The sequence below is a fragment of the Clostridioides sp. LIBA-6622 genome (genome assembly GCF_056716095.1).
The window spans coordinates 1,228,599-1,343,941 of the sequence record NZ_CP196998.1 but is presented as its reverse complement, the minus strand read 5'-3'; the positions used below and the strand labels follow the sequence as shown (position 1 = coordinate 1,343,941).

The 115,343-nt window shown below is 28.0% G+C and carries 114 protein-coding genes and 1 other annotated feature (2 of these 115 cut by a window edge); of the genes, 21 read left to right on the top strand and 93 right to left on the bottom strand.

Annotated elements, in window-relative coordinates; all coding sequences use genetic code 11:
• The 7 genes from infB to acd all read right to left on the bottom strand — a co-directional run.
• Positions 1–164, bottom strand: partial view of a translation initiation factor IF-2 gene (gene infB / locus ACTG47_RS06485; RefSeq protein WP_479926531.1) — the beginning only. Its footprint begins 1,777 nt before the window's first position; 164 of the gene's 1,941 nt are visible here — the first part of the coding sequence; it begins with the start codon at positions 162–164; its stop codon lies beyond the left edge, outside the window.
• A gap of 21 nt (positions 165–185) precedes the next feature.
• A complete protein-coding gene (locus ACTG47_RS06480) occupies positions 186–497 on the bottom strand; it encodes a L7Ae/L30e/S12e/Gadd45 family ribosomal protein (RefSeq protein WP_054269797.1) in 312 nt (103 codons plus the stop codon).
• Positions 487–768: an RNase P modulator RnpM gene (rnpM, locus tag ACTG47_RS06475; RefSeq protein WP_169465630.1), complete on the bottom strand. Its 282-nt coding sequence runs from the start codon at positions 766–768 to the stop codon at positions 487–489. The genes ACTG47_RS06480 and rnpM overlap by 11 nt, the downstream gene beginning before the upstream one ends.
• Positions 769–774: 6 nt before the next feature.
• A complete protein-coding gene (gene nusA / locus ACTG47_RS06470) occupies positions 775–1,929 on the bottom strand; it encodes a transcription termination factor NusA (protein ID WP_479926530.1) in 1,155 nt (384 codons plus the stop codon).
• Between the two features lie 29 nt (positions 1,930–1,958).
• Entirely contained in the window at positions 1,959–2,420 is a 462-nt protein-coding gene (locus ACTG47_RS06465; protein ID WP_479926529.1) for a ribosome maturation factor RimP, read from the bottom strand.
• Between the two features lie 200 nt (positions 2,421–2,620).
• Positions 2,621–6,919 (bottom strand): PolC-type DNA polymerase III, encoded by a 4,299-nt coding sequence (locus tag ACTG47_RS06460; RefSeq protein WP_479926528.1) that lies wholly within the window; start codon positions 6,917–6,919, stop codon positions 2,621–2,623.
• Between the two features lie 214 nt (positions 6,920–7,133).
• Positions 7,134–8,945, bottom strand: a complete 1,812-nt coding sequence (gene acd / locus ACTG47_RS06455; RefSeq protein WP_479926527.1) for an N-acetylglucosaminidase — start codon at positions 8,943–8,945, stop codon at positions 7,134–7,136.
• 316 nt (positions 8,946–9,261) lie between these two features.
• Here acd and ACTG47_RS06450 point away from each other — a divergent pair, with 316 nt between their 5' ends.
• The gene (locus ACTG47_RS06450) at positions 9,262–9,999 is read left to right on the top strand and encodes an NAD-dependent protein deacylase (RefSeq protein WP_479926526.1); all 738 of its coding nucleotides are present in this window, start codon (positions 9,262–9,264) and stop codon (positions 9,997–9,999) included.
• Positions 10,000–10,119: 120 nt separating this feature from the next.
• Entirely contained in the window at positions 10,120–10,440 is a 321-nt protein-coding gene (locus ACTG47_RS06445) for a MazG-like family protein (protein WP_009905401.1), read from the top strand.
• 169 nt (positions 10,441–10,609) lie between these two features.
• Here the strand turns inward: ACTG47_RS06445 and ACTG47_RS06440 are convergent, their stop codons facing one another.
• Positions 10,610–10,750 carry a hypothetical protein gene (locus tag ACTG47_RS06440; protein ID WP_479926525.1) on the bottom strand — a complete coding sequence of 47 codons (141 nt, stop codon included), beginning with the start codon at positions 10,748–10,750 and terminating at the stop codon, positions 10,610–10,612.
• A 268-nt stretch (positions 10,751–11,018) separates the two neighbouring features.
• Between ACTG47_RS06440 and ACTG47_RS06435 the strand changes: the two genes are divergently transcribed.
• A complete protein-coding gene (locus tag ACTG47_RS06435; protein ID WP_479926524.1) occupies positions 11,019–11,687 on the top strand; it encodes a TMEM164 family acyltransferase in 669 nt (222 codons plus the stop codon).
• 93 nt (positions 11,688–11,780) lie between these two features.
• Here ACTG47_RS06435 and ACTG47_RS06430 read toward each other — a convergent pair whose 3' ends face one another.
• From ACTG47_RS06430 to ACTG47_RS06400, 7 genes are all read right to left on the bottom strand, one after another.
• Positions 11,781–13,232 (bottom strand): leucyl aminopeptidase, encoded by a 1,452-nt coding sequence (locus ACTG47_RS06430; protein ID WP_479926523.1) that lies wholly within the window; start codon positions 13,230–13,232, stop codon positions 11,781–11,783.
• Between the two features lie 15 nt (positions 13,233–13,247).
• Entirely contained in the window at positions 13,248–13,688 is a 441-nt protein-coding gene (locus ACTG47_RS06425) for a MarR family winged helix-turn-helix transcriptional regulator (RefSeq protein WP_479926522.1), read from the bottom strand.
• 249 nt (positions 13,689–13,937) lie between these two features.
• Positions 13,938–14,372, bottom strand: a complete 435-nt coding sequence (ytfJ, locus tag ACTG47_RS06420; protein WP_479926521.1) for a GerW family sporulation protein — start codon at positions 14,370–14,372, stop codon at positions 13,938–13,940.
• Entirely contained in the window at positions 14,326–14,958 is a 633-nt protein-coding gene (locus ACTG47_RS06415) for a DUF2953 domain-containing protein (protein WP_479926520.1), read from the bottom strand. Before ACTG47_RS06415 ends, ytfJ begins: the two co-directional genes overlap by 47 nt.
• 190 nt (positions 14,959–15,148) lie before the next feature.
• Entirely contained in the window at positions 15,149–15,688 is a 540-nt protein-coding gene (scpB, locus tag ACTG47_RS06410) for an SMC-Scp complex subunit ScpB (RefSeq protein WP_479926519.1), read from the bottom strand.
• Position 15,689: 1 nt separating this feature from the next.
• Positions 15,690–16,409 carry a segregation and condensation protein A gene (locus ACTG47_RS06405; protein WP_479926518.1) on the bottom strand — a complete coding sequence of 240 codons (720 nt, stop codon included), beginning with the start codon at positions 16,407–16,409 and terminating at the stop codon, positions 15,690–15,692.
• A gap of 29 nt (positions 16,410–16,438) precedes the next feature.
• Positions 16,439–17,035 carry a site-2 protease family protein gene (locus ACTG47_RS06400; protein ID WP_169465657.1) on the bottom strand — a complete coding sequence of 199 codons (597 nt, stop codon included), beginning with the start codon at positions 17,033–17,035 and terminating at the stop codon, positions 16,439–16,441.
• Positions 17,036–17,294: 259 nt separating this feature from the next.
• On the opposite strand from ACTG47_RS06400, the gene ACTG47_RS06395 reads away from it, so the two are divergent.
• The 3 genes from ACTG47_RS06395 to ACTG47_RS06385 all read left to right on the top strand — a co-directional run bounded on the left by ACTG47_RS06395 (position 17,295) and on the right by ACTG47_RS06385 (position 19,202).
• On the top strand, positions 17,295–17,789 hold the full coding sequence (locus tag ACTG47_RS06395) for an N-acetyltransferase family protein (protein WP_479926517.1): 495 nt from the start codon (positions 17,295–17,297) through the stop codon (positions 17,787–17,789).
• A gap of 138 nt (positions 17,790–17,927) precedes the next feature.
• Positions 17,928–18,764 (top strand): AraC family transcriptional regulator, encoded by an 837-nt coding sequence (locus ACTG47_RS06390; protein WP_169465660.1) that lies wholly within the window; start codon positions 17,928–17,930, stop codon positions 18,762–18,764.
• 15 nt (positions 18,765–18,779) lie between these two features.
• Positions 18,780–19,202, top strand: a complete 423-nt coding sequence (locus tag ACTG47_RS06385) for a DUF2000 domain-containing protein (RefSeq protein ID WP_479926516.1) — start codon at positions 18,780–18,782, stop codon at positions 19,200–19,202.
• A 189-nt stretch (positions 19,203–19,391) separates the two neighbouring features.
• Here the strand turns inward: ACTG47_RS06385 and ACTG47_RS06380 are convergent, their stop codons facing one another.
• The 3 genes from ACTG47_RS06380 to ACTG47_RS06370 all read right to left on the bottom strand — a co-directional run bounded on the left by ACTG47_RS06380 (position 19,392) and on the right by ACTG47_RS06370 (position 22,692).
• Positions 19,392–20,555, bottom strand: coding sequence for a D-alanyl-D-alanine carboxypeptidase family protein (locus ACTG47_RS06380; protein ID WP_169465663.1), 1,164 nt, complete (start codon positions 20,553–20,555; stop codon positions 19,392–19,394).
• Between the two features lie 53 nt (positions 20,556–20,608).
• Entirely contained in the window at positions 20,609–20,809 is a 201-nt protein-coding gene (locus ACTG47_RS06375; protein ID WP_169465665.1) for a CD1290 family small acid-soluble spore protein, read from the bottom strand.
• A 206-nt stretch (positions 20,810–21,015) separates the two neighbouring features.
• Complete coding sequence (locus ACTG47_RS06370; protein WP_169465754.1) at positions 21,016–22,692, bottom strand: ribonuclease J; 1,677 nt, start codon at positions 22,690–22,692, stop codon at positions 21,016–21,018.
• 216 nt (positions 22,693–22,908) lie between these two features.
• Here ACTG47_RS06370 and ACTG47_RS06365 point away from each other — a divergent pair, with 216 nt between their 5' ends.
• Positions 22,909–23,646, top strand: a complete 738-nt coding sequence (locus tag ACTG47_RS06365) for a metal-dependent hydrolase (protein ID WP_479926515.1) — start codon at positions 22,909–22,911, stop codon at positions 23,644–23,646.
• A 116-nt stretch (positions 23,647–23,762) separates the two neighbouring features.
• Here ACTG47_RS06365 and ACTG47_RS06360 read toward each other — a convergent pair whose 3' ends face one another.
• From ACTG47_RS06360 to ACTG47_RS06275, 18 genes are all read right to left on the bottom strand, one after another.
• Entirely contained in the window at positions 23,763–24,221 is a 459-nt protein-coding gene (locus tag ACTG47_RS06360) for a Fur family transcriptional regulator (RefSeq protein WP_169465669.1), read from the bottom strand.
• Between the two features lie 283 nt (positions 24,222–24,504).
• Positions 24,505–24,792 carry a DUF1292 domain-containing protein gene (locus ACTG47_RS06355; protein WP_021384007.1) on the bottom strand — a complete coding sequence of 96 codons (288 nt, stop codon included), beginning with the start codon at positions 24,790–24,792 and terminating at the stop codon, positions 24,505–24,507.
• Between the two features lie 77 nt (positions 24,793–24,869).
• On the bottom strand, positions 24,870–25,295 hold the full coding sequence (gene ruvX, locus ACTG47_RS06350; RefSeq protein ID WP_169465671.1) for a Holliday junction resolvase RuvX: 426 nt from the start codon (positions 25,293–25,295) through the stop codon (positions 24,870–24,872).
• A gap of 153 nt (positions 25,296–25,448) precedes the next feature.
• Positions 25,449–27,620, bottom strand: a complete 2,172-nt coding sequence (locus tag ACTG47_RS06345; protein WP_479926514.1) for a hypothetical protein — start codon at positions 27,618–27,620, stop codon at positions 25,449–25,451.
• Between the two features lie 9 nt (positions 27,621–27,629).
• Positions 27,630–27,887: an IreB family regulatory phosphoprotein gene (locus ACTG47_RS06340; RefSeq protein WP_003419418.1), complete on the bottom strand. Its 258-nt coding sequence runs from the start codon at positions 27,885–27,887 to the stop codon at positions 27,630–27,632.
• A gap of 24 nt (positions 27,888–27,911) precedes the next feature.
• Positions 27,912–30,551, bottom strand: coding sequence for an alanine--tRNA ligase (gene alaS, locus ACTG47_RS06335; RefSeq protein ID WP_479926513.1), 2,640 nt, complete (start codon positions 30,549–30,551; stop codon positions 27,912–27,914).
• Between the two features lie 67 nt (positions 30,552–30,618).
• Positions 30,619–30,858 (bottom strand) — a binding site (T-box leader).
• Positions 30,859–31,000: 142 nt separating this feature from the next.
• The gene (gene mnmA, locus ACTG47_RS06330; protein ID WP_479926512.1) at positions 31,001–32,080 is read right to left on the bottom strand and encodes a tRNA 2-thiouridine(34) synthase MnmA; all 1,080 of its coding nucleotides are present in this window, start codon (positions 32,078–32,080) and stop codon (positions 31,001–31,003) included.
• Positions 32,081–32,229: 149 nt separating this feature from the next.
• Positions 32,230–35,064, bottom strand: coding sequence for a cell wall-binding repeat-containing protein (locus tag ACTG47_RS06325; RefSeq protein ID WP_479926511.1), 2,835 nt, complete (start codon positions 35,062–35,064; stop codon positions 32,230–32,232).
• 322 nt (positions 35,065–35,386) lie between these two features.
• Entirely contained in the window at positions 35,387–35,827 is a 441-nt protein-coding gene (gene nifU, locus ACTG47_RS06320) for a Fe-S cluster assembly scaffold protein NifU (RefSeq protein ID WP_054269774.1), read from the bottom strand.
• Between the two features lie 53 nt (positions 35,828–35,880).
• Positions 35,881–37,074: a cysteine desulfurase NifS gene (nifS, locus tag ACTG47_RS06315; RefSeq protein WP_021384067.1), complete on the bottom strand. Its 1,194-nt coding sequence runs from the start codon at positions 37,072–37,074 to the stop codon at positions 35,881–35,883.
• Between the two features lie 17 nt (positions 37,075–37,091).
• Positions 37,092–37,538: an RrF2 family transcriptional regulator gene (locus ACTG47_RS06310; RefSeq protein WP_003419409.1), complete on the bottom strand. Its 447-nt coding sequence runs from the start codon at positions 37,536–37,538 to the stop codon at positions 37,092–37,094.
• A gap of 109 nt (positions 37,539–37,647) precedes the next feature.
• The gene (locus tag ACTG47_RS06305) at positions 37,648–38,418 is read right to left on the bottom strand and encodes a GNAT family N-acetyltransferase (RefSeq protein WP_479926510.1); all 771 of its coding nucleotides are present in this window, start codon (positions 38,416–38,418) and stop codon (positions 37,648–37,650) included.
• Positions 38,419–38,448: 30 nt separating this feature from the next.
• Positions 38,449–39,714, bottom strand: a complete 1,266-nt coding sequence (locus ACTG47_RS06300; RefSeq protein WP_479926509.1) for a replication-associated recombination protein A — start codon at positions 39,712–39,714, stop codon at positions 38,449–38,451.
• A gap of 116 nt (positions 39,715–39,830) precedes the next feature.
• Positions 39,831–40,616 (bottom strand): GTP-sensing pleiotropic transcriptional regulator CodY, encoded by a 786-nt coding sequence (codY, locus tag ACTG47_RS06295; RefSeq protein ID WP_021384027.1) that lies wholly within the window; start codon positions 40,614–40,616, stop codon positions 39,831–39,833.
• Positions 40,617–40,780: 164 nt separating this feature from the next.
• Positions 40,781–42,868 carry a type I DNA topoisomerase gene (gene topA / locus ACTG47_RS06290; RefSeq protein ID WP_169465686.1) on the bottom strand — a complete coding sequence of 696 codons (2,088 nt, stop codon included), beginning with the start codon at positions 42,866–42,868 and terminating at the stop codon, positions 40,781–40,783.
• A 32-nt stretch (positions 42,869–42,900) separates the two neighbouring features.
• Positions 42,901–44,001 (bottom strand): DNA-processing protein DprA, encoded by a 1,101-nt coding sequence (gene dprA / locus ACTG47_RS06285; RefSeq protein WP_479926508.1) that lies wholly within the window; start codon positions 43,999–44,001, stop codon positions 42,901–42,903.
• A gap of 18 nt (positions 44,002–44,019) precedes the next feature.
• Positions 44,020–45,624: a YifB family Mg chelatase-like AAA ATPase gene (locus tag ACTG47_RS06280; RefSeq protein WP_479926507.1), complete on the bottom strand. Its 1,605-nt coding sequence runs from the start codon at positions 45,622–45,624 to the stop codon at positions 44,020–44,022.
• A 30-nt stretch (positions 45,625–45,654) separates the two neighbouring features.
• Complete coding sequence (locus tag ACTG47_RS06275; protein WP_479926506.1) at positions 45,655–45,999, bottom strand: YraN family protein; 345 nt, start codon at positions 45,997–45,999, stop codon at positions 45,655–45,657.
• A 183-nt stretch (positions 46,000–46,182) separates the two neighbouring features.
• Between ACTG47_RS06275 and ACTG47_RS06270 the strand changes: the two genes are divergently transcribed.
• The 6 genes from ACTG47_RS06270 to ACTG47_RS06245 all read left to right on the top strand — a co-directional run bounded on the left by ACTG47_RS06270 (position 46,183) and on the right by ACTG47_RS06245 (position 52,016).
• Positions 46,183–47,343, top strand: coding sequence for a sensor histidine kinase (locus tag ACTG47_RS06270; protein WP_479926505.1), 1,161 nt, complete (start codon positions 46,183–46,185; stop codon positions 47,341–47,343).
• Positions 47,336–47,980 carry a response regulator transcription factor gene (locus ACTG47_RS06265; protein WP_479926504.1) on the top strand — a complete coding sequence of 215 codons (645 nt, stop codon included), beginning with the start codon at positions 47,336–47,338 and terminating at the stop codon, positions 47,978–47,980. The genes ACTG47_RS06270 and ACTG47_RS06265 overlap by 8 nt, the downstream gene beginning before the upstream one ends.
• Positions 47,981–48,164: 184 nt before the next feature.
• Positions 48,165–49,100, top strand: coding sequence for an ABC transporter ATP-binding protein (locus ACTG47_RS06260; protein WP_479926503.1), 936 nt, complete (start codon positions 48,165–48,167; stop codon positions 49,098–49,100).
• Positions 49,101–49,113: 13 nt separating this feature from the next.
• Complete coding sequence (locus ACTG47_RS06255) at positions 49,114–50,211, top strand: ABC transporter permease (protein ID WP_169465698.1); 1,098 nt, start codon at positions 49,114–49,116, stop codon at positions 50,209–50,211.
• A gap of 2 nt (positions 50,212–50,213) precedes the next feature.
• Complete coding sequence (locus ACTG47_RS06250) at positions 50,214–51,278, top strand: ABC transporter permease (RefSeq protein WP_479926502.1); 1,065 nt, start codon at positions 50,214–50,216, stop codon at positions 51,276–51,278.
• Positions 51,279–51,518: 240 nt separating this feature from the next.
• Positions 51,519–52,016 carry a CarD family transcriptional regulator gene (locus ACTG47_RS06245; RefSeq protein WP_479926501.1) on the top strand — a complete coding sequence of 166 codons (498 nt, stop codon included), beginning with the start codon at positions 51,519–51,521 and terminating at the stop codon, positions 52,014–52,016.
• Between the two features lie 177 nt (positions 52,017–52,193).
• On the opposite strand, the gene ACTG47_RS06240 is transcribed toward ACTG47_RS06245, so the two are convergent.
• The 25 genes from ACTG47_RS06240 to ACTG47_RS06120 form a co-directional block, all read right to left on the bottom strand.
• Complete coding sequence (locus ACTG47_RS06240) at positions 52,194–52,442, bottom strand: hypothetical protein (RefSeq protein ID WP_054269760.1); 249 nt, start codon at positions 52,440–52,442, stop codon at positions 52,194–52,196.
• Positions 52,443–52,507: 65 nt separating this feature from the next.
• Entirely contained in the window at positions 52,508–53,524 is a 1,017-nt protein-coding gene (locus ACTG47_RS06235; protein WP_479926500.1) for an alpha-hydroxy-acid oxidizing protein, read from the bottom strand.
• Between the two features lie 57 nt (positions 53,525–53,581).
• A complete protein-coding gene (locus ACTG47_RS06230; protein ID WP_054269758.1) occupies positions 53,582–54,349 on the bottom strand; it encodes a ribonuclease HII in 768 nt (255 codons plus the stop codon).
• A 70-nt stretch (positions 54,350–54,419) separates the two neighbouring features.
• Entirely contained in the window at positions 54,420–56,612 is a 2,193-nt protein-coding gene (locus ACTG47_RS06225) for an adenosylcobalamin-dependent ribonucleoside-diphosphate reductase (RefSeq protein WP_479926499.1), read from the bottom strand.
• Positions 56,613–57,195: 583 nt separating this feature from the next.
• Entirely contained in the window at positions 57,196–58,488 is a 1,293-nt protein-coding gene (gene brnQ, locus ACTG47_RS06220) for a branched-chain amino acid transport system II carrier protein (protein WP_479926498.1), read from the bottom strand.
• Positions 58,489–59,635: 1,147 nt separating this feature from the next.
• Positions 59,636–60,928, bottom strand: coding sequence for a branched-chain amino acid transport system II carrier protein (gene brnQ, locus ACTG47_RS06215; protein ID WP_479926497.1), 1,293 nt, complete (start codon positions 60,926–60,928; stop codon positions 59,636–59,638).
• Positions 60,929–61,318: 390 nt separating this feature from the next.
• Positions 61,319–62,215 carry a ribosome biogenesis GTPase YlqF gene (ylqF, locus tag ACTG47_RS06210; protein ID WP_479926496.1) on the bottom strand — a complete coding sequence of 299 codons (897 nt, stop codon included), beginning with the start codon at positions 62,213–62,215 and terminating at the stop codon, positions 61,319–61,321.
• A 318-nt stretch (positions 62,216–62,533) separates the two neighbouring features.
• A complete protein-coding gene (rplS, locus tag ACTG47_RS06205) occupies positions 62,534–62,884 on the bottom strand; it encodes a 50S ribosomal protein L19 (protein ID WP_021383988.1) in 351 nt (116 codons plus the stop codon).
• Positions 62,885–63,067: 183 nt separating this feature from the next.
• Complete coding sequence (trmD, locus tag ACTG47_RS06200) at positions 63,068–63,763, bottom strand: tRNA (guanosine(37)-N1)-methyltransferase TrmD (protein WP_169465716.1); 696 nt, start codon at positions 63,761–63,763, stop codon at positions 63,068–63,070.
• 8 nt (positions 63,764–63,771) lie between these two features.
• On the bottom strand, positions 63,772–64,287 hold the full coding sequence (gene rimM, locus ACTG47_RS06195) for a ribosome maturation factor RimM (protein WP_479926495.1): 516 nt from the start codon (positions 64,285–64,287) through the stop codon (positions 63,772–63,774).
• A gap of 109 nt (positions 64,288–64,396) precedes the next feature.
• Entirely contained in the window at positions 64,397–64,624 is a 228-nt protein-coding gene (locus ACTG47_RS06190; RefSeq protein WP_169465719.1) for a KH domain-containing protein, read from the bottom strand.
• Between the two features lie 63 nt (positions 64,625–64,687).
• The gene (rpsP, locus tag ACTG47_RS06185) at positions 64,688–64,960 is read right to left on the bottom strand and encodes a 30S ribosomal protein S16 (protein WP_003419338.1); all 273 of its coding nucleotides are present in this window, start codon (positions 64,958–64,960) and stop codon (positions 64,688–64,690) included.
• 37 nt (positions 64,961–64,997) lie between these two features.
• Positions 64,998–66,350 carry a signal recognition particle protein gene (ffh, locus tag ACTG47_RS06180; protein ID WP_169465721.1) on the bottom strand — a complete coding sequence of 451 codons (1,353 nt, stop codon included), beginning with the start codon at positions 66,348–66,350 and terminating at the stop codon, positions 64,998–65,000.
• Positions 66,347–66,715, bottom strand: a complete 369-nt coding sequence (ylxM, locus tag ACTG47_RS06175; RefSeq protein ID WP_003419333.1) for a YlxM family DNA-binding protein — start codon at positions 66,713–66,715, stop codon at positions 66,347–66,349. Before ylxM ends, ffh begins: the two co-directional genes overlap by 4 nt.
• 102 nt (positions 66,716–66,817) lie before the next feature.
• On the bottom strand, positions 66,818–68,116 hold the full coding sequence (ftsY, locus tag ACTG47_RS06170) for a signal recognition particle-docking protein FtsY (protein WP_479926494.1): 1,299 nt from the start codon (positions 68,114–68,116) through the stop codon (positions 66,818–66,820).
• 26 nt (positions 68,117–68,142) lie between these two features.
• Positions 68,143–71,697, bottom strand: coding sequence for a chromosome segregation protein SMC (smc, locus tag ACTG47_RS06165; RefSeq protein ID WP_479926493.1), 3,555 nt, complete (start codon positions 71,695–71,697; stop codon positions 68,143–68,145).
• Positions 71,698–71,724: 27 nt separating this feature from the next.
• Positions 71,725–72,795, bottom strand: coding sequence for an elongator complex protein 3 (locus tag ACTG47_RS06160; RefSeq protein WP_479926492.1), 1,071 nt, complete (start codon positions 72,793–72,795; stop codon positions 71,725–71,727).
• 53 nt (positions 72,796–72,848) lie between these two features.
• Complete coding sequence (gene rnc / locus ACTG47_RS06155; protein ID WP_021383953.1) at positions 72,849–73,559, bottom strand: ribonuclease III; 711 nt, start codon at positions 73,557–73,559, stop codon at positions 72,849–72,851.
• Positions 73,560–73,722: 163 nt separating this feature from the next.
• On the bottom strand, positions 73,723–74,184 hold the full coding sequence (locus tag ACTG47_RS06150) for a CD1247 N-terminal domain-containing protein (protein WP_479926491.1): 462 nt from the start codon (positions 74,182–74,184) through the stop codon (positions 73,723–73,725).
• A gap of 91 nt (positions 74,185–74,275) precedes the next feature.
• On the bottom strand, positions 74,276–74,833 hold the full coding sequence (gene efp, locus ACTG47_RS06145) for an elongation factor P (RefSeq protein ID WP_169465729.1): 558 nt from the start codon (positions 74,831–74,833) through the stop codon (positions 74,276–74,278).
• Positions 74,834–75,144: 311 nt separating this feature from the next.
• The gene (locus tag ACTG47_RS06140) at positions 75,145–75,675 is read right to left on the bottom strand and encodes a hypothetical protein (RefSeq protein WP_479926490.1); all 531 of its coding nucleotides are present in this window, start codon (positions 75,673–75,675) and stop codon (positions 75,145–75,147) included.
• Complete coding sequence (locus tag ACTG47_RS06135; protein WP_169465733.1) at positions 75,665–76,084, bottom strand: hypothetical protein; 420 nt, start codon at positions 76,082–76,084, stop codon at positions 75,665–75,667. Before ACTG47_RS06135 ends, ACTG47_RS06140 begins: the two co-directional genes overlap by 11 nt.
• A 19-nt stretch (positions 76,085–76,103) precedes the next feature.
• The gene (locus tag ACTG47_RS06130) at positions 76,104–76,787 is read right to left on the bottom strand and encodes a hypothetical protein (RefSeq protein WP_479926489.1); all 684 of its coding nucleotides are present in this window, start codon (positions 76,785–76,787) and stop codon (positions 76,104–76,106) included.
• A complete protein-coding gene (locus tag ACTG47_RS06125) occupies positions 76,771–77,133 on the bottom strand; it encodes a hypothetical protein (RefSeq protein ID WP_169465737.1) in 363 nt (120 codons plus the stop codon). The genes ACTG47_RS06130 and ACTG47_RS06125 overlap by 17 nt, the downstream gene beginning before the upstream one ends.
• Positions 77,134–77,213: 80 nt before the next feature.
• Positions 77,214–77,372 carry a hypothetical protein gene (locus ACTG47_RS06120; RefSeq protein ID WP_479927069.1) on the bottom strand — a complete coding sequence of 53 codons (159 nt, stop codon included), beginning with the start codon at positions 77,370–77,372 and terminating at the stop codon, positions 77,214–77,216.
• 259 nt (positions 77,373–77,631) lie between these two features.
• On the opposite strand from ACTG47_RS06120, the gene ACTG47_RS06115 reads away from it, so the two are divergent.
• The gene (locus ACTG47_RS06115; protein ID WP_479926488.1) at positions 77,632–78,039 is read left to right on the top strand and encodes a sigma-70 family RNA polymerase sigma factor; all 408 of its coding nucleotides are present in this window, start codon (positions 77,632–77,634) and stop codon (positions 78,037–78,039) included.
• Between the two features lie 481 nt (positions 78,040–78,520).
• Positions 78,521–78,673 carry a DNA-directed RNA polymerase gene (locus ACTG47_RS06110; protein WP_169466101.1) on the top strand — a complete coding sequence of 51 codons (153 nt, stop codon included), beginning with the start codon at positions 78,521–78,523 and terminating at the stop codon, positions 78,671–78,673.
• A gap of 263 nt (positions 78,674–78,936) precedes the next feature.
• Here ACTG47_RS06110 and ACTG47_RS06105 read toward each other — a convergent pair whose 3' ends face one another.
• Complete coding sequence (locus tag ACTG47_RS06105) at positions 78,937–79,446, bottom strand: VanZ family protein (protein ID WP_479926487.1); 510 nt, start codon at positions 79,444–79,446, stop codon at positions 78,937–78,939.
• A 248-nt stretch (positions 79,447–79,694) separates the two neighbouring features.
• Here ACTG47_RS06105 and ACTG47_RS06100 point away from each other — a divergent pair, with 248 nt between their 5' ends.
• A complete protein-coding gene (locus ACTG47_RS06100; protein ID WP_479926486.1) occupies positions 79,695–80,336 on the top strand; it encodes a TetR/AcrR family transcriptional regulator in 642 nt (213 codons plus the stop codon).
• A 3-nt stretch (positions 80,337–80,339) separates the two neighbouring features.
• On the top strand, positions 80,340–81,152 hold the full coding sequence (locus ACTG47_RS06095; RefSeq protein WP_479926485.1) for an alpha/beta fold hydrolase: 813 nt from the start codon (positions 80,340–80,342) through the stop codon (positions 81,150–81,152).
• A gap of 134 nt (positions 81,153–81,286) precedes the next feature.
• Here the strand turns inward: ACTG47_RS06095 and ACTG47_RS06090 are convergent, their stop codons facing one another.
• From ACTG47_RS06090 to ACTG47_RS06075, 4 genes are all read right to left on the bottom strand, one after another.
• Entirely contained in the window at positions 81,287–81,901 is a 615-nt protein-coding gene (locus ACTG47_RS06090) for a DUF1653 domain-containing protein (RefSeq protein ID WP_479926484.1), read from the bottom strand.
• Between the two features lie 474 nt (positions 81,902–82,375).
• The gene (locus tag ACTG47_RS06085) at positions 82,376–82,594 is read right to left on the bottom strand and encodes a hypothetical protein (RefSeq protein ID WP_479926483.1); all 219 of its coding nucleotides are present in this window, start codon (positions 82,592–82,594) and stop codon (positions 82,376–82,378) included.
• A 584-nt stretch (positions 82,595–83,178) separates the two neighbouring features.
• On the bottom strand, positions 83,179–83,337 hold the full coding sequence (locus ACTG47_RS06080; protein WP_479926482.1) for a type I toxin-antitoxin system toxin: 159 nt from the start codon (positions 83,335–83,337) through the stop codon (positions 83,179–83,181).
• A 209-nt stretch (positions 83,338–83,546) separates the two neighbouring features.
• Positions 83,547–84,359 carry an FxLYD domain-containing protein gene (locus ACTG47_RS06075; RefSeq protein ID WP_479926481.1) on the bottom strand — a complete coding sequence of 271 codons (813 nt, stop codon included), beginning with the start codon at positions 84,357–84,359 and terminating at the stop codon, positions 83,547–83,549.
• Between the two features lie 173 nt (positions 84,360–84,532).
• Between ACTG47_RS06075 and ACTG47_RS06070 the strand changes: the two genes are divergently transcribed.
• Positions 84,533–86,059, top strand: coding sequence for a recombinase family protein (locus ACTG47_RS06070; protein WP_479926480.1), 1,527 nt, complete (start codon positions 84,533–84,535; stop codon positions 86,057–86,059).
• A gap of 25 nt (positions 86,060–86,084) precedes the next feature.
• The gene (locus ACTG47_RS06065; RefSeq protein ID WP_169466390.1) at positions 86,085–86,357 is read left to right on the top strand and encodes a sigma-70 family RNA polymerase sigma factor; all 273 of its coding nucleotides are present in this window, start codon (positions 86,085–86,087) and stop codon (positions 86,355–86,357) included.
• Between the two features lie 93 nt (positions 86,358–86,450).
• Here ACTG47_RS06065 and ACTG47_RS06060 read toward each other — a convergent pair whose 3' ends face one another.
• From ACTG47_RS06060 to ACTG47_RS05980, 17 genes are all read right to left on the bottom strand, one after another.
• Positions 86,451–88,115 (bottom strand): peptidoglycan D,D-transpeptidase FtsI family protein, encoded by a 1,665-nt coding sequence (locus ACTG47_RS06060; protein ID WP_479926479.1) that lies wholly within the window; start codon positions 88,113–88,115, stop codon positions 86,451–86,453.
• A 71-nt stretch (positions 88,116–88,186) separates the two neighbouring features.
• Positions 88,187–89,434, bottom strand: coding sequence for a peptidase U32 family protein (locus ACTG47_RS06055; RefSeq protein WP_479926478.1), 1,248 nt, complete (start codon positions 89,432–89,434; stop codon positions 88,187–88,189).
• Entirely contained in the window at positions 89,421–90,095 is a 675-nt protein-coding gene (locus ACTG47_RS06050) for an O-methyltransferase (RefSeq protein ID WP_479926477.1), read from the bottom strand. The genes ACTG47_RS06055 and ACTG47_RS06050 overlap by 14 nt, the downstream gene beginning before the upstream one ends.
• 171 nt (positions 90,096–90,266) lie before the next feature.
• Positions 90,267–91,346 (bottom strand): endolytic transglycosylase MltG, encoded by a 1,080-nt coding sequence (gene mltG / locus ACTG47_RS06045; protein ID WP_479926476.1) that lies wholly within the window; start codon positions 91,344–91,346, stop codon positions 90,267–90,269.
• Positions 91,347–91,512: 166 nt separating this feature from the next.
• Entirely contained in the window at positions 91,513–92,838 is a 1,326-nt protein-coding gene (locus ACTG47_RS06040; protein WP_479926475.1) for a pyrimidine-nucleoside phosphorylase, read from the bottom strand.
• 186 nt (positions 92,839–93,024) lie between these two features.
• Positions 93,025–93,837 (bottom strand): purine-nucleoside phosphorylase, encoded by an 813-nt coding sequence (locus ACTG47_RS06035; RefSeq protein ID WP_479926474.1) that lies wholly within the window; start codon positions 93,835–93,837, stop codon positions 93,025–93,027.
• 55 nt (positions 93,838–93,892) lie between these two features.
• On the bottom strand, positions 93,893–95,065 hold the full coding sequence (locus ACTG47_RS06030; protein ID WP_169466128.1) for a phosphopentomutase: 1,173 nt from the start codon (positions 95,063–95,065) through the stop codon (positions 93,893–93,895).
• Between the two features lie 41 nt (positions 95,066–95,106).
• The gene (locus ACTG47_RS06025; protein WP_169466130.1) at positions 95,107–96,021 is read right to left on the bottom strand and encodes a tyrosine-type recombinase/integrase; all 915 of its coding nucleotides are present in this window, start codon (positions 96,019–96,021) and stop codon (positions 95,107–95,109) included.
• A gap of 11 nt (positions 96,022–96,032) precedes the next feature.
• Positions 96,033–96,638: a stage II sporulation protein M gene (locus ACTG47_RS06020; protein WP_169466132.1), complete on the bottom strand. Its 606-nt coding sequence runs from the start codon at positions 96,636–96,638 to the stop codon at positions 96,033–96,035.
• A gap of 68 nt (positions 96,639–96,706) precedes the next feature.
• The gene (locus ACTG47_RS06015) at positions 96,707–97,243 is read right to left on the bottom strand and encodes an NUDIX hydrolase (protein WP_479926473.1); all 537 of its coding nucleotides are present in this window, start codon (positions 97,241–97,243) and stop codon (positions 96,707–96,709) included.
• A 1-nt stretch (position 97,244) separates the two neighbouring features.
• On the bottom strand, positions 97,245–98,312 hold the full coding sequence (locus tag ACTG47_RS06010) for a DUF3866 family protein (protein WP_479926472.1): 1,068 nt from the start codon (positions 98,310–98,312) through the stop codon (positions 97,245–97,247).
• 4 nt (positions 98,313–98,316) lie between these two features.
• A complete protein-coding gene (locus tag ACTG47_RS06005) occupies positions 98,317–99,141 on the bottom strand; it encodes an MraY family glycosyltransferase (protein ID WP_169466136.1) in 825 nt (274 codons plus the stop codon).
• Between the two features lie 7 nt (positions 99,142–99,148).
• Positions 99,149–99,841, bottom strand: coding sequence for a glycosyltransferase family 2 protein (locus ACTG47_RS06000; RefSeq protein ID WP_054269720.1), 693 nt, complete (start codon positions 99,839–99,841; stop codon positions 99,149–99,151).
• A gap of 23 nt (positions 99,842–99,864) precedes the next feature.
• Positions 99,865–100,740, bottom strand: a complete 876-nt coding sequence (locus ACTG47_RS05995; protein ID WP_169466140.1) for a copper transporter — start codon at positions 100,738–100,740, stop codon at positions 99,865–99,867.
• Between the two features lie 17 nt (positions 100,741–100,757).
• Positions 100,758–101,879, bottom strand: coding sequence for a putative cytokinetic ring protein SteA (steA, locus tag ACTG47_RS05990; RefSeq protein ID WP_169466142.1), 1,122 nt, complete (start codon positions 101,877–101,879; stop codon positions 100,758–100,760).
• Between the two features lie 424 nt (positions 101,880–102,303).
• Positions 102,304–103,128: a sporulation transcription factor Spo0A gene (spo0A, locus tag ACTG47_RS05985; protein ID WP_021383996.1), complete on the bottom strand. Its 825-nt coding sequence runs from the start codon at positions 103,126–103,128 to the stop codon at positions 102,304–102,306.
• Positions 103,129–103,277: 149 nt separating this feature from the next.
• Entirely contained in the window at positions 103,278–104,339 is a 1,062-nt protein-coding gene (locus tag ACTG47_RS05980) for a SpoIVB peptidase S55 domain-containing protein (protein ID WP_479926471.1), read from the bottom strand.
• Between the two features lie 160 nt (positions 104,340–104,499).
• Here ACTG47_RS05980 and ACTG47_RS05975 point away from each other — a divergent pair, with 160 nt between their 5' ends.
• Both ACTG47_RS05975 and ACTG47_RS05970 read left to right on the top strand, forming a co-directional pair.
• The gene (locus tag ACTG47_RS05975; RefSeq protein WP_479926470.1) at positions 104,500–104,940 is read left to right on the top strand and encodes a GNAT family N-acetyltransferase; all 441 of its coding nucleotides are present in this window, start codon (positions 104,500–104,502) and stop codon (positions 104,938–104,940) included.
• Positions 104,941–105,000: 60 nt separating this feature from the next.
• A complete protein-coding gene (locus ACTG47_RS05970) occupies positions 105,001–105,492 on the top strand; it encodes a GNAT family N-acetyltransferase (RefSeq protein ID WP_479926469.1) in 492 nt (163 codons plus the stop codon).
• Positions 105,493–105,575: 83 nt separating this feature from the next.
• Here the strand turns inward: ACTG47_RS05970 and ACTG47_RS05965 are convergent, their stop codons facing one another.
• The 10 genes from ACTG47_RS05965 to nusB form a co-directional block, all read right to left on the bottom strand.
• The gene (locus ACTG47_RS05965) at positions 105,576–106,442 is read right to left on the bottom strand and encodes a hypothetical protein (RefSeq protein ID WP_479926468.1); all 867 of its coding nucleotides are present in this window, start codon (positions 106,440–106,442) and stop codon (positions 105,576–105,578) included.
• Between the two features lie 192 nt (positions 106,443–106,634).
• Positions 106,635–108,314 (bottom strand): DNA repair protein RecN, encoded by a 1,680-nt coding sequence (gene recN / locus ACTG47_RS05960; RefSeq protein WP_169466152.1) that lies wholly within the window; start codon positions 108,312–108,314, stop codon positions 106,635–106,637.
• A gap of 19 nt (positions 108,315–108,333) precedes the next feature.
• Positions 108,334–109,146 carry a TlyA family RNA methyltransferase gene (locus ACTG47_RS05955; protein ID WP_479926467.1) on the bottom strand — a complete coding sequence of 271 codons (813 nt, stop codon included), beginning with the start codon at positions 109,144–109,146 and terminating at the stop codon, positions 108,334–108,336.
• Positions 109,147–109,271: 125 nt separating this feature from the next.
• Entirely contained in the window at positions 109,272–111,137 is a 1,866-nt protein-coding gene (gene dxs / locus ACTG47_RS05950) for a 1-deoxy-D-xylulose-5-phosphate synthase (RefSeq protein WP_479926466.1), read from the bottom strand.
• A 33-nt stretch (positions 111,138–111,170) separates the two neighbouring features.
• Positions 111,171–111,608 (bottom strand): divergent PAP2 family protein, encoded by a 438-nt coding sequence (locus tag ACTG47_RS05945; RefSeq protein ID WP_021383959.1) that lies wholly within the window; start codon positions 111,606–111,608, stop codon positions 111,171–111,173.
• Positions 111,609–111,637: 29 nt separating this feature from the next.
• Positions 111,638–112,525: a polyprenyl synthetase family protein gene (locus ACTG47_RS05940; RefSeq protein ID WP_479926465.1), complete on the bottom strand. Its 888-nt coding sequence runs from the start codon at positions 112,523–112,525 to the stop codon at positions 111,638–111,640.
• Between the two features lie 2 nt (positions 112,526–112,527).
• Positions 112,528–112,743 carry an exodeoxyribonuclease VII small subunit gene (xseB, locus tag ACTG47_RS05935; protein WP_169466160.1) on the bottom strand — a complete coding sequence of 72 codons (216 nt, stop codon included), beginning with the start codon at positions 112,741–112,743 and terminating at the stop codon, positions 112,528–112,530.
• 1 nt (position 112,744) lies between these two features.
• Complete coding sequence (xseA, locus tag ACTG47_RS05930; RefSeq protein WP_479926464.1) at positions 112,745–113,950, bottom strand: exodeoxyribonuclease VII large subunit; 1,206 nt, start codon at positions 113,948–113,950, stop codon at positions 112,745–112,747.
• Complete coding sequence (locus ACTG47_RS05925; protein WP_479926463.1) at positions 113,947–115,017, bottom strand: O-sialoglycoprotein endopeptidase; 1,071 nt, start codon at positions 115,015–115,017, stop codon at positions 113,947–113,949. The genes xseA and ACTG47_RS05925 overlap by 4 nt, the downstream gene beginning before the upstream one ends.
• A protein-coding gene (gene nusB / locus ACTG47_RS05920) for a transcription antitermination factor NusB (protein ID WP_479926462.1) crosses the window boundary here: on the bottom strand, positions 115,001–115,343 show its 3' portion. Its footprint extends 164 nt past the window's final position; 343 of the gene's 507 nt are visible here — the last part of the coding sequence; its start codon lies off the right edge, out of view; the stop codon is at positions 115,001–115,003. Before nusB ends, ACTG47_RS05925 begins: the two co-directional genes overlap by 17 nt.

Genomic DNA, 115,343 nt, shown 5'->3' with positions numbered 1-115,343 from the left:
GATGAAGATTCATTTAATAATTCTAATACTAAATCTAATTCTTCACCTTCTAATACTGAATCTTTATCAGCTACATTTATATCTAATTCAGTTAACTTATTCATAAGCTCTTCATTTGATATATTTAATTCTTCTGCTATTTGGTATACTCTTGTTTTTGACACAAGATCACCCCCTATTTTATTTTAAATTTCTATTAGTTCAATTATCTTTTTAGAAAAGTTTTCATCTTTTATTCCTATAACTGCTCTTGGAGATTTTCCTATTGCAAATCCTATTTCCTCTTTTGTTGAAAAAAATAGATATGGAATATTTCTAAAAGTTGATTTATCCTTAAAAAGTTTTTTAGTATTATTTGATGCATCTTCTGCTATTAAAACCAATTTTACTTTTCCTTTTTTTAAGTCAAGCAAAGTTGAGTCATCACCAGACACTATTTTCCCTGCACGAGTTGCGAGCCCTAAGAACGAAAGTATTTTTTCTTTATTATTTTTCATATTCTTCTAACTCCATAAGTAGATTATCATAGACTTCATCAGGAACATCTATCTTAAAAGCTTTATTTAATGCTTTACTTTTGATGGCTTTTTTAAGACATTCAGAGCTTTTACATACATATGCTCCTCTGCCATTAGCTCTTCCTGTTGGGTCTAAAAATATTTTTCCTTCTTTATCTTTAACTATTCTTATAAGCTCTTTTTTAGAGTCTCTATCTTGACATGCTATGCATTTTCTTTGAGGCACTTTTTTTACTTTTTTCAAAATCATCCCTCCTTACTCTTCTTCACTAAAATTATCATCTGAAGTATCTAACTCTTCTTGGTTGATAAATTCAGCTTTAACATCCTCATTTTCTATTTCTTTGGAATTTTCAAGATTTAATATTTCTTGTTCTGCTTGAGATTCGCTCTTAATATCTATCTTCCAGTTAGTCAATTTTGCTGCAAGTCTTGCATTTTGACCTTCTTTACCTATAGCAAGCGATAATTGATAATCTGGAACAATTACTAAGGCAGATTTTTCTTCTTCATTTATATCTACTCTAACAACTTTTGATGGGCTAAGTGCAGCTGATATAAACTCTGCTGGGTCTTCACTATATTTTATTATATCTATTTTTTCATCACCAAGTTCATCCACTATATTTTTTACTCTAAGTCCTTTTGGTCCAACACAAGCTCCAATTGGGTCTATTTTTTCATCTATAGATCTTACTGCCATTTTAGTTCTTGACCCTGCTTCTCTTGCTACAGATTTTATTTGAACTATTCCTTCATATATTTCAGGAACTTCTTCTTCAAACAATCTTTTTACTAGACCTGGATGACTTCTTGATACAACTATTTGAGGTCCTTTATTAGTCTTTTTAACTTCAAGTATATAGAATTTTATTTTTTGACCTGCTTTATAATTCTCAAATGGTATTTGCTCACTTTGAGTCATTATACCTTCTATTCTTCCTAGGTTTACATAAACAATATTTTTATTTGCTCTAGCAACCTCTCCTGTAACTATTTCATTTTCTTTTTCTATAAATTCATTATACACTATTTCTCTCTCAGCTTCTCTTATTCTTTGAACAACTACCTGTTTTGCTGTCTGAGCTGCAATTCTTCCAAAGTTTTTAGGAGTAACTTCATGTTCTATAATATCACCTAATTCATAATTAGGATTTATCTCTCTAGCATCTGCTAACTCTATTTCTAAGAAAGTATCATATAAATCTGATTCATCAACAACGACTCTTTGAGAAAATACTTTTATATCTCCTTTATCTCTATCAAATTCAACTCTAACATTTTGTGCTGAACCAAAGTTTTTCTTGTATGCAGTTAAAAGAGCTTGTTCTATAGTATCTATAAGTATCTCTTTATCTATACCTCTATCAACTACTAATTCATTTAGTGCTTCCATAAATTCATGATTCATTTTTTATTTCCTCCCTATTTAATATACCACTAAAACTTTATTGCTAATCTAACAATAGCAACATCTTTTCTATTAAATTCCATTTCTTCACTATTTACAATGATTTTTATATTATTATCTTCTGTTAAGCCTATAAGTTCACCTTCAAATTGTTTACATCCATTTAATGCTTTATATAATTTTAAGTCTACATCTCTACCTTGGTATCTTACAAAATCTCTATCTTTTTTTAATGCTCTATCAAGTCCTGGAGAAGATACTTCTAAAAAATAATTCTCCTTTATAGGGTCTTTTTCATCTAATATTGGGCTTAATTCTCTACTAACTAATTCACATTCATTTAAAGATATTCCTTCTTCTTTATCTATGTATACTCTTAAGTAGTATTCTCCTGCTTCTTTTACATATTCAACATCAACCATTTCAAATCCATGTTCATCCGTTATTTTAGTTACAATCTCTTCAATTGTAGCTTCCAAATTTTTTTTCATTAAATTTCCTCCTATTCAATTGTAAATGACCAGTTCCTATAATTTAAATAAAATATATTTAAAAAACTAAACTGGTTTGTAATAATATATTTAAAATAAAAGAGTGAGAACAGCTGTCTCACTCTTAGTTTCTGCAAAGTATACTATTTTCTATACCATGATATCATAAAATTCTTTTATTTGCAACTTTTTGAACTAACTTAAAACAGTGACAATTGATTTCTCTCGCTCATATTCTCAAGTGAACCATGATTGGTAAGAGTCTCTATTACCGTTTTTGATATTTTCGTTCTCTTTCTCAAATCTTCTTTTGATATAAATTCACCATTTTTTCTTTCATTTTGAATATTTATAGCAGCATTTCCTCCAAGACCTTGTATTGCTGCCATTGGTGGAAGTAATGTTTTTTCTCCCACAACTATAAAATCAGTCGCATCTGATTTATATATATCAACTGGCAATAACTTTATTCCTCTAGCATACATTTCAAGAGCAACTTCTAAAACTGTTAACATACCTTTTTCTTTTGTAGTTGCATCATTTCCTAATGCTTCAATTTCATTTATTTTCGATTTTATAGAATCTATACCTTTAACAATTAAATCTGCATCGAAATCTTCAACTTTTGTAGTAAAGTAAGTTGCATAAAATGCTTCTGGATAGTGAACTTTACAATACGCTATTCTGAATGATGTCATAACATACGCAACAGCATGTGCTTTTGGGAACATGTATTTAATCTTTTTACATGAACCTATATACCATTCTGGAACATTGTTTTTCTTCATTTCTTCAATATGTTCTGGCTTTAGACCTTTCCCTTTTCTTACACTCTCCATTATTGTAAAACTCATTTTTGGAGGTAATCCTTTAAATATCAAATAGTTCATTATGTCATCTCGTGTTGATATAACGTCTTTTAACCCAACTATATCTTCTCTAACTAAATCTTGTGCATTGTTTACCCAAACGTCTGTACCATGTGAAAGACCAGATATACGTACAAGCTCTGCAAATGTAGTCGGTTTTGTATCAAGTAACATCTGGCGTACAAACTTAGTTCCAAACTCAGGCACAGCAAGACAACCTATTGGACAATTTATCTCTTCTGGAGTAACTCCTAATGCTTCTGTAGATGTAAATAAAGACATAGTTTCTTCATCATCTAATGGTATTTCTGTTATATTTATTCCAGTAATATCTTCAAGCATTCTTATTATAGTAGGACCGTCGTGTCCAAGTATATCTAATTTAAGTATTCTACCACTTATTGAATGATAATCAAAATGAGTAGTTATTACACCACAGGAAGTATCATTTGCTGGATATTGAATAGGCGTAAAATCATACACATCTTTATAATCAGGTATAACCATAACTCCTCCTGGATGCTGTCCTGATGTTCTTTTTACTCCAGTGCAACCATTTGAAAGTCTCAGTACTTCTGCATTTGGTACACTTATATTATTTTCCTCTACATATTTTCTTGCATATCCAAAAGCCGTTTTTTCTGCTACAGTACCTATGGTACCTGCTCTATATACATATCCTTCTCCAAATAATTCTTCTGTGTATTTATGAATTATTGGCTGATAATTTCCTGAGAAATTTAGGTCTATATCTGGCTCTTTATCACCTTCAAAACCTAAGAATACTTCAAATGGAATATCATGACCATTCTTAGCAAGTTTTTGTCCACACTTTGGACAATCTTTATCTGGTAAATCAACCCCTGAACCCCATTCTCCTATTTCATAAAAAAATGAGTATTTACAATCTTCATTTTCACAAATATAGTGTGCTGGAAGAGGATTAACTTCTGTTATATCACTCATTGTCGCTGCAAAAGACGACCCAACTGAACCTCTTGACCCAACTAGATAACCATCTGAAAGAGATTTTGCAACTAGCTTCTGAGCTATAATATACATAACTGCATACCCATTGCTTATTATCGAATTTAATTCCCTATCTAGTCTTTTTTGAACAATTTCTGGTATTGGGTCTCCATAGATTCTTCTAGCTTTTTCATAACACATTTCTCTTAGCTCTACATCTGAACCTTCTATAATTGGTGGATAAGTATCATCTGGTATAGGTTTTATATCCTCAACCATATCAGCAATTAAATTGCTATTTTCCACTACAACTTCATATGCCAATTCTTCTCCAAGATAACTAAACTCTTCCAACATTTCATCTGTTGTTCTAAAATGTAAATAAGTTTCTTCTTCGTCTACTTTAAAACCTTGAGAATACTTAAGAACTTTTCTTAATACAGCTTCATGTTTATCTAAAAAGTGAACATCTCCAGTAGCTACTGGAATTTTATTAAATTTTTTAGCTGTATCAATTAACTTTCTATTAAGTTCTCTTAACTCCTCTTCGTCCTTTACTTCTCCTTTATCAATCATAAATCTATTATTATCTATAGGCATTACTTCAATATAATCATATAAATCTATTATTTTTTTCATTTCATCGTCAGAAACATTCTTCTTTACAGCTTGAAAAACCACGCCTGCTTCACATGCTGAGCCAATTATCAGACCTTCCTTATATTCATTTAATGTACTTCTAAGTATTCTTGGAGCTCTAAAAAAATGATTTACATGTGCGTCTGAAATTATTTTATATAAGTTTTTTATACCTATAGAATTCTTTGCTATTAAGGTTATATGATTTGTGCTAAGCTTTGTATAATCAATTTTCCCAAGTACATTGTTTACATCACTTAAAGTCTTGGCACCTTTTTCTGTAAGCATCTGTAAAAACTTATTAAATATAAGTGCTGTAGCCTCAGCATCATCTACTGCTCTATGGTGATTTAAAAGAGGTATACCAAGTTCTTTAGCAACAATATTTAATCTATGTCTTTTTAATTTTGGCAACATTACTCTTGCTAGCATAAGTGTATCTACTTTTTTGTTATTATATAATAAACCTTGTTCTCTACACTTTTGTGATATAAATCCTGTATCAAACTCTGCATTATGTGCTACTAATACACTATCTCCAACAAATTCCATAAACTTAGGGAGAACCTCTTCAATAGTTGGCTTGTCTTTGATTAGCTCATTAGTTATTCCTGTTAATTCCTGTATTTTATAAGAAATATCTTTTTCTGGATTTATCAACTCGCTAAATCTTTCTACAATTTTAAAATTTTCTATCTTTACAGCACCAATTTCAGTTATTTTATCATTCGTGTTAGAAAATCCTGTTGTCTCTATATCAAATACAACAAATGTCTGTGAAAGTTCTTTGTCATTTGCATCTTCTACAATAAGAGAATCATCTTCAGCCAAATAGCCTTCTACTCCATAAAGTATTTTTATATTGTTTGCCTTACCTGCATTCATAGCATCAGGAAATCCTTGTACAACACCATGGTCTGTTATAGCAATAGCAGGATGTCCCCATTTGGCTGCACGTTCTACAAGTTTTTTAACAGAACAAATTGCATCCATAGAAGACATTTGTGTATGTGCATGGAGTTCTACTCTTTTTTCTTCTGATTTATCTTCTCTCTCTGGTCTAACTTCTTTTCTTATTCCACTAATCATCATACTAATTTCTCTTTGATATGTATCATAAACTATGTCACCTTTGATTTTTAAATATGCCCCTTTTTTAACATTTTCAAGTACTCCATCTTTATTGGTATCTGTTAAAAATAGTTTACAACTTATTGAACTAGTATAATCTGTAATTGATGCTATCATAAGTATTTTTCCATTTTTAAGTTCCTTAGTTTCAACATCAAATATATCTCCAACAACTGCAACTGTTCCAGAAGATGAATTTAATTCAGATATATTTTCAATCATAGCATTTGCATTATCTCCATATACTAAATTTTCATCTACTTCAGATTTAATGACATAACTTTCTTCTTCTCGTTCTTCACAATTATTAATTTTTCCTATTTCCAGAGCTCTAATTTTTTCTTCCATTTCTCTATCATTAATTCTTATAAGTCTCTCTCTATTCACTTTTTCGTCAATAGCTTTTTCAATTGTTATATTTAAATCTAATCCCAGCTCTTCACTAAGAACAGTTCTAAGCACATAAATTACATTTTTTTTCATTAATCGCTCATAAAATATACCTTTAGGAAGTTTTATTTTTAATTCTTCATCTATACAAAGAAATTCTACTTGTTTATACCACCCTGCTATAGATGGGCAAAGATACTTCAATATATACAATATATTGTTCCAATATTTTTTTATGACATCTTTATTAGATTTTCTTTCAAAACCAGTGAATCTTATCTTCATCCTCATATCTTTAAAGTAATCGAGTTTATACATTAATTCTTCTTTAAATTTATCTAAGAGCTCATGGGAAATAATATCTTTAGATGTTAGATAGAAATAAACTATCTTGTCTTCTTTAAAATAAACTACTTTATTTATGTAAACTTCTTTAAGTTGCTTTCCTAGACCACTATTGTTAATTTCCAATTTATCTAAATATTCCTTAATACTTTCCATCTATATCCTCCCTTCTCAAAATTGTCTCTATATGTATTATTACCACTTTTTATCTATTTCTACCTGTTATTCACTTATATTTACTTAGAATTAATATTATAACATAAAAATTTTGTTAATATTGATTTTATACCTTGTAAATTATATACAAAAAGACTATAGATAATTTAAATAAATGAAAACTACCCATAGTCTGTATTTTTTTATTTATGTGTTACTTGTATTGAGGAACCTCAAAAACTAAACTGCTTCCTCCTCCATAAAGACCAATTAAATTTTCCATAATTCCAGAAATTCCATTAGCCCAATTCACATCAGTTGCATATTGATGCCATGTATAATCATAATTCCACTTCATCTTGTAGATAGTATTTTGATTATACTTAGAACTATTTATATAATTTTGAGATATCCACTTTGCAGAACCATCTATAGTAGCTTCTACACTAGTCCATCCATTAGAGTATGCTGCTTCTGCACCTGAAACATTAGCACTTTTATCTATTGCTCCTATTCCAAAAAAATTGTATACTTTAACTGGTTTACTAAGAGGTTGTCCCTTATAAGATGTTAGTGTCTGACCTTGAGCAAGTGTAGATTTACCATAGGCAGTTTCCCACATAGAATGTGATACTAAATATACAACATCTATATTATACTTCTTAGCGGCATTTATAAATGCTGCTCCTTGGTTTTTAAATATGCTAGAAGATAAACCATTAAGATACGAGTTTAAGCTCGATTCTGAAATACCTCCCTTATAGCTGTTAATCTTCAAAAACTGCATCATCCCTTTAGTAGTACTTGTAAAGTTTTTAGGATTTAAATAATATTCTATATCACTTGAACTTGCATTTACAAATGAACTTGTTCTTTGTGCTGAGAAAGTACTAAATTCAGGACTTGGAGTGCTTTTTCTATTCCCTGGAGCTATTACATTTCCTCCTGCTGCTGCTTTCTCAACTTGTTTACTTATATGAGATGCCAAAGTATAACTCAAAGACTTATAATCAATTTTAGCTCCACTTATACCAGACATACCATTTACTTGACCTGATGATGAAGAATTATTTGAGTTATTATTTGAATTATTGTTTGAGTTATTATTTGATGTATCTGTTGAAGTAGATAAATAATTACCTACCACAAAAGCTTCTTTACTATTAAAGCTAATTTTAGCCCATCCACTACTCTCTGACAATACAGTTACTTTACTTCCTTTGTAGACCTTTCCTAATTTGCTATATGTAGAACCTGGACCACTTCTTACATTTAATGAAGCTGTATTTACAACCTTATCAGTATTTTTTTTGTCATTACTTTGACCAGAATCATCTGAGCTACTTTGACCTACATCTGATAAGTACATACTAGATACATATGCATCTTTTCCATTATACTTTATTTTAGACCATCCATTACTTTCTGATATTACTTCTACTTTGCTTCCTTTTGGCAATTTACCTAACAAACCATAACTTGTATTTGGCCCACTTCTTACATTTAGTGAAGTTGTATTTACTTGTTTAGTTTTTGAGTTATTGGTTGAGTTTGAGACATCTCCTAAGTAAGAACTAGATACATATCCTAATCTTCCATCATATTTTATTTTAGACCATCCATTACTCTCTGATATTACTTCTACTTTTTGTCCTTTTTTTAGTACAGTTATGATTCTATAACTTGTACCTGCTCCATTTCTCATATTTAAACTATTTGAAGTAACTTGTTTTTCTTTATTTGTAGATGTTCTCAAAGAATCACCATTTGATTTTGCTATATATTTTGATGAAGCCCAACCTTCTTGTCCAGATTCAGCTTTTATTTTATACCATCCATCAGAAGAGTCTTTAATCAAAACCTTGTCATCTTTCTTAGCAACAAAGGCTATACTACTTTCGGCAGTTGGCTCATTTCTTACATTTAAATAATTTATAGTCACTATACCTACATCCCCATCAGCATGTGCATTTATCATACTTAAGGGTAATACAGCTAATGTTGCTAATGCTGCTTTTTTCTTCATGTACTTCCCCCGCCCTTCTTATACACTAAAACAATTTTAATATAATTATACGACAACTTGTGATTTTAGTAAATATTGTCTATTTACATTTTGTATACACTTTATTTATAATTCCTTTATTTTTCTTATCAAGTTATAGTTTTTTTAATAGGAAAATAGATTTTTTTATAATACTTATAATGTTGTTATATGTGAATGCGACATAAATTTATTTTTAAAAGAACAAATTGATTTTAAAAGCAATGAGTTCTAATAAAGTAACATAAACTCTCTAATATGTAGTACAATTTATATATAATAATTTGGAGGTGTAACTATGGATGCAAATAACTTAAAAGAATTGATATCTAATCATAACAATATAGTATTTTTTGGTGGGGCAGGTGTTTCAACTGAATCTAATATCCCAGACTTTAGAAGTTCTACAGGACTATTTAGCCAAAAACTCAATAAACAATTTACTGCTGAACAATTAGTTTCACATACTTTTTTTGTTAGATACCCAGAAGATTTTTTTGAATTTTATAAAGATAAATTAATATATCCTAATGCAAAACCAAACAATGCTCACATAGCTTTAGCAAAACTTGAAGAGATGGGCAAACTTAAAGCCATCATAACTCAAAACATTGATGGACTCCACCAAATGGCTGGAAGTAAAAATGTGCTAGAACTACATGGCTCTGTACACAGAAATTATTGTACTAAGTGTGGTAAGTTTTTTGATTTAGAAGCTATGTTAAACTTAGGTGGCAATATTCCTTACTGTGACAACTGTAATTCTATAGTAAAACCTGATGTAGTGCTTTATGAAGAAGCTCTCAACAATGATGTTATTACTAAAACAATCTCTGCTATAAGTAATGCTGATTTATTAATCATAGGGGGTACGTCATTAGCTGTATATCCAGCTGCAAGTTTTATAGATTATTATAAAGGCAAATACATCGCTCTTATTAATAAAGCAAATACAGTTTATGATAAGTCAGCTTCTCTTGTAATAAATAAACCTATTGGAGAAGTTTTATATGATGCTGTATTAAGACAAATGTAGATTTATTTCACTATTTTTATTCTATATATAAGTTTTTATGTTGAATTTAAAGTTTTTTTTTAGTATTATCTTTGTTATGATGTTTTAGTATAAATATGAATAACTTGAAAGGAGCTTTTTATGAAACTAAAAACTATATCTTTACCAGAGCTTAATAATTTAGACCCAACACTAGAATCTACATTTATCAAAATGGGTGAAGAGCAAGGTGAATTGGCTGAATGTATAGGTAAATTCAGAAATCTAAGTGGAGAAAATAATGACTTGGATGAAGTTGATATTATAAAGAAAACAGCTAAGGAGCTAATGGATGTGGCTCAGACATGTGTTACTATGATGTTTAAGCTAGAAGAACAATATGGTATTAATCTTGATGAAATACGCAAAGAACATATAAAAAAGTTAGAAAAAAGAGGCTACATAAAAAATATAGATAAGTAAAATTTATTACTTATCAATTATTGAAATAAATATTAAAGATGGTATCACAACATGGTTTTTTACTGACATTTAGAGTACCATCTTTTTTATTTATATTATTTTTAATATCTCCATAAAAAATTTAAATTCTTTAAGTAATATTACTTTTTATCATCAAGTTTTTATTACACTATTCATTTCTTCTTTCTTCATAAAGTTTACTGTATTCTTCCACAGCTTCATCCCATGCTTCTATATCAGTTATCCCCTTTTCAATAGCTAATAAATGAACTATCTCAGCTAATTTTGATGCTGATTCTATTATTCCCATTTGTTACACCCTTTCTATTGTCAAATACTTACAAAAAATGTTAATTAGTTCTAATATCTGTTATTATTATTTCCAAAAACTCTACTAAATAAAAATTTTTTTATTTTTTGACATGATTAGAATATATCTACAAAACAATAGAATGTTTTAATTATTAAAATTCTTATATAAAATCTAACTATTATTAAACTTTTTATATATTAAATTGAGAGGTACTGAATATATTTATATAGATATATATTAAATTTATTATAGGAGAGAATATTATATGTTTAAAATTTTCCTTTTTTCTAGTGAACAATTTGTAAGCCTCTTTATATTTGGATTATTTTTATACTATTGTCCAAAACTAACAAAAAATATTTTACCTTATAGCTATACAGTTGAAAAGATAATTTGTACATTAATGGTAATAGTTATGGCTTTAGAGCAATTCTTAATTATTTCTTCTGGTAATTATAGTACTCTAACTTCTTTGCCAATTGGAATTAATTATATCTGCATATACCTATGTATAGCTATACTTGCTTTTAAACAATATCATCTTTTTAACATCTTTTTTTCTTGGAGTTTGGTTTGTTCAGTTGGAGAACTCATTTTTTCTAAAAACTTGGGTTATGAATTTCCTAGCTTAATATATTTTATATTTGTCTTATCCAAGTGTCTCATAATTTACGCAAATATCTATATGGTCGATGTTAGAAAATTTAAAGTTAACAGATATGCACTTAGGGACAATTTAGCCATTTGTTTTATTTATTTTTCATTCATATTTTTATTAAATACATTTACCAATTCACAATACTATTATGGATTTTTAAGCCATAGCACAACAGCTATTTTTACATTCATTTTTGTTACTAGTATTATGTACATACCTGCTCTTTTATCTAATAGAAATACTTTTATACTTGAGAAAAAGAAAAAGAGCAAATAATTTATTTAAGTTAAAAAATAAAACCACATGAATAATTTTAAATCTAAATAATTATCCATGTGGTTTTATAAGTTATATTTTATGATTTTTATTTTATATCTCTGCTAAATAGTACAAAGTTCTAACAGGTTCTCCTGTTGCCCCCTTTGCTTTGTATCCAATTGATTTTGATGATGTACTTGTTCCAGCTATATCCATATGTATCCATGGAGTATCACCAACAAATTCACCAATAAAAGCTCCTGCTGTTATACATCCAGCATTTTTACCTCCTGTGTTTTTAAGGTCTGCTTCTTCTCCTTTTATCATATCTATAAATTCATCATAAATTGGCATCTTCCATACTCTTTCTCCTGATAAAGCAGATGCTTTTTCTAGCTCACAATAAAATTCATCATTATTTGTCACTACAGGAGTTGCAACATTTCCCAACAATGTTAAAGCTGCACCAGTTAGTGTAGCTACATCAACTACTTTTGTTACCTTTTCATTATTTATAATGTAATATATTGCATCAGCTAGAGTAAGTCTACCTTCTGCATCTGTATTTAAGACCTCAATAGTTTTCTTTGCCATCGAATTAATTATATCTCCAGGTTTATATGAACCTCCTGATAAAGCATTTTCACATGCAGCTACTACTGATATGACATTTCTCTTTAGCTTATTTTGAGATATAGCACACATAGCACCTATAACACTTGCAGCACCAGCCATATCTGTTTTCATATTTAGCATAGAAGCATTTGATTTCAAAGAATATCCACCTGTATCATAAGTCAATCCTTTACCTACTAAACCTAGTATATCTGTACTTTCTTTGTCCCCAAAATATCGCATTACTATAAATCTTGGCTTATTAATAGAGCCTCTTGAAACAGCAAAAAAAGCCTCCATTCCCAATGCCTTTATTTTTTCTTCTTCATAGACTTCAACATTAAACCCAAACTCTGCACCAAGTCTAACTGCTTCTATTGCTAATGTCTCTGGATAGATTGCATTTGATGGTTCATTGACTAGATTTCTAGCTATTATATTTGAGTTAGCTAATATCTTAGCTTTTTCAATTTGACACCCAATTTCTTTTTCAGTAAATATAATTATATTATCAATTTCTCTTTTTTCAAAGTCTTTGTTTTTTGTTTTATACTTATCAAACTTATAATCTCCAAGTAATATCCCTTCTGTAAAAGCACCAATTTCATCACTATTTAAATCAAGATTCAGTATATTAATGTCATTACTGTCGTATTCTATATTTTTCAACATATTTTTTAACTTCTTGCATAGGTTTCCAGCTATGATTCTAATTTTTTCTGTATTTAATAACTCTCTCTTACCAAAACCAACAAAACAAATATTTACTAAACTACCATTTTTAAGTAATGTTACAATGTCTATATTATTTTCTTTAGCTTTAAAATTTCTACCGATTGAATTTAATTCATCAAATGTTGTAGAAACCTCTTCACCATCAAACATAGCTACTACTGTTATAGCATTTCCCAAATCTTTTAATATCTCTTTAGAACACTTTATATTCATAATACACTCTCCTTTCTAAAACAACTGTTCTATTATAGTTTTAGTTTCTTCTAAAGAAGCAAATAATTTATATTTATTATCTATATCTAAACAATCCATTTTATCGCTTATTATAGATACAAATTTTAATATTTCATCATCTAATATCTTTTCTCCATTTTCAGTTATGCCATAAAATGTATTTCGTCTATCTCTACTATCTTCTTCTCTATATACATAATCTTGCTCAACTAATTTATTAAGTAGTATACACAAACTAGAAGTAGATACATGTAAATCTCTACTTAAATTTTTAAGCTCTATTTTATCATGTTTCCTTATTTTTACTAAAGCAAAAAATTGTCTTTCTGTAAGAATCTTACTTTTTTTGTATCTTTCATTATTAATAATTTTTATTAAATTATGAAAGTTATTCATACTTTCTAACAACAAAATAGATAACTCTTTATCGCTCATAACACTCACCTCAAAACTAATGATTTATAACTCCCTCTTATATCTCAAATACGTTTATATATCTATAACATAATACTACTTTTCTTTTTATAATTATACTATATATCAACTTTATTATCTATTTAAATTGTTTTAAACTAAAATATTACTAGATATAAACATTTAAAACACATAATAAAATAGTGGGATTTATACTACTAATCCCACTACCTTATTTAAAACTACATCCATATTTGTAAATATATTATCTTATTCTTGCATATTATTTTTATCTTGATTTTTATTACTTTGAGATATGTTCTGAATTTTCTCCAATATTCTAGGAGTTATAGATAATATATTATCTACAAGATTAATATTACTATCTAAACTCATTATTCTAGTCTCTCCACTTTCAACAACTACAAATGCTACTGGTTGCACAGATATAGCACCTGCACTACCTCCAGCAAAATTTGTATCTGCTTTTTCACTTTTCAATTCAATTTCTTTATCTTTCTCGTCATATCCTTTTGAGTATTCTCCTCCTCCTATACCAAATCCAATTGTAACTTTTGATATAGGTACAACTACTGTAGTATCTGTTTTTATAGGGTCTCCTATAATAGTATTTGCATCTATAGAACCTTTAATTGTTTCAAGAGTTGTTTCCATAAGACTTTGTATTGAACCTGTTGCTCTCATTACTATCACCTTCCTTATAATTTCCTTTATTCTTATTTATAATTTTATTAACCATTATTATAGTGTGAAATAAATCTTTTATTCTTGACCTTATATGTATCCTTATATTTCCCAAAACATAATCTTTTGTAAAATCTGGATTTACATTTAAATACATTTTTTCTGCATCAATCATATTAAATAAATTTCCATACAGTGTATTTATTAATACATACACAGAAGATGTTAAGCCGATATTTTCAGTTCCAAAATTAATATTTGAATAAAGTTCATGTATTTTTATCTTTTTTAATAGTCTATAAATACTTAAAAGGTCATCAGCTAATAATATACTCGAATCTATATTATTCTTCATCCCCTCTTTTTTATCATTATTTTTACTATTTTCAGCTGGATAAAGTTGTCTATTTATATTTATTAAATTAAACATGTATTTTATATTAAGCTTTAAACGAATATCTTTGTTGTTTATATCAGCTATTAATAAGATATTTATATGAGATATAAAAAATAATATAAATATACTTATTATAAAAATTATAGCTATTATTAAATATTTAAAATTAAATAATTCATTAAACTCCATGTTTATATTATCATCAAAAAATTACTATTTATACTTAATTATCCATATTTATTTCAATAGAATTCTAGTTTTATATTTAAACAAAAAACCACAATAACTTAGAGCATTTTAAATCTTTAAAAATTTAAAATTACAAACTAAATTATTGTGGTTTTTAATTTTAATACTATCAATATACATGTACAACATTTTATTCATTTGTCGCTACTTCTTGATAATTCTCTATAGGAGGCAACTCTTCAAGGCTTTCTATATTTAATAATTTTAAAAATTCATCAGTTGTTTTATAGATTATAGGTTTACCTATCTTATTAAGTCTACCAGCCTCTCTTATAAGTTCATTTTCAAATAAGGTTTGTATTACCTTATCACATTTTACTCCTCTTATATCTTCTATCTCCACTTTTGTTATCGGTTGTTTATAAGCAATTATAGTAAGAGTTTCTAGTGTAGCTTGACTCAGGCTTTTCTTTTTCTTTGGTTCAATAATCTTCTTTATATATTCTGCATAATCTTTATTTGTACACATTTGGTACTTATTTTCTAATTTAATTATCTGGATACCTCTATTTTTTTCTCTATATTCGTCAATAAGCGAATTTAACATAATCTCTATCTCTTTTGATGAAAGTTCTTTATTTATTATATAGTTTAATTCTTTTATACTTATTGGCTCTCCATATGCAAACATAACAGATTCTATAATATACTTTATATCTTCTCTTTTCATTTTAACACTCCGAACTTTTTCTTATTAGAATATCATCAAAAAATATATCCTGTACTACTACTATTTCTTTTTCTTTTATAAGCTCTAATATAGATAAAAAAGTAGCAATTATTTCATCATTTTCATAAGATTTTATGATATTTGTGAAAGTAACTTCAAGCTTCTCTTTTATAATATCTCTTATATATAATATTTTTTCTTCTACAGATATTATTTTCTTCCTTACTATTTTATCTAGTTTCTCATCATTAGAATTTTCAATTTGTGATGTTTTAACTTTAAATATGTAGGGAAGTATATTTTTTATTGCTTCTATTGATATATCTTCTAAGTCTACATTGTCATCAATAATTATTTCTTCTTTATTTCTATAAAATCTCTCATTGGCATAAGTTACATTTTCTTTTATATCTTGTGATGCCATCTTGAATTTTCTATATTCTTCTAACTTCTCCATAAGTTCTATTCTTGGGTCTTCTTCTTCATCCTTTTGTTTATAAAGTAGATATTTGGATTTTATCTCTAGGAGTTTTGATGCCATAGTTATAAATTCACTAGTTATCTCTAAGTCCATTTTATCTAACAACTTCAGATAATTTAAATACTGCTTAGTTATATCTATTATAGATATATCCTTTATGTCTATTTTATGTTTTGTTATTAAATCATATAGTAAATCTAATGGACCCTCATAGACTTGCAATTGTATATTATATTTCATATCAATCCCTCTTTAATCTATTTATTGTATTAAACAAATAAATATACTATTTTTAGTAATACGGCATATATTGGTGTTAATATTATACTATATATACCAGTAAATAAAGCAATTAATAAAATTATATAACTCATACTTTCAAACTTGTACACATATTCATTCCATTTATATGGTACAAATGTAGATATAACACCCCATCCATCAAGTGGTGGTATTGGAAGTAAATTAAAAGCTGCAAATCCAATACTATATAAAAACACATATTCAGCTATTGTGTTTATCGCATACATATGCACATATTTATTGATAATCACACAAATTATGGCAGTCAAAAGATTACAAAAAACACCTGCAAGTGAAACTATCAGATTTCCTATTTTGTAGTTTTTAAAGTTATTTGGATTTACTGGTACTGGTTTTGCCCATCCTATTCTAAGAATAAACATAGCCAAAAGACCAATTGGGTCAACATGTCTTACAGGATTTAATGTCATTCTACCATAAGATTTAGCTGTATCATCTCCTAATAAGTGAGCTGAATAAGCATGGCCAAACTCATGTATTGATATTGCCATAGCTATACCAACTAAACTTGCTACTATTTCTCCTATATTCATACTTAACATTAATGTACATCTCCTAAATTAAATTTTTAATACCATTATAACAATTAAATAACTTATAAGCAAAATTATTTTATATTATAATGATTTTAACATATAGGCATAAAATTAAAATTCACTTTTTATTTTATAACTTTTATTATTATATCATATTCATTCTGAAAATATAATAATTACACCTGTTGTAAATATAATATTATATTGACATGAATTGACATTATTGTTACTTTACTTGTATATTACAAATGAAAGGAGTAATAAAATGAACAATATTGCAGAAAAAAATGAACTTAAATTTAGATATGCAGTTGAAACAGATACACCTCTTATATTAAATTTCATAAAAGAACTTGCTTCTTATGAGAATCTATTAGATGAAGTTGTTGCTACAGAAGAAATACTCCACGAATGGCTATTTGTAAAGAAAAAAGCTGAGGTTCTTATTGGTGAATATAATAATAAAGCTATAGGTTTTGCCTTGTTTTTTCATAATTTTTCGACTTTTCTTGGTCGTGCAGGAATTTATTTAGAAGACTTATATGTCAAGCAAGAATTTCGTGGCAAAGGATATGGCAAAGCATTTCTAAAAAAACTAGCAAGTGTTGCTATAGAACGTGGATGTGGTCGTTTGGAATGGTGGTGTCTAGACTTAAATAAACCAAGTATAGATTTTTATCTATCAATGGGCGCAGAACCAATGAAAGATTGGACAGTATATAGAATTGATGGAGATACTCTCGATAGTTTAGCAAAATAAATTACATATAAATAAAAATAGCAGCTAATAGATAAAGTTGCTATTTTTTTATTCATATTTAGATTTTAGTCAATATCATACAAGAAGTACAAAAAAATATATGTTACACTCTATATAACGTGAAAGGAGGTTGCTTAAGTGAAACAAGAAGAACGCACAGTATGTTTTGATAAGGAATTGAAAATCGAAGCATATAGATTTAAAGGTATAATGCAAAAGTTCCCAAACCATTTTCATGAGCATTATGTAATTGGTTTTATAGAAAAAGGTCAAAGATATTTATCTTGTAAAAATAAAGAATATACCACAAGTACTGGGGATTTATTACTTTTTAACCCTTTTGATAGTCATACTTGTGAACAGATAGATAATAAAGTACTTGATTACAGATGTATAAATATTAAACCAGAAATAATGAAGAAAACTGTATTTGAAATTACAGGAGAAAATTATTTGCCTAAGTTTAATCAATCTGTGATATTTCGTAGTGAACTAGTACCTCTACTACAAGAATTGCATCATATAATCATGGAAGAAGAATTAGATTTCAAAAAAGAAGAACTTTTCTTCTTTCTAATTGAACAATTAATTGAAGAATATACAGAACCAAATTTACAGTTTAACTTGGAAAAAACAAGTGTAGAAATACAAGCGGTATGTGACTATCTAGAAGATAATTATTCTGAACATATATTACTTGATGAATTAAGTACTATATCAGGGATGAATAAGTACTCATTACTTCGCAACTTTACAAAATTAAAAGGTATTACACCATATAGGTACTTAGAAAATATACGAGTAAATAAGGCTAAGAGACTTTTAGAAAAAGGTGTAGAACCTATAGATGCTGCCATACAGACAGGCTTTGTAGACCAAAGTCACTTTACAAATTTCTTTAAGAATTTTATTGGTCTTACACCAAAGCAATATCAAAACATATTTATAAACAATGAGAAAAACAACTTTAAATAAAAAGGAGAAATAAAAATGGAAACTAAAAATTCAAAATGTGTTATGGTAATAGATGAAACTTTACCAATGGGAATCATATCAAATACTGCTGCTATAATGGGAATTACACTAGGAAAATTTGCACCTGAGACTGTTGGTTCAGATGTGATTGATAAAACAGGAAATATGCACTTAGGAATAGTTGAGCTTCCTGTTCCTATATTAAAAGGAAACAAAGAACTTATAAAAGATTTACGAAAAAAACTATATAGTACTGAATTTGAAGAATTAACTGTTGTGGATTTTTCAGATGTTGCACAAAGTTGTAATGTTTATGATGAGTTTGTTCAAAGAATTGCTAATGTACCAGAAGATAATCTACAATATTTTGGCATAGCAATCTATGGTAACAAAAAGAAAGTGAATAAACTTACTGGTAGTATGCCTCTACTTAGATAAATATTAAGTGGTCATATATAATATAAATATAAAATAATATTCTAAGTTTTATATATTTATCTAGTTCTCTATAAAAAACATAAAATTATGAAATCCTTCTATAAAAATAAATAAAAATACCCCTATAGTAAATATTTCTATATGGGTATTTTTTATGTGGATTATAATTGCATATCATTTGACAATTATTTATATCATATTATCAATTATTCTTTGAAGCATTTGTAGATAACTTGCCTTATTTATATCTTTAGTGTTTATCAATTCTACTTCGCCTATTACTTTTTTATCTTTACATATCTTTATCTTTCCTAAAACAGTTCCTTTTTTAATTGGCATTTTAGGATTTTTTACTATTTCAATTTTCTTATCAAATTCTTTAGAGCTTCCTTTTTTAATAAGAGCGTTTAAATCTTCCTTAGCAACTAGCTTAACTTTGTTTTCATCAGCCTTATCCAATGTAAGTGTTGCTACATTATCTCCCTTACTACATAACTTAACACTTTCATAGTTAGCAAATCCATAGTTTAAAAGACTAGACGCATCATTAAATCTTTCTGGAGAAGTCTCTGCTCCCAAAGTTGCTGCAACTAGATGAGTATTACCTCTCTTTGCAGCAGCTGATAAACAGTATTTCGCTTCTTGAGTAAATCCAGTTTTAACACCAGTTGCTCCTTGATAATGCTTTATAAGTTTGTTAGTATTTGCAAGACCTACTGTAACTTGTTTCTTCCCTACCACAACTTTATCCATCCAAGTAGTTAAGTATTTACTTATCATTTCATGTTTTAACAATTCTCTAGACATTAAAGCTATATCATGAGCAGATGTATAATGGTTTGCAACTGGAAGTCCATTTGTATTTGCAAAATGAGTATCATTCATATTTAACTCTTTTGCTTTAGCATTCATTCTATCAACAAATCCTTCAACACTTCCAGCTAAATGTTCAGCCATAGCAACACAGGCATCATTTGCAGAAGCAACAGCTATACCTTTTAATAGTGTATCAACCTTTTGAGTTTCTCCTGGCTCTAGGAATATTTGACTACCACCCATACTAGATGCAGTTTCACTTACTTGAACTTCATCATCAAGCTTAATCTTGCCTGAATCTAAAGATTCTACTATAAGTAGCATGGTCATTACCTTTGTTACACTGGCAGGAGGAAGCTTTTTATGAGCATCCTTTTCATATAAAATTTGTCCACTACCAACATCCATCAAAATTGCTGATTTTGAAGATATATTTAGTTGGTTGGCATCAGCATTTTCCTTATTATTTGCAAAAGAAAAGCTTAAAGGAGTAAGCGCAAGTAATATAGCCAAAGCAGTACTAGCTAATTTTTTCATCGATGTCACCTCTTAAAGTTTATTTAAACTTATTTTCTCACATTTAACTTTTTTTATTCTAAATGCCTAGATATACCTTGACCTAAATTTTTTTTCTTCTCAAGCTTTTTAAAATAACCTTCTAAAACTCCTTTATTCGATGCATTTTCTATTATTTCAAAAGCATCTTCATAATTCATTCCATATTCTCCTGCTATTTCCATCTTAGTTTGTTTTAAAGCTTTTATAGCATTTTGTTTTGATATATTATCCATAAGAATCCTCCTATTAGTAAAATTTATATATAATTAGTTTTTACTAATAAAAGATTGTTATAATTGGTATTTTATGTAATACACATATTTTTCAATATCACAAATTAAAAAGACCTCTTGCAATTCTTAAAATAACATCAATTGGATTTTTGATATTATTTTAAAAATTACAAGAGGTCTAATTTTCGATTTTATAGTTTTTTATATTACACTTCCATTATTATAGGAAGTATCATTGGATTTCGTTTAGTTTTTTGATATAAATATTCTTTTAGGTTTTCTTTAATATTATTCTTTAAATAAGCCCATTCTTTAATATTTTTCTCTTCACATTCATTTAGGACATTCTTAATTATGTCTTTTGCTCCATCCATTAAATCTTCTGACTCTCTTACATATACAAAGCCTCTAGAAATTATATCTGGACCTGCTAAAACTTTACCTTCATCCTTAGAAATAGTTACTACAACTATCATAAGACCATCTTCTGATAAATGCTTTCTATCTCTTAATACTATATTACCTACATCACCTACACCTAATCCATCTACTAATATGTTTCCTGTTTGTATACGATTTGCTACTTTAGCAGAGTTCTTATCTAATTCTAAAACATCTCCTGTTTGCATGACAAAAATATTTTCTTTGTCCATACCAAGTTGTTCAGCTATCTCAGCATGTCTTTTTAACATTCTATATTCACCATGAGCTGGCATAAAAAACTTAGGTCTAACTAATGCATGTATAAGCTTTAATTCTTCTTGACAGGCATGTCCAGAAACATGTATATCAGCTATGTCACTGTAAACTACTTCTGCTCCCTTTTCAAATAAGAAATTGATTACTCTTGATATTAATTTTTCATTTCCTGGTATTGGATGAGCAGATATTATAACTAAATCGCCACTCTTTATTTCTACTTTTTTGTGCTCTGAAAAAGCCATTCTAGCAAGAGCTGACATAGGTTCACCTTGTGAACCAGTTGTTATTATAACTAACTCACTATCTTCATATTTGCATATATCATTTAAATCTATAAGCATATCATCAGAAATATCTAAATATCCTAATTCTTTTGCAACTCCAACTACATTTACCATTGAGCGACCTGATATAGCAACTTTTCTATTGAACTTTTCAGCTGTATTTATTATTTGTTGTAATCTGTGTATGTTGGATGCAAACGTAGCAACTATAATTCTTCTGCCATTACCTTTTGCAAATAATTCATCAAGACCTACTCCAACAGTCTTTTCAGACATAGTAAACCCTGGTTTTTCTGCATTAGTACTATCAGCCAGCATTAAAAGAACTCCTTTTTTGCTTAACTCACAGATTCTATGCATATCCATAACATCACCATCAATAGGAGTCAAATCAATCTTAAAGTCTCCTGTGTGGTATATTATACCCTGGTCTGTGTGTACTGCAATAGAGTAAGCATCTGGTATACTATGATTATTTTTCAAAAACTCTACTTCCATGTTATCAAGTTTTATAACTTGTCTTGGAGTTATGACATTTAACTTAACATTATTCATCTTATGCTCTTTAAGTTTCACTTGTATAAGACCTATACTAAGTCTTGCTCCATACACAGGTACATTTATCTTCTTTAGTATATATGGAAGAGCCCCTATATGGTCTTCATGTCCATGTGTAATAAATATACCCTTTATCTTATCCCTATTTTTGACTAAATAAGTTATATCTGGTATAACTATATCTACTCCTAACATTTCATCTTCTGGAAAACTAAGTCCAGCATCTATAACAATTATTTCATCTTTATACTCAACAACAGTCATATTTTTCCCAACTTCGTTAAGTCCACCTAAGGCCATTACCTTTATCTTATTGGTGTTCTTTTTGAACAATTGCATCATCTCCTTCTGTCTATTTAATTTTTTAACACGTTCTACAATTCTAAATAATATCAAATCACGCACTCGCTACCAGTTATTCTTATTGTACCATAATTCGTATCATATTTTAAGCTATATTTAAAATACATTTAACGTATTATTTTGACAAACCTATTTTATTTTGATATCCTCTAAATATTATATGATTTAATATCGGATATTTTAGGGGGATTTATGCGTGGTAAAACTCATTGTGCAATAGGAATCTTAACAGCTATCCAAACGTCTTTAATATTTAAAATTCCTATATCTTTAGTTGACATTTTAGTTTCAGCTACTTTTGCAGTACTACCCGATTTGGATAAATCTAATTCTATGGTTTCAAATTTCATTCTAAAAAACAATATATCCAAATACATATATAGAATTTTTATATATGCTGTTAATATTATTATTTTCTTTATTTCAATAAATATAAATGATAATTTTTATTTAAGTGCAATAATTACATTTATTGCAATTATAATTATTGAAGCAAAATTAACCCACACGCTTCTTAGAAAAATCTTTCTATCATTAATATTTATACTATTAGCTATATGCTTATACATCATAGAAGTTGAAATATATTTTACAATTTTTTGTCTAATGTTGTCAATTTTTCCCTGGTTGAAGCACAGAAGTTTTTCTCATAGTATATTTGCAACTATAATAATATATTTTTTACTAAAACAGATAGAATTAATCACTAGTATTAATAATTTATCTTTTTATGGGACACTTGGTTATGCAAGCCACATGTTTTTAGGAGATTTATTTACAAAACAAGGAATACCAATTTTTTATCCGTTAAGTGAGAAAAAAATTTCTTTAGGTTTTTTAACGGTTGGAGGTCCATTTAGTAATTTTATAGAAAAATCATTTATTTTCATACTTATAGGGTTTATTGTATTTTCAATATTAAAATTATAAACACTTCAAAACCTATGTATTTGTATATCATAACCGATTCATAATAAAAAATGGAAGAATAGCATAGAATATAAAAGTTCTATACTATTCTTCCATTGACATTAAGCAATAGAAGGTTATTCTTCTGAGTCGCTTATTCCATTACACTCATCACATAGTCCATAAAATTTAACATCATGATCAAGTATTTTAAATTTGTACAATGATTGTATCTCTTTTTCTATATTGTCTAAAAGGTCTTCTTTAACTTCCATTATTTTTCCACAATTTTTACAAATAAGATGATGATGATTATGACAGTCTTCTTTATGTAGACTAATCTCATATCTTATACATCCATCGTCTAAGTTTAGTTTTGATATTAATCCTATTTCATCCAACAACTGCATTGTTCTATATACAGTAGCTAAACCTATTTCAGGACAGTCAACCCTAACCAAATCATAGATTTCTTCACTACTTAGATGTGAATGGTCATGTTTAAGCAATATTTCAACTATTGCTCTTCTTTGTGGCGTAATCTTAAAACCAGTTTCTTTTAACTTGTCTTTTAATAAATCCATTGTGTTTGCCATAACATCACCCTTACTATTTTCAATTGATAATCTTTATTAAATAATATTGTAATTGATAATTCATTTTTTGTCAAGACATTTGAAAAAATTTAATTTATTCTCACAATATAAATATATACCCATAAAAGATATATTATTCACCAAAATCTATAAATTTTTTAATATTTTTAATAAAAAATAAAAAAACAGATATATACTATAAATGCTTTTTATAATTAATACGTCTTAATTAAAGCAAAAATAATAAATACCTGAATTTTTATATACAAACTTAATTCTTTATCTAGTTAAGTCCATTTGAATCATCTTCGTCGTAATTTAAACCTTCTTCTTCCATTATAGCTGTATATACAGCTACAACAGTTTCATACTCTTCATCACTTTCTAAAGGTATTAAGATTTCACCTTCTTCATCTTCATCGATTCTAAAGATTAAAGCTTCTTCAGCCTCTTCATCATCTAAAGGCATTAATATTGCATACTCTTTTCCTTCTGCTTCTAATGTTAATATTATTTCAAATTGGCTTTCAACGCCATTTTCGTCTATTAAATTTATTATATTTTCTTCCATAATGTCATTCACCTCAAATTTATTTTTATTTTTATTATTTATATTATATATCATAAGTATTCAATTTTATAGCTCTTTTATGAATTTATTTTAAAATCTAAATATCCTTGTAAAATTATTACTGCTGCTAACATATCTATAACCTTTTTTCTCTTTTGTCTACTTACATCTGCCTCTAATAAAGACCTCTCTGCTGCTACTGTAGAAAGTCTCTCATCCCAAAAATCTACATCAAGACCTGTTTCTTCTTTTAATAACTCACAAAACTTGATTACTTTTTCTCCTTGTGGACCTAAAGTTCCATTCATATTTTTTGGCAATCCTGATACAATTTTATTTACTTGTTTTTCTTTTATTAATGCTTTTATTTCTTCAATATCTTTTTTCTTGCCAACTCTTCTTATTGTTTTTACACCTTGTGCAGTTAATCCCATTAAATCACTCACAGCAACTCCAATAGTTTTATCACCAACATCAAGCCCCATTATTCTTCCGTCTAACATAATTCCTCCTTTGTTTATTTATATTCTACAAGTTAAATACATATTATCAATCATAAAAATTGCAATATGATTTTTTGATGTAAACTATTCAGTTTACATTAGTAATCATATTGCATTTTCTATTTAAATAGTATATAAACAGTAAAAAATTCTTTAGTTATTTTTTTCAAATATTATCATATTTATACTTATTATTATAAGTGGTATAAGTATATATATAGATGCTGTAGATGCAGCAACTATACCAGAATCGTTAACTAAAAGAGTAATTATACAACCAACCATAGATGCAATAAAACCTTTAAATAAAATTGGGAAGTTGTTCATTATCTTCCTAAAGTGTCTAGATGGCTTGAATATAAGTACTGCAATTACTCCAATTCCTACAAGTAAAATATTTACCCATACACTTGTCTGTGCTAATTGCATATTCATTTGAATCTTTCTTCCAAATGTCTGTAATATCTCTCCTGGCCCATTTAGGAAAATTCTCTGTACAAACATGCCTAAATGAGATTCACTACCTGAAACTATATCTAAAGCTGCAAATGCACAAACAACAACCACAGCTGATACAGCCAGTAATATGACTTTCTTAAAATCTAATTTAATATCATATATAAGCATTATAAACAATAAATATGCTACACATTCTGATATAGCTCCACCAACATTTGCGCCCATTGAAGGATATGCACTAGTTATAAGTATTATTAATGAAAAAATTACAACAAGTAACTTAGATACCTTCTTGTAATGTAATAATACTGCTAGACCAAATATTGCACTTGCAATAGTTACACCTTCATATTCATTTCCTACACCATAGTATCTAGCTCCAATAACAGCATCATAACTCATTATGTTATTTTGCATTAAGTATGTTCCAAATACAGAATCTATAACTATGACCAAAATAGTAAGAGCTGCGAAAAATCCCATGTGTTTTATATCATTGTCTTTAAATAATTTTCTACCCAGTAAGTATAATATTAATGTTGTAGCAAATATCCCTAAAGATATTGAAAGTGGAGTTTTAAAATTCATCAAAGGAGCTAACATAAATGACAATGGCATTATTATACCCAATTTTATAAACTCTTTAAGTACTTTGAATACACGCTCTTTATGTGGCATGTAATTTCTAAAGAAAACTGCAAACATTGCAATTACCCAAGAAGCAGATATCACTCCTACAAATCCATTTATAATACTTGACCTTATTGAAGATATAGATACTATTCTTTCATAAAGTGATTTAAGATAACTGGCATTGTCTTCTTTGTTTACCAAAGTGTAACTTCTACCTACCATCTCTTTATTTTTAAGACTAAATTCATTTAGTATATCTACACCAACATCTAGATTTGCGACAATCCCTGCTTTTCTTGTTGTTGCAGATTCCAATAGACCTTTCCCTTCCCCACTAAATTTTATTATTGGAGAAAGTCTTCTTTTATTTTTATAATCTAAATCACTTGGAAAAGCACTTGATATATAAACAGTGTCATTTTCTCCAACCATAGAAAATACTTGCTCAAGATACTTATTTATATTTTTTACAATGTTTTTCTTCATTGTAGCATAAGTATTATCATTTAGATTCAATCTATACATATCTAATCTGTATGTATCTCCAAGTTCCACAAATATAGCATCACTATTATTATAAGATTTTTTAGTCTCATCTAATAACTTATTATAGTCTGTAGACATTCCAAATGGCATTTTTGAATCTTTTTTATTAATATCATCAATATTACCTGAATCAATTCTTCCATATTGGTCCATCGCAACTAAACATAGATTTCTATTTTTAATTACTTGATTATTTTCAATAATATCAGAATTTCCAATCACAGATGTCTTTAAGCCATTTTCTGACAAAGTTTTTCCTAATGAACCTAAGCTTGCTCCATATTCTCCATACTCAAGATTTTCGTTTATGGATTTATTAATACTTAAATCATTTATTTCTTTAGCTTTTTGACCTGTTGCAATTTCAAAAACTTTAGCAGTATCTTGGTCTACTTTTTGAAAATTGATATAGTCTTCATCAGTTACACTAGCTCTTGTTCCTGCACCCATACTTGCATAAGACCTTCTATCATCAGTACCTTGATCCCCTCTTATATTCATGAGAGCTATATAACCTCTCTTTTCTAGCTCGTTTTTTAAGATTGGAATATTCATCATACTTCCAAGATTAGTCCTATTCATATCAATAAATATAACCTTGCCTTTTTTTTCAGCAAAACTATAGCTGGCAGTCGATACAAAAATCATAATGACTACTGCAAACAATGACATAATCTTTTTTCTCATTTATTTGACCTACTTTCTATTCAGATAGTGCGTGATTACTTCTTCAAGTATCTCATCTCTTTCAAATTTTTTAATTATAGCTCTTGCATTTTTGTGACTAGTTATATAGCTAGAATCACCAGAAAGGAGATACCCTATAATTTGATTTATAGGGTTATATCCTTTTTCAACTAGTGCTTTATATACAAAATCAATAGTGTCTCCTACACTCATTCTATCTTCTGGTATTCCTTCAAATTTCATAGTGTAGTCTAAATCTTTTTCCAAATTAAAAACCTCCTTAAGTGAATGTTATTTAACTTGTGTCTTAACAACCTCACTTGCATAGCTTAAAGCTTGGTCAACCTTAGATACATCACTAGCTCCTGCTTGTGCCATATTAGGTCTTCCTCCTCCTTTTCCTCCAGCTATTTTTGCAACTTCTCTAACAATATTACCTGAATGTATTCCTTTGTCTAATACATCTTTAGTTGCAGTAACCACAAAGTTAACTTTATCATCTACTACATTTGCTAGTACCACTACACCAGAACCAAGCTTATCTCTTAGATTATCTGCTGTTTCTCTTAGTGTATCCATATCCATACCTTCAAATTTATTAGTTATTAAATTAACTCCATTTACTTCAACCTTAGAATCAAAAATAGAATCAGCTGATTGTAAACTCATCTTAGCTTTCATATCATGCAATTCTTTAGATAAATTTTTATTTTCTTCTAATAAAGAGCTTATTCTTTGAATTAAATTATCTTCCTTAGATTTTAATGTTACACAAACTTCAGAAATAATTCCGTCTCTTTCATTTAGATATTCATAAACAGCTTTTCCTGTTATTGCTTCTATCCTTCTTATACCTGCTGCTACCCCACCTTCAGATAATATTTTGAACATTCCTACTTGAGAAGTATTTGTCAAGTGAGTTCCTCCACAAAGTTCTGTAGAATACTCTCCCATAGAGACTACTCTTACCTCATCACCATATTTTTCACCAAATAGTGCTGTAGCTCCTTTTTCCTTAGCTTCTTTTATATTCATAATATCACATTTTATGTCTAAAGATGATAAAATAACATTATTTACTTTTTCTTCTATTACTTTTAATTCTTCATTTGATATAGCTTCAAAGTGAGTAATATCAAATCTAAGCCTTTCTGGTGTAACTAGAGAACCAGCCTGATTAACATGGTCTCCCAATACTTCTTTTAATGCCTTATGAAGTAAATGTGTAGCACTGTGATTTCTTGCAGCTGCCATTCTAATTTCTCCATCTACTAGTGTCTTCACTTTATCTCCATTGCTGATTTTTCCTGATTTTATTATACCTATATGTTTTATACTATTATTAGCTCCTTTTTTAGTATTTAGTACTTCTACAACTAGGTTTTCATTAGTTATTAATCCACAATCTCCAACTTGTCCTCCACCCTCAGGATAGAAAGTAGTATTGTCTAGTACTATAGATACCTTATCTCCTTCTTCTGCACTTTGAACTAATTCATCATCTTTAACTATAGCTTCAATAGTTCCTTCACCATATATTTCACTATATCCATTAAATATACTGTCAACTGTAGATTCTAATTTTGATAGAGGGTCTTCCTTCCAGCTTTCTCCATCCATATTTCCTCTAGCATTTCTAGCTCTTTCTTTTTGTTTTTCCATTTCTTCATTAAAAGCTTCTTCATCTACAGATAAATGTTCTTCTTCTAAAATTTCTTTAGTCAAGTCTATAGGGAAGCCATAAGTATCATATAATTTAAAAGCTTCTTGACCACTTAAAACAGTTTTTCCTTCATTTTTTAATACTTCTATATAAGAGTTTAATATTTCTGTTCCTTGGTCTATAGTTTCATTGAATTTTTCTTCTTCTATTCCAACTACTTTTTTAATATAGCTTTCTTTTTCAACTAAAACTGGATATGCTTTATCATTTACTTTTATAACTTCATCTATTAGTTTTTGTAAAAATAATTCTTTTACACCTAATAATTTACCATGACGAGCAGCACGTCTAAGAAGTCTTCTAAGGACATATCCTCTTCCTTCATTTGATGGAAGTACTCCATCACTAACTAAAAATGTTACAGCTCTTATATGGTCAGTTATTATTCTTAGTGATATATCATTTTTTGGATTCTCTCCATATTTTACTCCTGTTAATTTCTCAACAGCTTCTAATATAGACTTAATTGTATCTACTTCAAAGATAGTATCAACACCTTGCATGATACATCCCATTCTTTCAAGACCCATACCTGTATCTATATTTTTACTTTCTAATAAGCTATAGTTTCCTTCTTCATCTCTATCAAATTGAGTAAATACATGGTTCCAGAATTCCAAATAACGGTCGCAATCACACCCTGGTTTACAATCTGGATTATCACATCCATACTCTTCTCCTCTATCAAAATAAATTTCTGAACAAGGACCACAAGGACCTGTACCTATTTCCCAGAAGTTATCATCTTTACCAAGCTTAACCATTCTTTCTTCTGGAAAATTCATTTCTTTTGCCCATATATCATAAGAATCATCATCTTCCTCATATACAGTTACCCATATCTTATCCTCTGGTATATTTAACCATTCTGTAACAAATTCCCATCCCCATTTGATTGACTCTCTTTTAAAGTAATCTCCAAATGAGAAGTTACCCATCATTTCAAAGAATGTAGCATGTCTTGCAGTTATACCTACATTTTCTATGTCTCCAGTTCTTATACATTTTTGAGATGTACACATTCTTACATTTGGAGGTACTTCTACACCTGAAAAATAGTTTTTCAAAGGTGCCATACCTGAATTTATAAGTAATAAACTCTTATCATTGTTTGGTACTAAAGAATAACTATTTGCTACATAATGACCTTTTGACTCAAAAAACTCTAAAAACTTACTTCTTATTTCGTTTAATCCCATCTTTTCCATATTATGTTCCTCCTAATAAATTTTATTTTTTCGTTTAAATAAAAAACCTCGTCCCTATAAATAAATTTATAGGGGCGAGGACAATCGCGGTACCACCCTAATTATCATAAAAACTATGATATCTTCGGAAAACCTTAGCTATAACGTAACTACCGTCAATCTCTACTTTTATCTTCTTTACATAAGATAAATTTTTCAAGATTGCTACTAAAAGGCTGCTTCAAATATTATATTCTAAGGGCTTCCAGCATTTTCCCTCTCTCTGTAAGACATCAAATATTTTACTATTCCTTATCACTGTATTTGCTTTTTAATTAATATACTAATTATATTACTAAATTTTACAAAATTAATCAATACTATATTTTCATATATAATAATTTTATTTTATAAACTTTATTCCACTTTAATATACTTTTTTATTTATTTTTTTAATTTTTTAGACGTTTTTATAAACTTTTCTCGATTATTCCGCCACCTACTACAATATCTCCATCATACATTACCACAGATTGACCTTTAGTAATAGCCCTTTGAGATTCATCAAAAACTATTTTAATAGTATCTTCTCCTACTTTATGAATAGTTGCTGGTGATGGTTTTGCTGAATATCTTATTTTTGCTTGAACTCTTAATGGTTCTTCTAATTTATCTATTGATATAAAGTTAACATTTTTTGCAATAAGTTCTTTTTTGAACAATTCTTCATTGTCTCCAAGAACTATAGTATTATTTATTGGATTTATATCTATTACAAACATTGGCTTTCCAAAAGTAATTCCAAGTCCTTTTCTTTGACCTATTGTATAATATAGTATACCCTTGTGTTTTCCAAGTATATTTCCTTTAGTATCTACAAAAAAACCTTCTTCAATACGTTTTTTAGAATGTTTTTTTACATAATTTGCATAGTCATTATCTTTTACAAAGCAAATTTCTTGACTATCAGGCTTATTATGAACTGCCATGCCCATTTCTTTAGCAATTTCTCTTACCCTATCTTTTTCATAATCACCTATTGGCAATAAAGTATGTTCTAGTTGTTCCTGTGTAAGATTATAAAGTGCATAAGTTTGGTCTTTTTTATCTGTAACAGATTTTTTTAGCAAATATCTTCCTGTACTTTCATCCTTTTCTATCTTTGCATAGTGACCTGTAGCTACATAATCACAACCTATTTGTCTAGCTTTTTTATAAAAATCATCAAATTTTATATGTTTATTACAAGCTATACAAGGATTAGGAGTTTTTCCTTCTAAATATTCATCTATAAAATAATCTATTACTTTTTCTTTAAATACTTCTCTAAAATTTAGAACATAAAATGGTATACCTATTTTATTTGCTACTCTTCTAGCATCTTCAACTGCTGATAAAGAGCAACAACCACCTTCATTTTCAACATCGTCATCATCTTGCCACAATTTCATAGTAACACCAATGACATCATACCCTTGTTGTTTTAAAAGATATGCAGCTACAGAGCTATCCACTCCTCCACTCATACCTATCATTACTTTTTTATTCATAAACAAATTTCACCTCATCTTTTGCATTACTTATTATTATACCATATAGAGCAAGCATTGTATTTATTTAAAATATAGCTTACTCTATTTTCTAAAAAAAATAATATTATTAAGTAATTTTAGAAGATTTAAGGTTAATCTTTTATTTACTAATTATTGACTACCTTTACTGATGCAGTTGTTTCTGTTATTACTTTATTTGAATTATTGACATCAACTAGTTGTATTTTTACTTTATAAGTACCTTCTGTATTTCCAACTAGATAAACTGATGTTGTTGCATCTTGCAATGAGAATCCTGCCATTGGTCCCCATCCTGTTTTTACTATGTTAAACCAATTTTTATTGCTATCTTGGGCAATTAATTGTATTCCCTCTAAGCTATCTGAACCATCTACCTCTTTTATTTGTACTCTTACATTCTGATAATTATTTTTACCTTTTTTTAGTGCAATATCTACTGATGCTCTATCTTCTATATTTTCAAATTTAGGTATACTACCATCTTGATTTTCATCTATCTTATTTTCTTTTGTTATATTATTAAGTTCACTCATAGTTATAGAAGCTTTACCCCAAGTAACAGTTTTTGAACCTTGTAATATTGTGCAATCTCCAAATCCATTAACAATTACTTTATCTTTATCATAATTATCTGTTTGTATTGGAGTATATTCACTTATATTACAATTATCTGTTAAAGTTAAGTTTGCATTAGTTTCACTTACAACACCATCTGCTTTTACATATTCTATATTTACTCCATACCATCCATTTCCACTTGTTTCAAGATTTGAAGCTGTAACTGATGACCCATTTACTATTAGACCTGCTCCCTTATTATTATTCAAAGTTACATTATTTAATTTAATATTTTGTGACAAATAAATATGCATTCCTGATTTATTTAACCTATCAGAATCTAAACCTGTTACTTTTAGATTATTTATTTCTACATTATCTATTCTATCTAATGTCACTATATTTTCATATCCTGGTATAGTGTCAGTAAATTCTACAGATTTCATTAACTCAGCATTATTAATACCATTTATAATTATTTTTTTATGTATAACAACTGGCTTTTTAATATTTATTTGTCCATCTATTTGCCAGATTTGACCATCTTCTTGTAAATCGAGAGCTTTTTCTAATGTATCAGCATCAGTAATTTTTATCGTTTCAATTTTAACAGGTTCAGCCACTTTTACTATAATACTTGGTAGTGATACTCCTTCTGATAATTTATATCCACTTGATAAATTGGCATTGAATATATATATTCCTGGTGTTGTAGAACTGTACTCTGGTATACTTTTCCATGTTACCCCTACTTTAGTATTAGCTACTCCAGATACGGTTGCTGATAACTCTTTGGGCAAGTTTAATCTACTTAATTCTGTTCCATTTTCTACATTTTGATTCTTTATTGAATCTTCAAGTGCTGTTATTGATGTTATTAATTTGTCTTTTACAGATGAACCACCACTTGAACTTCCTCCACTTGATGAAGAACCCCCAGATGAACTTCCTCCTGGTTTAGTACCATCTATACTTGGAGTCTGAGAACCTTCCACTTTATCAGTTATTGTCCCTTCATTTTTTATATTAGTTCCTGCTGCATCATTTTTTATATTTGTTATTTTACCATTATTCTTAACTACAACATTACTAGAATTATTTTGTATCTCTACTTTTTCTATTTTTGCTCCACTTTCATTTATTATTGTTCCACCCTTACTGTCTTTAACTAATACTTTACTTATTGTACCTTTATTAACTATATCTGCATTTGGAGCAGTCACTACTATAGTCCCTGTATATGTACCATTTAAATTTACAGAAATTGAATTATTGGTACTCAATGATAAGTCATTTGATATAGCTCCTGATGGTTTAACATTTATAACATCATTTGCATCAGCTTTAGCTAAAGCTGTTTTCAATTCTTCTAAAGTTTTAACTTCATATACTGTTGTAGATTGTGATTTTTTTATTTCAGAAAAAGCACTTTCATTACCTGAGCCACCAACCTGTGTGATTGTTTTTAGACTTTTAGTATTCAATACTTTTTCTTGTTCTTCATTTAATTTGTTTCCTACTAAAACTACTGGTGAATTATTTTTTGCTGCCAATGAACCTACTGCTAATGAGTCTATAAGGTCACCCTGCTTATTCATACCATCTTTTGTTACATATGCATTTTTCAACTCTTTTGTTTCATATAAACCGCTTATAACTGCAGCATTAGTTTCATTTCTATCATTTCCTGATACTCTTTTAGGACTAGGTAAAGTATTTTTTGTTGCTTCTGAAATTGACTTTACACCACCAATTACATAAGATGTTTTTATGCCTTTTTCTTTTATAAATTGACTTGATAATTTTATACCTTCATTCGGACTAGAAAGTATTATTGGCATTTTATTTTGAGCTGCTGCTGCTCCCACACTTACTGCATCAGCTAAACCTTTTTCCCCATTAACTACAACTATTTTTGAAATATTACTGGTTGTTTTTCTTCCAAGAGATTCATCTAATTTTTTAGCTATTTCTAAAGAAGTTTGATACCTATCATTTCCAGATATTCTCTCTGTATCAACTTTTAGAGATTTTAATTGGGATTCTACTTCTGAACCCAAAGTTTTTGCTCCACCTATCAAATATACTTTTTCTGCTTTTAACCTTATTATTTCAGCCTTAGTTCTATCATCTAATTTATTATTTTGTGTTAAAAGAATTGGTGCATTTTTAGAACCTGCAAAAGGAGTTGCAGTCAACGCATCTACTATAGTATTGTCATTTACTAATATTACGTTTTTTGATGTATCCCATCCTTTTTTACTTATTTGTATAGCAGTTTCCCATCTACCAGAGCCTTTAAGCGTATCATTGTTTGTTTGAGCATTTGATGTGATTGCTGTTAAACTACTAGCTACTAATGATATAGTAAGAATTGCTGCTATCCTTTTTGGTATTTTCATAATTTTTCCCCCTAATAGTATTTTTTATTTTAAATGTGCCTTTTTCACGAAAATAGCATTTTTAAATAAATTTTTTGGAAATATATTTATATATGAAATACCTCTAAACAATTGATTTACTGGGATTTATGATATTATTATTGTTTAGATATTATAGAAGTGTATATTTTTTATTATTAAATTAATTTATAAAACGGGCTAAAACAAGGAATTTACGCAATAAAAAATAGCCATTTTCGTGAAAACGGCTATTTTTTCTTACTATATCATTATACACTTTTTTAAAAGCGTTTTAAACTGATTTTTGGAAAATTATTCCTTTTTATTCTTCTTCCTCTACATCATGGTCATGAGCATCATCTATAACATACCCATCCAGTTCTGGTATATGGATATTGTTCTTTTGAGCATAATCTATAAGTGCTGCTTTTACAGCTTGTTCTGCTAGAACTGAACAGTGCATCTTTACTGGTGGTAAACCATCTAATGCTTCAGCAACAGCTTTATTTGTAAGTTCTAATGCATCTTTTATAGTTCTACCTTTTATCATTTCAGTTGCCATAGAAGAACTTGCTATAGCTGAACCACAGCCGAATGTTTTAAACTTAACATCCTTTATTACATCTCCTTCTATGTCTAAAAATATCTTCATTATATCTCCACAAGTAGGGTTTCCAACTTCACCTACACCACTTGCATTATCAATTTCTCCCATATTTCTTGGATTCATAAAATGTTCCATAACTTTATCACTATATTGCATTATTTTTTCCTCCTACTCAATTTATGTCTATTTTTTATGTTTTTTCTCTCTGTCTATTTTACTAGGCCTTGTTTCTTTGCATCATCATAAAGTGGTGACATACTTCTAAGTCTCTCTATAACATTTGGTAAATTTTCTAATATATAATCTATATCATCATCTGTTGTAAAATCTCCAACTGTAAGTCTTAATGAACCATGTGCTATTTCATGTGGTAAACCTATTGCAAGAAGCACATGTGAAGGGTCTAATGAACCAGAAGTACAAGCAGAACCACTTGAACCAGCAATTCCTAGCATATCTAATAATAAAAGTATTCCTTCCCCTTCTATAAATTGGAATGCAAAGTTTGCATTTCCCGGAAGTCTATTTTCTAAACTACCATTTATTCTTGTATAAGGTATTCTTTCTAACACGCCATCTATTAGCTTATTTCTAAGACGAGTTAAAGTCTCTACATGATTTTGCATATTTGCTTTAGCTAATTCTGCTGCTTTCCCATACCCAACTATTGCAGGTATATTTTCTGTACCAGCTCTCTTACTTTTTTCTTGTGCTCCACCATGGACAAAGTTATGAAGTCTTACACCTTTTCTTATGTATAAAGCTCCTACACCCTTTGGTCCATATATTTTATGTGAAGACATACTCATCAAGTCTATTCCTAGCTCTTTAACATCTACTGGAATATTACCTGTAGCTTGTACTGCATCAGTGTGGAATAATATCTTGTGTTTTTTAGCTATCTCAGATATTTCTTTAATAGGTTGTATAGTTCCTATTTCATTATTTGCAAACATTATACTTATAAGTATAGTAGTATCTTTTATTGAATCTTCTAATTCCTTTAAATCTACTTTTCCTTCACTATCAACATCCAAATAAGTTATTTCAAATCCGTGATGTTTTGCTAAGTATTCACATGTATGAAGTATCGCATGGTGCTCTATCTTTGAAGTTATTATATGATTGCCTTTATTTTTATTAGCATAAGCTACACCTTCTAATGTCCAGTTGTCACTTTCTGAACCACCAGCTGTAAAATACACTTCACTAGGTTCAGCGTTTATAAGGTCTGCTACTTGTTCTCTTGCTTTATCTAATGCATCTTTTGCTTCTCTTCCGAATGTGTGAAAACTAGATGCATTACCAAAATAATCTGTTAAGTATGGCATCATTGCATCTAATACTTCTTTTTTAACAGGTGTTGTTGCAGAATAATCCATATACAATCTTCTTTTTTCCATTACATTCATCTCCAAATCTATTTTTTAATATTTGTTATATCATTTTCTAATTTATTTTTGTTATAGTCATTTATCATATCTTTTAGAGTAATTGAATCTATAACATCTTCTATACCCTTTTTCATCTTTTCCCAAACTATTTTTGTTACACACATGTTTGAGTTTTCACATACATCTTCATCTAGTACACAGTCAGATAATGCAACTGGTCCTTCTAATACTACAAGTATATCACCTACTGTTATGTCTTCAGCATTCTTCGAAAGTAAATAACCTCCTTGAGCACCTCTTACACTTTTTACTAGACCTGATTTTTTTAAAGATGAAAATATTTGTTCTAAGTACTGATCTGATATTTTCTGTTTCTTAGCAATAAATTTTAATGATACTGGTCCATTATCTTGATTTAATGCTAATTCAAACATTGCTTTTAATCCATATCTACCTTTAGTAGACAACTTCATATATTATCACCTCTATATAGAAATCTAATTCATACTGATTTAGTAGGAATTACTTTCAACATCATTTTATTATACCCTACTAATTTTGTCAAGATTAATTTGAAATTTTTTATTTTGAATAAATTCCCCATTTTCCAATGTTCTCAAATCCTAGTTTTTTATATATCTTTCCAGCTTCTTCATTATCATAAAACAAACAAGGTATCTTATTTTCTCTTAGGAGTTCTGAACATAGTTTAATAAGGCACTTTGTAGCAAGTCCTTTGGCTCTATACTTTGGATGTGTACCTACTCCAATTATCATTGCATGAGTCTTATTTTCTGAAGTACTCTTTGCCATTGATACTACTTCTTTGTTAATCTCTATACAATACCCTCTACCTGTCCTCAGTCCATTTTTTAAATTATCTAAAGTAGTACTGTGAAACTCATCTATCAAATCATAAAGTCTTACTGTCTTTTTTAAATTACCAAGCCTAATTCTTTTAATCTTTTCATTACAATTATTATCTACCAAGAATTTTCTAGTTTGAAGTTTACAAAAATCAACTACCTTTAAATTATTAAGCCCTAATCTTTTAGCTAATGCATGCACAGCACATATTTTCCCAGAAATTTCTTCATAATTAGTATTACAAAGTAGATTATAAAAACCTTCAACATCATATTCTCCATCAGAATAAAACATCATAAACTCAAAATATTTAAGTAATATTGCTCTTATTTCGCCCTTTTTATCTATATCTGCCCATATATTTAAAAAATTATGCTCATATCCATACCTTTCAATGTCCCCTATTATAAACAAATTGTACTCAGGTTCTCTTTTTAAGTATTTCATAACTCTACTATGATAAGTTGAATTAAGTCTTATAATCATAATATCTACCCCCGATACATAAAGTTCAGTTTAAAAATCACTTTCTAGATATTCTAAATATTTCTTTATATTTTTTTCAGTTTTATTTTCTTGTGGTATGTAATAAATACTATCTTTTATGCTATCTGGTAAATACTGTTGCTTTACATAATGATTTTTAAAGTTATGAGGATATTTGTATCCACATCCTCTACCTATATCTTTAGAACCAGAATAATGGGCGTCTTTTATACTATTTGGTATGTCTTTAACAAACTCTTTATCCAATTCATCCATAGCTTTCATTATTGCCATGCATGCAGAATTAGATTTTGGAGATGTAGCCAAAAGAATAGTAGCTTCTGCCAATGGTATTTTTGCTTCTGGAAATCCAAGTTGCATAGCTGAATCTACACATGCCTTTACAATCATAATAGCATTTGGATAAGCTAGACCTATATCTTCACTAGCTATTACCAAAAGCCTTCTACATATACTTATCAAATCCCCACCTTTTATAAGTCTTGCTAGATAATGTATAGATGCTTGTGGGTCACTTCCTCTTATAGATTTTTGGAATGCACTTAAAATGTCATAATGACTATCGCCATTTTTATCATAATTTATAATCTTATTAAATGTAGATGACTTTATTACATCTGAATCTATATGAGTTATATTATCTTTATTTGGTTTAGTTGAATAAACTACCATTTCCAAAATATTCAAAGCTCTTCTCATATCTCCATCAGAAAGAATAGCTATATCTTCAATCGCACCTTTATTACAATCAATATCCATATAACTATCTTCATTTAATACTTCAATAGCTCTTTCCAAACCTTTTTCTATATCAAACTTCTCCAAAGGTTTAAATTCAAACACAGTAGACCTACTTAAAAGGGCTTTATATACATAATGGTATGGATTTTCTGTAGTACTAGCAATTAAGGTTATGCTGCCATTTTCCATAAATTCTAATATTGATTGTTGTTGTTTTTTATTAAAACTTTGTATTTCATCTATATATAACAAAACTCCATTTATATTATTTATACTTCCAAGTTCTGATATCACCTTTTTTATATCTTCTAGAGATGAATTTGTAGCATTTATTTTATAGAAATTTTTATTGCTTTTTTCTGCTATTATCTCTGCTACCGTGGTTTTACCAACACCTGGAGGTCCAAAAAATATCATATTTGGTAAAAAATTAGATTGTAATATCTTAGACAATATTTTGCCATTACCTATTATATGACTTTGACCTATTACATCATTCATTGTTTTTGGTCTTATTCTATCTGCTAAAGGCATATTCTCACTCCTTTTTTGATTAAAATACTTACTCTACAATTATTTCAATAATTCGTCTAAAAAAGGTATCTATTTGAAATAGATACCTTTTCTAATCTTAATCTATAAAATATAGATTATTGATTGTTTTTTAATTTTTTTAATTCATCTGTAAGTTTATCATTAAGTATTCTTATATGAGTACCCTTCATACCTAATGATCTTGATTCTATCACACCTGCACTCTCAAATTTTCTAAGTGCATTTACTATTACTGATCTAGTTATACCAACTCTATCAGCTATCTTACTTGCAACAAGTAAACCTTCTTTACCATCTAATTCGGCAAAAATATGCTCAACTGCTTCAAGTTCGGAGTAGGACAGAGTGCCTATTGCCATTTGAACTACAGCTTTCTTTCTCATTTCTTCTTCTAATTCTTCACCAATTGCTCTTAATATTTCAAGACCAACAACAGTTGCACTGTATTCAGCTATTACTAAATCATCATCATTAAATGAAGCTGAATATCTTGAAAGTACTAATGTTCCAAGTCTTTGACCACTACCTAAGATTGGTACTACTGTAGTATATTTTTGTAATCTTCCATGCTCTTCTGGAAAAATTTCCAATATTTTTTCGCCATTTAAATTTTCCAATGTCTCATCAATCTTTAACACATTTTGAGTATATTCATCTGAAAATTTCTTTTGTTTAGTGTACTCATCTTCTATAACTGAACTGTCTTGAGCATCATTTAAATGAAGACCTAGTACTTTTCCTTTTGCACTTACTACATAAACATTAGAATTTAAAACGTCTCCTAATGCTCCGGCCAGTAAATCAAAAGAGACACTACTTCCACCACTTGTTTGTAATGTTTTATTTATTTTCCTTGTTTTTTGTAACACTTCACTTGCCATTTAATCATCTCCTCATGAAATTTAGGCCTTTTAATAACCTTTTATATTTTCTAATATTATTTTCATTTTTAATGAAAATTTATTTTTATATTAGTTGTTTACACTTGAAAGATTATCACAGATTCGAACCTTTTTCAAGAGAATTATGTGATTTTTTTCAATTTTCACTCTTTTCCGTCATTATGCTCTTTTGACTCTTTGTTACATTCTTTATTAGAACATACTGTTTTTGTTTCAGATTTAGTCACTTTTTCAACCATATATGAACCACACTTCTCACAGAACTCTCCTGTTGGCTTATTCCAAGCCACAAAGTCACAGTTTGGATAATTAGAACATCCATAAAAAGCTTTACCTCTTTTAGATTTTCTAAGTATAATATCTCCTTCTTCACATTTTGGACATTTAACACCGATTTTATTCATGATTGGTCTAGTTGTTTTACAATCAGGATAGTTTTTACAAGCCATAAACTTTCCAAATCTACCATATTTTATAACCATATTAGAACCACAGTTTTCACATATTTCATCGGTTTCTTCATCCATATTTATTTTTTCTATATTTTCAAGTGCTTCTTCAATAGCTTCTTTAAGTGGAGCATACGATTCAGACACAATTTCTTTCCAATCTGTATTTCCTTCTTCTATAACATCAAGTTTACTTTCCATATCAGCAGTAAAATCTACATCTATAAATTTATGAAAATTATTTTCTAAAATATCAGTAACTATTATTCCAAGTTCTGTTGGACATAGACTTGTTCCTTGCTTTTCAACATATTCTCTATTTAATATAGTAGCTATTGTTGGTGCATAGGTACTTGGTCTACCTATACCCAGTTCCTCCAGTGTTTTTACTAGACTAGCTTCTGTATATCTTGCTGGTGGTTGTGTAAAGTGTTGGTCTGGTAATATATTTTCTATATTTAATATATCACCCTTGTCTATACTTGGTAAAATTTTATCTTCTCTTTCTGAAAAATTGTATACCTTAGTATAACCATCAAATTTCATCTTTGAACCAGTTGCTTTAAACACAATGTCTCCTATTTTGCATTCTACATTTAATATATCGAATACTGAATCCTCCATTTGACTAGCCACAAATCTTCTCCAAATTAAATTATATAACTTGTACTGGTCTTTGCTTAGTGAAGCTTTTATGCTATCTGGAGTTCTGTCAACAGAAGTTGGTCTTATTGCCTCATGGGCATCTTGGACTTTTTTAGTATCTTTTTTTTCTTTTTTATCACTATTATTTTTATAGTAATTTTCTCCTAGGCTACTTACTATATAGTCTTTAGCTTTTTCTTTTGCTTCATCAGATATTCTCTTAGAGTCAGTTCTTATATAAGATATAAGACCAACAGTACCTTCACCTTCTATGTCTATACCTTCATATAATTCTTGTGCTATCATCATTGTCTTTTTAGTAGTGAAAAATAGCTTATTTGCTCCTTCTTGTTGGAGCATACTTGTTGTAAATGGTTTTGGAGCTGATTTACGTCTTGATTTAGATTCTATCTTCTCAACTTTTAAATCTTTTCCTTCCATTTCTTTTAGTACTTCATTTACTGCTTCTTCATTTTCTAATTCAATTTTTTCATCATTCTTGCCATAAAATTTTAAAGTTATATCTTTATCTTTTGCTGTCTTTGCTTCAACATCTATTGTCCAATATTCTTTTGGAATAAATGCTTTTATTTCTTTTTCTCTATCACAAATTAATTTTGTTGTAACAGATTGCACTCTACCTGCACTAAGACCTTTTCTAACCTTTTGCCACAATATAGGGCTTATTTGATAACCTAGAAGTCTGTCTAATACTCTTCTTGCTTGTTGTGCATCAACCAAATTTATATCAATATTTCTAGGGTGCTTAATTGCTTTTTTAATTGCATCCTTAGTTATTTCATTAAACTCGATTCTACAATCTTCAGATTCATCTAAATTTAGTATATGAGCTAAATGCCATGATATAGCTTCACCCTCTCTATCAGGGTCGGTTGCTAGATACACTTGTTTAGACTTCTTAGCTTCTTTTTTTAATTCTTTTATTACATCGCCCTTGCCTCTTATGTTTATATATTGAGGTTCAAAATTATTTTCTATATCTACACCTAACTTACTTTTAGGTAAATCTCTGACATGACCTACTGATGCTTTCACTGTGTAATGACTTTTTCCTAAAAATTTTTCTATGGTCTTAGCTTTTGCAGGCGATTCTACGATGACTAATGTTTTGGCCATAAAACCACACACCCCCACTACCTAATCTTAATTTATACATTTAAACTGTACGTTTTATTATTCATTTCTACGACTAACTCATTTAGTACTAATTCATTGATTATTGAATTTACATACTTTATTTCTATACCAGTATAATCACAAATACTATCTATATGCAAGTTTCCTTCTCTTTTTATAGCTTCAATTATTTGCTTAGACTTGGCATTTAAACTTATATTATCATATTTTTGATTTATTTTTTTATCGATAATATTAAATATGTTATATTCATTCAAAATATCATCTATATTTTCAATTAATTTTGCACCTTCTTTTATAATTTTATGACAACCCCTACTCATTTGAGAATTTATATTACCAGGTATTGCGAAAACATTTTTTCCATGTTCAAGAGCAAAATCCACTGTGATTAATGCACCACTTCTCATTGCTGCCTCTACAACCACTACTCCATCACTTAATCCGCTAATAATTCTATTCCTATTAGAAAAATGGTAGGGCGCTACTGTTGAGTTAATATTATACTCTGATAATAATAATCCCCCATTTTCTAATATTTTATTTGATAAATATAAATTTTGTTTTGGAAGAGGATTGTCTACTCCTGAGCCAAGCACTGCTATAGTTTTAGATTTTCCATTCATACAACCTATGTGTGAATATGCATCTACTCCTATAGCTAATCCACTTACTATATTAACCCCATACTGGGATAGTTGACAACTGATTGTTTTTGCACAATTAATTCCATAGGCTGTAGGTTTTCTTGAACCCACTATTGCCATATTAAAATTATTATTAACCAAGCCTATATCACCTTTATAAAATAATAACTTTGGAGCATTGTATATATTTTTTAATTTCTCAGGATATTCTTTATCATATTGACAAATATATTTAATTGTTTTTTTATAAAGAAGTTCTTTTATATTTTCTAAATAAGCGTGACCTCTATATTTTACTATATTTTTTCTAATATTCAAGCTTATATTTTTTAAATTATATATTTCTTTTTCAGAAAAATCAAATATATCCTCAATATTTACTATTTCATTTTCTATTATTTCAATTGTTTTTGTTGTTATTCCATTAATTGATTTTAACCACAAATAGATATCTCTTTTTTCCATAAAATCCACCTCAAAAACTTATTTAAAATAACTATAATAAGCCTTTCTAAATGAAAAAGCTTCTATAATACACTGCGAATTTATTGTTTCCATTTCTTCCAAATCCGCTATTGTTCTTGCCATTTTTAAAAGTTTTGTATAACTTCTACTACTGAGATTATATTTATTAAATATTTTCTCAGCTGTTTTTGAAGCTTCTTTTTCTAAATTACAATATTTTAATAAATTAGAAGCTTTAATTTCACTATTATTTTTTATATTATCTTTCCTAAATCTATTTATTTGTATTTTTCTAGCATTTTCTACTCTTCTCTTTATTTTTTGAGAACTTTCTTCTTCTTTTAAAGAATTAAAATCAACATATTTTGTAGAATTAACTTCTACAAAAATATCAAATCTATCTAATAATGGACCTGATATTTTATTTATGTATTTATCAATCTCATTGCTCCTACATCTACATTCTGAGTCTGACATATAATAACCACAAGGACATGGATTCATAGCTGCAACTAATAGTACTCTACAAGGATATTTTGTGCTATACTTCACTCTAGATATATTTACATATCCATCTTCTATAGGTTGTCTTAAAGTCTCAAGTATCTTTCTATCAAATTCAGCTATTTCATCTAAAAATAATATACCCCTATGTGCTAAAGCAACTTCTCCAGGTCTTGCATATATTCCTCCACCAATTAAAGATTGCTTTGTAGTTGTGTGATGAGGTGCTCTAAAAGGTCTATTATCAATTATTCCTTTAGTTTCATCTATCATACCTAGTATGCTATAAACTTTGCTTACTTCTATCATTTCTTCTATACTTATATCTGGTAAGATTGTCCTTATCCTTTTTGCAATCATAGTTTTTCCTGAGCCTGGAGGTCCAATCATAAATATATTATGATTGCCAGCCGCTGCAATTTCTGCACTTCTCTTTACAAAGTAATTTCCTCTTACATCTTTAAAATCTTCATCATATTTATTTTCTTTTATACTGTGAATCTTAGTATATTTATAGTCTTTATTAGCATCATAATTTTCTAATCTTCCATTATATTTTTCTAACTCCTCATTCAAAAAAGACATTATACCTTCTTTATCGACTTTTATTTCTTCATTTAAAAAATCAATACATTCATTTAAACTTTTAACAGGTATTATATCAATTTCATCTATAAATAAACTTTCTTTTGTATTCTCAATTGGTATAAAAATACGTTTTATATTTTGATTTTTTGCACCTATAATAATAGGTAATATGCCTCTTACTTTTCTTATTTTCCCATCTAATGATAATTCTCCTATAAACATACTTTCTTTTATGTAATTTTCATCTTTTTTTATTAATCCCCTTAAGAGACCTATACTTATAGATAAATCTAAAAAAGCTCCTTCTTTTCTTATATCCGCTGGGGATAAATTTACAACTATTCTTGTACTTGGGAACTTATATCCACTATTAAGAATTGCTGATTTTACCCTCTCTCTTGCTTCTTTAATTTCTTTACTTGGCAGACCAACAATATTAAAACTAGGCATTCCATTACTTATATCTACTTCAACTTTTACCAAAAAACTATCTATTCCTATTAAATTACTTGAATTAATAATACTTAACATTTTTAATCCTTTCAAAAAACTTTATATTTTTTAAAAAGCATTCATTATATGGTTTACTCTCTTCTCCAATAGATAGACCTCTATAATATCAAATCTTATTGGAGTATTATGTAAATTATTTTTCATAATATAGTACTTTGCCACATCAATTATCTTTTTTCTTTTTTTGTAACCTACAGATTCGCAAGGATAGCCATACTTTATATTGGACCTTGATTTCACCTCCACAAATACAATTTCATTACCTATATTTGCTATTATATCGACCTCTCCTGTCTTCAATCTGTAGTTTTTTTCTAGTACTGTTGCACCTTTTGATAGCAGATAATTAACTGCTATTTCTTCTCCAAAATCACCTTTTTCTTTATTATTCATGATTCACTCCAATACATTAAATTTTTACTTTTAAATTATCGTCAGTATACAATTTAACTATTCAATTTTTTGAAATTGATTTTATTTCCATTAATATTAATAAATACTTCTATTGACTTTATTCTTTTATGATATTATGCTAGTTTTCATAAGGAAAGTTTATTTTATGGAGGAATGTCTTTGATGAGCAGAAAAAAATTATTTATTTTTATACGATATTTATCTCTATCTATATTACTTATAAGCTATTTGAACAATGCTGAAAATACATTGTATCCAGTTATAACAATGATTATATTGTTTCTAATAATAAATAATCAAGTTAGATTTTTTTCTTTATCAAATGAGAATAAATTCATACTTATCTCTTATTTTTTAGAGCTTATTTTAATTTTTATATTATGTAAGTCTACAAAGACTTTTAATTCACTTTACTTTGTTCCTTTAATTTTGGATGCCTCATTTTTAATAAAGAAAAAATATAAATACATATTATTCTCTTTAGTTATAATATCTTCTTTTATTATTGGTTTAGATAAAAATGTATATTTAGCACTAGAATCAAGTTCCATATTACTGATTATAACTCTCCTTTCTATGTATCTAGAAAATGAGAATTTATCTAAATTATACAATCAAAATCTTTATGATAAACTCAGAGTTTCTAAAGATGAATTAAAAAAAGCTAATGCTGATTTAGAGATTTATGCAAGTTCTATAGAAGAGTTAGCAATTTTAAAAGAAAGAAACCGTATATCAAGGGAAATACATGATAGTGTGGGACATTCTCTTTCTACAACGATAATCCAATTAAATGCTATAGAAAAACTCTTAAAAGATAAACCTCTTATTTCTGATTTAGTGCATGAACTTAGAGAATTTGTAACTGAAAGTTTTCAAGATGTAAGAAGAGCTATATCTGAACTAAAACCTGTTGAATATGAAAATTACCAAAATTTACTTAAAATCAAAGAACTGGTTAAAAGCTTTATTAAACTTACAAATATCAATGTTAGATTAACTATATCAAAAAATACTTGGAACCTATCTAGAAATCAATCTATCACTTTATATAGACTTGTTCAGGAATCGCTTTCAAATGCATCAAGACATGGAAAAGCAACTGAAATCAGAATTTTTATAACATTTAATCCTTCAAATCTTATAATTACTATAAGTGATAATGGTATAGGGTGTAACAATATAAAAAAAGGAAATGGACTCAGTAGTATTAGTGAAAGAATATATGAATTAAATGGTAAAGTTGAATTTGATAATTCTAATACTGGGTTCACAATTAGAGCATCTTTTCCTAAATTTTCAGGGGGTGATTTTTTTGAATAAAATCAAAGTTCTTATAGTAGATGATGAAAAATTGATTAGAAAAGGTCTTAAGATTATTTTATCATCTTATGATGATTTAGAAATTGTAGGAGATGTTTCCAATGGATATGAAGCATTAGAATTTTGTAAAACAAATAATGTAGACATAGTTCTTATGGACATTCGAATGAAGGTTTGTGATGGAGTTCTAGGTACAAGACTTATAAAAGAATACGATAGTTCTATAGCGCTATTAATTTTGACAACATTTAATGATGATGAATACATAAAAGATGCTATGAAATTTGGGGCTTCAGGTTATCTTTTAAAAGATAGTTCAGATGAAGTATTACATGAGGGGATTCGTTCCTCGTTTTTTGGCAATATTGTGCTTGATAAAAGTGTAGCTGAAAAAATTATGTCCCCTAAAAAAGCAATTGAACAAGTACATATCTCTGATATGTATAATTTAACAGAAAAAGAAATATCCATAATTAGATTAATCGCAAATGGACTTAACAACAAAGAAATCAGCCAAGAATTATTCTTATCTGAAGGCACAATAAAGAATAATATCACTAATATCTTAGGGAAGCTAGAACTTCGCGATAGGACTCAACTAGTTATATTTGCCTTCAAAAATAAAATTGTAATATAAGTAGGTAGGAAATCTATACCATAAAAAATTTCTTACTCACAAACTCATTTATAATAAATGAAAATATAAAGTGACTTAAGTCACTTTTTTTAGTGACTTATAGTAATAGAATTGTGATTAATAATTCTTTATTATAGTATTATAGATTTTTAACTTATACAAAATTATTTTGGGAGGAATTATTATGGACATAGTCAGAGTAAATAATATAACAAAAAGATTCAATGATAAATTGGCACTTGATAATATCAGCTTTTCTGTTAAAGAAGGAGAGATATTTGGACTTATTGGACCAAATGGTGCTGGAAAGTCTACACTTATAAATATAATTACAAATCTTATGTTGCCAAATAGTGGCAACATCCAAATCAATGGTTTAGATATGTCAAAAGATTATATAAAAGCAAAATCTATAATAGGATTAGTTCCACAAGAATTAGCACTTATAGAAACACTTACTCCTTTTGATAACTTAGAGTACTTTGGGGCTTACTATGGACTAAAGGGAAAATTACTTCAAGAAAGAATCACTGAAGCCTTAGAAGTCACAGGACTTACTGATGTTAAAAAGAAAAAAATCAAAAAATTATCTGGTGGTATGCAAAGAAGATTAAACATTGGAATAGCACTTTTAAATCATCCTAAAGTATTAATATTAGATGAGCCAACTGTGGGTGTTGACCCCCAATCAAGAAATCATATTTTCAATTTTATAAAAAATATATCTGAAAAACAAAAAACTACAGTAATATATACTTCTCATTACATGGAAGAAGTTGAGCATCTTTGTTCTAAGATTTTTATTATGGATGAAGGTAAAGAGATTGCTTTTGGAGATAATGATTATTTAAAATCATTAGTATCTACAAATACAAGATTAATTATGGAAATAAAAAATATAAATGCTCAACTTATATTTGATTTAAAAAATCTTAAAGGTATTACATCTGTCTTAGAAAATAATACATTATTAGAATTAGATATAGACAAAAAATTACAACTTACAGATGTGTTATCTGTTGTTGACAAAAATAATTCAAAAATAACACGAATATCTTATGAAGAACCTAGTTTAGAAGATGTGTTTTTAAATCTAACAGGGAAAAATTTAAGAGATTAATGGAGGTGGTTTTATGAAATTATACATTAGTGTAAAAACTATGCTAAAAGGTTTAAAAAGCTCCTTTATACTTAATTTAATATATTTCTTAGCTTTACCTCTAGTTTTAGCTGGCTTTCTTGGAATGTTGACAGAAAATATGTTTCAAAATCCTGTAAAAACAGATTTGACATCAATTGTTATATATGACAAAGATAATACAAAGCTATCAAATAATTTGACAGGATATTTAAAAAATGACTTATCTTCTATATTAACAGTTCAAAAAGATGATTCTAAGGCAGACTTAAAAATTACTATCCCTAAAGGATATGAAAATAATTTATTAAATGAAAAATCAAATAATCTAAGTATAGAAAAGCTTGAAGCTCGTGATGATATTACAATATTACTTAAAGATATATTAAATACTTATCATGAAAAATTATATTTAAATAATTCTCAAAAACTAAGTTCAGAAGATTTCTCAAAATTATTTAACAAGAATTCTATTGATACTTCTATAATAAAAAATAATGTTAAACAAAACTCTTATGAATACTTTGCTTTAGTTTCTCTTGGGTTTCTTGTAATAATTTTTATAATGAATAATATTTTATCAAATTATGTAAGTGAATCAAAAGGACTTTCAAAAAGACTCTACTCTATGCCTGTAACTAGAGTACAATTCTTAATTTATGATTTTGTAGGTTTATGGATTTACTCATTTATATTCTTATTATTATATGTTTTATTTTTTAGAATACTTGGCATAACATTCAAAGGTAACTTTGCTATATTAATTTTACTTTGTGCTTTATCTTCTTATTTTATGACTTCAATATCTACTTTTGTAACCGCCTTTTTTAGCAAGAAATATGGTACAGTTATAGTCTATGCATTACTCTTCTTACAAACAATTTTTGGAGGTATTTTCAGCATGGTAAATGATGTGTTTACTAAGTTTACAAGTTTATCTCCTACTTATTTAATAGGAAGATTGTTCAGTAATTATGAGACATTTAAAACTATAAATTCAATAGATAGCTTAATTTTCACATGCCTAATTGCATCTACAATATTAATTGCACTTTCTATTATAAAAGAAAAATATAAATGGAGGGAGGTCTAATGATGATTAGATTAATTATTGCAAACATAAAAAGATATATAAAAAATTATGCTCTTTTAGTTAATATGGTTTTGTTTCCTGTTATATTAGTGTTTTCTCTTAATTTTTTTACTAGCAAATCGGAAAATCAATCAATGTACTTTTCTCCAGTAGCAATTGTATCTAATTCTGATGGAAAATATGAGCACAAATTAATAGATAGCTCTAAATTAAAAGAAAACTCATTTGAACTTGACGAACAAGATAAAGCTATGAATCTATTAAAAAATAATAAAGTTTCTGCTATCTTCATTTTAGATAAAAACTTTTCAAGCAGTATAGATAACTTAAAAAGACCTGTGGTTAAGTGCTTTAAAACGGAAAATGGAGGAGGTAGTCTTTGGGCAGAATCACAAATAGAATCTTTTATTACTAATTCATTAAAATTAAAAATAGATAGAAACATAGATGATAAATTGACTAAGACAAATATAATTGATAACAGTCCTGATAAGAATAAAAATTCATTCTTAATAGTTTTCTTAATATGTTATTTTATGTACATTAATGCAGCATATCTTGCATCTGATTTATTTGCATTAAAAAAATCTAATATTTTAAGAAGACTTGTTTCTACAAAACAAAATAACATAAAAATAATTTTCAGCATATTTTTAGGATTATTTTGTATTCAAGCAATTGTATACACTTTAATTTTGGTATGTTTCTCATTTACAAGAGATTTTAAATTGACCCTAAATATATTGATGATTGTATTAACAAATAGTTTTGTGGCTACTGGATTTGTATTTTGGATAGCTAGGGTGTTTAAAAACGAAAGTTCTATAAGTCTTATATCTACATTTTATTCTTTAATAGGTTTAGGTATATCCATATCTAGTATGATACCTTCACTTGACAAATTGTCCTTTATGGCTAATCTTTCAAAGCTCACACCATTTTATTGGACTATAGATGCTATTAATAATAATGGTAATATATTAATAAATATAATTGTTCTAATTCTTATTGGAATGGTTTTTGTAACAGCTGGAAGCCTTAAATTAAGAGATTTTGCTAGAAATTAATAATTATTGAATCTAGTTAGTATGTTATTTTATACAATACTAACTAGATATTTTAATATATTAAACCCTCTTATCTTATATTTTTAAATCTAGTTATATCTATCTATTATTCTAAACTTTTTATTATATATCATTTCATTTGACCTGTCAAGTATTTTATGATATAATATTAATTATTAGATAATTAAAGCATTGTACCCAAATTGCAATATCTAAAATTCAGTTTGGAGGTATAACTATATGTATAAAATCGGTGAAAGTGTAATGTATCCAAAAGAAGGAGCCTGCTATATAAGTGGTCTTGTAACAAAGGATATAAATCATCATATACAAAAATACTATGAATTAACTGTTATTTACAATAGTAATCTTAAAATTTTGATTCCCGTTCTAAATGCTGATAAAATTGGTATACGTCCAGTTATGGATGAAAATGAAATTGACAACTTTATCCAATCCCTTGATAAAGCAGATTGTTTATGGGTTCTTGATAGAAAAAAACGACTTAAACTATACCAGGATAAATTTCATTCAGGAGATGTTTTCGAGATTGTAAAACTAATTAAGATGCTTATGATACAAGATAATTCAAAACAACTATGTAGCACAGATAAGGATTTTCTAAATAAGGCTCAAAGATTTGCTTTATCAGAATTAGCTGCAGCACAATGCAAATCCTACACAATTGTATTAGAAGAAATGAAAAACCATATACTAAATTCAAAAAATAACAATTAAATTAGTTTTATATACTAGTTTAATTGTTTAACTATTCATATAATTACCCTATTCTTCTTCCAAACCTTTTAATCTAAAATGATAAATATAGATTAATTAGATAGACATCTTTATTTAAATAAAAAAGTCTAGGGGTAAATCATATTTTTGATTTTCCTCTAGACTTAGTAATAAAACTTACTCTTTCTCAAGTTCTTTTTTCTCTTCTAATAATACACTTAACTCATTTGCTTCTAAAATTTGTGCCTCTGCAATATCAAGTAACTCTTGTTGCCATTCCACACATTTATCTTTGTAATCAAAAGGTAGCGTTCTGTCAACTATGTACTTATCAATACAACTCTCCGCACTTTTAATTATTTCTTTTCTTTCATTAATAAATTTTTCTAATTCTACTAAGGCTTCTTCATAAGCTTTTTTACTCATATAAATTCCCCCTTTGTACAATTATTCTACATTAAAATGATTTTTCCTCTTTTTTGTATAAAATTTTATTTGTATATAACTTTTCCATCAATATCTTTTATAGTTTGACATCCAGTTAATATCATAGAACCACTTAGTTCTGATTGAAGCTTATTTACATAAGTTTCTACACCATCAATTGCTCCACCAAATGAAGCAGTCACAAAAGGTCTTCCTATTAATACTGCATCTGCTCCTAGACCTATCATCTTTAATACATCTAATCCTGTTCTAACTCCACCATCTGCAAGTATTGTAACTTTACCTTTAATAGCATCAGCAATTCTTGGTAGAACTTCACATGCTCCTGGTGTACAATCTAGTACTCTTCCTCCATGATTTGATACAACTATGGCATCTACACCTGCTTCAACTGCCATTAATGCATCTTCAACAGTCATTATTCCTTTCAATATAAATGGTAGTTTAGTAGAGTTTACCAATTCTTTTATTTGTTCAACATTTTTAGGAAGTACTGGTTTTCCATGTAGTGATAAAGTTACTAAACCACAAGCATCTATATCAACTCCAACTGCAAATGCACCAGCTTCTTCAGCTAATCTTATCTTTTTTATAATATTTTCATTATCCCAAGGTTTAATAAATACAATTCCATCACCATTATACTTTTTAACTACATCTAAATTTTCCATTAAAAAAGCATCTACTGCTGTGTCTCCAACCATTGCATAAATTCCACTCTTAGCGCATCCTGCAACTACTGGTTCTATGTAATCTCTTTCATTAATTTTTCCACCCATATTCAATGTAGTTCCTGTTACTGGAGCTGCAAATATAGGTGCACTCATTTTTTTCCCAAACATTTCTATAGATGTATCAGGATTTGAGACATCATGTATTACTCTCATATTTACTTTTACTTTTTCTAAACTTTTACTATTTTCTATAAAAGAAGAACCACTTCCTTTACCTCCCATACCAGGAACTTCCCCTGCACAAACAACTCCATTACAAACCTTACAAACTTTACAACTTCCATTTAAATTTTCTCTAGCATTTTTTAATAATTCATTATACTCCATCTTTAATCCCCCATTTATTATAGTAATTTATATCATATACATTATATCATATTGCATTTATAGTATATTTTTCAAAAAACTTTTCCTATGTATAGGAGTTATTCCATGTTTTTCAATGGCTTCATAGTGTTCCTTAGTTCCATACCCTTTATGAGATTTAAAACCATATTCTGGATATACTCTATCATATTGATACATTATACTATCTCTAGTAACCTTAGCTAATATACTTGCTGCTGCTATTGATATAGATTTTGAATCTCCTTTTACAATTGGATTTTGAGCTATATCAATGCCTGGTATTGTCGCTGCATCAACCAATAGATAATCAGGTGCTTGTTTTAAACAATTTATAGCTTTTTTCATTGCCATATATGTAGCATTCAATATATTAAATTCATCTATTTCTTCATTGTTTACTATCCCTATTCCATAGTCTAATGCTTCTTTTTTTATCACTTCAAAAAGCTCATCTCTTTTTGCCTCACTTAGTTTTTTAGAATCATTTACTCCTTCTATTTTTGTATCTTTCTTAAATACTACTACAGAGGCTACAACAGGTCCAGCAAGTGGCCCTCTTCCTGCTTCATCAATTCCTCCAATATATAAATAGCCTTTATTATAACCTTCATTTTCAAATATATTTATAGTTTCTAATCTTTCTTCTTCTCTTCTAATATTGTCTAATTTTTTAGCTAGTTTTATAGCTAAACTTTGAACAGATTTTCTGTCATCGACTCTCAGTAGCTCTATATATTGCATATATTTTTCTACTTCTAAAGTCTCAATTATTTCTTTAATCTCCCTCACGCTTTTATTCTGCATACAATTCCCTCATCTTTCATTTGTAAAAATATAAGTTTTTAAATCTATTAAAATTTTGCTAACGCAAAGTTTAATTGCATCCACTATATCCACATTTTAAGCATATACTACAACCACTTGTATGTGCAATTCCTTCACTTCCACACTCAGGACACACAAATTTCTCATCTTCTTCAAAATTTTTATTTACTGTTTCTTTGGATTTTTCATCTTTATTATCTTCTTCTTTTTTATTATTTTTATAACATTCTTTTTTATTATCTTCTTTTTTATTATTTTCTTTATTATTTTCTTCCTTTTTTTCATTTATTAAAATTCCACTCCTTTTGCATCCATCTCTAAATATTGTCACCCCTTTAAGACCTGCTTCCCATGCCTTAATATATATATTGAAAACATCTTCAATTGTAGTTTCAAAAGGTATATTTATTGTAGATGATATAGAAGCATCAATATACTTTTGCCATACTTTTTGCATGTTTATCCTTTCTTCGTATCTTATATTCATAGCAGTTACAAAAAAATCTGGTAAACACTCTTCATCTGTAATACCCTTTTTATCCATATACTCTTTAACAATTGGAGTATATACCTTATAATATACATCTTCGTCATGCAGGCTCTCAGTTTTTCTTATATATGAAAGATTAAATATAGGTTCTATTCCTCCACTAATTCCTATCATTGTAGATATAGAACCTGTAGGAGGTATAGTTAATAGTTGTGAATTTCTAAGTCCATATTTTTTAACCATTTCCTTAGTATCATCATTTAAATTTTCTATAAAAAACTTAGACTTAGAGATATTTTCATATTTATATTCACTAAAAGTTCCAAATTCTTTAGCTATTAATGCTGATTGCTTTACAGCTTCATTTAACATAGTTTTACCAATCAAATCACATAATTCTAAAGATTTATCAGAACCATATCTTATACCCATTTTTATAAGCATATCAGCTATACCCATTACACCTAAACCTATCTGTCTATATTTATGTACACTATCTCTTTGCTCTTGTAACGGATGTAAATTTAATCCTTCATCTAATACATCATTTAAAGCTACCACAGCTTCTCTAACGCAAGATTTTAGTTTGTTAATATCAAACGTAGCATGTTCACCAAATGGTTGTATTACAAACTCTGACAAGTTTATTGAACCAAGAAGACAACTTCCTCCACTTGGAAGTGGCTCTTCTGCACAAGGATTTACTCCTGAAAAGCAAAAGTTTTTATCTTCACTCATAAAATTATAGGTTCTTATTTTGTCCCAAAATAAAATACCTGGTTCTGCATAATCCCAGTTATTTTTAACAAATTTAGTAAACAAATCATATGCATTTACTATCTTAACTATTTTTTCTCCAGTAGTTTCTACTTCAAAAGTACAATTATATAGTTTCTTTTCTTTTACAGCTTGCATAAATTCGTCTGTTACTCTTACAGAAATATTTGCTTTAGTGACTTTCTCTAAATCTGTTTTTATATCTATAAACTCTTCTATTTCTGGATGGTTTACATCCATAGAAATCATAAGAGCTCCTCTTCTTCCTCTTTGACCAATCAAACCAGTTGTCATGCTGTAAAGTTCCATAAAAGAAACTGCTCCAGTCGTGTGTTTTGCAGCATTATTCACTTTTGCGCCTTTTGGTCTTAACTTTGAAATATCAATTCCAACGCCTCCACCATAGCTAAATGTTCTAGCAAGTTTTTTTGCAGTATCGAAAATGTCTTCTATACTATCTTTTGGTGGCTCTATTACATAGCAATTAGAATATGTTACTTTTTTACCTTCTTTCTGTAAACCCCTATTTGCTAAAATCCTTCCAGCAAATAGAAATCTTTTTTGTCTTATTAATTTTGAGATTCTTAGACTGTTATTTGAGATTCTCTTTACCCATTCATCAAAACTCTCTCCATTATTTCTATACTTGTTTTTCCATATTGATTTTTGTAATTCATCAAACTCCCAAGCTTTAGTTCTTATTTCAGAGCGTCTTTCTCTATATAATATATAGTGTTTTGCTATATCTTTTCTATTTGATTCCATAAGTAATACTTCAACTATATCTTGTATTTCCTCTACAGATAAGCATTTTTCCATAGAATTATAGTCTTTAGCTATTTTTCTTGATATATCATATGCTAAATCTCTATCCACTCCACCTTCACTATTTATACTAGCCTTATAGACAGCATCTTCAATCTTACTTTTACTAAAAAGTTCTTTTGTACCATCTCTTTTTATTATGTACTTCATCTTTAGACCTCCAATAAATTAGTATTAAATTAATACACCTATTAACTATAACTCTAAACAAACTTTTTTGTATGTTTGTATTTTTTCAGATTAATTATCTAGCATAATATATATTATACTATTTTATATTCAATATAACACTCCTTATAGTTTTCTCAACTTGTAAAACACATTCTTAAAAAATTTTAACATAATATAAAAAAGTATATAAAAGTCCAATTCTACTTTTATATACTTTATTTTTTTATGTTTTTATCATTTTAACTTTCATTAATTAATAAATACTCAAACAATAAATTCTTTATTTTTTCTTTACAAATATATGTGCTGATATTTTACATCGACATTGTATATTTAAGATAAATATAATTTTATTTTATTTATAATTTTAAATCAATCTTTTTTATTTTATATACTAAAGAAATAATACTAGTTAAAAGCTATAAAATAAATTTTATAATTCACAAAATAAAACTAATAACATATTTTAAATCTATAATAATTTAATAATACTAACAAATATAAAAAGGAATTGCCTCTATAATTTAAAGGCAATTCCATAATTATCAATTATTCTTTATTACTATGCAGTTTTACTGCTTTTAGATGGAATAAAGTTTCCTATTATTCCTGCTATTACAACTGGAACTATCCAGTTAAATCCTAATGAAGCAAATGGTAAGCTATTAACTAGAGGAATATTTATTCCAAAGCTTGTTACAACTGTTAATACACTTACTAATAATGCCATGTAGGCAGCACATTTGAATACGTTGTCATTTTTAATTTTGTTACTAAATAATGCTAGTATAACTAGAGTTATAGTTGCTGGATATACCATACTTAATATAGGAGAAGAGAATTTTATTATTGTACTTACTCCAAAGTTTGATATGATTGCACTAAATACACAAACTACTATAACTATATGCTCATATTTTAATTTTCCATCTGTAAGTGTTGAGAAATATTGACCAGCTGCTGAAGAAAGTCCTATAGCTGTTGTTAAACATGCTAATGCAACTATAATAGCTAATAAAATTTTACCTGTAGTTCCAAGTAAAGCCGCTGTTATTGCAACTATTAAAGCTGTTTGTTGAACATCTTGTCCATATGCTTGAGATACAGTTGCTCCAAGATAACATAAACCACCATAAACTAGTGCCATACCTACTACTGCAATTACACCTGCGCTTATTGTCGCTTTCATCTTTTCTTTTTCACCAGTATATCCTTTAGCTATTACTGACATGATTATAATTGATGCAAATACACTAGCTGCTAATGCATCCATTGTTTGATAACCTTGAGTTATACCTTCTGAAAATACATTTTGTATTAAAGAACTGTCTCTTATTTCTCCTAATGGAGATATGATACCTTTAACGATTAATACTGCTAAAGCTATAAGTAAAGCTGGAGTTAATATTGACCCAACTATATCTACAACTTTTGATGGTCTTATTGTTAAAAGTAATACTATAGCAAAGAATACTATAGAAAATATTACTGGGCTTATTCCTGAACCTATCGTAGGTATTATACCCATTTCATAAGTTGTCGCTGCTGTTCTAGGTATTGCCAAAAGTGGTCCTATGCAGATTACCATTGCACATCCTAATGCAACACTTAATCCTTTACCTGCTCTTGAGAACATCTTTGTTGTGTCTCCATTAAACTTAGTTGCTGCTATAACTGCTAATAATGCCAAACCACCATCTGCGAAAAGGAATCCTATGAAAGCTACTAGCCAACTACTTCCGGATAAAACTCCTAGATATGGAGGGAATATTAAGTTCCCAGCACCAAAAAACATTGCAAATAGTGCAAATCCAATTACAATTACATCTTTAAACTTGATTTGTTTCTCACCCATTTAAAGCACCCCCATTTTGAATTTTACTACCTTACTGCCTTTTTACTACATTTTACTAAAAAATAAGTCCAATCTCTTCTTAAATGAAAACCTTTTGACGAGATTTTATTTAATTATACATTTTTGACTTAAACTTGTCAATTATGTTTCATAATTTATAAAATCTTCGCAATATTTAATACAACTTTCTTAATTAAATAAAATCAACCTGTATACTTTAAACATGACTGGTTTTTTATTTTTTCTCTAAATTTTCTTGACAAAATTAAAAATTCTAACTTTTTTGAATATTCTTAATTTTACTATCTTTTGAACTATTCTCAATTCAACTTGTTTTGTGTGATATTGTACATCCCTCCTTCTATATTACATATAATTTTTTTAATTCAATTTAAATAATTCAATTTAAATTTTAAATATTTTGTGTTTATTATATAATTCTAAAAAAAAGACGTCAATATGATTTTTAATTTTTTAAATTTTCAAAATTATGATATTCAGAAAATCGTTTTCCTTTTATCACAACTCCTATTTTCGTTAATTCTTGTAGTATTTTGTATTTATTTTGCTAAATCGATTTCTAATTTTATTAAATTATTATTCTACATATATAAATTTTCAGCTTCTTTTTTATCTCTGAAATCGTTTTTTCTGAAAATTCCTTATTATGATTTATCAACTTACTTTTCTTCATTGTAATTATTTTCTAACTCCCAACTTACTTAAACTTTGCAGTTGCTTGTATCCACGTAGACACACTTATATTTCATAATTAACTAAAAATTCTTAATATATGCCTATATAAAAACAATTCACTCCTTTACTCAATTAATTTATATATGCAAAAGCCTTAAATTTTATTTTATTATTTTATTATTGTCATAATTTTATTTATATAATATCTTTGTAAAAATCAGCTAATACTTATAACTAAACTTATAAAATTACTCCCAAGTTCTTTTTTTAACAGTCAATATTGTTAAAAAATAAACTATATATTTTTTCCAATATTTTCTTATATTTCTAACATGTCAAAAGCAAACAATTAATATAGAAACAAAAAATAAAAGGAGTTATCTATATAAATAATTTCATTTATTATAGATAACTCCTTTACTTACAGGCTTATAATTTAATTAAATAAAGTTTAATTTGTTCCAAGTGTATTAGATTGACTCTTTGATGGTATAAAATTACCAATTATTCCAGCTATTATAACTGGAACTACCCAGTTAAATCCTAATGAAGCAAGTGGTAAAGAATTTACTATTGGAACATTTACTCCATAAGTAGATATAACTGTTAATATACTTATAAACAATGACATATATACTGCTCCTTTGTATAAATTGTCATTCTTAATTTTTTCATTAAAGAATGCTAGAACTATTAAAACAATTGATGGTGGATAAACTATACTTAATACAGGTGATGCTATCTTTATTATAGTTCCAACACCAAAAGATGCTACTACTGCACTGAATACAGATACAGCTAAAACTATTTTCTCATAACTTAATTTTCCTTTTGTAAGTCTAGAGAAATATTGTCCTGTAGCAGATGTAAGACCTATAGATGTTGTTAAACATGCTAATGATACTACTACTGCTAAAATCGCTTTCCCAATATTTCCAAGTAATCCTTGTGTTATATTTACTATTACTTGTGATTGTACTGCATCTGTTCCATACATTGTTGATACAGTTGCCCCAAGGAAACATAAACCTCCATAAACTAAAGCTAAGCCTCCACAAGCAAGTACGCCTGCTTTACCAATCATCTTTAATTTCTCACTAATAGAAGTATATCCTTTTTCATTTAAAGATACTATCAACACTGATGCAAGTGCTATTGCTGCAAAGGCATCCATTGTCTGATATCCTTGACCTATACCTTCTGCAAATACATTAGGTATCATAGGTTTATCGATTACTTCTCCAAGTGGAGATACAACACCTTTTATAATTATAAATGCTAAAGCTATTAGAAGAGCTGGAGTTAAAAATTGTCCAACTATATCTACGACCTTAGAAGGTCTTACTGTTAATACATATGATATCGCGAAATAAACTATACAGAATAATAACACTGGAATCGAAGTCCCAAATAGAGGCATCATACCCATTTCATAAGTTGTTGCACCTGTTCTTGGTATAGCTAGGAATGGTCCTATACATAAAATATCTGCACAACCTATAAGAATACCTAATTTCATACCACATCTTTTAAACATCTCAATTACGTTTCCATCAAATTTAGCTGTAGCCATTACTGCTAGAAGTGCCAAACCAGCATCGGCAAATGTAAATCCTAAGAAGGCAATTAACCACTCTGGACCTGTAATTATTCCCAAGTATGGTGGAAATATTAAGTTACCTGCTCCAAAGAACATTGCGAATAATGCAAATCCAAATACTATCATATCCTTGGTCTTACCCATTATAAAATCCCCCTTTTTAACCTTATTAAATTAATAAAATGCCTCAATTGTTTACGTTTGCATAAATAAATTAATTAAAACAATAAGAACTTATTATTAAATTAATAAAATTAAATAAATTAAATTTTTAATATATTGTATTTATTTGTGCTTATTATATATTATACGAAACAATCAAGTCAATATACCAAAATTTCAAATAATCACACTCATTTTAATTTTCAAAAAATTAGGTATATTTGTCTTAAATTAATATTTTTAAAGGTTTTCTAATCTAATTTATACTTTCACATGACAATATTTGTCTATATTTCAAAAAAATAAAAAAAACCTTTAGGAAAAGGCTTTTTTTATTTTATAATATTAAATTTTTTAATCTGGCTTTAAAATCTATCTTTTAACATTCTCTGGTATTTCTAATGTTATATTCCCTATTTTTCCGTCTCTAAACTCATTTAAAACAGTTGTAGATATACGTGCATAATCAAGCTCTTTTTTCCCTGTTATAAATCCCCTTTTATGACCAATCATATCCATAGTTTCAATTGGAGTTTCTCCTAGAGAGTCCAATTTATATCTAGCTTTCAGATTCTCAGGTGCTATCTTCATAAGTTTTTCTATAAGTCTTAAGGCTAAAGTCTCAGTATCCAAAATCTCGTCCTTTATAGCTCTACTAAAAGCTAAGTTTAGAGCAACTTCTTGGTCTTCAAACTTAGGCCAAAGTATTCCAGGTGTATCTAAAAGTTCAAGATTCCCTTTTAGCCTAACCCATTGCTTACCTTTAGTTACCCCTGGCTTGTCTCCTGTTTGAGTACTTTTTCTACCTGTTAATTTGTTTATAAGAGATGATTTTCCGACATTTGGAACTCCAACTATCATTATTCGTATAGCTCTCTCTTTTCTACCTTTATCTTTTAAATTGTCCATTTTTTCTCTAGTTACATTTTTACATTCTTCTATTATCTTATTTATACCAATTCCTTTTATTGTATCAACTGGTATAGCTTTGATATTAATTTTTTTATAATACTCTACCCATTGATTTAATTTGTCTCTGTCTGCCATATCACTTTTATTAAGTACAACTACTCTTGGTTTATCTCCTACAAGCTTATCTATATCTGGATTTTTACTACTAAATGGTATTCTAGCATCTAACAGTTCAATAACTACATCAATCAGTTTTAAGTTGTTTTTTACTAACTCCTTAGTTTTTTTCATATGACCTGGATACCAGTTTATATGTAGATTGTCATCCATAAGATACTCTTCATATTCATTTGACATATATATCACTCCTTTAAAATATTATATTATTATATCTTAATTATAATTAAAAAATAAATTTATTTAAATCACAGTATTGTCATGCTTTTAACATCATACTTTACATAATATGCTCTTCTTATTTTAATATTATTTCAAAATATAATTCAATATTTATCGATTTTATTTTTCATTTTAAAAGTTATAAATTCATAAATAAATAATGTATATTTCAACAAATAGTTCTATTTATTTATGATATAATTATTTGTTGTAATTTTCATTAAAATAGAAAGAGGACTGATAAATCAGCCCCCCATTTATAAGTAAAGTTTTTAATTATCTATTTCTAGCTTCTTTTATCTTAGCAGCTTTACCTACTCTACCTCTTAAGTAGTTTAGTTTAGCTCTTCTTACTTTACCTTTTCTAGTAACTTCTATTTTTTCTATTTTTGGAGAGTGAACTGGGAAAGTTCTTTCTACACCAACATTGAAAGACATTTTTCTAACTGTGAAAGTTTCTCTTGCTCCTCCACCTTGTCTCTTTAATACTACACCTTCGAATACTTGTATTCTTTCTCTTTTTCCTTCTATAATTCTAACGTGTACTTTAACTGTGTCCCCAGGTCCAAAATTAGGAACTTCATTTTTCAATTGTTCTTGCTCAATTGCTCTTAGCATTTCATTCATCTTTCTTCCTCCTAAATATCATAGACGTTCTTAACTACCCGACCAGTGTAAACAGAGGAACGCCCGTATTTTCAACATTTTATATTATACTATACTTCAATAGTTATTACAAGCACTTTTATGTTTTTAATTCCATTTATAGGAACTTTATTGTATACATGTATATTGATTACTTCTTATATTTTATTTTTCTTTGGATTTTCTATATAAGTCTAATCGTCTTTCTTTAGTGATTCTTATAGATTCTTCTTTTCTCCAATCATCTATCTTTTTATGATTACCTGATAAAAGCACTTCTGGTACTTTTAATCCTTCAAAATCTCTAGGTCTAGTATAATGAGGATACTCCAATAAATTATCTTTAAATGATTCTTCTTCAAAAGATTCATCTTGATTTAATACCCCTGGTATTAGTCTTGATATAGAATCTATCATTATAAGTGCTGGAAGTTCTCCTCCAGTTAGTACATAATCTCCAATTGAAATTTCATCGGTTACAATTAAATCGATGATTCTTTCATCTATCCCTTCATAATGACCACATAGCAATATTACATCTTCTTTAACAGACATTTGCTTTGCTATGGATTGCTTGTATACCTTTCCTTTTGGAGTTAAATAAATTACTCTTGGATTATTTATATTATGAGTTGTTATTATATGCTTATACGTGTCATATATAGGTTGAGGAGTCATTACCATACCAGCTCCTCCTCCAAATGGATAATCGTCTACTTTTTTATGTTTATTATCAGAAAAGTCTCTTATATTATATATATGAACTTCAATTATACCTTTTTCAACAGCTCTTTTCATTATACTCTCATTCATATATGAATTAAATATTTCTGGAAAAAGTGTCATTATATGAAATCTCATATTACCACCTAATCTATCATTCCCTTAATAGGGTCTATAATCATTTTTCTATCATCAATGTCTATTGTAGGTACAAATTTTTTTATAGCTGGTATCATAAATTCTTTATTCTCTTCACCTTTTATTACATAAACATCATTTGCAGAGTATTGAAGTACATCTTCTAACACTCCTACATATTTTCCATCTACAGTTAGAACTTCCATACCAATCATATCTGCTATAAAAAATTCGCCTTCTTCAAGTTCTCTACTGTCTTCCCTAGACACATACATAAATTTATTTTTTAACTTTTCTGCTTTTTCTATACTATCTATATCTTTTATCTTCATTATAACCATAGAACCTTTATATCTTACTTTTTCAACAATCCACTTATTGTTTAAATCTTTTCCTAGATAAAAATCTTTCAATTCATCAAATCTGTCTATATCATCAGTAAGTGGATAAACTCTTACCTCACCTTTTAGACCTTGTGTATTTACTATTTGACCTATCTTAAAATGAGTTACTTTTTCTTTCATGTTATCACCTTCTTAAAAAATTTAATCTTATATACTCATATCATCATAAATTCTTAAAACTACATATAATTATATAAAAAGGACTAGGTATTATACCTAATCCTCCTATTTACACTATCTCAAGAGAAACTTTTATGTTTTCTCTATTTGCAACAGATCTTACGACAGTTCTTATAGCTTTAGCTATTCTTCCCTGCTTCCCAATAACCTTACCCATATCGTCTTGAGCAACTGTAAGTTTTAAGACTATACCGTCATTATCTTCAAATTCCTCAACAACAACTGAATCAGGATTATCAACTAGAGCCTTAGCTATATCTACAACTAGCTCTTTCATATATTTCATCTCCTAAAGTAACCTCAGCAATGAGTATTTACTTAAACTAATTGCTAAGAAAAATTATTTTGCTTGTTTAGAAGCTTCGAATTTTTCTATTACTCCATTTTTTACAAGTAATTTTTTAACTACTTCTGTTGGTTGAGCACCAGTAGCTAACCATTTTATAGCTTTTTCATCATTTATTCTTACTTGTTTAGGTTCAGAAATTGGATTATAGTATCCTATTTCTTCTATAAATTTTCCATCTCTTGGAGCTCTTGAATCAGCTACTACTATTCTGTAGAAAGGTTTTTTATTAGCTCCCATTCTTTTTAATCTTATTTTAACTGCCATTACAGTCACCTCCGAATAATTTTTACTTTTTTATATTTTATTTAAAAAAAGGTAAACCGCCTAAGCCGCCCCTTTTCTTCATACTTTTCTGCGAACCAGCAAACATCTTCATCATTTTTTTCATTTCATTAAGTTGTTTTATAAGTCTATTTACATCTTGTACACTAGTTCCACTACCTCTAGCTATTCTTTTCTTTCTAGAAGCATTTAATACACCCGGATTTCTTCTCTCATATGTAGTCATTGATTGAATTATGGCTTTAGTTCTATTCATTTCCTTGCCATTCAAATCTACATCTCCAAGTTGGTCTTTTACATTTCCCATACCAGGTATCATACCAATTATCTTGTCAAGAGGTCCCATATTTTGTATTTGTTCCATTTGTTGTAAGAAATCCTCAAAATCAAGCTCTTGTTTTTTTATTTTTTGTTCTAATTCTTTAGCTTTCTCTAAATCTATGTTTTCTTGTGCTTTTTCTATTAAACTTAAGACATCTCCCATACCTAGTATTCTTGATGCCATTCTATCTGGGTGGAAAGGCTCTATATCATCTAGTTTTTCTCCCATACCCATAAACTTTATAGGTTTTTGTGTAACTGCTCTTATTGAAAGTGCAGCACCACCTCTAGTATCTCCATCCAATTTAGTTAAGACTACTCCATCAACACCAAGAGCCTCATTGAAGCTTTCTGCCACATTTACAGCATCTTGACCTGTCATAGAATCTACAACCAAAAGTATTTCATGTGGTTTAACTTCTGACTTAATTGATTTTAATTCATCCATAAGCACTTCATCTATATGAAGTCTACCAGCTGTATCTATAATAACTAAATCATTAGCATTTTTAATTGCATGGCTCAAACCTGCCTTTGCAATATTTACTGGATTTTCTTTATCTCCCATATTAAATACAGGTATATCCAATTTTTCTCCAACAACTTGAAGTTGCTTTATAGCTGCTGGTCTATAAATATCACAAGCTACTAATAAAGGTTTCTTACCTTGCTTTTTAAAATATCCTCCAAGTTTTCCTGCTGTAGTAGTTTTACCTGCTCCTTGCAATCCAACCATCATTAAGATCGTAGGAGGTTTTGAGGAAATCATTACTTTGCTTTGTACATCCCCCATTAAACTTGTAAGTTCTTCATTTACAATTTTGATTACATGTTGAGCTGGAGTTAAGCTTTGCATAACTTCTTGTCCAACACATCTTTCTTGAACTTTTTTTATAAAATCTTTAACTACTTTAAAATTAACATCCGCTTCAAGAAGCGCAAGTTTAACTTCTCTCATAGCATTTTTTACATCTTCTTCTGTAAGTTTTCCTTTTGATTTTAACTTACTAAATGCCCCTTGTAGTTTATCAGACAATCCTTCAAATATCATTTTATCATCTCCCTACATACATCTTCTATATTTTCTAGCTTAGGGATTAAATTAGCACAATCTCTATTGTGCAATAAATCTTCTTTAATGTCAATAATTTTATCTTTTATAATTTTAATATTTTTTTCCTGCTCTTGAATCTTAGATACTAAGTGTAACTTTTCTTCATAATCTCTTAGTATTTTTTCTGAACGCTTCAAGGTATCATACACACCTTGTCTTGATACATTCAGGTTTTCACTAATTTCACCTAAAGAATAATCTTCTTCATAGTATAGAGCTACTATTTCTTTCTGCTTGTCAGTTAATAATTCTTTATATTGTTCAAATAACAATCCAATTTCGACCATTTTTTCTATATTCATATCTTACACTTCCTAGCAGTATACTGTAAAGGTTATCTACTTTACACTATTGTATTTTATATCATATAAACACTCTTGTCAACCATTATTTTTAAAAGAATACTAGTTACCAAATAATGCATCTGAAAATGATTTTGCATCAAAATCTTGTAGGTCTTCCACTCTTTCTCCAACTCCAATAAGTTTCACAGGTACATCTACTTCTGATTTTACTGCAAGTACTACTCCACCTTTCGCAGTCCCATCAAGTTTTGTAAGCACTATACCTGTTATGTCTGCAACTTCTTTAAATGTCTTTGCTTGAACAACTGCATTTTGTCCTGTTGTGGCATCTACTACAAGAAGTACTTCACGCTTTGCTTCTGGGAATTCTCTATCTACTATTTTGAACACTTTTCCAAGCTCATTCATAAGATTTGCTTTATTGTGTAATCTTCCTGCTGTATCGCATATTAATACGTCTGTTTTTCTAGCTTTTGCTGCCTTTATAGCATCAAACACTACTGCTCCAGGGTCTGCTCCTTCTTGATGCTTTATTATATCTACATTCGTTCTATTTGCCCAAATTTCTAATTGCTCTGTAGCTGCTGCTCTAAATGTATCTGCTGCTGCTAGCAAAACTTTTTTACCATCTTTTTTGTATCTATTTGCTAGTTTGCCTATTGTCGTTGTCTTACCAACCCCATTTACACCAACCATTAAAATTATACATGGTGCTGGTTCTATATCTAATGTAGAGTTTTCATTTGTAAGAATCTCTTCAACTATATATTTAAGTTCTTCTCTTACTTTCATAGGGTCTGTAATACCTTTTTGTTTTATTTTTCCTCTTAGTTTTTCAATTATATCCATAGTTGTATTTACACCAACATCTGCTGTTATTAAAATTTCCTCTAAATCTTCAAGTAAATCTTCATCTACTTTTGTATATGATTTTAAAACCTCATCTATTCTATCAGTTATTCCTTGTTTTGCTTTTGTTAATCCTTGCTTTAATCTTTCAAATAAGTTAACCTTTTTTTCTTCTTTATCTTCCATATCTTCAGATTCAGTTTCAGTTTCACCATCATAGTTTTCTAATTCTTCTATTATATCTTCTTTGGAATCTATATCTTCTTTAGAATTAACATCTAAAATATTTTCTACTTTTTGTTCACCACTTTTTGTCTGGTTTTCTAATTCTTCATCTTTTTCAGTATTTTCATTAGTAGTATCTTCCTCAGTTTTTTCTTCAATATCTTCCACTTTATCTATCACTTCTTCTTCAAGACCTGAAAAAATAGTTTCTTCTACATTTTCTAGATTATCAATACTACTTTCTATTTCTTCGTCTGAATCAGCATCTTTTTTTTCCAGTTCCTTTTCTTTGTCTTTTCCAAAACCAAATAATTTTTTTAACACTACTTTTCCTCCTATGTCAATCTAAGTTATATAATATCTGTTATTTCCTGAGCTTCTTTTAGTTTTAAGCTAATAACTTTTGAAATGGCTTTTTCTTGCATTGTAACTCCATAAATATAATCAGCAGCTTCCATAGTCCCTCTTCTGTGTGTTACTGATATAAATTGTGTCTCTTTAGACAAATCCTTCAAAAACTCTCCAAATCTGAATATGTTTGCATCATCAAGTGGTGCTTCAATCTCATCTAATATACAAAATGGTGTTGGCTTTGTAATTAATATAGCAAATAGTATACTTATTGCTGTTAAAGCTTTTTCTCCACCAGACAATAGATTTAGATTTTTCATTTTTTTACCTGGTGGTTGAGCTGTTATTAGTATATCACTTTCTAATAAATTTTCTTTATCTAAAATAGTTAATTCTCCACAACCTCCACCAAACAATCTCTTATACACATACTTAAAGTTTTTACTTATTTCTTCAAATTTAATCTCAAATTCAGATTTCATATTTTCTTCTAATGTATGTATAAGCTTTTCTATCTCTTCCATAGATTCTTCTAAATCTTGTTTTTGTTCACTATAAAAATCATATCTTTCTTTTATTTCTTCATATTCCTTTATAGAATCTATATTTATATTTCCAAGACTTCTTATTTCTCTCTTTAGATTTTCTAGGAATTTTCTATCTATATCTAAATTTTCATCTTTGATTTCTAATGCTTGTACTAAAGTCATCTCATATTGCTCAAATAACTTATTTACATATGTGTCTTGACTAGTCTTTAACCTTTCTAATCTTCCACCAACTTTAAATAAACTCTCTTTAAGCTCTATATGCTGTCTATCTATAGTTTTTAATTCTTTATTTATTTCATCAAAACTATTTTTCAAATCATCTTTAGCTATTTTTCTAGTTTCAAGATTTCTGTTACTATCTCCTAATTGTTTTGTCAGGTTTTCTCTTTCTTTTTCTTCAATAGATATGGAATCTTGCAATTTAATTATTTCTTGTTCTTCATAGTTCAATGATTCTTCTAATTGTTTATTTTTTTCTTCTAGTTCACAATTTTCACCAACAATTCTTTCTATATCTCTAGCTATACTATTATAAACTTCTGTTTTCTTTACTAAGGTTAAGTTTAATTCATCAAACTGAGACTTTTCCTTATCATATAAATCATTATATTTTTTTATTTCATCATTTAACCTATCAATTTTTTCTTTATTTTGATTGTATATATTATCTAAATCTTCCATATCTTTTTCAACAATATCACTTTTTTCAAGTGTGTAATTTAAATTAGAGTTTAAATCATTTTTCTCATTTTCTAATTTAGTAATACTACCTTTTAAAGATTCAATTTCAGATTCAATATTTTTTATACTTGTACTTTTTATTATTATACTTTTTTCTAAATCTTTTATTTTGCTATCATGCGAATTAATTTCATTTTTTATATCTTTTATATCTTTGTTTAGAGATTCTCTTTTTAATTCTAAGTCTGAAATCTCAATCTTAATATTATTTATCTTTTCTGTGTATTCATTGATGTATCTTTTTCTAGATAGTATATTGCCATTAGTTTTTAAACTTCCTCCAGTCAAAGAACCTCCTGGATTTAATATTTCACCATCTAAAGTCACTATTTTAAATCTATGACCAGTTTCTTTTGCAAATTTTATACCTTCATCTATATTATTTATAAGTATAGTTCTTCCAAGTATATTCTCAATTATATTTCTATACTTTTCATCAAATGTAATTAAATCACTTGCTATTCCTATAAATTTAGTACTTGCTTTTAAATTACCTAAACTTATTTTGTTTGATTTAATTATATTTAATGGAAGAAATGTTACTCTACCTAAATTATTCTGCTTTAGATAATTTATTGCAGATTTAGCACTAAATTCATCATCAGTTATTATATTCTGCATATAAGCACCCAAAGCTGCTTCTATAGATTTCTCATATTGTTCAGGTACATTTATAATTTGACCTAGTGCTCCATGAACTCCTTTTAAATTTTTATTTTTTAGGACTTCTTTTACACCTCTATTAAATCCCTCATAATGATTTTCCATATCTACATATACATTTAATTTTGAATTATATCCATTTAGATTGTATTTACTTTTCTGTATCTCATCTTCTAGCTCGTTGTATTTACTAATTGAATTTTGTAAATTAGTTGCTAATTCCTTATTTCTATTATTTACATCCTTTAAATCATCATTTTGCATATTAAATTCTTTACTTATATTATCTAATTCAAAAGACTTTATTTCAATACTCTTATTTAATTCTGCTATTTCTGAACTTATATTTTCATCTCTTATATTCATATTTTCTTTATTTGCATTTAAGGTCGACAACTTATTACTAAACTCTTGCTTCTTATTTAATATGTCTATTATACTTTCTTTCAATAACTCTATATCATTATTTAAAGATTCCAATTTGATTTTTTGTTTATCTTTACTAGACTCCAATGTTTTTATATTTTCTTGCAAAATAGATAGTTCTTCATTACCTGATGATTTATTACTTTCTAAGTCTTTTATGTATTGCTTATTTTCATTTAGCTTTTCCTTTATGTCATTTATTTCTGAGTTCTTTCTATGAATTTCATTCGTAAAATTTTTTATTCTTTCTTTAATTAAATTTATTTGCGATTCTTTTTTTGATATAACTCCTTTGATTGAGTTTATATAATCTACAGACTTTTCAATTACATCTTGTAATACATCTATCTCTTTATTGATGTCATCTTGCTTTTTCTCTACAATACTTTTTTGCTCTTCTTTTTCATTAAGTTCTTTTTCAATAACGTTTCTATGTTCATTAACTTCACTTAATTCTTTTTCTGTTACTTCAATTTCTCTTATAAAACTATTCACTTCTAATATTTTCAACTTCTCACTTATTTCCAAATACTTTTTTGCTTTTGTTTGTTGATTAAAAAGAGGTTTTAATTGATTTTCAATTTCTATATATACATCATCTATTCTTTCCAAATTCTCTTTTGTGTTACTTAAATTTCTTTCTGCTTCCTGCTTTTTATATCTATACTTTGATATACCACAAGCTTCATCAAAAACTTTCCTCCTACTTAAAGGATTATTACTTAATATCTCATCTACTTTTCCTTGTTCTATTATTGAATAACCATCTTTTCCAATACCAGTATCCAAAAAGACTTCTTTTATATCTTTTAATCTACAATTCTTATTATTTAGAAAAAATTCACTTTCACCATTTCTATAAGCTCTTCTTCTTATAGTTACTTCTGTAAAATCTAACTCCAATTGATTCTCAGAATTATCAATGGTAAGAGCTACTTCACAGTAATTCATAGGTTTCTTTGTATCTGTACCTGCAAATATAACATCTTCAAGTTTATCGCCTCTAAGGCTCTTAATACTCTGTTCTCCTAATACCCATCTTACAGCATCAGATATATTACTTTTTCCACTTCCATTTGGCCCTACTATAGCTGTTATTCCTTCTTTAAAAATAATATCTGTTTTTACTGGAAAGGATTTAAATCCCTTTAACTCTAGTCTCTTTAAATACAAATCGTTTCTCTCCCTTCATCGTTAAAACTAAAGGTCATAAATGTCATACAATTTTCTATGAATGTCTATCATATTAGCAATAATTAAACTTTTTCCATCTAACACAATTTCTAATTGATTTATATCTAAATCTGATTCTTGTGTTTTTAAAATCACACCAAATTTTTCTTTCATATACTTAACATTTGTTTTTTTATTTCCTATTATTTTAGAAATATTTTTTTTATTTGATTTCACCAACATTTGTTTTACATCTTTATTTTGTAAAATAATAAATTCCAAATAATCTTTTATCATATCAGCTTCTACTAATTCTCTAAATGCAGGATGATATGGTCCTGCTAAAACAGCTTTCCCAATTTGTATATCATCAGTAGCTTGAAGTCCAACTCTTATTACATTTATATTATTGACATAAAACAATACAAGAACTTTCTTTACTATACTTATACTTTCATCAAGAGTAAATGGACTATACTCGTTTTGCTCCATCAATTTTTCAAGACCTGTATCTTTTACTACTAAAGTTGGATACACTCTAACACAATCTGGTTTTAGCTCTACAAATTTTTTTGCCGTAAATATACATTTTTCTTTTGTATCAGCTGGAAGACCAATCATCATCTGCAAACCAAGTTTAATTCCACTATTTTTTATCATTTTTGAACTTTTATATACAATTTCTGCTTGATGACCTCTTATACTATCTAATAATACTTTTTCATCTAAAGATTGTACCCCTAGTTCAATTATGCTAGCCTTATAGTCTTTTAACATCCTTAGTATCTCTTCATTGATACAGTCTGGTCTTGTAGACATTCTAATATCTTTTACAATCCCTTTTTCTACATATTCTTTGGCAACTGATAACAAACTTTTTTGTATATCAATATCTATAGCAGTAAAGCTACCACCAAAAAATGCTATTTCTACATCAGCATCTTTATCTATAGTCTCTAAACATTCTTCAATTATCTTTCTTGCATCTTCACTTGTAACATCAGTACTCACACCTGTTATTTTTTTTTGATTACAAAATATACAATCATGAGGACACCCTTTGTGAGGAACAAATATAGGTATAATTCTCTTTTTCATCTACAACATCCTTCTAATATAAATATTTCTTTTTATATTTTTACATATTACATTTATTTTTCCCATAATTTTTTCTTTAAAGCTACTTTAGCAGCTAATTGTTCAGCTTCCTTTTTACTCTTACCTTCTCCTATACCTAGTACATCTTCATTAATTCCAACTTCCATTACAAACCTTTTATTATGGTCTGGACCTTTTTCTTCTATAAGTCTGTACCATATATTATTTTCACCATTACCTTGTAACACTTCTTGAAGATGTGTTTTATAATCTCTAAATATATTTCCTTTTCTTGAATCATAAATTATATTTTCCATATAATTCAGTATAAACTGTCTTGCACTTTCAAAGCCTCCATCAAGATATATCGCAGCTATTACAGCTTCAAATGCATCTGCTAATATTGAAGTTCTATGTCTTCCTCCTGTTGCCTCTTCTCCTCTGCCTAATAACATATGAACACCTAAATTTATATCATTAGCCACTTCACTTAATGAATCTTCACAAACTATATTTGCTCTAAGTTTAGTTAGTTCCCCTTCGGGTAGATTAGTTTCTTCATTGAATAAATAATCACTTATCACTATGCCTAAAACTGAATCCCCTAAAAATTCTAATCTTTCGTTAAAATTATATTTTTTATTTTCATTAGAATATGAACTATGAGTAAGAGCTTCTAGTATATATTCTTTATTTTTAAATTTATAATTTATAACATTTTCAAATCTTTGTATATTATCTAGTAATTTTTTACTTATTTTCATAACTACATCCCTCCAAAATCCTATTCTATAAATTCTAGTGTACTATTTTTGTCCAAGTATTGCAAAACCAAAATACACAATACCCTTCCTCATAAAAATAAAACTACCTATGAAACAAAATTATCTCATAGGCATCATAGGCAGTTTTATTTCTTATGAATTTTTACTCTCTATCATCACAACTTGAACAACCACCACATGTACAATCATCATCACAATCATCTTCTGATGATAATATTACAGCCTTACAATCAGGACAAACAACATCTACTTCATCATCATATAACAAATCTTCGTCTATTTCTACTAACTCTCCACAATTTGGGCATTCCATTTCTATATAGCTGAAGTCCTCATCGTCATCATCTTCATCGTCATCGTCTTCATAAAGATCATCTTCCATGTCAGCGATTTCTTCTTCTAAATCTGCTAAATCTTCATCTATAGATTCAACAAAATCTTGAAGTTCTTCTTGCTCTTCATCCAATGTTACAATAGCATCTGCAAATACTTCTAATGCGTCAACTATTTTATGTATCATTTTCCCTTCTTTGCTTTCAGCACTTATTTCTAGTCCTTCTGCTAGGCCTTTTAAGTATGCAACTTCTTCATATAAATGTTTCATGTAACACCCCTCGCTTTCTTTTTTATATATAAACTAAAAGCTCATATATCTTATATTATTAAGACATATAAGCTTTTATATACATAAATTTTTATACTCTTGATAAATATTCACCTGTTCTAGTATCTATCTTTACTTTATCTCCAGTATTTATAAATAATGGAACTTGAACAACTGCTCCAGTTTCAACTGTAGCTGCTTTAGTTACGTTACTTGCTGTATCACCTTTTATACCTGGCTCTGTATCTGTAACTTCTAGCTCTGCAAAGTTTGGAGCTTCCACTTGAAATGGTTGCCCTTGATAAAATCTTATTGTAGCAACTTCATTTTCTTTTAAGAATTTAATTGCATCTTCAACTTGCTCATAGTTTAATGGTATTTGTTCAAAATTTTCTTGATCCATAAAATAATACAACTCACCATCATTGTATAGATATTGCATTTGTCTTGTATCTATAACAGCCTTAGGGAATTTTTCACTTGGATTGAAAGTTTCTTCTCTTATAGCTCCTGTTTTTAAGTTTCTGTATTTAGTTCTAACGAAAGCAGCTCCTTTACCTGGCTTAACGTGTTGAAAATCAACTACTAAACATGGTTGTCCATCTTTTTCAAATGTAACACCTTTTCTAAAATCACCTGCTGATACCATTTCTTGTTCCTCCATATTAAAATAAATTTCTTATTTTTTAGTAAATTTTACATTACTATGCCTTTAAAATTATATCTCTTACTTGAATTCTGTCAAGTCAGGATTACAAATTTTTACTAATATCATAATATCATAAGTTATACAATATAAACAAGTATTTGGCAAATTACTTATTCTATATTTTTATTATTCTCCTCTACAATCTTACTCTATACATTTTATATATTGATATTATTTAATTATATAGTTCTCAATAATTATGCTTTGTATGATTTATTGATGTTATTTCTTTTTCTTAAGCTTATGTGTTTTTATATACTTTCACTAAAATTCCATATTTTTATTTTGAATTTAGTTTCATAGTTTTGACTACGTTTTGATAATTTCAATTTTATATTAACATATTGACCATTATTAGACATTGATACATACATTTCATCTACATAATCTCCAATTTCATAACCACCTGCTTGACTACTTTCACCATTTAAAGAATTCACAAATAACTTATTTCTTCTTTCATTTAATATAATTTCTTTGTTACTTATATATTCCTCATTATTAGTTATACTTTCATCCACATACCTACATTTTATAGATGTTGTTCTTTTAAAACTTTCTTCGTTATTAGATAGATTTATTATTCCCATAGAATTACTAATAATTCCTTCCATTGTTTTTACAATTTCAATGCTTTGTTGTTGTAATTCTAGCTTATCATCTATTCTAAGTTTTAAGTTTATTGTAAGTACAAATACAGAATATAGAACTATTATCAATATTACAATTGAAGCTAATGATACTATACTTTCCAAAAGTAAGTAACCATGTTTACGTTTCATATTTTCCCTCTTTCAGAAGTACTCTTCCACTTACAGGTGTTATTGTTATAGTTTTTCTCAAGCTATTATTGTATATCTCTATTGTAGATGCTTTTTGAGGTGAGCCATCAGATTTAAATTTTATTAAGTCAATATTTCTTGCTATCTTTACATTTTTAGGTAGTACTATAGATTTAATATTTTTACCATCTTTTCTTAACACATATCCTTCATGTTTGTCTTGATTTATATAATATATATATGTATTGTAATCACTAAACATATTAATTCTTCTAACATACCTTATATCTGAACAGAGTTGACGTGCAAATAAATTTATCTTTTGATTTTCAAGATTATCTTTTGGAAACGATAATGTAGCTATCAATAGTATTATACTAATGGATACCACTAATTCTATTACAGTCACATTCCTTCTTTTTTCAAAGTTATACACCTCTATACTTATATACATATACTAAATTTTTTTCATTAAAGTTCTTTTTTATGTTTTCAATTATATCTTGCTTAATCTCTTCTTCTGTAGGTTCTTCACATTCTTGATTATCTGTATTTTCAATCTCATCTTCAAATTCATTTAAAATTTCATCTGCTTCAAGTAGATTATATTCATTAAATATATTGGCATTAGACTTATCTATATAATCTTCAATGTCAATCCCTACCCATGGATTTTTAATTTTTACTCTAGCTTTTATAACTTTTAAAAAATCTTTCTCTTTAACTGCGCTTGTTATATCTAATTCAAAAAAATCTCCTCTGTCATATATAGTATTATTCTCTATTTTTAAAGAAGCTTCATTTAAGTTGCTATAAGATGTATCTTTTATTTTTTTTATACAATTAATCATATTATTTCCTAAGAAATATGTTCTAAATTCGTCTTCATTATTTGATATATTAATAGCTTCCTCTACACAAGAAAATACATTACTTATTGATATTTCTATTCCACTTAAAGAAGTTTCTTTTAACTGAATGTCCTTATATTCTAACTCATATATATTATCATGTGTATAGATTAAACCTATAGACATAATACACACAGTACTTATAATAGAAAATATTATCAATGTCATTATTAATATAGAACCTTTATTGTCTAGTAACATAGCTATTAAACCTCAACTTTTTAAAATTACTTTTTATTTCTATATTTATTTCATAACATTGATAATAATCTAAAATTTGTTTTACTGTACTGATAACTTCATATCCATTTATGTAATTTTTATTTGTTCCATTCTCAATCAAATCATATTTGCTATTTTTTATTCTGTACTTCTCATCTTCCATATATTTTTTTACAGTGCTTAACATTTCTCTATCAGATGCATTTCTACATACAAAACTATAACAACTATATAAAGATGTCGACACTAAATACACAGTCACATATAATATAGCAATACTTATTATACATTCGATTGATATAAAACCATTCTTTTTTGTTTTCAATAATAAAAACCTCTCAATAATTTTTTATATATAAAAATTCAACTATAAATTTCTTTATGAATATCTTGTATAAAGTTTTTTTATTTTAGTACACCACCCTCATTCCTAATAGTATTAACTGCCCCTACTAATCTCACTTTGTAATCAACATCATCCAAATAAATAATTACATTTACCTTATGAAGTATTGTAATACTGCACCCCCTATACCCATATTTTTTATGGAATTTATTGTTTATAGTCCTTTCTCTGTTATATTTATTGACATCTAAATTTCAATTTATACTGAATAAATTAATAATTCCTTCGTCTTATTTCATATATATACAACAAAAATTTAAACTTAAGTTCTAATTTTTTATGTTATAATATGGTCAAAAGTTTGTAAATATATGTTTTAAATTCTAAAAGTATGCATGTTATTTTATTAGATAACAGTCAACTTGGATAAGTCTCCTTCATATAATTTAAAGTGACCGTTGAAAAGGGGGTGACCTATTGGCAGCACTTAAATCTTTTGAAAAACCCTTAACCCCTGAAGAAGAGATTGAGTATTTAACTAAATTTAAAATAGAAAACGATAAAAGTGCAAAGGATACATTAATTGAAAGAAACATGAGATTAGTAGCTTATATAGCAAAAAAATATAATAATTCGACGGAAGACCAAGATGACTTAATATCCATAGGTACAATAGGATTAATAAAAGCTATAGAAACTTATAATATAGATAAAGGAACTCGATTAGCGACATATGCTTCTAGATGTATTGAAAATGAGATTTTAATGAATATCCGTTCTAACAAAAAAAATAAAACTCAAGTGTCTCTACAAGATCCTATCGGAACAGATAAAGAAGGTAATGAAATAAATACTACTCTTTATATGTATTCCTCTCCTGTGTAAAATAAGTTCATATCAAAAATTTTTCTTAATTATAGCAAACAAAAATACATATCAATTATATTATCAAGTACAATCATATATTTTTAATCTTTTAAAAATCTAATTAAGTCAGTTAATTTTTTTAGATATTACTCTCCCACTATGTAATACCCAAATCATACTCTTAAGTAAATTGTTAGACATATAGCAAACAAGTATTTTATATTAAATTAGAAATATTCTATTTTAATAGTTTTTTATTTTTGTCATTTTATGGATATTAATGTATATTTTATTATTATAAAAAATAATAAAATTTTATAAAATATTCCATATCATACTTTTTTCTATAAATATTTTATATATAGCCTTTATTTTTTTATTAAAATGCATTATAATAAGAAAATAAAGGTCAAGTTGATAGAGTTTTAACAATTATCATTTTCAGAAAAATTACACTATTAAATATATTAAGAATAATCAGAGGTGGAGGAATTAAAATATGAGCGTAATCGTACTATGTAGTTGTTGTGGAAAAGAAATAGATGAATATAGAAATAAATATATAACTTATTATGATAAAAATACCAGTGCAGACATCAAGGTTTGTATTAATTGTGCTTTAAATTTATTAGAAAAGACAAAAGAAAATTAAGAATTAAATATTTAAAACTTTTAAGATACAATACTTCCATAATAATTTATGAAAGCACCTATATATAGATATGTCCCTATCAAGTAAACACTAAAAAAATCACATTAAATGGCATGAGTGCGATATTCAACTGGACCCACGCCATTTAATGTGATTTTATTTATAATTAAATTCTTATACAATTGTATTTTACTGTTTATTATAAGTTTATTATTACTCCTGATTAATCACATCTTCATTATTAATATACACTTTAATTGGCTTTATAAGTTTGTAATGATAAGCAATCCTAAAAATAATATCACAACAACTGTCACAATCAATGCTAGTATATTGATTATTTTTATTGTCTTGTCCTTAAATATTTTTGAAAATAACACAAAAACTGCTATTCCTATTATTCCTCCTAATGTATTTCCTATCAAATCGGTTATATCACTTGCACCTATTGCAAATATATATTGAAGTGTTTCAAAAATTAAACTTGTTAAAAAAATAGGTACAACCTTTTTTATAAAACTCCACTCTTCTTTTAGCATACATAAATATATCCCAAATGGTACAAATACAAATACATTTAATATAATCTCTGATATGTCTACTCTATTATTAACTATAAGCGAACCAGCAAAAGGCACTAAGTTTATATTTCTGAGATTCATTGCTTCAAGTGATGAAATATCAAATTGCATCTTAAATAGTATTATCCATGTCAAAATGATTATATATACTATAAACAATCCTTTTGTAATATTGTATTTTCTAGTTTTCATTCATTGCCTCCTTACTATACCATTGTATTAATTTCTTAATACAATAATATAGTAATACAATTTGTATGTCAACTATTTCTTTAGTCCTTATAAAATTACATAACTCATACTATTTACACATTAATAGCTTTTCTTTAAAGTATATTGACATAAAAATATATACAGGATATAATCATTACAGTGACCACATGGTCACCATTTTTCAAACTATTTAGTGACCACATGGTCATTTTAAAAGGAGAGTTATTATGCCTACTAATATGTTTCTTGAACTAAGTGAAGAAAAACGTAACAAGATTACTAGGGTTAGTATTGATGAATTTGCTAAATATGGATATGAAAATAGTTCAACAAATAGAATTGTCCAAAATGCATGTATTAGCAAGGGAAGTCTTTTCAAATACTTTAAAAATAAGGATGAATTGTACTTCTATATACTTGATTCTGTTACACAAGAGCTTATGGTGAGTTTAGCAAAGGAAATAAATTTTCTTCCAAAAAAGTTGTTCGAAAGAATCATTAAATATTCAGAATTGGAATTTGCTTGGTATATTAAGCACCCCAATGAATATAAATTGATTGCTACTGCATTTACCAAAAGTAATACTGAAATCTATCAAAAAGTTAAAGCACAGTATGGTCTGGAAGGTCAAAGCATTTATTATAAGCTATTGTATGATGTAGACACATCAGTGCTTAGATTCGATAAGGAAAAGAGTATTGATATTTTAAAATGGTTTTTAACTGGGTTTAATGAGGATTTTTTGTCCCATATTCAAATACAAGACAATACAAATATTGATAACATACAACAGGAATATGTTAATAGCCTTACAGACCACATAACAATCTTAAAGTGTGGACTTATTAGTGAAAAGAGAGAGGTGTAAAATATGTTTTATGGTTCTCGATTCCATCAAGTAGTAGTCGACAGAGAAACAGTGAATTATATTGAGTTTGGAAAAGGACAAAAACCACTGATTATCTTGCCAGGTTTGGGGGATGGGTTTTCCCCAATTCATGGGCAGATACAAGCAATCGCTTTTGCATTAAGTTATAAGCAATTTGCTCAAAAGTTTAAGGTGTATATGTTCAGTAGAAAAAATTGTTTGAAAGATGGTTATTCTACAAAAGATATGGCTAGAGACCAAGCAAAAGTCATGAAAACTCTTGGGATTTCAAAGGCAGATATTATGGGGGTATCTCAAGGTGGAATGATAGCACAATATCTCGCTGCTGATTATCCTGATTTAGTTGATAAACTTATGCTGGTAGTTACCTCATCAAAACAAAATGAAACCATACAAGAAGTCGTTGGTGGTTGGATGAAAATGGCAGAGCAAAGTGATTATAAGAGTCTAATGATTGACATAGCAGAAAAATCATACTCAGAAAAATATTTAAAAAAATATCGTTTTTTCTATCCACTTCTTGTAAATATTGGCAAGCCAAAAGATTTTAGAAGATTTCTTATACAAGCCACTTCATGTATTGAGCATAATTCCTATTCTAAATTGGATAAAATATCATCTCCAACCTTAATTATTGGAGGCGACAATGATAGTATTGTAGGGACAAAGTCATCTTTAGAATTAGCAGAAGGAATCAAGAATAGTGAATTATTTCTATACAAAGGTCTTGGCCACGCCACCTATGAAGAGGCAAAAGACTTTAATAATCGAGTTTTAAACTTTCTAATGAAGTAAGACAAAGCCACATAGACCTAGTATTTATGTGGCTTTACGGCATTTTGTAAAACATACTTTATTGTTGAAGTTGATAGTATATTCTACAATTTTTTATAGTATCAATATGACCTTAGTAGAAACATCATAGTTAACTACTCAAATTCCTCAAATCTATACTCTTGTGCTGTATTAAGATACTTTTCTTTATCTACTTTAGACAGAAAAATATCTATTGGCCTTGCAAATGCTCCAGTTCCACTATATAAAGACTTATAAATCACTAGTTCTTCACAATCTATTTCTTTTTGATGATAGAAATTTCCATCTGAATCTTTATATATAATCACAATATCATTAGTTTCAGTATGTACTGCATTAAATCCATTTTCTGCTACCAAATAATAACTATCAAATTCAAACAATGATTTATTAAGTTCAAAATAAGCAACAGGCTTACTAATTCCTATAGTTACATAAAATCCACCTTTAAAATGCTTATATATATATGGATATTTCACTTTTCTTTCCTTAGATACTTTCATGTCTAAAGCTTTAAGCATTATATCTACAGTATCAGATATTTTAAAATTTTTAATATCTTTATATAAACAACTATTATTATTTAAATCATAGTTATTTATATAAAATTCACAATCACTACAGTTTAGATTATCTCCTTTTCTTGATTTTTTCATAAAATCATTGCAGTGTTTCTCCATTTTATATAAAACTTTATGTAACTCTAATAATAACTCATTTTTAGCCACTACTTAAATCCTCCTAATTCACCCATTTCATATTTAAACAACACATTGGCTTATTGATTATAATTTTATTTGTTAGTATAAATGTAATATATATTATCAGTAAAATTTTTATAACAGTTAAAATGTATATTCAATTTCTATAGTAAATAATATGCAACTTAAATTTTTACATATTACAATTGTCATGATTCAATTTCTATAATACATCTTACACAAACTTTTTACACTTCAAGTTTTCTTCAAGTTTTATTGTTATTATTAAATCTTCTATATATTTCATAACTTCGTATTAACTATGGCTCATAAATTCTTTTATAATTAGAAATTTAATGGTTTTTTATAAAATAAAGATTTCTTTTAAACTTCTTTATTTTAACTTATCTCAACTAAGTAAATAAATTACCTAGTTGTTTTAAAATACTTGTCCAACTTTATAGTAAAGAAGTGCTAAATAGTAGCAACTTCTATCCTTTATTAACATTCTGCTGTCTCAGCTTTTTTCATTGATATATTAATGGCTACTTCTTTAGCTACAGCATCAAATTCTTCCCATCTTCTTTTATTCTCTTCATTAGAAATACGTGGATATACTATGTAGACTTCTGTACTTTGATTAGCTATAATCTTTTCATCATACTCTATATCTTTTTCTGTATCATATTTAAATGGTTTAAATTGTTGTAATACTTTCACAATATCACCCCTTGTTATAAAATATGAGTTCATATACTTGTCTTATACTCAATATATATCTTGTTTTTAGAATTTTAATTTGACATGTATTTATATATCTTACTTTAAATTTTAAATATTACTTTAATCAATAGTAAAAACAATATGTATAAACTTAAACAAAGCAGACACTTTATATAGACAGTTGTTTATCACATAATTTAGCAATAAGATTTTAAAGCTGAAAATATAGTATGAATAACGATTGCAATAATAGGTACATTGTCTTCAATTTATGTTGTAAATTATTTTATGGGAGTTAGTTGGAATAGAGATGTTGCTCAATTAAAACATATAATAATGTAAATTATGAAAATTTTTTAAAGATTTAAATGTCTTCAAATGATTGAGATGTACTTAATTTGATAGGCAAAAGAAAAGTATAAACTTAATGAAATTAATGGTATAAAAACTATAATATATAATTTTACTATGTAGTAAAATTATTATTTTTGAATATTTATACCAATTTATGATATAATAAAAGCAAGAAGAACTGCAATCTATGTGGTGTAGAGTGAAGTTCGTGATTAAAAAACTAGAAATTATTTAAACTTATGGAATTTGATTTTAAAGTCAAATTCCCAACCACTCTTAGTGCCAGCTTTGAGTGGTTTTTTACGTTTTCTAAATAACTTACTTATCAAGTTAGCTATATAGCTAGCCAAAATACTGGCTAATATACTTAGTAAAAAATTATCCATACATAATCACCTCCCTTCTTAAAATTGGGAGGATAATCCTTTGTTTGCATGAACTCCACTCTTAGATTGTAGGTTACAACTTCTTGCTAGAATTATTATAACATATTCTCGTAATTTATATAATTATAATACATTTATAATTTATCTAATAAAAAAGTACTCTCTGAAATAAGAAAGTACTTTCTTTATTACCCTTAAATCTCTATCATCTATTCAAGTATACTATAGTTATTTGCAGAATAATGAGGTGTCCACTCTATTTTTTCAAAGTCCTTATCTGTATCAAACTCAAGCCTAACTTTTTGTCCTTTTTCCCAAGTTCCATTTATCGATGTTGATGTTTGTGTATCAATTATTACACCATCTTTATCTATTAAATTTATATCTAGATAAAAGTCTTGAAGGTCTAAATCACTTGTATTTTCTACAGTAGCTTGATAAGTCTTCCAATCATACTCATCCTTTACCTTTTCAAATTTTATACCTTTAACCATAGCATCAATTTTTTCTTTTGATGCATTTTCTTCATTTACAATTTGTGCATTATCCTTTAATACCTTAAATTCTTTTTCATCTACTTTTAAACCAAACTTATCAACTAAAGTCAACAAAATCGTACTTCTTTCATTATAAGGCTTTTCCCAAAGTTCTAAAAACTTTAATTCATCTTTTGAATAATATTTTATAGATTCTTTTGAATCTTCAAGAGCTTTTATATAATCTTTTGCTAATTTTCCAAGTTCTGGACTATCAAACTCAGCATCTTTATACTTTGATACAGCATCCATTTCTACTTTAACAAACTTCTCATAAGCTTCATTCTCCTTTAGATTTAATGTCCCAGCTTCATCTTTAGATGCCAAAGCCCATCTTTCTTTTAGACCTTTTCCTAAATCCTCAATAAATTGCTTATCCTTACCTTTACTTTCATCTTTTGTTTCTCCCCCACTAGAACATGCCACCATAAAAACTGATAGTAACATTACCATAAGTAGACTTAATATTTTTTTTAAATTACACATATAATTCCCCCCTAGAAATTGTTTTCAATTGCATTATACTATATATTCCAATTGGATACTGTCGATTCATGCAATATTTTCATACTATTTTTACAATTTCAACTAATTTTGCTTAACATGAAATATCTCCTTATATAACTAATATACTATATTCAAGGAGTGTGATTACTTATATGAGTGTTGCTATATACCTAAGAAAATCTCGTGCTGATGAAGAGGCAGAAAAACAAGGAGAATTCGAAACTCTAAGCAGACATAAATCAACTCTATTAAAACTGGCAAAAGACCAAAATCTAAATGTAATTGAAATAAAAGAAGAACTAGTATCTGGAGAAAGTATAATACATAGACCAAAAATGATTGAACTTCTAAAAGAAGTTGAAGAAAATAAATATGATTCAGTATTAGTGATGGATTTAGACAGACTTGGTCGTGGAGATATGAAAGACCAAGGTATAATCTTAGAAACTTTTAAAGAAAGTAAAACTAAAATTATAACACCTAGAAAAACTTATGATTTAACAGATGAATTTGATGAGGAATATTCAGAATTTGAAGCATTTATGGCAAGAAAAGAGCTAAAACTTATATCAAGAAGAATGCAAAGAGGAAGAATAAAATCAGTTGAAGAAGGAAATTTCATAGGTACTTCTGCTCCATTTGGATACGATGCTGTAACTACAGGTAGAAAAGAAAGAATTCTTGTCCCAAATAAAGATGCTGATGTAGTTAAAATTATCTTTGACCTATATATTAATGAAGATATGGGTTGTAGTAAAATATCTAAATATCTAAACAACCTAGGAATTAAAACTGCTACAGGAGCTAGTTGGTATAACTCTGCAATAACAAATATAATAAAAAACAAAGTTTATTGCGGTTATATTCAATGGCAAAAGAAAGATTACAAAAAATCTAAAAATCCAAATAAAATAAAAACAGTTAAATTAAGACCTAAAGACGAATGGATTGAAGCTAAGGGCAAGCATGAACCTATAGTAAGTGAATTGATTTGGAAAAAGGCTCAAAATATCCTTAATAAAAATGGTCATGTAAGTTATGGTAATCAAATAAAAAATCCACTTGCAGGCATAGTAATATGCAAAAACTGTGGTAGGCCTCTAGTGTATAGACCATATACAGACCACGATTATATAATTTGTTATCACCCTGGGTGTAATAAAAGTTCTCGCTTTGAATTTGTTGAATCTGCTATTTTAAAATCATTAGAAGATGCAGTAAAAAAATATCAACTAAAAATATCTGATATAGATTTAAAGAAAAATAATACTGATAATGATATAGAGTTTCAAAAACGAGTATTGAAAGGCTTAGAAACTGAATTAAAAGAATTAGATAAACAAAAAAATAAGTTGTATGATTTGTTAGAACGTGGCATATATGACGAAGATACATTTATTGAGAGGTCTAATAATATAGACTCAAGAACTGAAGAAATTAAAATCTCAATAAAAACACTAAAAAATAAATTAGATACAGTTAAAAAAGATACTTCAAAAATAATAGAAGATATTAAAACAGTGCTATCTCTTTATCATGATTCAGACTCTCTTGGAAAGAATAAACTTTTGAAATCGGTTATTGATAGAGCTGTTTATTACAAATCTAAAGAGCAGAAACTAGATTCCTTTGAGTTAATAGTCCACCTGAAGTTATATGAAAACCAGTTATATCAATAACATATAAAGCGTAGTATGTAATGAAATAAGTCTTTTAGATATACTTGGTACAGAGGCTAACCATGTTCTTGATGAAGTTGAGCTAAAAGTTCAAGTCGGAAAACTTTATGAGCAACTAAACAAAATTCTCACTCCTAGAGAAAGAGAAATTGTCCAGTTAAGATATGGGTTAACTCCTTATGGGTATAAAACTCAAAGAGAAATTGCACAAAAACTCGATATATCGAGGTCATATGTATCTAGAATCGAAAAAAAAGCTCTTAAAAAACTAGAAAAAGAGCTTGTTCAAGAAAGTTAATATTATAATTTTTTAAAGGATATATCGTATAAGTATTAGACATAGTCTTTCATCTAAAAATTACGATATATCCTTAAATTTTATAATATAATTTTATTGTATACTTTCACATATTTCTTTAAATATAGGTATTGCGGATTTACTTCCTTTTTGAGTTCCTTCTACTAATACAGTTATTACATATTTAGGTCTTTTTTCAGGATAAAATCCAGTTATCCATCCATGGTCTATTGCTTTTTTATTCAAACTACTTTGAGCTGTGCCAGTTTTAACTCCACTTCCACCTTCTAAATCTTTTAAGTCTTTAGCTGTACCAACCTTAGATACAGACTTCATAATTTCTTTAACTTGTGTACACACATAAGGAGAAATAAGTTCTTCTTTTTTTGAAGACTTGTAAGTTTTTATTGTATTCATATCATTATCAACAAGACTTTTATATAAATATAATGGTTTGAATGTCCCATTATTAGCAATTATTTGAGTCATTTGATTTATTTGAAGTGGTGTAAATTCTATATTTTCTTGTCCTATAGCTAAATTTCGTATTGATATATTTTTTGGTGCTTCTCTAGCTTTTTCTTCATCAAGACCAATATCAACCTTTTCAAATAAATGCAACTTTTCAGCGGATTTAAGTATCTTTTCTTTACCAAGTTTCATAGCTATATCTAAAAATGCAGGATTACATGAATTTGAAAAAGTTTGTCTTAGATTTTGGAAACCATGACCATTCCTTTTATTACATCTTAATATTTCATTAGTATTTCCAACTTTAGTCTTTCCTGTACAAGTGTAAGTATAGTTCTCGTCTACAACACCATTTTCAAGTGCAGAAAATAAAACTACCATCTTAAATACAGACCCTGGTGGATATGTCGCTTTTATAACCCTATTTTCAAATTCACCATTTTTTCCTTTTAAACTTTTTGATATGTCATTTTGGTCAAAATTAGGTCTAGAACACATTGCAAGAATTTCACCTGTAGACGCTTCCGAAATTACCACTGCTGTAGGATTTTCTTCTTTATTTAGTATCTGTTCTAATTTTTTTTGAATATCATAATCAATTGTTGTTTTTAGATGTCTATCTTTAGCCTTATCATCAATAGTTTTTACACTCCCTTTTAGTATGTTTAGAGATTTTTCATTTCCTGCATCACCAGCTTTAAAAGCACTTATATACTTTTCATTTGAATTTCTAAGTACATTATCCATACTTTTCTCGATTCCTGTTTGCCCCGATTTATCATCTTCTTTTATATATCCTATTGTATGTGACAATAAACCATATTTTGAATATCGCATAGTTTTTTCTTCTATCATTATCCCGTTTTTCTCAAGCTCTTTTTTCATACTATTATCAATATTTTTAGTCTGAATCTGTATTATAGGATGTGTTAATTGTTCTTGTATAGCTTTATATATATCCAAATCTTTCATCTTAGTAGCCTTCTTAACAAGCTCTAAAATCTTATAGTTATTATTTAATTTTTCTTTTTCAACTACCAATACTTGAGTCTTACTTGTATCTGTAAGTTTCTTGTTATTTCTATCGTAGATTATTCCTCTTCCACTATTTAACTCTACTTTCTCAACACTTTGTGATTCTACACTTTGTTTGTATTTATCACCTTTTAATACTTGTATATCAACTAGCCTATAAATTAAAACACTATAAATTATTAAAATTATAGTAAATATATACCAGCTTCTCTTTCCCACTTTTTTCAAAAATGGAGTCTTCTTTTTTGACATGAAATCACCCCTTAGATAATTTCATTATTGACAATTTCTAAGGGGCTAATACTATCTTTATCAAATTTTTATTATTCTTCAACCTTTTCTTCTATAACTTTTCTAAGCATATAATCCTTGCCAACTTTTACTGATAACTTTAATTTCACTATTTGTCTAGGATGAGGAGCTGATTCTATAGCTTCTCCTTCTTCATTATACATTTCTTCAATTTTAGTGAACATAGTTTCTTTATATGGTCCCATGACCTCTATTTCATCACCAACACACATTTTATTTCTTTGCTCAACCACAACAAGACCATCTTCACCTTCTGCTTCTCTAACTATACCTATAAAATCATAGTTTCTAACATATGATGCTGACTGATAGTTTTGGTCTTCTGTTGTTGGCTTATTCAAGTAAAAACCTGATGTAAAATGTCTATGACTACCTTTCTTTAATTCTTCCATCCACATTGGATTGAACTTCCAGTTTTCTGGGTCTTTGTAAAATTCATCTATTGCCATTCTGTATGCTCTTACAACAGTGGCTACATAGTATGAAGTCTTCATTCTACCTTCTATCTTTAAACTTGTTATACCAGATTTGATTAATTCTGGTATATACTCTATCATACATAAATCTTTTGAATTAAAGAAGAATGTTCCTCTTTCATCTTCATATATTGGGAAATACTCACCAGGTCTTTTTTCTTCTACTAAGTGATATTGCCATCTACAAGATTGAGCACAAGAACCTTTGTTTGCATCTCTTCCAGTCATATAATTACTTATTAGACATCTACCAGAATAAGATATACACATAGCTCCATGCATAAACGCCTCTATATCCATGTCTAAAGGTGTTTTTGCTCTTATCTCAGATATTTCATCAAAAGATAATTCTCTTGCCACTACAACTCTTTTTATACCATGCTCGTACCAAAATTTTGCACTTAAATAGTTAGTAGTATTTGCTTGTGTACTTAAATGTATTTCCATATTTGGAATTACTTTTTTAATAACACTAAGAACTCCTGGATCAGCTATTATAACTGCATCTATTCCTATCTCCTCTAATTCCAACAAATAACCTTCTAATTGTAGAAAATCTTCATTATGAGGTATTATATTTACTGTTACAAATACTTTTTTACCTCTTTCATGTGCAAAAGCTACTCCTTCTGCCATATCTTCCTTACTAAAATTTTTTGCAGCAGACCTCATCCCAAAAATTTCTCCACCTATATAAACAGCATCCGCTCCATATGTTATAGCTATTTTTAATCTCTCCAAATCACCTGCTGGAGCTAAAAGTTCAACTTTATTTAATTCCATCTACGTCACCTCTTTTACTTTCTTTATAACTTAGTGCTACACCATCACCTATTGGTATCAATGATGTACTTAAATAGTCACAATTACATATATAATCTAAATAATTTCTCATTCTTTTTACTATGGTTTTCTTTCTTCTTATAACGAAATCATCATGTGCAACCATACCTTTATATAAAATATTATCAGATACTAAAAGTCCACCATCTTTTAATTTATCTATAACTAAATCAAAAAACAACTTATATTGACCTTTAGCTGCATCTATAAATATAAGGTCGAATTCACCTTGGACTTGACTAAGTTTTTCTTCTGCATCTCCTTCTAGTATAGTTATGTTATTGTCAAATCCAGCTAATTTTATATTTACTTTTGCTTTTTCTATCATTTTTTCATTTCTCTCAACAGTTATTATATCTGCATCTTTCCCTATAATAGTTGCAAAAAAAATAGAAGAATACCCAATTGCACATCCTACTTCTAAAACTCTCTTTGGCTTTTGAATCTTTAATAAAACTTTTAACAAATCTGAAACTTCTTTATGTATTATAGGAACACTATTTTCCTCTGCATAAATTTCTAAATCTTTTAAAAGTCCTTCTTTTTCTTTTAATGTCACTCTTATATAATCTTCAACTAAGTCATTAACTATATTACTCATAAAAACACTCCCTAAAATAATAAGCATTAAAATATTGTTTTAATTTATTATTTTTAAAATTCATATTGTTATATATGTTTACACTTTCTTTATTATAAATCTAAGAATAACAATTTTCAATAAAAAAGCCCAACATTATTCTTACCCTGTTAGACTTTTTATAATCATTGTTTATTTTTTTGTATTTTCTTTATTTGTTGTTTTTGTATCTTTGCCTTGTTTATCTCTTGCTTCTTTATATTCTTTGACATATTTTAAATGGTCTTGGTAGTTTGTGCTGTAGTTATTTCCACCATCAATCTTAGCTACAAAGTACAGATAATCAGTTTTATCTGGATATAATGCCGCTTCAATAGATTTTATACCAGGATTTGATATTGGTGTAGGAGGCAAACCTTTGTTTTTATAACTATTATATGGTGAATCAATTTTTAAATCATCATATGTTACGATTTTTTTCCTCTCATCAAATATATATTGTATTGTCGCATCCGATTGGAGAGGCATACCTACCTTAAGTCTATTATAAAACACACTTGCTATTATTGGTCTATCTTTATCAAGTACTGCTTCTTTCTCAATTATTGAAGCCATTTCCATTACTTCTTGAAGAGTCATCTTTGATTCTTTTTGTTTATTTTTAAGCTTGTCCGTATATTTACTGTCAAATACCTTTAACATTTCGCTTAAAATATCTTCTTCTGATTGTTTCTTTGAGTTAAAATAATAAGTTTCTGGATATAAGAACCCTTCTAAAGAAGTTATTCCATCTTCCTTCAAGTATACAAATTTATCGTAAAATTCTTGAGGTTTTTTTATTAAATTTTCAAAAGTAGCTTTATCTCCCAAATTTTTATTCACTAACATAGCTATAATTTCTTTAGATGTAGCTCCTTCTGGAATAGTAACTTTTACACCATCATGATATATTTTACCTGAAGCCAAAAGACTTATTATATCATTATTTGAATACGATTGGTTAAGTAAATATGTTCCTGACTTTATAGATGGAGCTTTATTACTAACCTTTACCAAGAGTTTAAATAATAGTTCATTTTTTATTAATTTATTTTCATATAATATGTCAGATATTTTTCCGACAGATGCTCCACTTGGAATATCAATAATTACATCATTCTTGTTATTTTTATTATAAGGACCTATTTGCATGGACACAAACACTCCTGCTAAGATAATTAAAATAACAATTATTAATGCTGCTATTTTTAATCTATTTTCTTTAAAATTCATAATATAATCTACTCCTTATGTATATTTATCCATTTTCTATTATAAAGCTAGATACTTTAATTTTCAATCACCTTGTAGAATAAACTTATTTATATATCAAAAAAATAAAAAACCTAACACTATTTTTGACATGTTAGGCCTTTTATAATCACTTTTCTAAAATTTTCTAAAACTTTTTGATTCCATCTTGAGTTACTATACCATAGATTAATTTATTTTTTTCCATTTTTTTATCTACAATCGAATAAGAATTAATAAATCTGTCTTTTGCCAGTAAAAGCTTTTTTTCATCATCATAATACAAATATGCTAAGACTTCACCTTCATTTACATAATCTCCAACTTTCTTTTCTAAAATTATCCCTGCTGATAAATCCAAAATATCATCCTTAGTCTCTCTACCTGCTCCTAGAATCATTGCTGATAAACCAACTTCTTCAGCCTTAATTTTATTTATATAACCTGATTTAGTTGATTTAATTGGATGTCTATACTTTGGTTTTTTGAATAAAGAATAATCATCTACTACATTTTTATTTCCACCTTGATTTTCTATAAATTCTTTAAGCTTCTGTATAGCACTGCCAGATTTTATGGATTCTCTTATTTTTTCAACACCATCATCAAAATCATGTGCAATCTTTGATAAAACTAACATATATGCTCCTAATACTTCACATAGCTCAACAAGGTCTTCAGGTCCATTTCCTTTTAAAGTTTCAATTGCCTCTATAACTTCTAAAGAATTTCCTACTGCAAAACCTAAAGGTTCATCCATATCTGTTACAATCCCTATTGTATCTTTATTCATGCCAGTACCTATATCAACCATAGATTTTGCTAATTCAAAAGACTCTTCTAAAGTCTTCATAAATGCTCCATCTCCAGTTTTTACATCGAGCACAATTGCATCAGCTCCTGAAGATAATTTCTTAGACATTACACTAGATGCTATTAATGATATATTATCAACAGTTGCTGTAACATCTCTAAGTGCATATATTTTCTTATCTGCAATTGCTACCTTTGCACTTTGACCACATACTGCTATTTTAGACTTATTTACAGAATCAATAAATTTATTTATATCCATTTCTGTTGAAAAACCTGGTATAGACTCCAATTTATCAATAGTACCACCAGTATGACCAAGACCTCTCCCAGACATTTTTGCAACTGGTGCTCCACATGAAGCAACTAAAGGTATAAGAGCTATGGTAGTCTTATCTCCTACACCTCCAGTACTATGCTTGTCCACCTTTATACCCTCTATATCTGATAGCTTTATAATGTCACCAGAGTTCATCATTGCTTCTGTAAGATATACAGTTTCTTGTTTATTCATCTTATTTAGATAAATAGACATTAATAGTGCAGATGCCTGATAATCGGGTATATCTCCTTTTGAATAGTTTTCTATAAAATAATGTATTTCTTCTTTACTAAGTTCTAGTTTATCTCTCTTCTTTTTTATAATATCATACATTCTCATACTTGAAATCTCCATCCTAACCTGTAATAATTTGAATAAATATTAAAATTTAAAACACTTTCAAATGTTATAGTATTATAAAAAAACTGTCTCTTATTAGAAATAACTTTCTATATCAAGACAGCTTCTTATTAATTCTTTTCAAATAATACATTGACTATTTAAATATAAATACACCCAAAATATTTATAAATTTTTAACTGTACTCTTAACTAAATTTATAAATTCTGATTTAACTTTTTGAGTAGTTTGTATTACTTCCTCATGACTTAATGGCTGATTTAAGATGCCAGCAGCCATATTTGTTATACAAGATATACCAATAACACCAATATTAGAATGTGCAGCTACTATGACTTCTGGAACAGTAGACATTCCTACAGCATCTGCTCCTAAGATTTGAGCCATTCTTACTTCTGCTGGTGTTTCATAGTTTGGTCCACTAAAAAACATATAAACGCCTTCTTTTACATCTATATTGTATTCTTTTGCACAATCTTTGACTATATTTACATACTTAGAAGAATAAGCGTCTGACATATCTGGAAATCTAGCTCCAAGTCTATCATCATTTTTCCCTACTAATGGATTACCTCCACTAAAATTTATATGGTCTCTTATAATCATTAAATCTCCTGCTTTAAACTTTTTATTTACGCCTCCAGCAGCATTGGTTACTATAAGAATTTCAACTCCTAAAGCTTTCATCACTCTTACTGGAAAAGTCGCTTCTTTCTGAGAATACCCTTCATAGTAATGAAATCTCCCCTGCATAGCAATTACTTCTTTTCCTTCAAGCTTTCCAATAACAAGTTGACCAGCATGTCCTTCTACTGTTGATACAGGGAAATTTGGAATTTCACTATATTTAATTATGACAGAATCTTCTATATCATTTGCCAAATCTCCAAGTCCAGAACCCAATATCAAACCAATTTTAGGTTTTATACTAATTTTGGAATTTATAAATTTGCTACTTTGTTCTATCTTTTCAAACATTCCAATCCCTCCATTCTATTAAGGTAAATTTTTTAACTTTTATTTATCTTTTAATTTAGAACAATTCTTTTTTAAAACTTGACCCATGTTTAGGCAATTTTACATCTAGTATATCTGCAACAGTTGCTCCAATATCAGCAAAAGTATCTTTTATTCCTAAATTAAATCCCTTTTTAATCTTATTACCATAAATCATGACTGGTATATATTCTCTTGTATGGTCTGTACCTCTATATGTTGGGTCATTTCCATGGTCTGCATTGATTATAAGAACATCATCTTCTCTCATATTATCCATTATTTCAGGAAGTCTACCGTCAAACTCTTCAAGAGCCTTCTTATATCCTTCTGCATCTCTTCTATGACCATATTTAGAATCAAAATCTACAAGATTAGAATATATCAAACCTTTATTTTCTTGTTGCATATAATTTAAAGTTTCGTCTACCCCATCCATATTGCTTTTAGTATGGATAGCATCTGTAATTCCTTTTCCATTAAAAATATCTTCTATTTTTCCAACTGCTAAAACATCAAGCCCTGACTCTTTTATATTATCGAGAACTGTTGGTTCAAATGGGTCTAATGAATAGTCTCTTCTATTTGAAGTTCTAACAAATTCACCTGTTTTCTTCCCTATAAATGGTCTAGCAATTACTCTAGCAACTGCATTATCTCCCATCATTATTTCCCTAGCTATTTTACACATATTATAAAGTTCTTCTAGTGGGATTACTTCTTCATTAGCAGCTATTTGAAATACACTATCAGCTGAGGTATATACTATTACATCACCAGTTTTTATTTGGTGTTCTCCATATTCATCAATTATTACAGTTCCTGAAGCTGGTTTGTTTCCTATTACTTTTCTGCCAGTTTTTTGCTCAAATTCTTCTATTATTTCTTTTGAAAATCCATGTTCAAATGTTTTAAATGGTTTGTCAACTATTATACCAGTCATTTCCCAATGACCAGTAGTAGTATCTTTTCCTTGAGACATTTCCTTGCATTTTCCAAAACAACCTATTGGCTCTTTTATACTTTCAAAAAAATCTACACCATCTATATTTCCTATCCCTAATTTTCTCATATTAGGAATTTGTATATCTGGATATTCCTTAAATATATTTCCAAGAGTACTTACATCCTTACTGTCTCCAAATTTTTCAGCATCAGGCAATGCTCCTATCCCAACACTGTCAATTACAATCCAAATCACTCTGCTCATATAAATACGCTCCTTTTAAATTATAAAATTTGCTATACAGTCTATTTAGCCTCCGCCTTTTGTAATTCTATATCAATATCATTTCTAGGATGCTTTTCCTTTATTTCTCTTCTCACGTTTTTATCTATATGATTTAAATATACTTGAAGGCTAGATAGATTAACATTTCCTAAAATTTTACTTACAACAGCAATGTTAGCACCTTCATTTAACAAATGAATTGCAAACGAATGTCTAAGCATTGTAGGATTTATATTTTTATCTATATTAGCTAAATTAGAATATTTTTTTATGACTTTCCAAAGACCTTGTCGTGTAAACCTTTGACCTAATGAACTTACAAATAAAGAATTTTCACCTTCCACAGCCATTTTAGGTCTTGCTTCTTTTAAATACTTGTCTAAGTAAAGTTTTGTGATATCACAAAGTGGTATCACTCTTTGACTTTTACAACAAGAATTACAATATATATAATCAATATCCAAGTCAACATCTTCTATGTTCATATCTACTAATTCAGATACTTTTATACCAGTACCATATAATACTTCAAAAATAGCCTTGTCCCTAATCAACTTAGGTGTTGTTAACTTTGGAAACTTTAGTAACCTTTCAATTTCTTCTTCTGTAAGTATATTTATATTTTCTTTCTTTATTTTAGGTTTTTTTATGTCCTTTGCAGGATTGTTTGTACATACATGATTTAAAAATAAATAATCATGAAAAGATTTTATAGAGGATATCATCCTCGCTATTGTAGCTATTGATACATTATCTTTTTCCAACTTTATTAAATAACTTATAATATCATTTTCAACTATATCTACTAGTTTAATACTTTTTTGATTTATATATTCCATATATTTTTTTATATCCATAAAGTATGATGCCACTGTATTTTCTGATAATCTTTTTTTATCTTTTATGTAATCTATATATCCCTCTATAATATCCATTATAAACTCCTTTATTTAACTAGGAACTTAATAATACCAATACTTGCAGTATTTAATATTAATTGCAACCCCAATGATAGTGCTATTATAATTATAATATTTAGTATATACCTCTTAATTAAAAATTGCATATTTTTTCTGTTATTCTTTTTAAACTCATAAACCATTTCTTTGAAATAGCTTAGACTAATTAATGTTAATATGATTGCACATGGAATAATAATCAAGTTTTTAAATAATATTATTAAAATCATTTTCGCGCTTTTAAACTTTAATGCTAATATAAAACTATTTATTGTATATCCTATTGACATACCTTTTAATACGAAAACTACTATTACTGCTGGAATTGTTACTACAAACAGACTTAATAGAGCTATTGAGCCCATAAAAATTCCATCTGACTTTAAATTTTGTATAACTGTCTCTTTTATGTTTAGATTTAGATTATAATACTCTACAGCAGGATTTATATTGTTTAATATATTGTCACTAGAACCTGGCAAGATTTTATTTATATAAGACCCAATAACAATAGACATCATAAACAATAATCCTATAATAATTATTTGTCTATTTAATTCTCTAAAATCATTTTTTCTATATGTTCTTCTCAATTTTATTCCCCCTTGTCCTTTATAAAATAATATGCTTTAGGACAAAGGGTTATTCATTTTTATAAATATTAATTTTTAAACATATCTTTTACTAATAATAATCCAATAGAAGTCTTTGCATCTTCAATTTCATTTTTTAATACCATATTATAGGCTTCTTCAAACTCAACTTCATATACATCTAAAAACTCATCTGCATCTAAATTATTCTCCCCTGGAGTAAGCCCAGTTGCTAAATATACAAACATTATCTCATTAGAAAAACCTGCTGAAGTGAAAAATTTATGTATTAATTTAATATTTTTTGCACTATATCCAGTTTCTTCTTTTAGTTCTCTCTCAGCACATTCTTTTGGACTTTCATTTTTTTCTAATTTACCAGCTGGAATTTCGAAAATTGGCTTTTCTATAGGCTTTCTAAATTGCTTAACTAGTACAATCTTATTGTCATCTGTAACTGCAACTATTCCTACTGCTCCACCAACTTCCACTAACTCCCTCTTTTGATATCCTTGCCCTGGAATTTCAACAGTATCGACCTTTAAAGTAATTACTTTACCTGTATAAACCCTATCACTACTAATAGTTTTTTCTTCTAATACCATCTTAAACCTCCATTAAGTAATATGCTGCTGTGCTTGCAGCTTTAAAAAATGACTCATCTTGTTCGTAATTTCTTCCCATACTTTTTACTTTTAGATTAAAATAGTCTAAATCCTCTTTCGTTTTATTATTATCTATATAAATTATATTATGCTTTTTATCTAAACCATTTGAGATTACTTGTTCTTTTATAAATTTTAATTTTTCATCATCATATATAGTTATTGGTATATCTATATCTACATTTACAATCTCTTTAAATACAGTCATACTATGATGTGAAATACCTTGATGCCTTTCTCTTTTATCAGCAAAACTAATTCTTGGAATTGCTATTGCTCTTCCACCAAGTTTTTTTACAGCATCAAGAATTGGGCCTTGTTCAATTCCTGTAAATCCATATTTTGTTCCTGTCCCAGCAATTCCTGGTCCCATACTTACAAATACTGCATCTGCTTTTAATATTTCTTTAGCTGTAATTAGTGCAGTATATATATTTATACATTCATAATCTCCACCAAACGCATTACCTATCGTTATAGTATTGTCTATCAATTTTTTTTCTTTTAAAGTATCCACATTTTTGCTTAAATAGATTGGAAGAGATGCCCCATCAGTCATTATATATACTAATTTTTTATTGGGATTACTTCTTTTAAATGAAGCAGCAAATGGAGTCAACATACTGTGAAGAGTTCCTACTACAACAGAAAGACCTTCTAATCCTTTAAATTTTCCAAACTCATCATGATAAATACTTTCTTGTTCTTCAATAGAATCAACTTTTATTTGGAAAGGTGTATACCTAAGTTTCATTATATGCCCACCTTCAGTTAAAGTAGATTCTAAATTGTTTAAATTAGTTATTACAAAATGGTATCCACCTGTACCTAAACTCAGTTCTACTGCTGTTGTATTTAAAACTACTTCATCACCTATACTTATAGTTCCAGATAGCTTTGAATAATTATATGCCCTTTGCACTTCCCCATTTATACTCACTCTTATATCATCAAGCGTTTCAGTTTGGCTTACTATTGATTCAACAATCCCCACTCTTTTACTTATCATAATGTTACCTTCCTAATTTATCTATAAAATTTAATAATTTATTTTTTTCTATTATCTTAGTTAATGAGTATTTCTCAGTGAATATATGCATAATAACTACAAATATTAACCATCCCAATCTAACATTAAACGAATATCCAAAAGCAATCATAATTCCAATAGATATTCCAAGAACATTTGAGCCAGTATCTCCCATCATTGCCCTTGCTTTTAAGTCATAATTGAAATATGCAAGCACATTTGGCACTATAAGCAATGGAAGAACTTGAACAAAACCTGTTAATGTTAAAAATATAATCACCATTATAAATAAATATACTTTTATTGCTCTCCCTGGTCTTAAATCCAATAGATTCATTAAGTTAGTTGATAGAGCTATTATTAGTGTGTTTATTATTATATCAACTATGTCTTTTGATATAGCAACAGAAACTATAAGCCCTACAAATCCACCAAATAATGCTTTAAACCCGCCTGTTGTAAGACTTCCTTTGAATAAACTTTTAAAATGTCCCTTCAAACCACTTACATCTCTATTTCCAATAATATCATCCAATATACCTGCAAAAAACATAGATATCATACCAAACATAAACATAAATATATATGTTAAATCCCTAAATTCTGTAGTAAAGAAAGTAAGTATTATTCCGTTAATTACAACCATAGGTAAAAACACAATTCCCATACTTACTGGTATCATATCTTTTTTATAGTTTGGTCTAAGTATATTTCCATTTATTAATAGATTTTTAAATAGTGGTATTACAGCATAGGTTCCAAATAATCCTGTTAATAATAAAATGGTATAAAGTATATAATCTTCCACTAAGATATTACCTCCATTCTTTCTTTTTTTGTCCTAAAACCTTTTTGATATGATAATACTGTTTTCCTCTATGAATAAATCCTTTTAAATTTCTTCCTGTTTCATTATGAGTCATATTTACTAATACTTCTTTAATTTTGAATCCATACTTTAAGATATCAATAGTCATGCCAACTTCTACTCCATATCCAAAAGGTATTTCATCAAACTTTTCTAAAACTTCTCTTTTAAATATTCTTTGACCTGATAAAGTTGCATCTAACTCAACACCTGTCATCTCAAATACAGAATTTTTAGCTAATCCTTTTACAAATCCCAAGCCTCCTTTTTTCTTTGCAGGAGGAAACTTAGCTATAGTAACATCAGCATCACCATTTAATATAGGTACTATTAATTTTTCAACTTCTTTAGCAGAACTTCCTAAATCTCCATCTAAAAATCCTATAATGTCTGCATTTTTCATTGCTAACTTAATACCATAATTTAAAGCATATCCTTTACCTCTATTTTTATCTAACTTAAAAAATTTAATCTTTTCATTCTCTAATTCAGATACAACTTTAGCAGTATTATCAATTGAACCATCATCAACAACGATTATTTCGTTTATTTGTTTAATATCAACTATACTATCTAATGTATATTTTATTCTACTTTCTTCATTATAAGCTGGTATTATTATACTTATATAAGAATCCATTTCTTCTCTCCTTAAAATTATTTCTATTTAATAGATGGCAACAATGAAGTTGCAGTATCTAATCTACCAAAGTTACCAACTATGTTTCCTTGTTGTAAAAGAATAGCTAGAGATATACTTCCTATTCCTTCGTCAATATTATCTATAGTTGCAACCTTGTTTTTAGAATATAGTTCTACATAAGAAGTTTTAACTCCTGTATTTTGAACTTCTACTAAATATTTATTTTCTGATTTAAGTTTTGAAACTACAAACTTTTCTATTTTTTCAAACTGTTTTGCACTATCTTTTGCATCATTTCCACTAGCTATTACAACAGAATCATATTTTAGGTATGTATTTCCAAGAGAGTTAAATTTTATTACATCTAGTTCTTGAAGATATGTCAGAATATCACTTGCATCTTCCTTTTTAAGGGTATCCATTATATAATTGACAGCATCACTTGCATTTTTTATATCTGTACCTAATTTAGTTGAGATTTCTTTTAACTTTTCTGGATTTGTTATATTTTCTTTTAATATTATGTTGAATGCAATATTTCCATTAGATTTATTTATTATGTCTTCTATATTTTTTGTATAATCGTCATTTTCATTAGCTGATATTATTCCTATGCTTTTACCATTTAACGAACCAGCTAAAATCTTATCTACATTTTTATTTATAAAATTAACTGCTTCTTCATAATCTTTATTTACATTGGCTAGATCACCATCAAGTTTATCATTTTTTTCTTTTAAAATATTAAACTTGTCATCTAAATCATTTATTATATTTGCTTGTTGTTCACTTAATTGTTGATTATTATTTAAATTAAATCCTACTAACATGCCTATACCCAAAGCTATAAATATAGCACCTATAGTGACTATATAATATTTCATATTAATATGCATATTTATCCTCCTAAAATTTACATCTGTAATAATACTCTAAACTTTAATTGCATTAGTTGTATAAATTGTTGAACTCCTGGTGACAGTGACGCAACTACCAATACAGGAAACAAAGCTGTTGCTATTAATGCCCATATGTACTTTATTTTTAATTTACTTCTATATAATAGATTAACACCTTTAGCATCTATAAGTTTTGAACCTATTTTAAGCCTAACTAGAAAAGTACTTGCCATACCTTTTCTTCCTTTTTCTAAGAAATCAATCATATTTGAATGTGTTCCAACCGCCACTATTAACTCAGCTTTATACTCATAAGCAATAAGCATAGCTATATCTTCACTAGTTCCTGGTGCAGGAAATACAATTGCATCTAGACCTAATTCTTGAACCCTCTTAAGACCTGGAGCCCTTCCATCAGTATAAGCATGTACTACTATTTCACTAGCCTTTTTTAAAGCTTCATCACTTACACTATCCATATCTCCTACGATTACATCTGGAGTGTATCCAAACTCAATTAAAGCATCAGCTCCTCCATCAACACCAACCAATACTGGCTTTACCTCTTCTATATAAGAAAGCATTGTACTTAAATCTTCTTTATAGTCCTGGCCTCTTACAACTATCAATACATGTTTATTCGCATAATTAGTTTTCACTTTTGGAATTTCTACTTCTCCAAGTATAAATCCTTTTTCTTTTTTAGCATAATCTATAGTATTATCTATAAATCTATCCAATTCTACAGCTAAATTCTCATAAGCAGCCTTTATTTGGTTTGAAACTTCATACTTGTCTAAAATTTCGCCTGCACCTAAAAATTTTCCATCTCTATATATCTTTCCATCTACAACTTCTATAGTTTCTCCTTCTTTTAATTCTTCAAATAATTCTTCTCCAATATTATCAATTATTAGTATATTATTTTCAGTTAATATTCCTGGACCTTTATTGGGATACCTACCACTTATAGAAGGAGCCGCATTTATGACAAGTTTTATTTTAGCTTCTACTAAAGAGTTTGCAGCAACTTCATCTATATCGATATGATTTATAACTGCTATTTCCCCACTTTCAACTCTTTTAGCAAGTTTTTTGGTTTTTCGATCTACTTTTATAGGGGCCTCGACTCTCATTTTTAAACCTCCACTATCATTATTAAAATCACATTATATTATAGCATTACTTAACAATAAAATAAATGTTTTAAGTTTGTTTTGCATCTTTGGCATTTATAATACTATATTCCATTATTTTTTTATTTAACATATTCTACAATATTCTTTAAAATATAAAGTTTTTTATATTTTATTCAATATTCAATTTTTAAAAATAAACTCCTTTCATTTTACAACTTATAATGACACATACTATAAACATAGTATAAATAAATTTATTATATTAATATATTGAACGAATAATAAAGAAAAAATAAAGAAAAAAAATTATGCTTATTAAAATAGCGAAACAGTATAACCCTACTGGTTATACCATTTCGCTACTTGTAATACATATTTATCGCCAATGCCTTAATTAAAAAGCCTTACTTTTTGTGTCTATTTATTTAACCATACTATGCTCTAGTCTTAATTTATCAGCAATCATCGCTATAAATTCCGAGTTAGTTGGTTTTCCTTTAGTATTGTGTACTGTATATCCAAATAGTTGATTTATTGTGTCAACTTTTCCTCTACTCCACGCAACCTCGATTGCATGTCTTATTGCTCTCTCAACTCTACTTGGAGTTGTATTGAATTTTTTAGCTATACTTGGATATAACTCTTTTGTTACAGCACCTAAAAGCTCAACATTATCAATAACCATTTTTATTGCTTCTCTTAAATATAAATATCCTTTTATATGAGCTGGTACTCCTATCTCATGTATTATATTTGTGATTTCTGTTTCTATATTTCCTACATTCTTAACAAAATCACTTCTAGTCATTTGAGTTTCTTGAACTGGTCTAGGCTTTGGCTCAACTTGAGCGACTCTATTAGAAACCAACTCCCTAATTCTGTTTATAAACACAACAAAATCAAACGGCTTTACTATGTAGTAATCTGCTCCTAGATTTATTGCGCTTTGAGTTATCTTATCCTGACCTACTGCTGATAGTACTATTATTTTTGGCATTTTAGGTATATCCATCGTATTCAATTTTTCAATTACACCTAATCCATCTAGATGTGGCATTATTACGTCTAATATTAATAAGTCCGGTTGTGTCTTTTTTACTAAGTCTAATGCTTCAATTCCATCCTTAGCTATGCCTAATATATCGATATCATCCTCATTAGACAAATACTCTTTTAATACCTGACAAAAATCCTTATTGTCATCTGCTAAAACTATTTTGATTTTTTCCACTAAAAATCCCCCCATTAAAAAACATCTTCTTATTACAGAAAACTAAACTTTTTACACAATTACTTCTTAATTATCTACTCTAAAGCATATTCGACACTCCAAAATTATATTCCTTCTATATAATTGATAAAATAATAAAATAATAAAATTTTTTAATGCCTCACCTACAATTTTATCATTTCATCTATAAAAATACCATATCCTTTTTTCGGATTATCTCTAAAAACATGAGTTATTGCACCAATAATTTTATTATTTTGTATTATTGGGGCTCCACTCATCCCCTGCACAATACCTCCTGTGTATTCCAATAACTTATCATCTACTACTTTTATTACCATATCTCTATAATTTCCTTTATCATATACTATACTTTCTATTTTTATATCATAGCTTGTTATATTTTTATTTTTATCTTCAAAAAGAATTACTGCATCTCCTATTTTTACATCCTGTGGTCTACCCACTTCTATTAATTGCATTTCTTTATTTGCTAAATTAAATTCTTTATTCTGTTTTTCTGTAATATTACCACTTATACCTAACTCTGAATTATTTGAGAAGTTACCCATTAAATTGCTATCATTAAAATCGCCTTTTATTTTCCCTATTTTTTCATTACTAGCTTTTAATATTTTTAATTTTTCTGGTTTATATATATATCCCTGTTTTATTTTTAATAGTTCATTAGTATCCGAATCTTTTATGGCATGACCGATTGCTTTGAACTTTTCCATACTAGGGTCATAAAAGGTCATAGTTCCAATTCCAGATATCTTATCTCTTACCCAAAGCCCAAGTTTATATTTACCATTCTCTTTTTTAGTTTCTATTACTTCTGTCTTATACTTATTTTTTCTCTCAAAAGTCACTTCAACTTTACTTTTCTTAGCTTTATTTAGAATTTCTGATACATCTTGACCATTTTTTATCCTTTTATTATCTATTTTTACTATATTATCGCCAATTTGTATGCCTCCAATATAATCTACATCTTCTTCCTCATATCCTAAGACCAATACACCATCTGTATTGGCTTTTACTCCAACTATGTTTCCAAGTGGATATACAAATTTTTTATCATGATTCTTAATTGTAAAGGCTTCTATTGGAGTCTCTTTATTCATATTACAATTCTTATTTTGAAAGATTATAACCATCATAAAAATCGATACAGCTCCTAATATTATCCAAATATTTTTTAAATTTTTATTTGATTTGTTCATATGTTCATCTACTCCTATGCTGTATTATTATGTATTTATAATTCCTTTTTCCAGAAAATTTATTCATTTAGAATCCTTATTAGACATCTTACTAAGTGATTTTTAATATATAATATGATAGTATTATATTGTAACAAAAAGTTTGAAGGGCGGTAATATATTGAAATTAAATGTAAGAATTGCAGACATAAATAATTGGCGTGATTTAGTTAATTTGTCTGTAGATAAAAATCAATTAGATTATATAGAAAGTAATGCACTTTCTATTGCTGAATCTAAATTTATAACAGCTTGGATACCTGTAGGAATATATGATGAAAATTCATTAATAGGATTTGCCATGTATGGTCGCTTAGAAGATGATAGAGTGTGGCTTGATAGATTCATGATTGATTCAAAATATCAAGGCAAAGGATATGGAAAAGCATCCTTAAATTTTCTTATAAGCCTTCTAAAAAAAGAATTTACTTGTGATGAATTGTATCTTAGCATATTTGATAACAACAAAACAGCTATCAAGCTTTATAAAGATTTTGGATTTGAGTTTAATGGAGAACTTGACTATGGTGGTGAAAAAGTAATGGTATTAAAATCTAATTGATATTAACAAAAATATACATCTATCAAGGAGGTGAAATCATTATATAAATATATTTATATAATGATGGATAAAATGGCTCAAAATATAAGTTTAAAATTTGTTGAAGAAAAAGACTTAGAAAATCTTGAAAATGTAAAAGTTTTATTTACTGAATATTCAAATTCCCTAAATATAGACTTATGTTTTCAAGACTTTAATAACGAATTAAAAACACTTCCAGGAAAATACAAAAAACCTTCAGGTTCATTGATATTAGCATTTGTTGATGGAAATTTATCAGGTTGTGTTGCTTTAAAAAAACTTGAAGACAACGTATGTGAATTAAAAAGATTATTTGTAAGAAATCAATTTAGAGGACTAAAGATAGGAAAAATACTATTAGAGGAAATTGTTAAAGAAGCTAAAGAAATTGGATATACATATATGAGATTAGACACTCTTCCAAGTATGAAAAGTGCTCAAGGACTATATGAAAAGCTTGGTTTCTATGATATAGAACCTTATACTTATAATCCGATTGAAGGAGCTAGATATATGGAATTAAAATTATAACTTTTATTTAATAGAGTATAAATAAAACTACTTCAATTTTATTTATACTCTATTTTACTGACAAAGTTTATTTATCTATGTATTTATTTTTCTAAATCTTGTAAACTCATAGTTATATCTTCAGTTATATCCTTTATGTACTCTACTCCATTATTGTATGTAAGCTTAGCTTTAATATAGACTATATCTCCAATATCTCTTTTAGGAAAAGTCGCTTCATAATTTATTTGATTTTTATTTGAACTATTGTCTTTATCATCCTCTGAAATTTTAACAGATTTTGCTTTATATACAGTATCTTTTTTTCCTTCATTTACAATAATATCTACTCTTTTCAATCTGATATTATTATAAGCTTTATTTTTTGACTTTTCACTTTCATGATTTAAGAAATTACTATTTTCTATTATTTCAATAAAATATTCTTTATTATCCCTTATTCCAGAATTAAATACAGGTTGTTCAGGCATATAATCAGATGTAGTTAGCTTTTGTACATCTGAGCTTTCAGATATTGCGCCACTTGTGACTACTTTATAGTCGTATTCTCTTCCTGTCTTTATTTTCAGCTCACAAGCATATGATAATTCTCCATGTTTTGTCATTTCAATTTCATTCCATTTATCATTATCTTCTTTATACATGAAAAATACCTTGCCATCTTTACCAAGCTTACTCAATTGAATGTCTACCTCAATAATACATTCTTCTTTTTCAAGCTTTTTAGCTTTTAAATCAATACTTTTAGTTATATAGCTTTTTGACATTTCTTCATTTATTGTGTTACTAATATCTGACTTGGTGTTCATAATTTCTTGTGACAAGTACTCTAATTTATTATTATAGTTGTCTACATTTTTATTAATTTCATTCATTATTAATAACATGTACCATAATAAAATAAAAATTACAATTGTAAAAATTAAGTGCATAGTATTTTTTTTATTCAATTTATGCCCCCCTCACTAATACCTTATACTTAACATTATACTTAAGCATTTAAAAATTTCAAAGTTATAAATTTATATATCTTTGAAATTTTATGCTTTTAATGTGTTCATTAAATAATTTAATCATAAAAAATAGATGTAAAGTATTCAGATAGAAAATTCTCTACATCTATTTAGAGCAACCTTTCTTTACTAGCATTTTTTAGCCATTTCAATGATTTCGCTTGCATGTTCAATAGTTTTCTCTGTTATATTATTACCTGCTATAAGCCTAGCAATTTCATTTTTTCTTTGAGATTGATTTAATTTACTAACAGTAGTAAACGTCCTATTATTTGAAGTATCTTTTTCTATACAATAATGAGTGTCAGCATTTGCTGCAATTTGAGGTAAGTGAGTTATACATATTATTTGTTTCTTCTTTGCTATATCACTCAATTTCTCACCAACAATTTGTGCTGCTATACCACTTATACCTGTATCTATTTCATCAAACACCAATGTATCAATGTCATCTATATCAGCCAGTATTGTCTTAAATGCCAACATAAATCTAGACATCTCTCCACCTGATGCAACTTTATATATAGGTTTAATATCTTCTCCTAAGTTAAAAGATATCATAAATTCAATATCATCTACTCCATTTAAAGTAAATGGACCTTCTTCAAAATTAACTTTAAACATTACATTTTTCATATTTAGACTTTTTAGTTCATCAAGAAGTATTTTCTCTAAAGTAGTTGCTACTTCTGTTCTTGCTTTAGTTAATTTATTAGCTTTTATTTTTAAATCTTTTTCTATATTCATAAGTTGACTTTTTAATTGTTCAACTCTCTCATCTCTATTTAGTATCTCATCTAATCTATCTTTTATCTTTTCATAATACTCAAATATATCGTCTATACTATCGCCATATTTTCTTCTTAAGTTGTTAATCTCATCAATTCTAAGTTCAATCTGCTCTAGCTCATAAGGTTCAAAATCTATATTGTCCTTGTAATTTCTTATATCACCAGATATATCTTGTAATTCATACATGATTCTTTCTACAGTATCACTATATTCACTCAAAACACTATCATATTTTGATATGTCATTAAGTTCTTTAGATGCAAGACCTATTAGGTCAATAACATTATACTCACCATTATGTAACTTGCTATAACTCAAATTTAAATTATTATATATCTTTTCACTATTTCTGTAAACTTCTCTTTGCTTTAATAAATCTTCGTATTCATTTTTATTTAAATTTGCTACTTCAATTTCATTTATTTGAAATTTCAATAAATCTATTTCTCTTTGAATTTGCATTTCATCCTTATTTTCTGTTAAACAATTTAAAGCTTTTTTTACTTCACTATACTTGTTATACACTTTTTTATAGGCAACTTTAAATTTTTCTAATTCATTCTCTCCAAAAAGGTCTAAAAATTTCAAATGAGTATCTTTATTAAATAAAGCTTGGTTTTGATGTTGACCATGTATATCTATAAGTGTTGATGCGATTTCTCTAAGAAGAGATACTTTAACAGTTCTTCCATTTATTCTAGCAGTGCTCTTTCCATCTGAATATATCAATCTAGTTATGACTAATAAATTGTCATCTTCTATACTTATATCATTTTCGTCTAGTATTTTTTTTAGATATATATTATCTGATAAAAATACGGCCTCAACAAGTCCCTTGTCTGTTCCTTTTCTTAGAAAAGACCTATCATATTTATCACCTAGACAAAGTCCAAGCGCATCTATTATTATAGATTTTCCTGAACCAGTTTCACCTGTAAGTATATTTAAATTTTTATCAATACTCAACCTTAGCTCTTCAACTAAAGCACAATTTTTCATATATAATTCGAGGATCAAGTCTAAGCCCCCTTTTAACCTATTTATCTAAATTATGAGAAGCCTCAACGACTTCCACTACTTTTTTATTGTATGCGTTACTATCAAACTCATAACCTTCATTTCCATTTCTCAGATGAATTAAATACTCTATATTTCCTTCAGGTCCTTTAATTGGAGAAAAGTCTAATCCTAAAATTTCAAATCCATTTCCAACCGAAAAGTCAGAAATCATTTTTATAACTTCTATATGTGTAGATTTTTCTCTAACTACACCTTTTTTACCTACTTTTTCTCTTCCTGCTTCAAACTGAGGTTTAATTAAAGCTACAATTTCTCCATCATGACGTACTAATTCCTTAGCTTTTGGAAGTACTAGTTTTAATGATATAAAAGAGACATCAATTGATGCAAAATCTGCAAACTGCTTTGTATCTTCTATTGTCACATTTCTTATATTGGTCCTTTCCATACATACAACTCTATCATCTTGTCTCAATTTCCAAGCAAGTTGACCATAGCCAACATCTATAGAGAATACTTTTATTGCTCCATTTTTTAACATACAATCTGTAAAGCCACCTGTAGATGCACCTATATCCATACATACCTTTCCTTCAATAGTTAAATCGAAGTTTTTCATTGCTTTTTCAAGCTTCAAACCACCTCTACTAACGTATGGTATTGGATTTCCTTTTACTTCTATGTTACATTCCTCTTTTACTTCTGTACCAGCCTTATCACATCTTTGATTATCAACAAAAACTAAACCAGCCATTATTGCTTTTTTAGCTCTTTCTCTACTTTCAAAATGACCTTGTTCTACTAACAGTAAATCTATTCTCTTTTTCATAAAATTACCTTTCTGTTAAAAGCTACTTTAATAATAACTAAAGTAGCTTGAAGTAACACACTTGATATTTATTTTAATTGATAAATTTTATCTCAGTTTTAATTTATAATATTTTCATCAGCTTTTTATTTAATAACTAACTTCCTTATTTTATCAGCAATACTCTCTGGTGATAATCCTACAAAATCATATAATTCATCTGCATTACCATGCTTTATAAATTCTTCTGGTATTGCTATATTAAGTATATTTACCTTATATTCATTATCTATAATAAACTTGTTTATTCTACTTCCAAATCCTCCAGTTACAATGTTATCTTCTATTGTAACTACATTTTTATGATTCTTTAATAAAACATTCAACATATCTTCATCCATTGGCTTTAAGAATCTAGCATTAACTATTGTTGGATTTATTCCTTCTTTCAGCAATATCTCTTTAGCATCTAAAGCATGTTTTACCATACTTCCAATAGAAAGTATAACTGTATCTTGTCCATCATCTAATATCTCATACTTTCCTAATACAATTTCTTTATATTCTCCCTTGTGTAGGTAATAGCTATTTCCTCTTGGATATCTAATTGCTAAAGGGTAATCTAAGTCTAATGATAAATCCATCATAAGTTCCATCTCTCTTGTATCTTTTGGTGCCATTACTACAATATTTGGAATAGAATTCAAGTAACTTAAGTCAAACATACCATGATGAGTTTCTCCATCATTTCCAACTAACCCAGCCCTATCTATAAGAAAAGTAACTGGCTTTTTAGTTATACATACATCATGAATAATTTGGTCATATGCTCTTTGCAAAAATGATGAATACACAGCAAAATAAGGTTTCATACCATTTTTCGCAAGACCTGATGCAAATCCTGTTGCATGCTGTTCAGCTATACCAACATCATAATATCTTTTTGGGTATGCACTTTCAAATAAATTTAACCCAGTACCAGATGGCATTGCAGCTGTTATTGCTACTATATCTTCATTATTACTAGCCATATCAACCAGTTTTTCTCCAACACTAACTGACATAGACTTAACTTTTGAAGATATAACTCCTGTCTTTATATCAAACTTTGATACGCCATGATATTTATCAGGTTGCTCCTCTGCAAATCTGTATCCTTTTCCTTTTTTCGTAATTACATGTAAAATCACAGGTCCTTTTTTATGTTTAGCCTTTCTCAATATATCTATTAACTCTTTAGTGTTATGCCCATCTATAGGACCATAATATTTTATACCTAATGAATCAAAAAATGAACAATCTTGAGGCGAAAAGCTATACATTAACTTATCTTTAAATCTATGTGCAGTCTTAGATAAAATCTCACCTGTTGGTGTAACATTTAGAATTTTATCAACTTCATCTGTCATTTTTTCAACTGTTGAGTTTCTTATAATACTTGACAGATATTTAGACATCCCACCAACATTTTTATCTATGGACATTTCATTATCATTAAGGATTACTATCATATTAGTATTGATATATCCCAATTGATTTAAAGCTTCAAGTGCCATACCTCCAGTTATAGAACCATCTCCAATTACAGATATAACACTATAGTTTTCTTTTTTTATATCCCTAGCACAGGCAATACCTGTAGCTACAGAAATAGATGTACTACTATGTCCTGTATCAAAAATATCATGAGGACTTTCACTCTCCTTTGGAAAACCACTTAGTCCATTAAATTGTCTCAAAGATACAAAACAATCTTTTCTTCCAGTAACTATTTTATGAACATAAGATTGATGTCCCACATCCCATACGATTTTATCTTTAGGGCTGTCAAACACTTTATGAAGTGCTAATGTTAACTCAACTACTCCTAAATTAGAAGCCAAGTGACCACCTGTCTTAGATACAGATTTTACTAAAAATTTTCTTATATCTTTTGCAAGTAAATCCATTTCTTCTATGCTCATATTTTTTATATCCTTTGGAGAATTTACCTTATCTAAATATTTATACATATTATCCTCACCTTTATTTTGTAAATTTTAAATTTACATCAATATTAAAGCTGTTACTATTCCAAGTAAAGCTCCAAACCAAACTTCTAGTGGTGTGTGACCTATTAATTCTTTTAATTTCTTCTGCTCTATATGCTTTCCATGCTGTATATCCGCTACTATTTGATTTAATATGATGGCTTGTTTACCTACAGCCCGTCTAACACCTGCTGCGTCATACATTATAATAAGGGCAAGCACAGTAATTATAGCAAAATCAGTAGAATTAAACCCTTTTTCAATACCTACCACTGTAGCTAAACTTGTAACAAAAGAGCTATGGGAACTAGGCATACCTCCTGAAATAAGTATTCTTGATAACTCAATTCTTTTTTCCTTGCCAGTAAATATTTTTATAAATTGTGCTAAGAAACAAGCAATCAGACTTATTCCCAAAGCCCCATTGTTAAAAATCTCCGAAAAAAAGTCCATTTTTCCCTCCTCGATTTTAGCTGTATATTTTAGTATTCCCTATCTATTATATATTCAGCCAATCCCTTTAAAAAATCTACATTATCAGATAATTTTTCTATACTTTTATTTGCTTCATCAATCAAATTATATGCAATTTCTTTAGATTTATCTAAACCTAAAAGTGATGGGTATGTTGACTTGTGATTTTCTATATCACTTCCAACCTTCTTACCTAATTTAGCTTCATCTCCCACTATATCTAGTATATCATCTACTATTTGGAATGATAATCCGATATTTTTTGCATATTTAGTTATTTCTTCCATCTGTTCTGAATTAGCTCCACCTATAGTAGCTCCTGCTCTCATACAACCTACCATCATTGCAGCAGTTTTATTCATATGTATATAGTCTAATTTTTCTTTTTCAATTTGTTTATTTTCACTCTCTACATCTACTACCTGACCACCTATCATGCCATATATTCCAGCACCTTTGGCAATTTCATTTATAGCTTTTAGATACTTTTCCGGATTTTCTTTATTGATTGAACCTGAAAGCATAACTTCAAAAGCATAGTTCAATAAAGCGTCTCCTGCCAAAATACCCATAGCTTCTCCATATACTTTATGATTTGTTGGTCTTCCTCTTCTTAAATCATCATTATCAAGAGCTGGTAAATCATCATGTATTAGTGAATATGTATGTATCATTTCAATTGCCATAGCAAAGGGAATAGCTTCTTCTTCATTACCTCCAACTATCTTACAAGCCTCTAGTGTAAGTATGGGTCTTAATCTCTTACCACCAGCACTTAAACTGTAATTCATAGCCTCAATAACAGTTTTTTGATACCCTTCTTCTTTAGGCATATATTCTTTAAGTACATTTTCTATAAAACTTGCTTTTTCTTTCAGACATTGTTTAAATTCCAATTTTATTCCTCCTCAAATTTAAAGTCTTCTTCTATTCCTAATTGATTAAATTTACTTATTTTCAATTTAGCATCATCTAAAAGCTTATTACAATGCTTATAAAGGCTTATACCTTCTTCATACAAGCTTAAAGATTCATCTAAGCTAGCATTTTTAGACTCTAGCTCATTTAATATACTCTCTAATCTTTTATAAGCTTCTTCATAGGTTAAATTCATATTATACCTCTTTATTTTCAATTTTATCTATCATACATTCTAAATTTCCATCTTTTAACACTATATCTATACTATCTTTTGTCTTCAATCCTTTTATACTGTTTATTACTTTTCCATCTTTTTGAGCTATACTATAACCTCTATCCATAGTAGCTAATGGACTTAAATTATGAAGCAATGCTCCAATCTTTATTAATTTCTCATCTTCTAATTTCAAATTATTTTCTATTCCAAAAATTATTTTATCATATATTTTATCTAATTGTATAACTTTATCTTTTATTGTATAAGAATCCAAATAGTTATTTATCTTGTTAAATGCTGATTCTAACTTGTATTGGCCTAGCTCAACTTGATTTGTAAGAGACTTACTCATTCTACTTTTTATGTTGCCAAGTTTGTAATTTATATCATCTAATGATGGAGTAGCAATCTCCGCTGCTGCTGATGGTGTTGGTGCTCTCATATCTGATACAAAATCACAAATAGTAAAATCCGTTTCATGCCCAACTGCTGATATTATTGGAATCTGAGAATTAAAAACCTCTCTTGCTACCATTTCATCATTAAAAGACCAAAGTTCTTCTATTGAACCCCCGCCTCTACCAATTATAAGTGTATCAACATTCTTCATATGATTAAAAAATCTAATTGCTTCACATATTTCTTCTGCTGATTTATCTCCTTGAACTGTTACTGGATAAAGCTTTATGTTAATTTTAGGATATCTTCTTTTTATCACATTTATTATATCTCTTATAACAGCACCTGTTGGAGATGTTATAACTCCAATTGAGTTTGGCATTTTAGGTATAGGTATCTTATATTTAGAGTCAAATAACCCTTCTTTATTAAGTTTTTCTTTTAATCTATTAAATTCTATGTGTAAATTTCCGATTCCCTCTATTTCAATTTCATTAATATATAATTGATACGCACCATCTCTTTCATAGACCGATATGTATCCACTAGCTATAACTTTCACGCCATTGTCTAATTTTAGATTACGATTAAAATTACTTTTAAAAATTACACAATTTAACTTTGATGTTTCATCTTTAAGTGATAAATATACATTCCCACTACTATGAACCTTAAAATTAGAAATCTCTCCCTTAACCTTAAGATTAGAAAGAATTGGGTCGTTTATTAAAATTCTTTTAATATATGAATTTGCTTCACTTATATCTAAAGCTCTTAGTTTCATACTCTTTCTCCTAAAAAGTTATTCAATCCTATTATAGCACACCCAACAGCATTATCAGTTGAATATTGTGGTTCTGTAAAATGAGCTTCTATATGCTTTTTTCTTAATTTTAGACTTAATTCTTTAAAAATATACTTACTTGCAGAAACTCCACCTGCAAAAACTACTTCATTTACATTATACGTTTCACATAAATATATTAAAGATTTAAACATATTTCTAACTACTGAATCTAATACTAATTTAGATACATATTCTTTTTGATTAGTATTATCTCTATTATTCTCTATAATCCTATTTACCTGATTTTCTAACCCAGATAAATTCATATATCCATCTCTCACAGAAGTTTTCAGACCACTTTCTATTTTAAAATTACAATTTAAAGCATTTTCATCCAAATATTTTCCTGAAGGAAACTTATACCCCAACTTAACTCCTATTCTATCTATAAGTTGACCAAAGCTAATATCTTTACTTCCTCCAATTATATCTATATTATATCCAAAATTATTATATAACTTACTTTTATCCTCTTTTTTATTACTTATTTTGGTAATTTCATCTAAGTTATTATCCAATATATTATAATTATCATCGAGTTTACTTATTAAAAGTATCTCTGTAGTGCCACCAGACATGTGAACGGAAATAAATCTATTATTGTTTTTTAATTTACTATTTAATAAACTTGCTTCAATGTGATTTTCTTGATGAGTAGTCTCATAAAATCTACAACCATACATGCTTGATAGTAACTTTCCAAAATTATATCCTACATTAAATACAGGCATATATGAGTTTTCAACAGGTCTAGGTCTTATAGATGAACAGATTCCTTCTATATTAAATTTATCTTTAAATGATTTTATTCTATCACTTAGAAGTCCTAAATTATTCACATGCTGGAATACAGCTTCACTTTGTCTTAGACCTTTTGTATTTTCTTTTACTTCTAGCATTATTTTCTCATTAAAGATAACTTTCTTATCTAAAGAGATAGCTGCTATAGAAGTAGTATAGCAGCTAGTATCAATTCCAATTATTATATTATCTCTCGATTTCATCAACAACACTTCCCAATATACCATTTATAAATTTAGGAGACTTATCATCACAATATATCTTTGCAAGTTCTACAGCTTCATTTATTGATACTTTATTAGGAGTGTCCAAATAAGCTATTTCACATACAGATAATCTAAGTATAGACACATCTACTTTTGGCATTCTATCTACTGTCCAGTTTTTAGCATGCTTGTTTATTAACTCATCTATCTTATCATGATTTTCTTTTAGCTCCTTGCATACTCTGTTTATATATTTTCTGTCTATAACATCTTCAAGTTTAGTATCTTCTAACTTTAAATTTGCATTATTTGAATACTGAAGT

What these genes read in the sequence shown, in the direction of transcription:
- ACTG47_RS06025 (WP_169466130.1), bottom strand. Translation starts at nt 96,021, where the DNA reads ATGGATATTATAGAGGGATATATAGATTACATAAAAGATAAAAAAAGA.
- nifU (WP_054269774.1), bottom strand. Translation starts at nt 35,827, where the DNA reads ATGCAATATAGTGATAAAGTTATGGAACATTTTATGAATCCAAGAAAT.
- ffh (WP_169465721.1), bottom strand. Translation starts at nt 66,350, where the DNA reads ATGATATTTGAAGGATTGTCTGATAAACTACAAGGGGCATTTAGTAAG.
- rimM (WP_479926495.1), bottom strand. Translation starts at nt 64,287, where the DNA reads ATGAAAGAAAAAGTAACTCATTTTAAGATAGGTCAAATAGTAAATACA.
- ACTG47_RS06255 (WP_169465698.1), top strand. Translation starts at nt 49,114, where the DNA reads ATGAAATTATACATTAGTGTAAAAACTATGCTAAAAGGTTTAAAAAGC.
- ACTG47_RS06305 (WP_479926510.1), bottom strand. Translation starts at nt 38,418, where the DNA reads ATGATTATAAGACTTAATTCAACTTATCATAGTAGAGTTATGAAATAC.
- rpsP (WP_003419338.1), bottom strand. Translation starts at nt 64,960, where the DNA reads ATGGCAGTTAAAATAAGATTAAAAAGAATGGGAGCTAATAAAAAACCT.
- ACTG47_RS06040 (WP_479926475.1), bottom strand. Translation starts at nt 92,838, where the DNA reads ATGAGAATGTATGATATTATAAAAAAGAAGAGAGATAAACTAGAACTT.
- ACTG47_RS06300 (WP_479926509.1), bottom strand. Translation starts at nt 39,714, where the DNA reads ATGCCTTTAGCAGATAGAATAAGACCAAAAACAATGAATGATGTAATA.
- trmD (WP_169465716.1), bottom strand. Translation starts at nt 63,763, where the DNA reads ATGAGATTTCATATAATGACACTTTTTCCAGAAATATTTAATTCATAT.
- ylxM (WP_003419333.1), bottom strand. Translation starts at nt 66,715, where the DNA reads ATGAATATAGAAAAAATGGTCGAAATTGGATTGTTATTTGAACAATAT.
- ACTG47_RS06235 (WP_479926500.1), bottom strand. Translation starts at nt 53,524, where the DNA reads ATGGAGTATAATGAATTATTAAAAAATGCTAGAGAAAATTTAAATGGA.
- acd (WP_479926527.1), bottom strand. Translation starts at nt 8,945, where the DNA reads ATGAAGAAAAAAGCAGCATTAGCAACATTAGCTGTATTACCCTTAAGT.
- spo0A (WP_021383996.1), bottom strand. Translation starts at nt 103,128, where the DNA reads ATGGGGGGATTTTTAGTGGAAAAAATCAAAATAGTTTTAGCAGATGAC.
- ACTG47_RS06095 (WP_479926485.1), top strand. Translation starts at nt 80,340, where the DNA reads ATGTTTTATGGTTCTCGATTCCATCAAGTAGTAGTCGACAGAGAAACA.
- ACTG47_RS05980 (WP_479926471.1), bottom strand. Translation starts at nt 104,339, where the DNA reads ATGAACAAATCAAATAAAAATTTAAAAAATATTTGGATAATATTAGGA.
- ACTG47_RS06150 (WP_479926491.1), bottom strand. Translation starts at nt 74,184, where the DNA reads ATGAAACATTTATATGAAGAAGTTGCATACTTAAAAGGCCTAGCAGAA.
- ACTG47_RS06055 (WP_479926478.1), bottom strand. Translation starts at nt 89,434, where the DNA reads ATGGAATTAAATAAAGTTGAACTTTTAGCTCCAGCAGGTGATTTGGAG.
- ACTG47_RS06010 (WP_479926472.1), bottom strand. Translation starts at nt 98,312, where the DNA reads ATGATAAGTAAAAGAGTGGGGATTGTTGAATCAATAGTAAGCCAAACT.
- ACTG47_RS06460 (WP_479926528.1), bottom strand. Translation starts at nt 6,919, where the DNA reads ATGGAAAGTATTAAGGAATATTTAGATAAATTGGAAATTAACAATAGT.
- ACTG47_RS06415 (WP_479926520.1), bottom strand. Translation starts at nt 14,958, where the DNA reads ATGGAGTTTAATGAATTATTTAATTTTAAATATTTAATAATAGCTATA.
- dxs (WP_479926466.1), bottom strand. Translation starts at nt 111,137, where the DNA reads ATGTATAAATATTTAGATAAGGTAAATTCTCCAAAGGATATAAAAAAT.
- ACTG47_RS06345 (WP_479926514.1), bottom strand. Translation starts at nt 27,620, where the DNA reads ATGAGAAAAAAGATTATGTCATTGTTTGCAGTAGTCATTATGATTTTT.
- ACTG47_RS06190 (WP_169465719.1), bottom strand. Translation starts at nt 64,624, where the DNA reads ATGAAAGAGCTAGTTGTAGATATAGCTAAGGCTCTAGTTGATAATCCT.
- ACTG47_RS06375 (WP_169465665.1), bottom strand. Translation starts at nt 20,809, where the DNA reads ATGGATAATATATCAAAACAAAATGCTATAAAAGCTTTAAAACAAACT.
- ACTG47_RS06030 (WP_169466128.1), bottom strand. Translation starts at nt 95,065, where the DNA reads ATGAGCAGAGTGATTTGGATTGTAATTGACAGTGTTGGGATAGGAGCA.
- ACTG47_RS06015 (WP_479926473.1), bottom strand. Translation starts at nt 97,243, where the DNA reads ATGGTATTAGAAGAAAAAACTATTAGTAGTGATAGGGTTTATACAGGT.
- ytfJ (WP_479926521.1), bottom strand. Translation starts at nt 14,372, where the DNA reads ATGAGAGCAACAGGTTCAATACAAAGTCTTATGGAAACAACTCTTGAA.
- ACTG47_RS05925 (WP_479926463.1), bottom strand. Translation starts at nt 115,017, where the DNA reads ATGAAATCGAGAGATAATATAATAATTGGAATTGATACTAGCTGCTAT.
- brnQ (WP_479926498.1), bottom strand. Translation starts at nt 58,488, where the DNA reads ATGGGTGAGAAACAAATCAAGTTTAAAGATGTAATTGTAATTGGATTT.
- ACTG47_RS06050 (WP_479926477.1), bottom strand. Translation starts at nt 90,095, where the DNA reads ATGAGTAATATAGTTAATGACTTAGTTGAAGATTATATAAGAGTGACA.
- ACTG47_RS06430 (WP_479926523.1), bottom strand. Translation starts at nt 13,232, where the DNA reads ATGAATATAAAGTGTTCTAAAGAGATATTAAAAGATTTGGGAAATGCT.
- ACTG47_RS06240 (WP_054269760.1), bottom strand. Translation starts at nt 52,442, where the DNA reads ATGAGTAAAAAAGCTTATGAAGAAGCCTTAGTAGAATTAGAAAAATTT.
- ACTG47_RS06355 (WP_021384007.1), bottom strand. Translation starts at nt 24,792, where the DNA reads ATGGAAGAAAATATAATAAATTTAATAGACGAAAATGGCGTTGAAAGC.
- steA (WP_169466142.1), bottom strand. Translation starts at nt 101,879, where the DNA reads ATGAGAGTCGAGGCCCCTATAAAAGTAGATCGAAAAACCAAAAAACTT.
- efp (WP_169465729.1), bottom strand. Translation starts at nt 74,833, where the DNA reads ATGGTATCAGCAGGTGATTTTAGAAAAGGTGTTACATTTGAAAAAGAT.
- rnc (WP_021383953.1), bottom strand. Translation starts at nt 73,559, where the DNA reads ATGAAAATAAGTAAAAAATTACTAGATAATATACAAAGATTTGAAAAT.
- ACTG47_RS06380 (WP_169465663.1), bottom strand. Translation starts at nt 20,555, where the DNA reads ATGAAAAAATTAGCTAGTACTGCTTTGGCTATATTACTTGCGCTTACT.
- ylqF (WP_479926496.1), bottom strand. Translation starts at nt 62,215, where the DNA reads ATGTCAAATGAATATGAAGAGTATCTTATGGATGACAATCTACATATA.
- ACTG47_RS06260 (WP_479926503.1), top strand. Translation starts at nt 48,165, where the DNA reads ATGGACATAGTCAGAGTAAATAATATAACAAAAAGATTCAATGATAAA.
- ACTG47_RS06445 (WP_009905401.1), top strand. Translation starts at nt 10,120, where the DNA reads ATGAAACTAAAAACTATATCTTTACCAGAGCTTAATAATTTAGACCCA.
- ACTG47_RS06110 (WP_169466101.1), top strand. Translation starts at nt 78,521, where the DNA reads ATGAGCGTAATCGTACTATGTAGTTGTTGTGGAAAAGAAATAGATGAA.
- ACTG47_RS06310 (WP_003419409.1), bottom strand. Translation starts at nt 37,538, where the DNA reads ATGAAGTTGTCTACTAAAGGTAGATATGGATTAAAAGCAATGTTTGAA.
- xseA (WP_479926464.1), bottom strand. Translation starts at nt 113,950, where the DNA reads ATGAAACTAAGAGCTTTAGATATAAGTGAAGCAAATTCATATATTAAA.
- ACTG47_RS06370 (WP_169465754.1), bottom strand. Translation starts at nt 22,692, where the DNA reads ATGCAATTGTTCAAAAAGAACACCAATAAGATAAAGGTAATGGCCTTA.
- ACTG47_RS06385 (WP_479926516.1), top strand. Translation starts at nt 18,780, where the DNA reads ATGGAAACTAAAAATTCAAAATGTGTTATGGTAATAGATGAAACTTTA.
- ACTG47_RS06070 (WP_479926480.1), top strand. Translation starts at nt 84,533, where the DNA reads ATGAGTGTTGCTATATACCTAAGAAAATCTCGTGCTGATGAAGAGGCA.
- ACTG47_RS06360 (WP_169465669.1), bottom strand. Translation starts at nt 24,221, where the DNA reads ATGGCAAACACAATGGATTTATTAAAAGACAAGTTAAAAGAAACTGGT.
- ACTG47_RS06000 (WP_054269720.1), bottom strand. Translation starts at nt 99,841, where the DNA reads ATGGATTCTTATATAAGTATAATAATACCAGCTTATAATGAAGAAAGT.
- ACTG47_RS06480 (WP_054269797.1), bottom strand. Translation starts at nt 497, where the DNA reads ATGAAAAATAATAAAGAAAAAATACTTTCGTTCTTAGGGCTCGCAACT.
- ACTG47_RS06080 (WP_479926482.1), bottom strand. Translation starts at nt 83,337, where the DNA reads ATGGATAATTTTTTACTAAGTATATTAGCCAGTATTTTGGCTAGCTAT.
- ACTG47_RS06105 (WP_479926487.1), bottom strand. Translation starts at nt 79,446, where the DNA reads ATGAAAACTAGAAAATACAATATTACAAAAGGATTGTTTATAGTATAT.
- nifS (WP_021384067.1), bottom strand. Translation starts at nt 37,074, where the DNA reads ATGGAAAAAAGAAGATTGTATATGGATTATTCTGCAACAACACCTGTT.
- ACTG47_RS05970 (WP_479926469.1), top strand. Translation starts at nt 105,001, where the DNA reads ATGATGGATAAAATGGCTCAAAATATAAGTTTAAAATTTGTTGAAGAA.
- ACTG47_RS06245 (WP_479926501.1), top strand. Translation starts at nt 51,519, where the DNA reads ATGTATAAAATCGGTGAAAGTGTAATGTATCCAAAAGAAGGAGCCTGC.
- mltG (WP_479926476.1), bottom strand. Translation starts at nt 91,346, where the DNA reads ATGAATTTTAAAGAAAATAGATTAAAAATAGCAGCATTAATAATTGTT.
- ACTG47_RS06280 (WP_479926507.1), bottom strand. Translation starts at nt 45,624, where the DNA reads ATGTTAAGTATTATTAATTCAAGTAATTTAATAGGAATAGATAGTTTT.
- ACTG47_RS05955 (WP_479926467.1), bottom strand. Translation starts at nt 109,146, where the DNA reads ATGAAAAAGAGAATAGATTTACTGTTAGTAGAACAAGGTCATTTTGAA.
- ACTG47_RS06325 (WP_479926511.1), bottom strand. Translation starts at nt 35,064, where the DNA reads ATGAAAATACCAAAAAGGATAGCAGCAATTCTTACTATATCATTAGTA.
- ACTG47_RS06060 (WP_479926479.1), bottom strand. Translation starts at nt 88,115, where the DNA reads ATGTCAAAAAAGAAGACTCCATTTTTGAAAAAAGTGGGAAAGAGAAGC.
- ACTG47_RS06365 (WP_479926515.1), top strand. Translation starts at nt 22,909, where the DNA reads ATGCGTGGTAAAACTCATTGTGCAATAGGAATCTTAACAGCTATCCAA.
- ACTG47_RS06275 (WP_479926506.1), bottom strand. Translation starts at nt 45,999, where the DNA reads ATGAATAATAAAGAAAAAGGTGATTTTGGAGAAGAAATAGCAGTTAAT.
- ACTG47_RS05995 (WP_169466140.1), bottom strand. Translation starts at nt 100,740, where the DNA reads ATGCATATTAATATGAAATATTATATAGTCACTATAGGTGCTATATTT.
- topA (WP_169465686.1), bottom strand. Translation starts at nt 42,868, where the DNA reads ATGGCCAAAACATTAGTCATCGTAGAATCGCCTGCAAAAGCTAAGACC.
- brnQ (WP_479926497.1), bottom strand. Translation starts at nt 60,928, where the DNA reads ATGGGTAAGACCAAGGATATGATAGTATTTGGATTTGCATTATTCGCA.
- rnpM (WP_169465630.1), bottom strand. Translation starts at nt 768, where the DNA reads ATGATTTTGAAAAAAGTAAAAAAAGTGCCTCAAAGAAAATGCATAGCA.
- ACTG47_RS06440 (WP_479926525.1), bottom strand. Translation starts at nt 10,750, where the DNA reads ATGGGAATAATAGAATCAGCATCAAAATTAGCTGAGATAGTTCATTTA.
- ACTG47_RS05945 (WP_021383959.1), bottom strand. Translation starts at nt 111,608, where the DNA reads ATGGACTTTTTTTCGGAGATTTTTAACAATGGGGCTTTGGGAATAAGT.
- ACTG47_RS06450 (WP_479926526.1), top strand. Translation starts at nt 9,262, where the DNA reads ATGGATGCAAATAACTTAAAAGAATTGATATCTAATCATAACAATATA.
- ACTG47_RS06405 (WP_479926518.1), bottom strand. Translation starts at nt 16,409, where the DNA reads ATGAAATATAATATACAATTGCAAGTCTATGAGGGTCCATTAGATTTA.
- ACTG47_RS06425 (WP_479926522.1), bottom strand. Translation starts at nt 13,688, where the DNA reads ATGAGCGATAAAGAGTTATCTATTTTGTTGTTAGAAAGTATGAATAAC.
- nusA (WP_479926530.1), bottom strand. Translation starts at nt 1,929, where the DNA reads ATGAATCATGAATTTATGGAAGCACTAAATGAATTAGTAGTTGATAGA.
- ACTG47_RS06130 (WP_479926489.1), bottom strand. Translation starts at nt 76,787, where the DNA reads ATGTTACTAGACAATAAAGGTTCTATATTAATAATGACATTGATAATA.
- dprA (WP_479926508.1), bottom strand. Translation starts at nt 44,001, where the DNA reads ATGGAAAAAAGAGATATCTATTTGTGGTTAAAATCAATTAATGGAATA.
- ACTG47_RS06465 (WP_479926529.1), bottom strand. Translation starts at nt 2,420, where the DNA reads ATGAAAAAAAATTTGGAAGCTACAATTGAAGAGATTGTAACTAAAATA.
- rplS (WP_021383988.1), bottom strand. Translation starts at nt 62,884, where the DNA reads ATGAATGAAATGCTAAGAGCAATTGAGCAAGAACAATTGAAAAATGAA.
- ACTG47_RS06395 (WP_479926517.1), top strand. Translation starts at nt 17,295, where the DNA reads ATGAACAATATTGCAGAAAAAAATGAACTTAAATTTAGATATGCAGTT.
- ACTG47_RS06100 (WP_479926486.1), top strand. Translation starts at nt 79,695, where the DNA reads ATGCCTACTAATATGTTTCTTGAACTAAGTGAAGAAAAACGTAACAAG.
- xseB (WP_169466160.1), bottom strand. Translation starts at nt 112,743, where the DNA reads ATGAATTTAACCTATGAAGAAGCTTATAAAAGATTAGAGAGTATATTA.
- ACTG47_RS06075 (WP_479926481.1), bottom strand. Translation starts at nt 84,359, where the DNA reads ATGTGTAATTTAAAAAAAATATTAAGTCTACTTATGGTAATGTTACTA.
- ACTG47_RS06225 (WP_479926499.1), bottom strand. Translation starts at nt 56,612, where the DNA reads ATGAAGTACATAATAAAAAGAGATGGTACAAAAGAACTTTTTAGTAAA.
- scpB (WP_479926519.1), bottom strand. Translation starts at nt 15,688, where the DNA reads ATGAAAAGAGAAGATATAAAGTATATTATAGAATCTGTTATGTTTGCA.
- ACTG47_RS06435 (WP_479926524.1), top strand. Translation starts at nt 11,019, where the DNA reads ATGTTTAAAATTTTCCTTTTTTCTAGTGAACAATTTGTAAGCCTCTTT.
- ACTG47_RS06160 (WP_479926492.1), bottom strand. Translation starts at nt 72,795, where the DNA reads ATGAAAAAGAGAATTATACCTATATTTGTTCCTCACAAAGGGTGTCCT.
- mnmA (WP_479926512.1), bottom strand. Translation starts at nt 32,080, where the DNA reads ATGAATAAAAAAGTAATGATAGGTATGAGTGGAGGAGTGGATAGCTCT.
- alaS (WP_479926513.1), bottom strand. Translation starts at nt 30,551, where the DNA reads ATGGAAAAGATGGGATTAAACGAAATAAGAAGTAAGTTTTTAGAGTTT.
- codY (WP_021384027.1), bottom strand. Translation starts at nt 40,616, where the DNA reads ATGGCAAGTGAAGTGTTACAAAAAACAAGGAAAATAAATAAAACATTA.
- ACTG47_RS06140 (WP_479926490.1), bottom strand. Translation starts at nt 75,675, where the DNA reads ATGAAACGTAAACATGGTTACTTACTTTTGGAAAGTATAGTATCATTA.
- ACTG47_RS06400 (WP_169465657.1), bottom strand. Translation starts at nt 17,035, where the DNA reads ATGTTAAGTATGAATATAGGAGAAATAGTAGCAAGTTTAGTTGGTATA.
- ruvX (WP_169465671.1), bottom strand. Translation starts at nt 25,295, where the DNA reads ATGTTAGACGGAAGAATAATGGGGCTTGATGTTGGTGATAAAACTATT.
- ACTG47_RS06250 (WP_479926502.1), top strand. Translation starts at nt 50,214, where the DNA reads ATGATTAGATTAATTATTGCAAACATAAAAAGATATATAAAAAATTAT.
- ACTG47_RS06035 (WP_479926474.1), bottom strand. Translation starts at nt 93,837, where the DNA reads ATGTTTGAAAAGATAGAACAAAGTAGCAAATTTATAAATTCCAAAATT.
- ACTG47_RS06230 (WP_054269758.1), bottom strand. Translation starts at nt 54,349, where the DNA reads ATGCAGAATAAAAGCGTGAGGGAGATTAAAGAAATAATTGAGACTTTA.
- ACTG47_RS06270 (WP_479926505.1), top strand. Translation starts at nt 46,183, where the DNA reads ATGAGCAGAAAAAAATTATTTATTTTTATACGATATTTATCTCTATCT.